Annotated in this window: 104 protein-coding genes, 4 pseudogenes and 1 riboswitch (1 of these 109 only partly in view); of the genes and pseudogenes, 54 read left to right on the forward strand and 54 right to left on the reverse strand. The window is 71.8% G+C overall.

What is annotated here, in order from left to right; translation table 11 throughout:
* The 3 genes from ACZ43N_RS09745 to ACZ43N_RS09755 form a co-directional block, all read right to left on the reverse strand.
* Positions 1-89: the start of a rhamnogalacturonan lyase B N-terminal domain-containing protein gene (locus ACZ43N_RS09745; RefSeq protein ID WP_468096292.1), read on the reverse strand. 1,597 nt of this gene lie to the left of the window's left edge; the window shows 89 of its 1,686 coding nt (coding positions 1-89); its start codon is at positions 87-89; its stop codon lies beyond the left edge, outside the window.
* A gap of 142 nt (positions 90-231) precedes the next feature.
* A complete protein-coding gene (locus ACZ43N_RS09750; protein WP_468096293.1) occupies positions 232-1,095 on the reverse strand; it encodes a hypothetical protein in 864 nt (287 codons plus the stop codon).
* Positions 1,092-1,694, reverse strand: a complete 603-nt coding sequence (locus tag ACZ43N_RS09755) for a SigE family RNA polymerase sigma factor (protein WP_468096294.1) — start codon at positions 1,692-1,694, stop codon at positions 1,092-1,094. The genes ACZ43N_RS09750 and ACZ43N_RS09755 overlap by 4 nt, the downstream gene beginning before the upstream one ends.
* Positions 1,695-1,962: 268 nt before the next feature.
* Here ACZ43N_RS09755 and ACZ43N_RS09760 point away from each other — a divergent pair, with 268 nt between their 5' ends.
* Complete coding sequence (locus ACZ43N_RS09760) at positions 1,963-3,414, forward strand: NCS2 family permease (RefSeq protein WP_468096295.1); 1,452 nt, start codon at positions 1,963-1,965, stop codon at positions 3,412-3,414.
* Between the two features lie 91 nt (positions 3,415-3,505).
* Here the strand turns inward: ACZ43N_RS09760 and ACZ43N_RS09765 are convergent, their stop codons facing one another.
* Entirely contained in the window at positions 3,506-4,957 is a 1,452-nt protein-coding gene (locus tag ACZ43N_RS09765) for a peptidoglycan D,D-transpeptidase FtsI family protein (protein ID WP_468096296.1), read from the reverse strand.
* Between the two features lie 96 nt (positions 4,958-5,053).
* Positions 5,054-5,827: an IclR family transcriptional regulator gene (locus ACZ43N_RS09770; RefSeq protein ID WP_468096297.1), complete on the reverse strand. Its 774-nt coding sequence runs from the start codon at positions 5,825-5,827 to the stop codon at positions 5,054-5,056.
* Positions 5,828-5,972: 145 nt separating this feature from the next.
* Between ACZ43N_RS09770 and ACZ43N_RS09775 the strand changes: the two genes are divergently transcribed.
* The 7 genes from ACZ43N_RS09775 (at position 5,973) to ACZ43N_RS09805 (ending at position 12,676) form a co-directional block, all read left to right on the forward strand.
* Positions 5,973-7,502 (forward strand): aldehyde dehydrogenase (NADP(+)), encoded by a 1,530-nt coding sequence (locus tag ACZ43N_RS09775; protein WP_468096298.1) that lies wholly within the window; start codon positions 5,973-5,975, stop codon positions 7,500-7,502.
* Between the two features lie 114 nt (positions 7,503-7,616).
* Complete coding sequence (locus ACZ43N_RS09780; RefSeq protein ID WP_468096299.1) at positions 7,617-8,225, forward strand: DUF1349 domain-containing protein; 609 nt, start codon at positions 7,617-7,619, stop codon at positions 8,223-8,225.
* Between the two features lie 85 nt (positions 8,226-8,310).
* Positions 8,311-8,823 carry a GNAT family N-acetyltransferase gene (locus tag ACZ43N_RS09785; RefSeq protein ID WP_468096301.1) on the forward strand — a complete coding sequence of 171 codons (513 nt, stop codon included), beginning with the start codon at positions 8,311-8,313 and terminating at the stop codon, positions 8,821-8,823.
* Positions 8,824-8,939: 116 nt separating this feature from the next.
* Positions 8,940-9,659, forward strand: coding sequence for a DsbA family oxidoreductase (locus tag ACZ43N_RS09790; protein ID WP_468096302.1), 720 nt, complete (start codon positions 8,940-8,942; stop codon positions 9,657-9,659).
* A gap of 190 nt (positions 9,660-9,849) precedes the next feature.
* Entirely contained in the window at positions 9,850-10,902 is a 1,053-nt protein-coding gene (locus tag ACZ43N_RS09795) for an aminotransferase class V-fold PLP-dependent enzyme (RefSeq protein ID WP_468096303.1), read from the forward strand.
* A 45-nt stretch (positions 10,903-10,947) separates the two neighbouring features.
* The gene (locus ACZ43N_RS09800; protein ID WP_468096305.1) at positions 10,948-11,556 is read left to right on the forward strand and encodes an RNA polymerase sigma factor; all 609 of its coding nucleotides are present in this window, start codon (positions 10,948-10,950) and stop codon (positions 11,554-11,556) included.
* 82 nt (positions 11,557-11,638) lie between these two features.
* Positions 11,639-12,676, forward strand: a complete 1,038-nt coding sequence (locus tag ACZ43N_RS09805) for a maleylpyruvate isomerase family mycothiol-dependent enzyme (protein WP_468096307.1) — start codon at positions 11,639-11,641, stop codon at positions 12,674-12,676.
* 118 nt (positions 12,677-12,794) lie between these two features.
* Here the strand turns inward: ACZ43N_RS09805 and thpD are convergent, their stop codons facing one another.
* The 5 genes and pseudogenes from thpD to ACZ43N_RS09830 all read right to left on the reverse strand — a co-directional run.
* Positions 12,795-13,709 carry an ectoine hydroxylase gene (gene thpD / locus ACZ43N_RS09810; protein WP_468096308.1) on the reverse strand — a complete coding sequence of 305 codons (915 nt, stop codon included), beginning with the start codon at positions 13,707-13,709 and terminating at the stop codon, positions 12,795-12,797.
* A gap of 7 nt (positions 13,710-13,716) precedes the next feature.
* On the reverse strand, positions 13,717-14,121 hold the full coding sequence (locus tag ACZ43N_RS09815) for an ectoine synthase (RefSeq protein WP_468096309.1): 405 nt from the start codon (positions 14,119-14,121) through the stop codon (positions 13,717-13,719).
* A gap of 63 nt (positions 14,122-14,184) precedes the next feature.
* A complete protein-coding gene (ectB, locus tag ACZ43N_RS09820) occupies positions 14,185-15,456 on the reverse strand; it encodes a diaminobutyrate--2-oxoglutarate transaminase (protein ID WP_468096311.1) in 1,272 nt (423 codons plus the stop codon).
* 82 nt (positions 15,457-15,538) lie between these two features.
* The gene (gene ectA, locus ACZ43N_RS09825; RefSeq protein WP_468096312.1) at positions 15,539-16,090 is read right to left on the reverse strand and encodes a diaminobutyrate acetyltransferase; all 552 of its coding nucleotides are present in this window, start codon (positions 16,088-16,090) and stop codon (positions 15,539-15,541) included.
* Between the two features lie 574 nt (positions 16,091-16,664).
* A pseudogene (locus ACZ43N_RS09830) lies at positions 16,665-16,847 on the reverse strand (alanine--glyoxylate aminotransferase family protein); the annotation flags it as partial.
* Positions 16,848-17,109: 262 nt separating this feature from the next.
* Here ACZ43N_RS09830 and ACZ43N_RS09835 point away from each other — a divergent pair.
* The 5 genes from ACZ43N_RS09835 to ACZ43N_RS09855 all read left to right on the forward strand — a co-directional run bounded on the left by ACZ43N_RS09835 (position 17,110) and on the right by ACZ43N_RS09855 (position 21,990).
* A complete protein-coding gene (locus ACZ43N_RS09835) occupies positions 17,110-17,964 on the forward strand; it encodes an ABC transporter substrate-binding protein (RefSeq protein WP_468096314.1) in 855 nt (284 codons plus the stop codon).
* Positions 17,965-17,967: 3 nt separating this feature from the next.
* Positions 17,968-18,801: an amino acid ABC transporter permease gene (locus ACZ43N_RS09840; RefSeq protein ID WP_468096315.1), complete on the forward strand. Its 834-nt coding sequence runs from the start codon at positions 17,968-17,970 to the stop codon at positions 18,799-18,801.
* A complete protein-coding gene (locus ACZ43N_RS09845) occupies positions 18,798-19,607 on the forward strand; it encodes an amino acid ABC transporter ATP-binding protein (RefSeq protein WP_468096317.1) in 810 nt (269 codons plus the stop codon). Before ACZ43N_RS09840 ends, ACZ43N_RS09845 begins: the two co-directional genes overlap by 4 nt.
* A gap of 258 nt (positions 19,608-19,865) precedes the next feature.
* Entirely contained in the window at positions 19,866-20,957 is a 1,092-nt protein-coding gene (locus ACZ43N_RS09850; RefSeq protein WP_468096318.1) for an amidohydrolase family protein, read from the forward strand.
* A 379-nt stretch (positions 20,958-21,336) separates the two neighbouring features.
* Positions 21,337-21,990, forward strand: coding sequence for a hypothetical protein (locus tag ACZ43N_RS09855; protein ID WP_468096320.1), 654 nt, complete (start codon positions 21,337-21,339; stop codon positions 21,988-21,990).
* Between the two features lie 54 nt (positions 21,991-22,044).
* Here the strand turns inward: ACZ43N_RS09855 and cobC are convergent, their stop codons facing one another.
* From cobC to cobM, 6 genes are read right to left on the reverse strand one after another with little or no spacing between them, the layout of a single operon-like run.
* Entirely contained in the window at positions 22,045-23,118 is a 1,074-nt protein-coding gene (gene cobC, locus ACZ43N_RS09860; protein WP_468096322.1) for an Rv2231c family pyridoxal phosphate-dependent protein CobC, read from the reverse strand.
* Positions 23,108-24,037: a sirohydrochlorin chelatase gene (locus ACZ43N_RS09865; protein ID WP_468096324.1), complete on the reverse strand. Its 930-nt coding sequence runs from the start codon at positions 24,035-24,037 to the stop codon at positions 23,108-23,110. Before ACZ43N_RS09865 ends, cobC begins: the two co-directional genes overlap by 11 nt.
* On the reverse strand, positions 24,034-24,198 hold the full coding sequence (locus ACZ43N_RS09870; RefSeq protein ID WP_468096326.1) for a hypothetical protein: 165 nt from the start codon (positions 24,196-24,198) through the stop codon (positions 24,034-24,036). The genes ACZ43N_RS09865 and ACZ43N_RS09870 overlap by 4 nt, the downstream gene beginning before the upstream one ends.
* On the reverse strand, positions 24,195-25,919 hold the full coding sequence (gene cobJ, locus ACZ43N_RS09875) for a precorrin-3B C(17)-methyltransferase (RefSeq protein WP_468096327.1): 1,725 nt from the start codon (positions 25,917-25,919) through the stop codon (positions 24,195-24,197). The genes ACZ43N_RS09870 and cobJ overlap by 4 nt, the downstream gene beginning before the upstream one ends.
* Positions 25,916-27,157, reverse strand: a complete 1,242-nt coding sequence (gene cbiE / locus ACZ43N_RS09880; RefSeq protein ID WP_468096329.1) for a precorrin-6y C5,15-methyltransferase (decarboxylating) subunit CbiE — start codon at positions 27,155-27,157, stop codon at positions 25,916-25,918. The genes cobJ and cbiE overlap by 4 nt, the downstream gene beginning before the upstream one ends.
* Positions 27,154-27,981 (reverse strand): precorrin-4 C(11)-methyltransferase, encoded by an 828-nt coding sequence (cobM, locus tag ACZ43N_RS09885; protein WP_468096331.1) that lies wholly within the window; start codon positions 27,979-27,981, stop codon positions 27,154-27,156. Before cobM ends, cbiE begins: the two co-directional genes overlap by 4 nt.
* A gap of 218 nt (positions 27,982-28,199) precedes the next feature.
* Here cobM and ACZ43N_RS09890 point away from each other — a divergent pair, with 218 nt between their 5' ends.
* On the forward strand, positions 28,200-28,928 hold the full coding sequence (locus tag ACZ43N_RS09890) for a ZIP family metal transporter (protein WP_468096333.1): 729 nt from the start codon (positions 28,200-28,202) through the stop codon (positions 28,926-28,928).
* Positions 28,929-28,951: 23 nt separating this feature from the next.
* On the opposite strand, the gene cobI is transcribed toward ACZ43N_RS09890, so the two are convergent.
* The 7 genes from cobI to ACZ43N_RS09925 form a co-directional block, all read right to left on the reverse strand.
* On the reverse strand, positions 28,952-29,683 hold the full coding sequence (cobI, locus tag ACZ43N_RS09895; protein ID WP_468096335.1) for a precorrin-2 C(20)-methyltransferase: 732 nt from the start codon (positions 29,681-29,683) through the stop codon (positions 28,952-28,954).
* Positions 29,680-31,236 (reverse strand): cobyrinate a,c-diamide synthase, encoded by a 1,557-nt coding sequence (locus ACZ43N_RS09900; RefSeq protein WP_468096336.1) that lies wholly within the window; start codon positions 31,234-31,236, stop codon positions 29,680-29,682. The genes cobI and ACZ43N_RS09900 overlap by 4 nt, the downstream gene beginning before the upstream one ends.
* Before the next feature lie 7 nt (positions 31,237-31,243).
* Positions 31,244-31,843, reverse strand: coding sequence for a cob(I)yrinic acid a,c-diamide adenosyltransferase (gene cobO / locus ACZ43N_RS09905; protein WP_468096338.1), 600 nt, complete (start codon positions 31,841-31,843; stop codon positions 31,244-31,246).
* Positions 31,843-33,852 (reverse strand): putative cobaltochelatase, encoded by a 2,010-nt coding sequence (locus ACZ43N_RS09910; protein WP_468096339.1) that lies wholly within the window; start codon positions 33,850-33,852, stop codon positions 31,843-31,845. The genes cobO and ACZ43N_RS09910 overlap by 1 nt, the downstream gene beginning before the upstream one ends.
* A gap of 169 nt (positions 33,853-34,021) precedes the next feature.
* Positions 34,022-37,681, reverse strand: coding sequence for a cobaltochelatase subunit CobN (gene cobN / locus ACZ43N_RS09915; protein ID WP_468096341.1), 3,660 nt, complete (start codon positions 37,679-37,681; stop codon positions 34,022-34,024).
* Complete coding sequence (locus tag ACZ43N_RS09920; RefSeq protein ID WP_468096342.1) at positions 37,678-39,189, reverse strand: cobyric acid synthase; 1,512 nt, start codon at positions 39,187-39,189, stop codon at positions 37,678-37,680. The genes cobN and ACZ43N_RS09920 overlap by 4 nt, the downstream gene beginning before the upstream one ends.
* Positions 39,186-40,184, reverse strand: coding sequence for a cobalamin biosynthesis protein (locus ACZ43N_RS09925; protein ID WP_468096343.1), 999 nt, complete (start codon positions 40,182-40,184; stop codon positions 39,186-39,188). Before ACZ43N_RS09925 ends, ACZ43N_RS09920 begins: the two co-directional genes overlap by 4 nt.
* Positions 40,185-40,283: 99 nt before the next feature.
* A riboswitch (cobalamin riboswitch) is annotated at positions 40,284-40,427 on the reverse strand.
* A gap of 248 nt (positions 40,428-40,675) precedes the next feature.
* Here ACZ43N_RS09925 and ACZ43N_RS09930 point away from each other — a divergent pair.
* Entirely contained in the window at positions 40,676-40,933 is a 258-nt protein-coding gene (locus ACZ43N_RS09930) for a hypothetical protein (RefSeq protein WP_468096345.1), read from the forward strand.
* 114 nt (positions 40,934-41,047) lie between these two features.
* Here ACZ43N_RS09930 and ACZ43N_RS09935 read toward each other — a convergent pair whose 3' ends face one another.
* The gene (locus tag ACZ43N_RS09935) at positions 41,048-41,269 is read right to left on the reverse strand and encodes a hypothetical protein (protein WP_055518878.1); all 222 of its coding nucleotides are present in this window, start codon (positions 41,267-41,269) and stop codon (positions 41,048-41,050) included.
* A gap of 28 nt (positions 41,270-41,297) precedes the next feature.
* The gene (locus ACZ43N_RS09940; protein WP_468096346.1) at positions 41,298-42,557 is read right to left on the reverse strand and encodes an inorganic phosphate transporter; all 1,260 of its coding nucleotides are present in this window, start codon (positions 42,555-42,557) and stop codon (positions 41,298-41,300) included.
* 424 nt (positions 42,558-42,981) lie between these two features.
* Here ACZ43N_RS09940 and ACZ43N_RS09945 point away from each other — a divergent pair, with 424 nt between their 5' ends.
* The 3 genes from ACZ43N_RS09945 (at position 42,982) to ACZ43N_RS09955 (ending at position 46,698) form a co-directional block, all read left to right on the forward strand.
* Positions 42,982-43,719, forward strand: coding sequence for a class II aldolase/adducin family protein (locus ACZ43N_RS09945; protein ID WP_468096347.1), 738 nt, complete (start codon positions 42,982-42,984; stop codon positions 43,717-43,719).
* A 177-nt stretch (positions 43,720-43,896) separates the two neighbouring features.
* A complete protein-coding gene (locus tag ACZ43N_RS09950; RefSeq protein ID WP_468096349.1) occupies positions 43,897-45,015 on the forward strand; it encodes an alpha/beta hydrolase family protein in 1,119 nt (372 codons plus the stop codon).
* Between the two features lie 273 nt (positions 45,016-45,288).
* Positions 45,289-46,698, forward strand: a complete 1,410-nt coding sequence (locus ACZ43N_RS09955) for a hypothetical protein (protein WP_468096351.1) — start codon at positions 45,289-45,291, stop codon at positions 46,696-46,698.
* Positions 46,699-46,771: 73 nt separating this feature from the next.
* Here ACZ43N_RS09955 and ACZ43N_RS09960 read toward each other — a convergent pair whose 3' ends face one another.
* The gene (locus ACZ43N_RS09960; RefSeq protein WP_468096476.1) at positions 46,772-47,185 is read right to left on the reverse strand and encodes a VOC family protein; all 414 of its coding nucleotides are present in this window, start codon (positions 47,183-47,185) and stop codon (positions 46,772-46,774) included.
* Positions 47,186-47,454: 269 nt separating this feature from the next.
* Between ACZ43N_RS09960 and abc-f the strand changes: the two genes are divergently transcribed.
* The 3 genes from abc-f to ACZ43N_RS09975 all read left to right on the forward strand — a co-directional run bounded on the left by abc-f (position 47,455) and on the right by ACZ43N_RS09975 (position 50,545).
* A complete protein-coding gene (gene abc-f / locus ACZ43N_RS09965; RefSeq protein WP_468096352.1) occupies positions 47,455-49,053 on the forward strand; it encodes a ribosomal protection-like ABC-F family protein in 1,599 nt (532 codons plus the stop codon).
* A gap of 361 nt (positions 49,054-49,414) precedes the next feature.
* Complete coding sequence (locus tag ACZ43N_RS09970; protein ID WP_006123601.1) at positions 49,415-49,636, forward strand: helix-turn-helix domain-containing protein; 222 nt, start codon at positions 49,415-49,417, stop codon at positions 49,634-49,636.
* 117 nt (positions 49,637-49,753) lie between these two features.
* Positions 49,754-50,545, forward strand: coding sequence for an enoyl-CoA hydratase/isomerase family protein (locus ACZ43N_RS09975; RefSeq protein ID WP_468096353.1), 792 nt, complete (start codon positions 49,754-49,756; stop codon positions 50,543-50,545).
* A 124-nt stretch (positions 50,546-50,669) separates the two neighbouring features.
* On the opposite strand, the gene ACZ43N_RS09980 is transcribed toward ACZ43N_RS09975, so the two are convergent.
* A complete protein-coding gene (locus tag ACZ43N_RS09980) occupies positions 50,670-51,428 on the reverse strand; it encodes a nucleopolyhedrovirus P10 family protein (protein ID WP_468096355.1) in 759 nt (252 codons plus the stop codon).
* Positions 51,429-51,514: 86 nt separating this feature from the next.
* Here ACZ43N_RS09980 and ACZ43N_RS09985 point away from each other — a divergent pair, with 86 nt between their 5' ends.
* Genes ACZ43N_RS09985 through amaP form a run of 5 tightly spaced genes read left to right on the forward strand, consistent with a single transcriptional unit; the run spans position 51,515 to position 53,868 of the window.
* Positions 51,515-52,003 carry an Asp23/Gls24 family envelope stress response protein gene (locus tag ACZ43N_RS09985; RefSeq protein WP_468096356.1) on the forward strand — a complete coding sequence of 163 codons (489 nt, stop codon included), beginning with the start codon at positions 51,515-51,517 and terminating at the stop codon, positions 52,001-52,003.
* A gap of 29 nt (positions 52,004-52,032) precedes the next feature.
* Positions 52,033-52,218 (forward strand): hypothetical protein, encoded by a 186-nt coding sequence (locus ACZ43N_RS09990; protein WP_468096357.1) that lies wholly within the window; start codon positions 52,033-52,035, stop codon positions 52,216-52,218.
* Positions 52,215-52,589: a hypothetical protein gene (locus tag ACZ43N_RS09995; protein ID WP_468096359.1), complete on the forward strand. Its 375-nt coding sequence runs from the start codon at positions 52,215-52,217 to the stop codon at positions 52,587-52,589. The genes ACZ43N_RS09990 and ACZ43N_RS09995 overlap by 4 nt, the downstream gene beginning before the upstream one ends.
* Positions 52,586-53,284 (forward strand): DUF6286 domain-containing protein, encoded by a 699-nt coding sequence (locus ACZ43N_RS10000; RefSeq protein ID WP_468096361.1) that lies wholly within the window; start codon positions 52,586-52,588, stop codon positions 53,282-53,284. The genes ACZ43N_RS09995 and ACZ43N_RS10000 overlap by 4 nt, the downstream gene beginning before the upstream one ends.
* Before the next feature lie 5 nt (positions 53,285-53,289).
* Positions 53,290-53,868, forward strand: a complete 579-nt coding sequence (gene amaP, locus ACZ43N_RS10005; RefSeq protein WP_468096363.1) for an alkaline shock response membrane anchor protein AmaP — start codon at positions 53,290-53,292, stop codon at positions 53,866-53,868.
* A 28-nt stretch (positions 53,869-53,896) separates the two neighbouring features.
* Here amaP and ACZ43N_RS10010 read toward each other — a convergent pair whose 3' ends face one another.
* The 5 genes from ACZ43N_RS10010 to ACZ43N_RS10030 form a co-directional block, all read right to left on the reverse strand.
* A complete protein-coding gene (locus ACZ43N_RS10010; RefSeq protein WP_468096365.1) occupies positions 53,897-54,652 on the reverse strand; it encodes an SDR family oxidoreductase in 756 nt (251 codons plus the stop codon).
* Between the two features lie 4 nt (positions 54,653-54,656).
* Positions 54,657-56,453 carry a glycoside hydrolase family 15 protein gene (locus ACZ43N_RS10015; RefSeq protein WP_468096367.1) on the reverse strand — a complete coding sequence of 599 codons (1,797 nt, stop codon included), beginning with the start codon at positions 56,451-56,453 and terminating at the stop codon, positions 54,657-54,659.
* An 85-nt stretch (positions 56,454-56,538) separates the two neighbouring features.
* The gene (locus ACZ43N_RS10020; RefSeq protein ID WP_468096368.1) at positions 56,539-56,832 is read right to left on the reverse strand and encodes a hypothetical protein; all 294 of its coding nucleotides are present in this window, start codon (positions 56,830-56,832) and stop codon (positions 56,539-56,541) included.
* Positions 56,829-57,482, reverse strand: coding sequence for a SigE family RNA polymerase sigma factor (locus ACZ43N_RS10025; protein WP_468096370.1), 654 nt, complete (start codon positions 57,480-57,482; stop codon positions 56,829-56,831). Before ACZ43N_RS10025 ends, ACZ43N_RS10020 begins: the two co-directional genes overlap by 4 nt.
* Positions 57,479-59,020, reverse strand: coding sequence for a sodium:solute symporter family protein (locus tag ACZ43N_RS10030; protein ID WP_468096372.1), 1,542 nt, complete (start codon positions 59,018-59,020; stop codon positions 57,479-57,481). The genes ACZ43N_RS10025 and ACZ43N_RS10030 overlap by 4 nt, the downstream gene beginning before the upstream one ends.
* Before the next feature lie 222 nt (positions 59,021-59,242).
* Here ACZ43N_RS10030 and ACZ43N_RS10035 point away from each other — a divergent pair, with 222 nt between their 5' ends.
* The 4 genes from ACZ43N_RS10035 (at position 59,243) to ACZ43N_RS10050 (ending at position 63,138) form a co-directional block, all read left to right on the forward strand.
* Positions 59,243-59,503 (forward strand): DUF3311 domain-containing protein, encoded by a 261-nt coding sequence (locus ACZ43N_RS10035; protein ID WP_468096373.1) that lies wholly within the window; start codon positions 59,243-59,245, stop codon positions 59,501-59,503.
* Positions 59,504-59,572: 69 nt separating this feature from the next.
* A complete protein-coding gene (locus ACZ43N_RS10040; RefSeq protein WP_468096375.1) occupies positions 59,573-61,726 on the forward strand; it encodes a carbon starvation CstA family protein in 2,154 nt (717 codons plus the stop codon).
* A complete protein-coding gene (locus tag ACZ43N_RS10045) occupies positions 61,723-61,920 on the forward strand; it encodes a YbdD/YjiX family protein (protein ID WP_468096377.1) in 198 nt (65 codons plus the stop codon). The genes ACZ43N_RS10040 and ACZ43N_RS10045 overlap by 4 nt, the downstream gene beginning before the upstream one ends.
* 273 nt (positions 61,921-62,193) lie before the next feature.
* Positions 62,194-63,138 carry a hypothetical protein gene (locus ACZ43N_RS10050; RefSeq protein WP_468096379.1) on the forward strand — a complete coding sequence of 315 codons (945 nt, stop codon included), beginning with the start codon at positions 62,194-62,196 and terminating at the stop codon, positions 63,136-63,138.
* A 13-nt stretch (positions 63,139-63,151) separates the two neighbouring features.
* Here ACZ43N_RS10050 and ACZ43N_RS10055 read toward each other — a convergent pair whose 3' ends face one another.
* From ACZ43N_RS10055 to ACZ43N_RS10065, 3 genes are all read right to left on the reverse strand, one after another.
* Positions 63,152-63,964, reverse strand: a complete 813-nt coding sequence (locus tag ACZ43N_RS10055; protein ID WP_468096381.1) for an SURF1 family cytochrome oxidase biogenesis protein — start codon at positions 63,962-63,964, stop codon at positions 63,152-63,154.
* Between the two features lie 85 nt (positions 63,965-64,049).
* Positions 64,050-64,283, reverse strand: a complete 234-nt coding sequence (locus ACZ43N_RS10060; protein WP_079049939.1) for a hypothetical protein — start codon at positions 64,281-64,283, stop codon at positions 64,050-64,052.
* 80 nt (positions 64,284-64,363) lie between these two features.
* Positions 64,364-65,359 (reverse strand): DEDDh family exonuclease, encoded by a 996-nt coding sequence (locus ACZ43N_RS10065; protein ID WP_468096383.1) that lies wholly within the window; start codon positions 65,357-65,359, stop codon positions 64,364-64,366.
* Positions 65,360-65,624: 265 nt separating this feature from the next.
* Here ACZ43N_RS10065 and ACZ43N_RS10070 point away from each other — a divergent pair, with 265 nt between their 5' ends.
* On the forward strand, positions 65,625-66,506 hold the full coding sequence (locus ACZ43N_RS10070; protein WP_468096385.1) for a sterol desaturase family protein: 882 nt from the start codon (positions 65,625-65,627) through the stop codon (positions 66,504-66,506).
* Positions 66,503-67,210 carry a lysoplasmalogenase gene (locus ACZ43N_RS10075; RefSeq protein ID WP_468096387.1) on the forward strand — a complete coding sequence of 236 codons (708 nt, stop codon included), beginning with the start codon at positions 66,503-66,505 and terminating at the stop codon, positions 67,208-67,210. The genes ACZ43N_RS10070 and ACZ43N_RS10075 overlap by 4 nt, the downstream gene beginning before the upstream one ends.
* Here the strand turns inward: ACZ43N_RS10075 and ACZ43N_RS10080 are convergent.
* The 4 genes from ACZ43N_RS10080 to ACZ43N_RS10095 form a co-directional block, all read right to left on the reverse strand.
* Positions 67,179-68,234, reverse strand: coding sequence for a CopD family protein (locus ACZ43N_RS10080; RefSeq protein ID WP_468096389.1), 1,056 nt, complete (start codon positions 68,232-68,234; stop codon positions 67,179-67,181). The two genes, ACZ43N_RS10075 and ACZ43N_RS10080, sit on opposite strands and share 32 nt — an antisense overlap.
* Positions 68,235-68,452: 218 nt before the next feature.
* Complete coding sequence (locus tag ACZ43N_RS10085; protein WP_468096391.1) at positions 68,453-69,934, reverse strand: CoA transferase; 1,482 nt, start codon at positions 69,932-69,934, stop codon at positions 68,453-68,455.
* A 153-nt stretch (positions 69,935-70,087) separates the two neighbouring features.
* Positions 70,088-71,605, reverse strand: a complete 1,518-nt coding sequence (locus ACZ43N_RS10090; RefSeq protein ID WP_468096392.1) for a S8 family peptidase — start codon at positions 71,603-71,605, stop codon at positions 70,088-70,090.
* Positions 71,606-71,692: 87 nt separating this feature from the next.
* A complete protein-coding gene (locus tag ACZ43N_RS10095) occupies positions 71,693-73,228 on the reverse strand; it encodes a S8 family serine peptidase (protein WP_468096393.1) in 1,536 nt (511 codons plus the stop codon).
* Between the two features lie 386 nt (positions 73,229-73,614).
* Here ACZ43N_RS10095 and ACZ43N_RS10100 point away from each other — a divergent pair, with 386 nt between their 5' ends.
* The 3 genes from ACZ43N_RS10100 to moaA all read left to right on the forward strand — a co-directional run bounded on the left by ACZ43N_RS10100 (position 73,615) and on the right by moaA (position 76,759).
* A complete protein-coding gene (locus ACZ43N_RS10100; protein ID WP_468096394.1) occupies positions 73,615-73,971 on the forward strand; it encodes a DUF485 domain-containing protein in 357 nt (118 codons plus the stop codon).
* Positions 73,968-75,593: a solute symporter family protein gene (locus tag ACZ43N_RS10105; RefSeq protein ID WP_468096396.1), complete on the forward strand. Its 1,626-nt coding sequence runs from the start codon at positions 73,968-73,970 to the stop codon at positions 75,591-75,593. The genes ACZ43N_RS10100 and ACZ43N_RS10105 overlap by 4 nt, the downstream gene beginning before the upstream one ends.
* 176 nt (positions 75,594-75,769) lie before the next feature.
* Positions 75,770-76,759 (forward strand): GTP 3',8-cyclase MoaA, encoded by a 990-nt coding sequence (gene moaA, locus ACZ43N_RS10110; protein ID WP_468096398.1) that lies wholly within the window; start codon positions 75,770-75,772, stop codon positions 76,757-76,759.
* Between the two features lie 24 nt (positions 76,760-76,783).
* Here moaA and ACZ43N_RS10115 read toward each other — a convergent pair whose 3' ends face one another.
* On the reverse strand, positions 76,784-77,023 hold the full coding sequence (locus ACZ43N_RS10115) for a hypothetical protein (protein ID WP_468096400.1): 240 nt from the start codon (positions 77,021-77,023) through the stop codon (positions 76,784-76,786).
* Positions 77,024-77,231: 208 nt separating this feature from the next.
* Entirely contained in the window at positions 77,232-77,618 is a 387-nt protein-coding gene (locus ACZ43N_RS10120) for a DUF3099 domain-containing protein (RefSeq protein WP_468096401.1), read from the reverse strand.
* 246 nt (positions 77,619-77,864) lie between these two features.
* Here ACZ43N_RS10120 and ACZ43N_RS10125 point away from each other — a divergent pair, with 246 nt between their 5' ends.
* Positions 77,865-78,143 carry a GlsB/YeaQ/YmgE family stress response membrane protein gene (locus ACZ43N_RS10125; RefSeq protein WP_468096402.1) on the forward strand — a complete coding sequence of 93 codons (279 nt, stop codon included), beginning with the start codon at positions 77,865-77,867 and terminating at the stop codon, positions 78,141-78,143.
* Between the two features lie 127 nt (positions 78,144-78,270).
* On the opposite strand, the gene tyrS is transcribed toward ACZ43N_RS10125, so the two are convergent.
* The 3 genes from tyrS to ACZ43N_RS10140 form a co-directional block, all read right to left on the reverse strand.
* Complete coding sequence (gene tyrS / locus ACZ43N_RS10130) at positions 78,271-79,539, reverse strand: tyrosine--tRNA ligase (RefSeq protein WP_468096404.1); 1,269 nt, start codon at positions 79,537-79,539, stop codon at positions 78,271-78,273.
* 76 nt (positions 79,540-79,615) lie between these two features.
* The gene (locus ACZ43N_RS10135; protein WP_468096405.1) at positions 79,616-81,019 is read right to left on the reverse strand and encodes a metallopeptidase TldD-related protein; all 1,404 of its coding nucleotides are present in this window, start codon (positions 81,017-81,019) and stop codon (positions 79,616-79,618) included.
* Positions 81,016-82,539: a TldD/PmbA family protein gene (locus tag ACZ43N_RS10140; RefSeq protein WP_468096406.1), complete on the reverse strand. Its 1,524-nt coding sequence runs from the start codon at positions 82,537-82,539 to the stop codon at positions 81,016-81,018. The genes ACZ43N_RS10135 and ACZ43N_RS10140 overlap by 4 nt, the downstream gene beginning before the upstream one ends.
* Before the next feature lie 240 nt (positions 82,540-82,779).
* On the opposite strand from ACZ43N_RS10140, the gene fabG reads away from it, so the two are divergent.
* From fabG to ACZ43N_RS10155, 3 genes are all read left to right on the forward strand, one after another.
* On the forward strand, positions 82,780-83,499 hold the full coding sequence (gene fabG, locus ACZ43N_RS10145) for a 3-oxoacyl-[acyl-carrier-protein] reductase (RefSeq protein WP_468096407.1): 720 nt from the start codon (positions 82,780-82,782) through the stop codon (positions 83,497-83,499).
* Between the two features lie 5 nt (positions 83,500-83,504).
* Positions 83,505-84,272, forward strand: a complete 768-nt coding sequence (gene fabI / locus ACZ43N_RS10150) for an enoyl-ACP reductase FabI (RefSeq protein WP_468096409.1) — start codon at positions 83,505-83,507, stop codon at positions 84,270-84,272.
* 156 nt (positions 84,273-84,428) lie between these two features.
* The gene (locus tag ACZ43N_RS10155; RefSeq protein ID WP_468096411.1) at positions 84,429-84,812 is read left to right on the forward strand and encodes a hypothetical protein; all 384 of its coding nucleotides are present in this window, start codon (positions 84,429-84,431) and stop codon (positions 84,810-84,812) included.
* On the opposite strand, the gene ACZ43N_RS10160 is transcribed toward ACZ43N_RS10155, so the two are convergent.
* On the reverse strand, positions 84,787-85,482 hold the full coding sequence (locus ACZ43N_RS10160) for a FadR/GntR family transcriptional regulator (protein WP_468096412.1): 696 nt from the start codon (positions 85,480-85,482) through the stop codon (positions 84,787-84,789). The genes ACZ43N_RS10155 and ACZ43N_RS10160 overlap by 26 nt on opposite strands.
* An 82-nt stretch (positions 85,483-85,564) precedes the next feature.
* Between ACZ43N_RS10160 and ACZ43N_RS10165 the strand changes: the two genes are divergently transcribed.
* The 4 genes from ACZ43N_RS10165 (at position 85,565) to ACZ43N_RS10180 (ending at position 88,174) form a co-directional block, all read left to right on the forward strand.
* Positions 85,565-86,881, forward strand: coding sequence for a CynX/NimT family MFS transporter (locus ACZ43N_RS10165; protein WP_468096414.1), 1,317 nt, complete (start codon positions 85,565-85,567; stop codon positions 86,879-86,881).
* Positions 86,882-86,929: 48 nt separating this feature from the next.
* On the forward strand, positions 86,930-87,046 hold the full coding sequence (locus ACZ43N_RS10170; protein ID WP_099968646.1) for an SGM_5486 family transporter-associated protein: 117 nt from the start codon (positions 86,930-86,932) through the stop codon (positions 87,044-87,046).
* Between the two features lie 287 nt (positions 87,047-87,333).
* Entirely contained in the window at positions 87,334-87,558 is a 225-nt protein-coding gene (locus ACZ43N_RS10175; protein WP_468096415.1) for a hypothetical protein, read from the forward strand.
* Between the two features lie 97 nt (positions 87,559-87,655).
* On the forward strand, positions 87,656-88,174 hold the full coding sequence (locus ACZ43N_RS10180; RefSeq protein WP_468096417.1) for a SixA phosphatase family protein: 519 nt from the start codon (positions 87,656-87,658) through the stop codon (positions 88,172-88,174).
* A gap of 83 nt (positions 88,175-88,257) precedes the next feature.
* On the opposite strand, the gene serB is transcribed toward ACZ43N_RS10180, so the two are convergent.
* Positions 88,258-89,469 carry a phosphoserine phosphatase SerB gene (serB, locus tag ACZ43N_RS10185; protein WP_468096419.1) on the reverse strand — a complete coding sequence of 404 codons (1,212 nt, stop codon included), beginning with the start codon at positions 89,467-89,469 and terminating at the stop codon, positions 88,258-88,260.
* Between the two features lie 217 nt (positions 89,470-89,686).
* Positions 89,687-91,780, reverse strand: a complete 2,094-nt coding sequence (locus ACZ43N_RS10190) for a streptophobe family protein (protein WP_468096420.1) — start codon at positions 91,778-91,780, stop codon at positions 89,687-89,689.
* Positions 91,781-92,021: 241 nt separating this feature from the next.
* On the opposite strand from ACZ43N_RS10190, the gene ACZ43N_RS10195 reads away from it, so the two are divergent.
* Entirely contained in the window at positions 92,022-94,532 is a 2,511-nt protein-coding gene (locus ACZ43N_RS10195; protein WP_468096422.1) for an ABC transporter ATP-binding protein/permease, read from the forward strand.
* 86 nt (positions 94,533-94,618) lie between these two features.
* Here ACZ43N_RS10195 and ACZ43N_RS10200 read toward each other — a convergent pair whose 3' ends face one another.
* The 3 genes from ACZ43N_RS10200 to ACZ43N_RS10210 form a co-directional block, all read right to left on the reverse strand.
* A complete protein-coding gene (locus tag ACZ43N_RS10200; RefSeq protein WP_468096424.1) occupies positions 94,619-95,311 on the reverse strand; it encodes a transglycosylase SLT domain-containing protein in 693 nt (230 codons plus the stop codon).
* 299 nt (positions 95,312-95,610) lie between these two features.
* Positions 95,611-96,696: an S-adenosylmethionine:tRNA ribosyltransferase-isomerase gene (locus ACZ43N_RS10205; RefSeq protein ID WP_468096425.1), complete on the reverse strand. Its 1,086-nt coding sequence runs from the start codon at positions 96,694-96,696 to the stop codon at positions 95,611-95,613.
* Complete coding sequence (locus ACZ43N_RS10210) at positions 96,693-97,388, reverse strand: SDR family NAD(P)-dependent oxidoreductase (RefSeq protein ID WP_468096427.1); 696 nt, start codon at positions 97,386-97,388, stop codon at positions 96,693-96,695. Before ACZ43N_RS10210 ends, ACZ43N_RS10205 begins: the two co-directional genes overlap by 4 nt.
* 444 nt (positions 97,389-97,832) lie before the next feature.
* Between ACZ43N_RS10210 and ACZ43N_RS10215 the strand changes: the two genes are divergently transcribed.
* From ACZ43N_RS10215 to chpE, 3 genes are all read left to right on the forward strand, one after another.
* A complete protein-coding gene (locus ACZ43N_RS10215; RefSeq protein WP_468096428.1) occupies positions 97,833-98,978 on the forward strand; it encodes a GAF domain-containing sensor histidine kinase in 1,146 nt (381 codons plus the stop codon).
* Positions 98,971-99,609 (forward strand): response regulator, encoded by a 639-nt coding sequence (locus ACZ43N_RS10220; protein ID WP_468096429.1) that lies wholly within the window; start codon positions 98,971-98,973, stop codon positions 99,607-99,609. Before ACZ43N_RS10215 ends, ACZ43N_RS10220 begins: the two co-directional genes overlap by 8 nt.
* A gap of 158 nt (positions 99,610-99,767) precedes the next feature.
* Positions 99,768-100,016, forward strand: a complete 249-nt coding sequence (gene chpE / locus ACZ43N_RS10225; RefSeq protein WP_468096431.1) for a chaplin ChpE — start codon at positions 99,768-99,770, stop codon at positions 100,014-100,016.
* A 108-nt stretch (positions 100,017-100,124) separates the two neighbouring features.
* On the opposite strand, the gene ACZ43N_RS10230 is transcribed toward chpE, so the two are convergent.
* Positions 100,125-100,907 (reverse strand): hypothetical protein, encoded by a 783-nt coding sequence (locus tag ACZ43N_RS10230; protein WP_468096432.1) that lies wholly within the window; start codon positions 100,905-100,907, stop codon positions 100,125-100,127.
* A gap of 150 nt (positions 100,908-101,057) precedes the next feature.
* Here ACZ43N_RS10230 and ACZ43N_RS10235 point away from each other — a divergent pair, with 150 nt between their 5' ends.
* From ACZ43N_RS10235 to ACZ43N_RS10245, 3 genes are all read left to right on the forward strand, one after another.
* Positions 101,058-101,849 carry an ABC transporter ATP-binding protein gene (locus ACZ43N_RS10235; RefSeq protein ID WP_468096434.1) on the forward strand — a complete coding sequence of 264 codons (792 nt, stop codon included), beginning with the start codon at positions 101,058-101,060 and terminating at the stop codon, positions 101,847-101,849.
* Between the two features lie 136 nt (positions 101,850-101,985).
* Positions 101,986-102,426, forward strand: coding sequence for an NfeD family protein (locus ACZ43N_RS10240; RefSeq protein WP_468096435.1), 441 nt, complete (start codon positions 101,986-101,988; stop codon positions 102,424-102,426).
* Between the two features lie 158 nt (positions 102,427-102,584).
* Complete coding sequence (locus tag ACZ43N_RS10245) at positions 102,585-103,532, forward strand: SPFH domain-containing protein (protein WP_468096436.1); 948 nt, start codon at positions 102,585-102,587, stop codon at positions 103,530-103,532.
* Between the two features lie 71 nt (positions 103,533-103,603).
* On the opposite strand, the gene ACZ43N_RS10250 is transcribed toward ACZ43N_RS10245, so the two are convergent.
* The 3 genes from ACZ43N_RS10250 to ACZ43N_RS10260 all read right to left on the reverse strand — a co-directional run bounded on the left by ACZ43N_RS10250 (position 103,604) and on the right by ACZ43N_RS10260 (position 105,626).
* On the reverse strand, positions 103,604-104,110 hold the full coding sequence (locus ACZ43N_RS10250; RefSeq protein WP_055538598.1) for an HNH endonuclease: 507 nt from the start codon (positions 104,108-104,110) through the stop codon (positions 103,604-103,606).
* 153 nt (positions 104,111-104,263) lie between these two features.
* A complete protein-coding gene (locus ACZ43N_RS10255; protein ID WP_468096439.1) occupies positions 104,264-104,803 on the reverse strand; it encodes a YbhB/YbcL family Raf kinase inhibitor-like protein in 540 nt (179 codons plus the stop codon).
* A 40-nt stretch (positions 104,804-104,843) separates the two neighbouring features.
* Positions 104,844-105,626, reverse strand: a complete 783-nt coding sequence (locus ACZ43N_RS10260; RefSeq protein WP_468096441.1) for a sporulation protein — start codon at positions 105,624-105,626, stop codon at positions 104,844-104,846.
* 200 nt (positions 105,627-105,826) lie between these two features.
* Here ACZ43N_RS10260 and ACZ43N_RS10265 point away from each other — a divergent pair.
* From ACZ43N_RS10265 to ACZ43N_RS10280, 4 genes and pseudogenes are all read left to right on the forward strand, one after another.
* A pseudogene (locus ACZ43N_RS10265) lies at positions 105,827-106,084 on the forward strand (DNA-3-methyladenine glycosylase); the annotation flags it as partial.
* 14 nt (positions 106,085-106,098) lie between these two features.
* Positions 106,099-106,710: a DNA-3-methyladenine glycosylase gene (locus ACZ43N_RS10270; RefSeq protein WP_468096442.1), complete on the forward strand. Its 612-nt coding sequence runs from the start codon at positions 106,099-106,101 to the stop codon at positions 106,708-106,710.
* A gap of 48 nt (positions 106,711-106,758) precedes the next feature.
* Positions 106,759-107,490 (forward strand): annotated as a pseudogene (locus ACZ43N_RS10275) (IS200/IS605 family accessory protein TnpB-related protein); the annotation flags it as partial.
* Positions 107,433-107,758, forward strand: a pseudogene (locus tag ACZ43N_RS10280) (DNA-3-methyladenine glycosylase); the annotation flags it as partial. The pseudogenes ACZ43N_RS10275 and ACZ43N_RS10280, both read left to right, overlap by 58 nt.
* Between the last annotated feature and the right edge of the window lie 425 nt (positions 107,759-108,183).

Consider the following 108,183-nt stretch of genomic DNA (forward strand, 5'->3'; position numbering starts at 1 on the left):
GCCACGGCGGCTCCGGTGGCGGCCACGCCGATCGCCGTGGCACCGAGCACCCGTCTGCGGGTGAGGCGCGGTCTCTTGTGCGTGCTCAAGGGGGGTACTCCGGGAATGGTGGATTCCGTATCGCTCGTACGTGAGAGCAGATGACGGAAACGGACGGCCGGTTCCCTCCTGCTCTCACGTCATCCGGTTGCCGCCGGCGGGCAGGAGGTTGCCGCCCCGCGAGATTTTTTTCTACGAGTCGCCGTCGTCGGACGAGTCGTTGCCGTCGCCGCCCTCGAAGCCGCCCGCCACCGCCAGCTCCTTGCTGCCCGCCTTCGCCGTCATGGCGTAGCGGTCGTCGCCCGCGTCCCGGCCGCCGCGCTCGTGGTTGTACTGCCCGGCGAAGACGAACTCGCCCTTCGGGACCGTACGACCGTCCTTCAGCACCCAGGTGTAGACCAGGAAGCCGTCGTCCTTCGCGACCGTCAGGTCGAAGTCCTGTTCCGGCAGCGAGCGCCAGGCACCGGACGAGGAGACCCCGCCGGTCTCGGCGATGCGCAGCTGGACGGTGAGCTCGGTGAGCTGCTCGCTCGTCCTCAGGGTCAGATTGCTCTGCGCCCAGAAGTCGTTGCTGTGCGGGTCGACCGAGCCGTCCGACCGGAGGGGGCCGTCCTCCTCGTCCCCCGAGGCGGGCAGCTTCGGGGCGGGGGAGTCCTGGGCCGGCGGCGCGCTCGACGGCTTGGAGCTGGGCGTGCGCTCGGACTCCCCCCGGGTCGGGGCCGGGTCCGGCGGGATCGGCGCCCGGCTCGTCGCGGCCGGGGACTCCTCCGGCGTCGGCGACACCGCGACCGTCCGGTCGCTCGGCTTCTCCTCGCCCTTCACCGCCGACGCGACGGCGTAACCGCCCACCGCGAGCACACCCGCGACACCGGCGGTCGCGCTGACCACCCGCACCCAGCCCCACAACGGCGGCCGCGTGGCCCTACGGCTGCGGCGCCGCTCCTCGGGAGCCGCCATACCGCGCTCGATCCGGGCCAGGATGCGGGCGCGGTCGGGCTCGTGAGCCTCGGCCGACTCACGCAGCCGGGCACGCAGCTCCTCGTGCACGTCCCTCATCGGTCCCTTCTTCCGCTGCCCGGCACACCCGCGCCGGTCACCCTCGCACCCGTGACTCCCGCGCCCGTGACGCCGGCGCGCATCCGCCGGGGGGCGTGCTCGGTGCCGAGCAGCTTCTGCAGCTCGGCCATCCCCTTGGACGTCTGGCTCTTCACCGTACCGACCGAGACACCGAGGGCGAGCGCCGTGTCCTTCTCCGAGAGGTCGAAAGCATGCCGCAGCACCACACACGCCCGCTTGCGGAACGGCAGCCGGCGCAGCGCCGACTGCACGTCGACCACTCCGGCCATATCGGGATTCTCGGCCTTCTCCTCGCGCTGCGACCAGAACAGCGTGATCCGCCGGCGCTCCCGCACCGCGCTGCGGATCCGGGTACGGGCCAGGTTGGCGACGACACCGCGGGCGTACGCCACCGGGTGCTCCGCCCCGCGGACCCGGTCCCAGCGGTGCCACATCGCGAGCAGCGCGTCCGCGGCGAGATCGTCCGCCGCGTCCGCCTCCCCGGTCAACAGATGTGCCAGACGGGACAGTTCGGCGTAGTGCCGTTCGAAGAAGTCGTGGAACTCCACGGAGGCTGCGTCGTCGACGACCGTGCCCACGGGCGACCTCTCTCCTCGCTTCGGCTGGAGGCACCGGGACCGGGTGCCTGTGCGTGTCGTGTGAATGACACGTGATCGTCGGGGGGTTCCCCCGACGAGATCCGGAAGAGTAGCAGTGATCGTGAACGAAGTTCGCACGAGGCTTCGAACGCCGTCTTACAGGGCGAACGCCGATTCCGTAACACGGAGAAAACCTGAACGGGGTTCAACGGGGGAACAATCCAGCCAGCATCCGCGCGTAGCACACACGTCACTAGGAGCACCGCACATGTCCGACGCACAGAAGGTGGCCGACCGGCAGAGCCCCCCACCGACCGGGGTGAACAGTGTCGATCGCTTCTTCAAGATCACCGCTCGGGGATCCACCTTCGCCCGCGAGATACGCGGCGGCTTCGCCACGTTCTTCACGATGGCATACATCCTTGTCCTGAATCCCATCATCCTGGGGAGCGCCAAGGACAAGTACGGTCACACCCTCGACGGCGCCGAACTCGTCACCGCCACCGCCCTCGTGGCGGCCGTGATGACGATCATCATGGGCGTCGGCGGGAACCTGCCGCTCGCCCTCGCCGCGGGCCTCGGACTCAACGCGGTCGTGGCCTTCCAGATAGCCCCGCTGATGAGCTGGCCCGATGCGATGGGCCTGGTCGTCCTCGAAGGTCTGCTGATCTGCGTCCTGGTGGTAACGGGCCTGCGCGAGGCGGTCATGCACGCCATCCCGCAACCGCTCAAGCAGGCCATCAGCGTCGGCATCGGCCTGTTCATCGCCTTCATCGGCTTCGTCGACGCCGGGTTCGTCACCCGGATACCGGACATCGCGAACACCACCGTGCCGGTCCAACTCGGCGCCTCCGGCGCGCTGTCGGGCTGGCCCATCCTGGTCTTCTGCGCCGGCGTCCTGCTGACGATCGCCCTGCTCGCCCGGAAGGCGAAGGGCGCGATCCTGATCAGCATCCTGACGATGACCGTCATTGCGATCGTGATCAACTCGGTGGCGGACGTCAAGAGCTGGGGCCTGACCACACCGAAGGTCCCCGACGACATCGTGGCCGCCCCTGAGTTCGGACTGATCGGCGACTTCAGCCTCTTCGGCTCCTTCGGCGAGACCACCGTCATCACGGTCGTCCTGCTGCTCTTCACCCTGCTGCTCTCGGACTTCTTCGACACCATGGGCACGGTCGTGGGCGTCAGCGCCGAGGCCGGGCTGCTCGACGAGGAGGGCAAGGTCCCGCACCTCGGCCGGGTCCTGCTCATCGACGGCGCCGCCGCGGTCGCCGGTGGCGCCTCCTCCGCGTCGTCGGCGACCTCCTACATCGAGTCGGCGGCTGGCGTCGGCGAGGGCGCCCGCACCGGCTTCTCCAACCTGGTCACCGGTGGGCTCTTCGCGATCGCCCTCTTCCTCACCCCGCTGCTGACCATCGTCCCGATGCAGGCCGCCGCCCCCGCGCTGGTCGCCGTGGGCTTCCTGATGATGATCCAGGTCAAGAACATCGACTGGGACAGGTACGACATCGCCATCCCCGCGTTCCTGACCATCGCGGTGATGCCGTTCACCTACTCCATCACCAACGGCATCGGCGCGGGTTTTCTCGCGTACGTCCTCATCAGGACGGTCCTCGGCAGGGCCAAGGAGATCCACTGGCTGCTGTGGGGCGCCTCGGCGCTGTTCCTGGTGTACTTCGCGATCAACCCGATCCAGCAGCTGTTCGGCGTGAGGTAGCCGCCATGAGGGAAGGGCCGCCCCCCGAGGGGCGGCCCTTCGTCCTCGGACAGTCCTCGGACAGTCCTCGGCCGGTCCTCGACCTGTGCCCTCAGCCCTTCAGCGCCGCCTCCATCACGGCCTTCGCGACCGGCGCCGCCAGCCCGTTGCCGCTGACCTCGGAGCGGGCCGCGTTCGACTGCTCCACGACCACCGCCACGGCGACCTCCTTGCCGTCGGCCTTCGCATACGACGTGAACCACGCGTACGGCGTCTTGCTGTTCTTCTCGCCGTGCTGGGCGGTACCGGTCTTGCCGCCCACGGTCGCCCCGCCGATCCGCGCGTTGGTTCCCGTGCCGTCCTCGACGACCGTCTCCATCGCCGACCGCAACTGCTCCGCGGTGGACGAACTGACCACCCGCTCGGTGCCGGCCTCGGAGTCGTAGTCCTCCAGTACGTCGCCACCACCGTCGGTGATCTGCGACACCATGTGCGGCGACACCAGCTCGCCGTCATTGGCGATGGCCGCCGACACCATGGCCATCTGCAGCGGCGTCGCGGTGACGTCGTACTGTCCGATACCGGTCAGCGCGGTGGAGGACTCGTCCATGCCGGACGGGTACACGCTCGTGTACGCCCGCACCGGCACGTCCTGCTCCGTGTCGTCGAAGCCGAACTTCTCCGCCATCGCCCTGACCTTGTCCTGGCCCAGCTTGACGGCCATCCGCGCGAACACGTTGTTGCACGAGTACTGCAGCGCCGTGCGGATGGAGGCGTTCTCGCAGGGAGCGTCCGGGTTCTCGTTGCTCAACTCCGTCGTCGTGCCCGGCAGGGTGTACGGGTCGGGGCTCTCCGTCCGCACGTCCACCGAGTCGTACAGCCCGTCCTCCAGCGCGGCCGCCGCCACGACCAGCTTGAACGTCGACCCCGGGGGCAGCGGCTGCCGCAGCGCCCGGTTGGTCAGCGGCTTGTCCGGGTCCGCGTTCAGCTTCTTCCAGGCCGCGCCCGCCGTGTTCGCGTCGGTCAGCGACGACGGGTCGTACGACGGGGTCGACACCACCGCCAGGATCTCCCCGGTCGTCGGGTCGATCGCGACGGCCGCGCCCTTCTTGTCGCCGAGCGCCCTGTACGCCGCCTTCTGCACGGCCGGGTCGATCGTCGTGATCACGTCGCCCGGGTCGGCCCGCTCGCGGGTGAGGGTGTCCAGCACCGTCCTCAGCCGGGTGTCCGTGCCGTTGAGCAGGTCCTGGTAGATGCCCTCCAGCTGCGTCGGCGCGTAACTCTGCGAGGCGTACCCCGTCACCGCCGCGTACAGCTCGCCGCCCTTGTAGGTGCGCTTGTACGCGAGGTCGCCGCCCTTCGTCCGCGCGGAGCCGGTGATCGCGTCACCGCCCACGACGATGTTCCCGAGCGGCGCCGCGTACGTCTCGATCGCGTTCCGCCGGTTGTCCTTGGCCTCCGCGAGCGCCGTGCCCTCGTAGAACTGCACCCAGGTCGCCCGCGCCAGCAGGGCGAGCACCAGCAGCAGTGTGAAGACGGCGCTGCGCCTGATCGTCTTGTTCATCGCACCCGGACAGACGGGCGGAACGCGGCCGGTCGTTCCCTTCCGTCCCGCTTCTCATGAGGTCTTCATGTGCCCGGGGGTGCCCGTATGCCCGGGTCAGAGGCGGCGCGTCGCCAGGGTCAGCCGGTCGCGGGCGTCGAACAGGGCGTCCTTGACCAGTTGCTCGTGCGCCGGGGTGAGCCGGGCCACCGGCACGGAACAGCTGATGGCGTCACGGGCCGGGGTGCGGTACGGGATCGCCACGCCGAAGCAGCGCAGACCGAGGGTGTTCTCCTCGCGGTCGACGGCGAAGCCCTGCTCACGGACCTGGTGGAGCTCCTCCATGAGCTGCTCGCGGTCGGTGATCGTGTTCTCGGTCAGCGCCGGGAGGGTCTCCGGGAGCATCTTGCGGACCTGCTCGTCGGTGTGGGTGGCGAGCAGTGCCTTGCCGAGCGAGGTGGAGTGGGCGGGCAACCGCCGGCCGACCCGGGTGAAGGGGCGCAGATAGTGCTGCGACTGCCGGGTGGCCAGATAGACGACGTTGGTGCCGTCGAGGCGGGCCAGGTGGATGGTCTCCGTGGTGTCGTCCGAGAGCCGGTCGAGCGTGGGGCGGGCCAGCGCCACCACCTCGTCCCCGTCGATGTACGAGGTGCCGACGAGCAGGGCCCGTACGCCGATGCCGTACCGCGTGCCCGTCGCGTCCGTCTCGACCCAGCCGAGCTCCACGAGGGTGCGGAGCAACATATAAAGGCTGGACTTGGGATAGCCGACGGCCTCCTGCACCGCCGCGAGGGAGTGCATTCCGGGGCGCCCGGCGAAGTATTCGAGCAGTTCGACGGTCCGTACCGCCGACTTGACCTGCGCTCCGCCGCCCGTCTCGACTGCCGACATCGCCCTTGACCCCTTCGTTCGACGGGAAATAGTCTCCAACACCATATTCATCATTGAAGACGGCGTTCAGCATATCGAACGACCCTGGTGAATGACCCAGACAATACCCCTGGGAATGACCCAGAAATACGTGAAGGGACCCGCGGTGGCAGCAGCACCAGTCTGGAGTGTCGACCCCCGAACCGGGAAGCAGCGCGAGCAGGTTGCGGTGGAGGCCACAGCCCAGGAGGTGGACGCCGCCGTCCGCGCGGCCCACGCGGCCCGTGGCGCCCTCGCCGACCGCACCGTCCGCTCGGCGTTCCTGCGTACGGCCGCCGACCAGCTCCAGGCGGCCAGGGACCAGCTCGTCGAGGTCGCCGACGCGGAGACCGCGCTCGGCCCGGTCCGGCTCACCGGTGAACTCGCCCGCACCTGCTACCAGCTGCGGGCCTTCGCCGACATCGTCGACGAGGGCGCCTTCCTCGACGTGGTGATCAACCACCCCGACGACACCGCGACCCCGCCCATTCCCGACCTGCGCCGCTACAAGGTCCCGTTGGGCGTCGTCGCCGTGTACTCGGCCTCCAACTTCCCGTTCGCCTTCTCCGTCCCCGGCGGCGACACCGCGAGCGCGCTGGCCGCCGGGTGCCCGGTGGTCGTCAAGGCCCACCCCGACCACCCGGCGCTGTCCGAGCTGGTCGCGATCGTGCTGCGCCGGGCCGCCGCCCAGCACGGCATCCCCGAGGGCGTCCTCGGTCTCGTCCACGGTTTCGAGGCGGGCGTCGAGCTGGTCAAGCACCCGCTGGTCGCCGCCGCCGGCTTCACCGGCTCCGTACGCGGCGGCCGGGCCCTGTTCGACGCGGCGGCCGCGCGGCCGGTGCCGATCCCGTTCCACGGCGAGCTGGGCTCCCTGAACCCCGTCCTCATCACCGAGGCAGCGGCGGCCGAGCGCGCCGAGGCGATCGGTTCGGGGCTGGCGGGCTCCATGACCCTCGGTGTCGGCCAGTTCTGTGTGAAGCCGGGCCTGGTGCTGGCGCCGGCGGGCGACGCCGGCGACCGTCTGGTCAAGTCGCTCACCGACGCGGTCAGCGATGTCGACGCGGGTGTCCTGCTGGACCACCGGATGCGCGACAACTTCCTCGCCGGTGTCGCCGAGCGCGCGGAGCTGCCGGACGTGGAGTCGCCGGTGACGGCGGGCGCGGGCGGCGAGCACACCGTCAGCCCCGGCTTCCTCACCGTCCCCGCCGCCAAGCTGGCGTCCGAGGGCGAGCACGACCTCCTGCTGGAGGAGTGCTTCGGGCCGCTCACGGTCGTGGCGCGCTACGAGGACGAGGCCGAGGCGAAGTCCGTGCTGTCCCGGCTGCCGGGCAACCTCACCGCCACGGTGCACCTGTCCGGTGAGGAGGCCGCCGGTGAGGGGCGTGGCCCGGAACTGCTGGCGGAGCTGACGCCGCTGGCCGGGCGCGTGCTGGTCAACGGCTGGCCGACGGGTGTGGCCGTGGCCGCGGCCCAGCACCACGGCGGGCCCTACCCGGCGACGACGTCGACCTCCACCTCGGTGGGCGGCACGGCCATCGAGCGGTGGCTTCGGCCGGTCGCGTACCAGGGGGCGCCTCAGGCGCTGCTGCCGCCGGAGCTCCGGGACGACAATCCGCTGGGGCTGCCGCGCCGGTTCAACGGCGTGCTGGAGCGGTAGTGCCGTAGGGAGTCCGCCCGGATTCGGGCCCGCGGTCCGGTGTGGCCGTTCGCGCAGTTCTCCGCGCCCCCAAAAGGGGCGCGGCTGCCGACCGCGGGCTGTAAGAATCCCCCAATGGATCTCGAACTTCCCGAACTCCCTTTCCCTCTTCGTACGTATGGGCCCGATGGGCACTGGTCCTATGAGGACGGGGTGCTCACCGGGTGGGCCGGCGCCCGGCAGGACCGGTTCGTGCCGCCCACGGACGAGGGGCTGGACTCCGTCACGGACGCGCCCAGGCTGTTGGGGGCGCCTGAGGGGGACTTCCAGTTGATCGCTCGCGTCACGGTCGGCTTCGCCGCCGGGTTCGACGCGGGCGTGCTGTATGTGCACGTGGGGGAGCGGGCCTGGGCGAAGCTGTGCCTGGAGTACTCGCCGGACGTCCCCACCGTCTGCACGGTGGTCACGCGAGGACATTCCGACGACGCCAACTCCTTCACCGTGGAAGGGAGTTCGGTGTGGCTGCGGGTCAGTCGCACCGGTCGGGCGTTCGCCTTCCACGCTTCCCGCGACGGCAAGCGCTGGACGTTCGTCCGGCTGTTCACGCTCGCCGGGGAGCAGGAGAGCGGAGCCGCGCTGGTCGGCTTCATGACGCAGTCGCCGATGGGGGAGGGCTGCGTGGTGACGTACGACGAGATCGAGTTCCGTCCGAACTGGCCCGAAGATCTGAGGAACGGCAGCTGAGGGCCGTGGCCGAGGCGGCCCGGACGTGGCGCCCGGTATCACCCCGGGCCGGAACCGTCGGGGCGTCCGGCTCGTCCTCCTCCGCATGATCAACGACCGTGTGGAACGAGTGACCGGAGCGCGTGTGATCAGGACCGCGCTCCCCGCCGAGCTCCGGGACGTCGTCGCGCTGCACGCCCGTGCCCGAGCGACGTACTACCCGGACGGCGTCCCCGACGACGGCACGGACTGGCTCGCCGGCTGGCGGCGGGCCATCGAGCGGCCGGACGGCCGTGTGCTCTGCGCGGTGGAGCACGGCCGGATCACCGGTATCGCCTCCTTCCGTACGGCGGAGGACGCCTCCGCCGACACGGTGTACCTCGCCCAGCTCCACGTGGACCCCGACCAGTGGCGCCGGGGCACCGGCCGGGCCCTGCACGCGGCCTGCGTGGAGGAGTGGCGGGCCGACGGCAAGCGCACGGCCACACTCACCGTCCATGTCGACAACCACCGGGCGCGGGCCTTCTACGCCCGGCTCGGCTGGACGCCGGACCCGGTGAACCCGCCGGCCGCGGACGATCACCATCTGCTCCTCACCTATGCGGTCACCGGGGGATGAGCCGGGGCGGGGACAGGGGCGCGGGAATGAGCCAGGCTGCTTGAACGTTCATCCATCGCAGAAGCGGAGCGCATCTCCGTCCACCCGTACCCGTACGACCGAAGAGAGCTGACACCATGCGCGTCGAGATCTGGAGCGACATCGCCTGCCCCTGGTGCTACGTGGGCAAGGCCCGCTTCGAGAAGGCGCTCGCGGCCTTTCCCCACCGCGACGGCGTCGAGGTGGTGCACCGCTCCTTCGAGCTCGACCCCGGCCGCGCCAAGGACGACATCCAGCCCGTCCTCACCATGCTGAGCAAGAAGTACGGGATGAGCGAGGCGCAGGCCCAGGCCGGCGAGCACAACCTCCGGGCGCAGGCCGGCGCCGAGGGCCTCGACTACCGGGCGGAGGGCCGCGACCACGGCAGCACCTTCGACATGCACCGGCTGCTGCACTTCGCCAAGGAGCACGGCAGGCAGGGCGAGCTGCTCCAGCTGCTGTACCGGGCGAACTTCGCCGAGGAGCGCTCCGTGTACGCCGACGCGGACGAGTTCCTGATCGAGCTGGCCGTCGAGGCGGGGCTCGACGAGGGTGCCGCACGGCAGGTGCTGGCCGACCCCGCCGCGTACGCGGACGCCGTCCGCGCGGACGAGCGGGAGGCGGCCGAACTCGGCGCGAACGGCGTGCCGTTCTTCGTGCTGGACCGCAAGTACGGGGTGTCCGGCGCGCAGCCCGCCGAGGTGTTCGAGCGGGCGCTCGCGCAGGCCTGGGGGGAGCGGCCGCCGCTCCAGGTGATCCAGGACGAGAGCGCGGAGGCGTGCGGGCCCGACGGCTGCGCGGTGCCGCAGTCCCGGTGACCCTGCCGTCGGCGCCGCAGGGGTGCGGTGGTGCGCGGGCCGCGGGTGCGTCCGTGGTTGCTCGCGCAGTCCCCCGCGCCCCTTCCGGAGCGCGGAAGCGCAGGTCGGCCGGCATGTATAAGCAATGCTTTGCATTACCGCGCAAAACCTCTCAATGGACGGGGAGGTCGTCGGGCCTCACAGTGGGGGCATGGAGACCTTCGAGAGCCTCGTCCGTGCCGAGTTCGCGCCGAAGAACACCTTTCTGAACACCGCCAGCAGTGGTCTGCTGCCCGCCCGAACGGTGGCCGCGTTGCGGGAGGCCGCGCTGCTGCGGGCCGAGGGCGGGGCGCTGGACCCGCTCTTCGACGACGTGGAGGCCGCACGGGCCGCGTTCGCGCGGCTGGCCGGAGTGCCGGCCGGGCGGGTGGCGGCCGGAACGTCGGTCTCCGCCCACACCGGTGTGGTCGCCGCGTCGCTGCCGCCCGGCGCCGAGGTGCTCACCGCCGAGGGCGACTTCACCTCCGTCCTCAACCCCTTCCACGTCCGCGGCGACCTCAAGGTGCGGGCCGTGCCGCTGGAGCGGCTCGCCGAGTCGGTGCGCCCCGGGACCGCGCTCGTCGCGGTCAGCGCCGCCCAGTCCGCCGACGGCCGGGTCGCCGACCTGGCCGCGCTCCGCGAGGCGGCGCGGAACCACGGGGCCCGGACGTACGTCGACTTCTCCCAGGCCGCCGGTTGGCTGCCGATGGAGGCCGACTCGTACGACTACACCGTCTGCACCACCTTCAAGTGGCTGCTCGGCCCGCACGGCGCGGCCTTCCTCGTCGTGCCCGAGGACTTCGGCGGGCTGACACCGGTGCTGGCCGGCTGGGTCGCGGCCGAGAACCCCTGGGACAGCTGCTATGGCCCCGTCACCGAACTCGCCCGCTCCGCCCGCCGCTTCGACCTGACCCCGGCCCTGTTCACCTACGCCGGGCTGCGCCACTCCCTCGCCCTCATCGAGGAACTCGGCGTGGCCGCCGTCCACGCCCATGACCTCGCCCTCGCGGACCGTTTCCGCGAGGGTCTCGCCGCCCTCGGCCACGAGCCCGTGCCCGCACCGGGCTCGGCGATCGTCTCCGTGCCCCGACTTGGCGTCAGGCAGGCGGAGTTGAGCGCGGCCGGCATCCAGGTCTCCGCCCGTGCGGGCAATCTGCGGGTCTCCTTCCACCTCTACAACACGGCGGCGGACGTCGACCGGGTCCTGGAGGCCCTGTCTTCCTGAACCACTGGCGCGAGCCCGTCCGGGACGCTAGGAAGGGCACCAGGGATGGTGGTGCCGGTGGAGCCGACGCTCGAACAGTCGTCCATCGATGTGGAGTTGCATCGGCGGCTGGTGTACGGGGACGAGTCCGCGCTGCGTGAGGCCTACGCGGCGTACGGGGCACTCGTGCGCCGGGTGGCCGTCCGGGTCACCCAGAGCCCGGCGGCGGCCGAGGACGTGGCCCAGGAGGTCTTCGCCCAGCTGTGGACCAGCCCGTACGGCTTCGACGCGCGCCGCGGCTCACTGCGCACCTGGCTGTCGATGCTCGCCCACCGGCGGGCCGTGGACTGGGTGCGCAGCGAGGCCCGGCACCGCAAGGACGCCCACGCGGACGACTCCGCGCTGCACGCCATCCCCGACGCCGGACCCGGCCCGCACGAGACGGTCGTCGACCGCGAGCGCTCCCTGCTGCTGCACACCGCCCTCGCCGACCTCCCGCGCACCCAGCGGGAGGTCGTCCACCTCGCCTACTTCGCGGGCCGCACCTACCGCCAGGCCGCGGTGGAGCTGGGCATCCCCGAGGGCACCGCGAAGACCCGGCTCCGCTCGGCCCTGCGCAAGCTCGCGGACTCCCTCGCGGATCCACCGGACCCGGCAGCGGCGAGGGGCACGTGATGGCGACAGGTCCTCACCGCACCGCCGGGGCCGTACCGGCTCTGCGTATCGTGGCAGCGGCACGGCGAAAGGGCGGCGCGCGATGACCAACGACCACGACGGCGTACGGGAGCTGCTGGCCGCCTGGGCCGTCGGCGCGCTGTCACCCGCCGACGCCAGGGCGGTCCCGCTCCATCTCGCCGACTGCGAGACCTGCGCGGCGGAGGCCGAGCGACTCCGCGCGACCGTACGGCTGCTCGACGGCACCCCCGACCCGGCCGCCGGACCGATCGGTGCCGCCGGCGACCTGGACGCCGGTGCGGACAGGGTGCTCGCGTCGGCCCTGCGCTCCCGCCGGCCCCGTGCCCCCGGCGTCGCCCCGCACGCGCAGCCGTACGCCGCCGCCGTCACCGCACTCCAGGCGCTGGTCCGGGAGCTGGACGGCCGCTGGGCGACCCCCGTCGTGCACGACTGGGACGTGCACGCCACCGTCGCCCACCTGGTCGCCGCCGACGAACACCTGGCCGTGGCGCTCGGCGTCGGCGCCCGGCTGCCCGTCTCGCGCATCCCGCCCGGGACCCCCGCCCCGGACGCCTGGGAGCTGCGCACCGCCGACGTCATCGTCCACGAGCACGCCCGTACGCCCGAGGAGACCGTCGCCACCTGGGCCGCGCAGGCCGCCGAGCTGCTGGCCACCCCCGAGGCCCGGGACCCCGGCCTGGCGGCCCGCGCGACGACGGTGATGGGACTTCGGCTGCCCGTCGCCGACCACTTCGTCATCCGGGCCTTCGAGGCCTGGATCCACGCCGACGACATCGGCCGGGCGCTCGGCATCGCCGTACCGCCGCCGCCCGACGAGCATCTGGAGCAGCTGGTCCGCCTCGCCGTCCGCATCCTCGGCCTGGCCCTGCACGACGCGCCCCCCGTCCTCGTCGAGGTCACCGGGGCCGCGCCCGGCAGCGGCTGGGTCCTCGGCTCGGACGCCGAGCCCGTGGCCGCCGAACTGACCCTGGACCCGGTCGACTTCTGTCTCCTCGTGGGCGGCCGCTACGCCCCGGACGAGGTGCCGCGGGGTCTCACGGGCGATGAGCGCGCGGCACGGAACGTCCTGGACAAGGCGGCGTCGCTGGCCTGGCTGTGAGGCCCGCCGTGCGGCGCCGCATGCCGTGGCCGGACGCCCCGCGCACGCACGACGGACCGGGCGGTCCCTCAGGGGGCAGGGACCGCCCGGTCCGGTCATGGTGACGGCGAGGTCGAGGTCACCGCACGGGGGTGAAGTCCCGCGCGCCGATGAACTCCGGCCGTCGTACGGGAGCCGCGAACGGCTCGACCGCCGCGTTCTCCACGCTGTTGAAGACGATGAAGACGTTGCTGCGCGGGAACGGCGTGATGTTGTCGCCGGAGCCGTGCATGCAGTTGCAGTCGAACCAGGTCGCCGAACCGGCCTTGCCCGTGAACAGCTTGATGCCGTACTCGGCGGCCATGGCCGTCAGCGCCTCGTCCGACGGGGTGCCCGCGTCCTGCATCTGCAGCGACTTCTTGTAGTTGTCCTTCGGGGTCGCTCCCGCACAGCCGAGGAACGTCCGGTGCGAGCCCGGCATGATCATCAGGCCGCCGTTGGTGTCATGGTTCTCGGTCAGCGCGATCGAGACGGACACCGTCCGCATGTTGGGCAGCCCGTCCTCGGCGTGCCAGGTCTCGAAGTCGGAGTGCCAGTAGAACCCGGAGGCGCCGAAGCCCGGCTTCACATTGATCCGCGACTGGTGGACATACACGTCGGAGCCGAGGATCTGCCGGGCCCGCCCGACGACCCGCTCGTCGCGCACGAGCCGGGCGAACACCTCGCTGATGCGGTGCACCTCGAAGACGGACCGGATCTCCTTCGACTTGGGCTCGATGATGGAGCGCTCGTCGGCCCGGATCGCGGGATCGGTGACGAGCCGCTCCAGCTCCTGCCGGTACACGGCGACCTCGTCGGGCGTTATGAGCTCCTCGACGGCGAGGAAGCCGTCCCGCTCGTACGTCTGGAGATCGGTGAGGGAGATCGGTCCGGGGGTGCCGGGGGCGCCCCACACGACCGGGTCCTGGCGCGGGACCGACACCTCGGTGGCGCCGCGGCTGGGGTAGAGGTCGGGCACGCTGGTGGCAGTGTTCATGGTGGTGGTCGTGGTCATGGTGATGTCACACCTCCTCGGGTTCGGTGAGCAACGGGTAGACGCCGTTCTCGTCGTGGTCCTCCCGGCCGGTCACGGGCGGGTTGAAGACGCAGAGGCAGCGGAAGTCCTCCTTGACCCGCAGCGTGTGCCGCTCGTGGCCGTCCAGCAGGTACATGGTTCCGGGCGTGATCGTGTACGACCGCCCGGTCTCGTGGTCGGTGAGCTCGGCCTCGCCCTCGACGCACACGACGGCCTCCACGTGGTTCGCGTACCACATGGACGTCTCCGTGCCCGCGTAGAGGACCGTCTCGTGCAGGGAGAAGCCGACGCGTTCCCTGGCGAGGACGATCCGTTTGCTCTCCCAGGTCCCGGACGCCGCCTTCACATGCCGGTCGGTTCCTTCGATGTCCTTGAATGAACGGACGATCACGGTGTCGCGATGCCTCCTAGCTGGGTTCTGCGGTGAGTTGTGCCGTGGGTCGAAGACCGGGTCTCAGACGGTTTCCCGTACGGCCCGGGCGAGGACGCGCAGGCCCTCGTCCAGCTCGTCCGGGGTGATGGTGAGGGCGGGCAGCAGCTTGACGACCTCGCTCTCCGGGCCGGACGTCTCGATCAGCAGCCCGAGTTCGAAGGCACGCTTGGCCACCCGGCCCGCGCGGGCCTTCTCGTGGAACTCCATGCCCCACACCAGCCCGCGGCCCCGGTACTCCTTCACGTCGGCGAGGTTCTCCTCGGTGATGGAGATCAGCGCCTGCTCGACCTGTTCGCCGCGCGCGAGGGTCTGCTTCTCCATGACGGAGCCGTCCGACCAGTACGTCTCCAGGGCGGCGGTCGCGGTGACGAAGGCCGGGTTGTTGCCGCGGAAGGTGCCGTTGTGCTCACCCGGCTCCCAGATGTCCAGCTCCGGCTTGAACAGGCAGAGCGACATCGGCAGGCCGTAGCCGCTGATGGACTTGGAGACGGTGACGATGTCGGGGGTGATGCCGGCCTCCTCGAACGAGAAGAAGGCGCCCGTGCGGCCGCAGCCCATCTGGATGTCGTCGACGATCAGCAGCATGTCCTGCCGCTCGCACAGCTCGGCGAGCGCGCGCAGCCACTCCGGGCGGGCGACGTTGATGCCGCCCTCGCCCTGGACCGTCTCCACGATCACGGCGGCGGGCTTGTTCAGCCCGGACCCCTGGTCCTCCAGGATCCGCTCGAACCACAGGAAGTCGGGGACCTGCCCCTCGAAGTAGTTGTCGAACGGCATCGGCGTCCCGTGCACCAGCGGGATGCCCGCCCCGGCCCGCTTGAAGGCGTTGCCGGTGACGGCGAGGGAGCCCAGGGACATGCCGTGGAAGGCGTTGGTGAACGACACGATGGCCTCGCGTCCCTTCACCTTCCGCGCCAGTTTCAGTGCGGACTCCACGGCGTTGGTGCCGGTCGGCCCCGGGAACATGACCTTGTACGGCAGGTCGCGCGGCCGCAGCACCAGGTTCTGGAAGGACTCAAGGAACGTCCGCTTGGCGCTCGTCGACATGTCGAGCGCGTGGGTGACGCCGTCCCGCTCCAGGTAGTCGATCAGGGCGCGTTTGAGGACCGGGTTGTTGTGGCCGTAGTTGAGCGAACCGGCTCCGGCGAAGAAGTCCAGGTAGCTGTGGCCGTCCTCGTCGCGCATGCGGCTGCCCTGCGCGGTGTCGAACACGGTGGGCCAGCCGCGGCAGTAGCTGCGCACCTCGGACTCCAGGGTCTCGAAGACGCTCAGGTCGGGCTGGGTGATGGTCACGGCGAATCGCTCCTCGATGCGTGGGGGGTGCGGGTGTGCGGGGTGGGGGAGAGGGGGCGGCCCAGTGGTGGGCCGGCGGTGCTCAGGGGGACAGCGGGCCGATGCGGTGCAGTACCTCGGGCTCGTGCGGACCGTCCGGGAAGTCCCCCGCCTCGAACAGGACCGTGCGCTCCACGGTCGCGCCATGGCGTTCGGCGAACGCGGCGAACAGCCGCTCCGAGGCGGTGTTGCCCGGGGTGATCGTGGTCTCGACGGCGGTCAGCGCGTGCCGTCGCGCGACCCGTGCGGTCAGGCCGTCCAGCAGCGCCCCCGCGAGCCCGCGCCCGCGGTGCGCCTCGTCGACGGCCACCTGCCACACGAGGAGGGTGTCCGGCCGCTCCGGCCGCACGTACCCGGTCACGAAGCCGACCGGGTCCCCCGTCGTGTCCCGCGCCACCGCCGAGGTGTCCGCGAAGTCCCGGCACCACAGCAGATAGCTGTACGAGGAGTTCAGGTCGAGGGTTCCGGAGTCCCCGGCGATGCGCCACAGCGCGCTGCCGTCCGCCACGTCCGGGCGGTCGATCCGAATCCCCTCGGCGATTTCCGGTTGTGATTCCAGGTGTGGGATGTGCAGGTCTGCTTGTGCGGCAGTCATGCGGCTTGAATTTACCCAGCGGAATTTCGAATTGCATCGCCGTACGGGGTTACGAATGGACGTCCGGTGTGTTATCACGCGGGCGCGAGCGAGCGCGCGATTCCGGGGGCGACCTGCGCGGTTATGCCCGGAAATAACCTGGCAAAAAGGGCGCGCTGTGGAGTCCGTCACATGCGCGTAACCCTCACGGGACCTACCCGAATCACGCCCTCTGTTGTTCGCGAAACCTTTGCGTTTAGAGGAGGTGGAAGCGGGCAGAAGGATACGGGGTCCTACCCAGTGAATTGTAGGACCCTTTCTGCTGGAAAAGCGACCTTCTTTTCCTCCGTTTCCGCCGTTTCCGGCCCACGCCACCCTTTCGCGCCCCCCTTCCCCGGCACGGGAACACCGGCCCGTGCGGGCGGTTTTCCACCGGTACCGCAGCGCGGCCAGGATCGGATACAAAATTCTGGCGAGGTCGGTGCCCTGGGGACGAGGACGCGGATGCCGGAGCGGTCGTGGGCGGCGCTGACGCGGCCGGCGGCAGCGCGGGGTTCGCGGTGAGGGCCCTGGCGATCAGTTCGGAAGCGTCGACACCGGTCGGCACCCGGAGGGTCGTCGCGACCGGGGCCGCGTCGCGCGCCTCGGGCGCATACGGCTCCAGGCCCAGCAGCGCCTCGCCCTGGGTGAGCACCACGTCCTGCTCCGTGGAGAGCAAGCGGGCCACCTGGTCCTCGATCGACGCGTAGTGCGCCGCGGTCGACGGGGCCAGATCCAGAAACGGGTGCGTCGCAGGGTGCTCTCATCGCTCACTGGGGTAGAGGTGTCCAGGGTGGGCCGACACGTGTCGGGGTACGTCGGGCGTAATCGGCGCATCCGGCCGTCCCGATCCACGATCCGTCCCCCGGAGGCCGACCGCCCCGCAGCCCCCTCGACCGATGACTCTGAGGTCAAACGGCCCAGTGGCCATCGGATTGGTTTGAGTGAGTCAAACATTTCCTTATAATCGGATGCCTACGTTCCCCACAGGAGGTCTCCCCGTGAACTCGGTCCTCGCACGCCGGACCCGCATCCTGGCCGTCACCACCGCCGCGGTCGGGCTGCTGCTCGTGGCCGGTTGCACCTCGACCGACGACGGCGGCAGCGGCGGCACCAAGACGGCCGCCGGCGGGGTCGAACTGGTCAAGGCAGGGCAGCTGACGACCTGCACCCACCTCCCGTACCCGCCCTTCCAGTCGGAGATCGACGGCAAGGTGCAGGGCTTCGACGTCGCGCTGATCGACCTCGTCGCCAAGGACCTGGACGTCAAGCAGGAGATCCTCGACACCCCGTTCGAGAACTTCAAGACGGGTGCCTTCCTGAACTCCGGTGAGTGCGACCTCGCCGCTGCCGGCATGACGATCACCGAGGAGCGCAAGAAGAACGTCGACTTCTCCGACCCGTACTTCGACGCCACCCAGGCCGTGCTCGCCGACAAGGACGCCGGTATCGGCTCCTTCGCGGACCTCAAGGGGAAGAAGGTCGGCACCCAGGCGCAGACCACCGGCGAGGACTACGCCAAGAGCAAGGGCCTCGACCCGGTCTCGTTCGAGTCCTCCGACGCCGTCCTCAACGGTCTGCGCACCGGCCAGGTCGACGCCGTCGTCATCGACTACCCGGTCGTCCAGGGCTGGCTGAAGGACAAGGCGAACGCCGCCGCGTTCGAGGTCGCGGACAACCTCAACACCGGTGAGCAGTACGGCTTCACGGTCAAGAAGGGCAACACCAAGCTCCTCGCCGCGATCAACAAGGCGCTCTCCGAGGCCAGGGCCGACGGGACGTACCGCGAGCTGTACGAGCAGTGGATCGGGCCGTACGACGAGAGTGCCGCCTCCGCCTCCCCGTCCGCCTCCTGACCCATGGCCGACACGGACGCAGTGGTCCAGCCCAGGAAGAAGGGGCTGACCCGGCGGCAGAAACGCAGTCTGTCGCGCGGCGTGCAGTACGCCGTCTTCGTCGCCGCCGTGATCGCCTTCGCGGTCTCGGCGGACTGGAGCCGGCTGAGGAACCAGTTCGCGCAGGCGGACATCGCCGAGCAGATGTTCCCGGACGTCATCACGATGGCGCTGAAGAACACCGTGCTCTACACCCTGTCCGGCTTCGCCGTCGGTCTGGTCCTCGGCATGCTGATCGCCCTGATGAGGCTGTCGTCGGTGGGCCCGTACCGCTGGTTCGCCGGTGTGTACATCGAGATCTTCCGCGGTCTGCCCGCTCTGCTGATCTTCATCTTCATCGGTGTCGCCGTCCCGCTGGCGTTCCCGGGCACGGAGATCGTCGGCGGCACCTACGGCAAGGTCGCCCTCGCGCTCGGCCTGGTCGCGGCGGCGTACATGGCGGAGACGATCCGCGCCGGCATCCAGGCCGTCCCCAAGGGGCAGATGGAGGCGGCCCGCTCGCTGGGCTTCTCGCCCGCCCGCGCGATGGTGTCGATCATCATCCCGCAGGCGTTCCGGATCATCCTCCCGCCGCTCACCAACGAACTCGTCCTCCTCTTCAAGGACTCCTCGCTCGTGCTGTTCCTCGGCGTCACCCTGGAGGAACGCGAACTGTCCAAGTACGGGCGGGACCTGGCCAGCACCACCGCCAACTCCACCCCGATCCTGGTCGCCGGCCTGTGCTACCTGCTGGTGACGATCCCGCTCGGCTTCGTCGTGCGCCGTATGGAGGCGAAGGCCCAGGAGGCCGTGAAATGACCGAGAGGACGCGGGGCGGACACCCCGAGATCCAGGTCCGCTCCCTGCGCAAGTCGTTCGGCGACAACGAGGTCCTCAAGGGCATCGACCTGGAGATCGGCCGCGGCGAGGTCGTCTGCGTCATCGGCCCGTCCGGCTCCGGCAAGTCGACCCTGCTGCGCTGTGTGAACCTCCTCGAAGAGCCCACCGAGGGGCAGGTCTTCGTCGGCGGCACCGAGCTGACGGATCCGGACGTCGACATCGACGCCGTACGCCGCCGTATCGGCATGGTCTTCCAGCAGTTCAACCTCTTCCCGCACCTCACGGTCACCGAGAACCTCACGCTCCCGCAGCGCCGGGTCCTGAGGCGGGGCAAGGCGGAGGCGGCGCGGGTGGCCGCCGAGAACCTGGAGCGGGTCGGTCTCGCCGAGAAGGCGGACGCCTACCCCTCCTCCCTCTCCGGCGGCCAGCAGCAGCGCGTGGCGATCGCCCGCTCACTGTCGATGGGCCCCGAGGTGATGCTCTTCGACGAGCCGACGTCGGCCCTGGACCCGGAGCTGGTGGGCGACGTCCTGGCGGTCATGCGCAGGCTCGCACAGGAGGGCATGACGATGATGGTCGTCACCCACGAGATGACCTTCGCCCGCGAGGTCGCCGACCGCGTCGTCTTCATGGACGGCGGCGTGATCGTCGAGGACGGCGCCCCGTCCCGCGTCATCGGCGCCCCCCAGCACGAGCGCACCCGCCACTTCCTGTCCCGTCTGCTCGACCCCGCGATGGCGGAGGTGGAGGAGGAGACATCGAACCAGGTGGGCGGAAGCGACTGAGAAGGGCATACGCGCTTCTGTCGCCCGGAGCGCTCCACCCGACATCGTTCGGGGCATGACGAATCCCGACGACGCGGGCGGCCCCGCGGCCGGGACGGCGGGCCGCAGGCCCGCTCCCTTCAGGGAGGCGGCGAACCGCGCGAACAACCTCCACGCACCCGCACCCGCCGGTGGTGAGCGGCCGGGCCCGGGCCCGGGGCCGGGTGCCGGCGCGGGGCCCCTGGGAGTGATGGCGTCCCGCTGGCTAGGGTGCGGGGTATGAGCGAGCGCGCCGTGCTGCATGTGAAGGGGCGGGTCCTGGTCGGGCCCGACGACGTCCGGGACGAACTGTGGGTCGTGGACGGCCGTGTCTCCTACGACCGCCCCGCCGCCGCGCGCGACGTGCGGACGGTGGAGGGGTGGGCGCTGCCCGGTCTGGTCGACGCCCACTGCCATGTCGGCCTCGGCGCGCACGGGCCGGTCGACGCCGGCACGGCGGAGAAGCAGGCCCTGACCGACCGTGACGCCGGCACCCTCCTGATCCGCGACGCGGGCTCCCCCTCCGACACCCGCTGGGTCGACGACCGCGACGACCTTCCGAAGATCATCCGCGCCGGCCGCCACATCGCCCGTACCCGCCGCTACATCCGCGGCTACGCCCACGAGATCGAACCGGACGACCTCGTCGCGTACGTCGCCCGGGAGGCCCGGCGCGGTGACGGCTGGGTGAAGCTGGTCGGCGACTGGATCGACCGCGAGGCGGGCGACCTGACGGCGTGCTGGCCGCGCGGGGCGGTGGAGGCGGCGATCACCGAGGCCCACCGCCTGGCCGCCCGCGTGACGGCCCACTGCTTCGCCGAGTCCTCCCTCCGCGACCTCGTCGAGGCCGGCATCGACTGCGTCGAGCACGCCACGGGCCTCACGGAGGACCTGATCCCGCTCTTCGCCTCCAGGGGCGTCGCGATCGTCCCCACCCTGGTGAACATCGCCACGTTCCCGAAGCTGGCCGAGGGCGGCGAGGCCAAGTTCCCCGTCTGGTCCGCCCACATGAGGCGCCTGCACGAACGCCGCTACGACACCGTCCGCAACGCCTACGACGCCGGAATCCCCGTCTACGTGGGCACCGACGCCGGCGGCACCCTCCCGCACGGCCTGGTCGCGGACGAGGTGGCCGAACTGGTCAGGGCCGGCATCCCCCCGACCGAGGCCCTCGCCGCGACCACCTGGGACGCCCGGGCATGGCTCGGCCGCCCCGGCCTGGAGGAGGGCGCCCCGGCCGACCTGGTCGTCTACGCCCAGGACCCCCGCACGGACGTCCGCGTCCTGGCGGCGCCCCTCCGCGTGGTGCTGAACGGGACGATCGCCGCCTGACGAAGGCCAACACCTCCGTGTGTCGGGGCTGGTGATCCCAGCGACGGTCATGGCGGGCGACGCCGGCATCCTGCCGGACCTTCGCGATGCCTTCTCCGGGGTCCTCCCGCCCCGTCGAGTTCGTCCACCGCGGGCCCGGTCCTCGTGCTCCTCCGCGCCGATGTCCGGGCGCCACGCACGGGCGCAAACGCCGCGGTCACCGTTGACGGCACGGTCGGGATCCGCTTCCCGGACGGCAGCCGGGAGAGCGTGCGCGGGGCAGGCCGGCCCCCAAGGGCAGTGGCCGAAGGGACAATTTCCGGGAACTCGCCCGCTCCTTAGGTTGGTTGCGCACCGCACGCCCGTCCCGAATGTTCCGTCCAGCACCAGGGAGGCTTCCGTGCCCAACCGTTCCCCTCTCCTCCGCAGACTGTCGCACCTGGCGGTCGCGGGGGCCGCCATGCTCGCGGTCCTCGCCCCCGCCGGCGCCGCGTCCGCCAGCAGCGACGCTCCCGTCGCCAAGAAGACCGAGACGACGGTCGCCCAGCAGGACACGACGGCGGCGGCCGGCGTCAAGCTCCGCAAGCTCTACGACTGGCGCTTCCACGTCAAGCCCAACAACGCCAAGTACATCGGGCGGCCCTGGAAGCCCAGCGAGGCCATCCAGGAACTCAAGAAGTGCTTCAACTGCACGTTCCCGGTCAAGAACGCGCCGAAGGCGTACCCCAGGGAAGGCCAGCTGATCAAGCTGAAGGCCTGCGCGGCAGGTCCCTTCGGCTGCAAGAACGCCCCGGTCAAGTTCTACTCGAAGGGCGTGAAGAACGGCTGGTACTTCGTCGCGCAGAAGGGCCACTTCGACGGCGCCGGCTCCAAGGTGTACTTCCAGTTCTACAACGAGAAGAGCACCGGCTACCTGATGCTCCATGTCTGGGCCTACGTCGCCAGGCCGAGCGTTCCCGACGGCGTCAACAAGTCGTTCGCACGGGGCAAGTGGCAGGACTTCAACCACAAGATGGGCGTGAAGCTCCACTGCAAGCACAGCTCGCTCTGCTGACGCGGTAGCACCGCCCGCCCCCGACCCGCCGGCGGACCGTCGAGCCCCCTCAGCTCAGCGGTCCGCCAGTGTCATCGCCCGGTCCAGCGCCTGGAGGAAGCCGTTGACCGTCGTACGGTCGCGGACGGCCAGGCGCAGCCAGTTCTCGTCCAGGCCGGGGAAGGTGTCGCCACGGCGTACCGCGAACCCCAGGGTGCGCAGATGACGGCGCACGGCCACCGCGCGAGGCAGGCGGACGAGGACGAACGGCCCCTCGGCGGGCTCCGCGACGGTCAGGCCGTCGGGGGCGAACTCCCGCAGCCCGGCGACCAGATGGGCACGGTCGGCGGCGATGCGGTCGGCCGCGTCGGCCGCCTCCGTGAGCGCCCGGTCGGACACGCACGCCTCGGCCGCCGCGAGCGCCGGCGTGGACACCGGCCACAGCGGCTGGGCCCGCTCCAGCTCCTCGATCGTCCCCGGGGCGGCGAGGACATAACCGATCCGCAGCCCGGCCAGGCCCCAGGTCTTGGTGAGGCTGCGCAGCACCACCAGCCCGGGTATGTCCGTCCGCCCGGCCAGCGCCTCCCGCTCACCCGGCACCGCGTCCATGAACGCCTCGTCCACCACCAGCGTCCGCCCGGGCCGGGCCAGTCGCGCGATCACCCCGGCCGGGTGCAGCACCGACGTCGGGTTGGTGGGGTTGCCGAGGACGACCAGGTCCGCGTCGTCGGGCACGGCCGCCGGGTCCAGGCGGAAGCCGTCCGAGGCCCGCAGCAGCACCCGGTCCACGCTGTGCCCGGCATCCCGCAGTGCCGCCTCCGGCTCGGTGAACTGCGGGTGCACCACGACCGGTTGACGGACCTTCAGGGCACGCGCCAGCAGCACGAACGCCTCCGCGGCGCCCGCCGTGAGCAGCACCCGCTCGGCGGGCAGCCCGTGCCGGGCCGCCACCGCAGCCCGGGCGGCCCGCCCGTCGGGGTAGGCGGCCAGTCCGGTCAGCGACCCGGCGATCCGCTCCCGCAGCCAGGCGGGCGGCGTGCCGGCCCGCACGTTCACGGCGAGGTCGGTGAGCCCGGCCCCGTCGTCCCGCACCTCGGCGTCACCGTGATGCCGAAGGTCGTGCGGTCCGGTCTGGGGTTCAGTGTGCATGGGAGTGCGCGTGTCCCCCGTGATGGTGGTGGCCGTGGTGGTGCCCGTCGTCGTCCGGGTGGAAGTGCGGCTGCTGCGGCATCCCCACCTTGTCCTCGAACCCGGGCAGCGCGATCCGGTAGACGCAGGAGTCGCAGTTCATGCGCAGATCACCCTCCAGCGCCTCCCGGTAGCGCTCCATGACCAGATCGAGCAACTCCGGTTCCGGACCGATGACATCGGCCGACCGTACCTCGATCTCCGGGTGCGCGGCAGCCCAGCCCTCGGTCTGCTGCCGTACCCGGTCCGGCAGGATGCCGGTGAACAGGAAGTACGGCAGCACCACGATCCGCCGGGCGCCCAGCCGCACGCACCGGTCGAGGCCGCTCGGCACGTCCGGTGCCGCCAGCGACACGAACGCCGTCTCCACACCCGCGTAGCCGCGCCCTTCCCACAGCAGCCGGGCCGCCTTGAACACCTCGGCGTTGGCGTCGGGGTCGGTCGAGCCGCGCCCGACGAGCAGCACCGTCACATCGGCACGGTCCTCGGGGCTGCGGCCCGCGCCGCCGAGCGCCTCGTCCAGCCGCCGCTCCAGCACGCTCAGCAGCGCCGGGTGCGGGCCGAGCGGACGGCCGTAGGTGTACGAGATCCCCGGGTGCCGCTCCTTCTCCCGGGCCAGCGCCGCCGGGATGTCGCCCTTGGCGTGCCCGGCGGACACCAGCATCAGCGGGACGGCGGCGAACCGCCGTACGCCCCGCTCCACCAGCTCGGCAACTGCCTCGCCCAGCGGCGGCGGGGACAGCTCGATGAAGCCGCCCGCGACGGGCAGTTCGGGGTGGCGGCGCCCCAGTTCCCGTACGAAGTCGCGGAACGCCTCGGCTCCGGCATCGTCCCGGGTGCCATGACCGGCGATGAGCAGGGCGGGCGGCGGGGTGGTCACGGTTTCTCCTCGGAGTCTGGAACGGGGTGGTACTGCGGGGCGACGGGCGCCGCGGCCGGCGCCGGCCCGCCCGTCACGGTCACCTCGACGTGCGAGGCGTACCGGTGGGCGGCCGGTCGCCAATACGGCTCCCGCCCGGTCGGGTGGACCACGTGGCTCACTCGGCGTCCTCCGGGTTCTCCTGCCAGCGGTAGCCGCGGGGCGTCACCATACGGCCCGCGATCTCACGGGTCGCCGTGTTGCCCACGGTCACCACGGTCATCATGTCGACCGTCGCCGGGTCGAGCGCGGCCAGGGTCGTCAACCGGTGCGATCCGTCCGGCCGTGAGGCGTTCCGCACGACCCCGACGGGCGTCGTCGGCTCCCGGTGCCCGGCCAGGATGGCGAGGGCCTTCGGCAGCTGCCAGTCCCGGCCCCGGCTGCGCGGGTTGTAGAACGTCACCACGATGTCGGCCTCGGCCGCCGCCCGCACCCGCCGCTCGATGACCTCCCACGGCGTGTGCAGGTCCGACAGGCTGATCGACACATGATCGTGTCCGAGCGGCGCCCCGAGGATGGCGGCCGCCGCGAGGGCGGCGGTGACCCCGGGCACACCGATCACGTCGATGTCGTCGGACGCCTCGGCGAGCGCGGGCGAGGCCATGGCGTACACACCGGCGTCCCCGCTCCCGATCAGCGCGACGGCGTGCCCCTGGCGGGCCTCGGCCACCGCCGTCCGCGCCCGCTCCTCCTCCGCGCCCAGCCCGGACTCCAGGACACGGGTGCCGGGCCGGAGCAGATCCCGGACCTGGTCCACGTACTGGTCCAGCCCCACGAGCACGGACGCCCGCCGCAGTTCGGCCTTCGCCCGCGGCGTCAGCAGATCCCGGGCACCAGGTCCGAGCCCGACCACCGCGAGCCGCCCCCGCGCGGGCCGCCGTACGACGGCACAGGTCGCCATCGCGGGCTTCCCGTCCGCCCGCTCGGACTTCCGTTTGGGGACGAGGAGTTCACCCCCGCGTACGAGGGCGGCTGCCTCCGCCACGGAGGGGGTGCCCACGGCGGCGAGAGGGGCGTCCGACGGGTTCGGCACCTCCACCGCGGCCAACTCCTCGGCGGAGCAGGTGACCAGCGGGACACCGAGACGCGCGGCGGCCTCGACGATGCCGGGTTCGTCGGCCTTGGCGTCGACGGTGGCGAGCTCGGCGAGGGACCGGGGGGAGAGGCCGGCGTCGCGCAGGGCGCTCCCGATCAGCCCGAGCACCTCGTCGGCGGGGGCGCCCCTGGACGCTCCCACGCCCACCACGAGGGAGGGCGGACGGAGGACCACGCGCGCGTCACCGGCGTCCAGCACCCGGTCGGAGACGACGATCGTGTGCCGGGCGGGCGGCGCGTCCGGCGCCGGACGCCGCACGTTCGGCGGGAGCGCGGGCAGGGGCCAGCCGATCTCCTCGTCCAGCTCCACGGCCTCCCCGTCGAGCACGGCCCGGGACACCCCGGCCACATCCCCCTCGACCGGCATGCCGAGCGTGTCCAGGCCGGGCACCCCCACCGCGTCGGTGGCCGTGGTCACGACCGGTTCGGCGCCGAGCACCTCGCCCACCTGGACGGCCAGCGCGTTGGCACCTCCCGCGTGCCCGCCGACCAGCGACACGGCGTACCGCCCGCCCTCGTCGACGCACACCACACCCGGATCGGTCCCCTTGTCCCGCAGCAGCGGCGCGATCAGCCGCACCACGGCCCCGGTGGCGAGGAAACACACCACCTGCTCGCACTCACCGAACGCGCGCCGCACCGCGTCCCCCACGGGCCCCTCGTACAGTCGGGTCCGCTCGGGCCACGCCGAGGCGAGCCGCTGGGCGGCAACGGCCCCCGCGGCGGTCGCGGAGATCAGGCCGATCACCGGTCAACTCCTTCACTGTGCGCCGGAGGCCTCACGCCCCACAGCAGGAAAACGGGATTGGTCGCCGCCAGCCGGGTCACGTCCCCCGGCAGCGGCGCGAGCCGGGACGCCTGCAGCAGGACGCCGTCACAGGTCAGCCCGGCCGCCACGAGGGCCTCCCGGGCGGCCGGGACCCGGTCGAGCGCGGCCATGGCGACCACCACGGTCCGCCGGGCGCGCCGCGCGCACGCGGTGACGATCGCGGGCAGTTCGCGCCCGCCGCCGCCGATGAACACGGCGTCGGGATCGTCGGGCAGCCCGGCCAGCGCGTCCGGCGCGGCCCCGTGCACCACCCGCACGTCGACGCCGTGCGCGGCGGCGTTGGCGCGGACCCGCTCGACGCCGTCCGCCGTCCGCTCGACCGCGGTGACGGCCGCGCCGAGCCGCGCGCACTCCACGGCCACCGAACCGGAGCCCGCGCCGACGTCCCAGACCAGGTCGCCCAGGCGGGGCCCGAGCCGGGCGAGGGCGAGCGCCCGCACCTCGAACTTGGTGATCATCGAGTCGCGGTGCGCGAACTCGCCCTCGTCCAGCGCCCACCGCTCCGGAGCGGCCGGCGCCCCGGCGACGGTCCGCACGGCGGACACGGCGTGCGCCTCGTCCAGGCACAGCACGACGCTGACCTCGGCCCCCCAGTCCCGCGCGGCGGCCTCGGCCGGTGTCACCCGCTCCACACGCTCACGCTGCGGGTCACCCAGCGCGGACGCCACCACGAGCGTCCGCCGGCTGTCCAGCAGCCCCGCCCCCAGCTCGGCGGGCCCGCAGCCGGGCCCGGTCAGCACCGCCGCCTTCGGCCGGGCCCGGCACACGTTCAACGCGGTCCGCAGCGCACGTCCGTGCGCGCTCACCACGACCGCGTCGTCCCAGGGCAGCCCCAGCCGGGCGAACGCGGTGGCCACCGAGGACACCCCCGGCCGCACGTCCAGCTCGCCGGCGCCGAAGCGTTCGGCGAGCGCCCGCACGATCCCGAAGAACCCCGGATCACCGGAGGCCAAAACAACGACCCGCCGGTCCCGGTACGCCTCGATCGCCTGGAGGGCGGGCGCCAGCGGCCCGAGGACGACCTGCTCGGCCGTCGCCGGAAGCGGGGCCGCCGCCAGATGCCGGCGTCCGCCCACGACGAGCGCCGCCTCGGCCAGCACGGCCTCGGCGTCGGGGGGGAGGGGCGCCCCCGTGCCCGTACCGATGACGGTGATCACGGCGTGCCACCGCGGCCGCGCGCCTCCCGCAGCGCCCTGCGCGCCTCGGGGTCGGCCTTGCGGTACCCGTGGAAGTGGCCGGGGTGGTAGAGGTGCGAGCGGGTGCCGTGCGCGTCGAGGGCCGGCCCCACGAGGAACAGGGTGTGCTTCCAGAGCTTGTGCTCCTTGACGGTCTCCTCCAGCGTCTCGATCGTGCACCGCACGACCAGTTCCTCGGGCCAGGTCGCCTGGTAGGCGATGACCACCGGCGTACCGGTCGGATAGCCGCCCTCCAGCAGCTCCCGCACCAACTGCCCGCTGCGCGCGGCCGACAGGAAGATCGCCATCGTCGTGCCGTGCCGCGCGAACTCCCGCACCTCCTCACCGGGCGGCATGGGCGTCTTGCCCCCGCCCAGCCGGGTCAGGATCACCGACTGAGCGACCTCCGGGATCGTCAGCTCCCGCTGGGCGAGCGCGGCCACGGCGGAGAACGACGACACCCCGGGGACGACCTCGGTCTCTATGCCCAGCGCACGGCACCGGTCGAGCTGTTCCTGCGTACCGCCCCACAGCGCCGGGTCACCGGAGTGGATCCGGGCGACCTTCAGCCCTTCCGTGAGGGCCCGCTCGTACACGGCGACGACGTCCTCCAGGGACATGGCGGCCGAGTCGAGGATCTCCGCTCCCGCGCGGGCGTGGTCCAGCACCTCGGCCTGCACCAGGCTGGCCGCCCAGATCACGACGTCCGCCTCCGCGATCGCCCGCGCGGCCCGGAACGTCAGCAGATCGGCGGCTCCGGGTCCGGCCCCGACGAAGGTCACCTTGCCGGTGGGGGCTTCGGCCATGGAAGTCATCGTTCCTCTCTCGAAGGCAGTGCGGCGCGCAACGGCTGTGCGGGGCGCAACGGCTGTGCGGCGCGCAACGGCTGTGCGGGGCGCGAAGGCTGTGCGGGGCGGCGCCCCTTGGGGTCCCGTCCCGCGGGACCGGCGTCGGACCCCGGAACCCGGCCACCGTCACGGGGCGGCGCGAGGAAGAGACCTGGCTCTTCCGGTAGCAAGGACCCATGGCGGTGTTCGTGGCGCTCGGCGCGTTCCTCATGACGCTCATCGGCGGCTGGACGGCCGGACGGGTCACGGACCGCCGTCACCTGGTCCTGGGCCTGGCCGGCGGTCTGATGCTGGGCGTGGTCGGCCTCGACCTGCTGCCGGAGGCGCTTCAGGCCGCCGGCGGCGACGTCTTCGGCGTACCGGCGGCGCTGCTGCTGTTCGTCACCGGTTTCCTCATGGCCCACCTGGTGGAACGCCTGCTGGCGGCCCGTCAGGCGGCGCACGGCGCGGAGGAGCACGACGGGCGCGCACCACAGGTCGGTCTGACGGCGGCCGCCGCGATGGTCGGCCACAGCGCCATGGACGGCGTCGCCATCGGCGCGGCCTTCCAGGTCGGCGAGGGCATGGGCCTCGCGGTGGCGCTCGCGGTGATCGCCCACGACTTCGCTGACGGATTCAACACGTACACGTTGACGAGCGTGTACGGCAACGCCCGCAGACGGGCGGTCACGATGCTGGTCGCGGACGCGGTGGCGCCGGTGCTGGGCGCCGCCTCCACGCTCCTGTTCACGATCCCCGAGGGGCCGCTCGGCTGCTACCTCGGCTTCTTCGCCGGCGCGCTGCTGTACCTGGCGGCGGCCGAGATCCTCCCCGAGGCGCATCACGCGCACCCGGCGCGGTCCACGCTGCTGTGCACGATCGCCGGGGCGGCGTTCATCTGGGTGGTGGTGGCCGTGGCCGAGTGAGCGGCCGGCCCCGAGGGCTCCGCTCACAGCTTGCCGCCGCGTCCGCCGTCGCGCGGGGCGGGCGCGATGAGCGTGGACAGGTACGGCAGGGGGCGGCCGTCGACGTCGCCGGCGGCCTGGATGGACTCCTCGGCGAGGCCCAGCGCGGACCCCCACACGGCGTCCTGGAGCCGCCCGGTCTCCCGCAGCACCTCGACGACGGTCTGCGCCTGCCGCCCGAACTTGTACGCCACCACGGTCCCCGGTCCGCTGAGCGCGTCCTTCAGCACGGCCGCCCCCGCGGTCACGGGCACCAGCGTGAGCGGCTCGGTCCCCTCGGTCAGTACGGCACCGGAGCGCGCGGCGAGGTCCTGCATCGCGGTGATCCCGGGCACCGTCTCGATGACGGTCCCCGGCACCAGCTCGCCGACGGTGTGGGCGAGATAGGTGAACGTCGAGTACACGTTGGGGTCGCCGATGGTGGCGAACGCGACGGCGGCGTGCGCCTTCAGCAGCTCGGCGACCCGCTCACCGGCGGCGTCCCAGGCGGCCTCGCGCCGCCCCCGGTCGGTCCGCTCGTTGAGCGCGAACACGACCCGGACGACCTTCTCCGCACCCACGTAGTGCAGCACGGTCGCCTCGGCGCGTCCCCGCTCGCCGGTGTCCATCACGGGCACGACGACGACGTCGGCGTCCCGCAGCGCGTTGACGCCCTTGACGGTCACCAGCTCCGGGTCACCGGGGCCGACACCCACTCCGATCAGCCTGCTGCTCATGACGTCCGGCACCTCTCCACGAACCGACGGGCGACACCGGGCTCGGACGCCCAGTGCGTGTGCAGATAGCTCGCGTGCACACCGCGCTCCACAAAACCTTCGACCCGCCGCAGGGGACCGCGGATCCCCCACGCGGGAGCGGCACCGGCCCCCGGCCCGACGACCGTCCGATGGAACTCGTGCCCCCGCATCCGCGTCCCCGCGGGCGCCAGCACACTGTCGCTCACCGCCACGGCGTCCCGGTACCCGAGCGTCAGCCGCGCGTCCATCCGGGCCGTGGCGTCGAGCACCCCGCACATGGGCTGCCCGTCCAGCTCCCGGCACAGGTACAGCAGTCCCGCGCACTCGGCGGCCACGGGCGCCCCGCCCAGCGCAAGCTCGGCCACGTCCTTCCGCAGCGCCTCGTTGGCGGACAACTCGGCGCCGTACACCTCGGGAAACCCACCCCCGATGACCAGCCCCCGAGTCCCCTCGGGCAACCGCTCGTCCCGCAGCGGGTCGAAGGCCACGACCTCGGCACCGGCGGCGGCGAGCAACTCGGCGTTCTCGGCATAGGAGAAGGTGAACGCGGCCCCGCCGGCAACAGCGACGACCGGCGCTTCGCCCCGCACCGCTTCCCTCTCCGGACCCGCGCCTTCCGGCGCCGGCCGAGACACCTCCGGCCTGTCCGCGCCTGCGCTTTCCGGCGCCGGTCCAGGTATCCCCAGCCCGTCCGGTGTGTGAGGACGAGGCCGTGCGGGCCGATGGCGGGGGTCCGGGGGCGCGGCCCCCGCGGAGGGGACGGGTCGGGGCGGCGGGGCCGAGGAGGCCACGGCCGCCTCCGCGTCCCATACCCCTCCCGGCAGCGCCCCCGCGCTCCGCGCGAGCGCCACCAGCCCCTCCAGGTCACACCCGGCGGCCACCTGCGCCCCCATCGCCGCCACGGCCTCCACCGCCGCCGAACGCCGCTCGGCGACCGGCACCAGCCCCAGATGCCTGGACGGCGTGTCCACCTGGGCCACCCGCCGCAGCACACCGAGCACCGGCACCCCGGCCGAGTCCAGCGCCTCCCGCAGCAGCTCCTCGTGCCGGTCCGACGCGACCTTGTTGAGGATCACGCCCCCGACCCGCACCTCGGGATCCCAGGACGCGAACCCGTGGACCAGCGCCGCCACCGACCGCGACTGCGACGACGCGTCGACGACCAGCACCACCGGCGCCCGCAGCAGTTTGGCCACATGCGCGGTGGACGCCAACTCGCCCTCCCCGGCGGCACCGTCGTACATCCCCATCACACCCTCGACGACGGCGATGTCGCAGCCCCGCGCCCCGTGGGCGAACAGGGGCGCGATCAACTCCGGCCCGCACAGATACGCGTCGAGGTTGCGCCCCACCCGCCCGCTCGCGAGCGCGTGGTACCCGGGGTCGATGTAGTCCGGTCCCACCTTGTGCGGGGACACGGCGAGCCCCCGCGCGGCGAACGCGGCCATCAACCCCGTGGCGACGGTGGTCTTGCCGCTGCCCGAGGAGGGCGCGGCGACCACCAGCCGGGGGACGGACGACGAGGAGTTCACGACGACATCACCACTCGATGCCCCGCTGGCCCTTCTGGCCCGCGTCCATGGGGTGCTTGACCTTCGACATGTCCGTCACGAGGTCCGCGAAGCCGACGAGCTTCTCCGGTGCGTTACGCCCGGTGATGACCACATGCTGGGTCCCGGGCCGGTCCCGCAGCACGGAGATCACCTCATCGGTGTCCACCCACCCCCAGTGCATCGGGTAGGCGAACTCATCGAGCACGTACAGCTTGTACGTCTCGGCGGCGAGGTCCCGCTTGACCTGCTCCCAGCCCTCGCGGGCCTTCTCCTCGTTGTCCATCTGCGCGTCGCGCTGGACCCAGGACCAGCCCTCGCCCATCTTGTGCCAGTCGACGGAGCCGCCCTCACCGCTGGCGCCCAGCACCCGCAGCGCGTTCTCCTCGCCGACCTTCCACTTCGCCGACTTGACGAACTGGAACACCCCGATCGGCCAGCCCTGGTTCCAGGCCCGCAGCGCGAGCCCGAACGCGGCGGTGGACTTGCCCTTCCCGATGCCGGTGTGCACGACGACGAGCGGTCGGTTGCGCCGCTGCCGTGTCGTCAGCCCGTCGTCCGGCACCACACTCGGCTGTCCCTGAGGCATTACGCGGCCCTCCTCGAAGTTCCCTGCACATCCCTGACCAGCCCGGCGATGGAGTCCGCCCGCAGCTCGTCCAGCGTCACGGCCGTACCGCCCAGCTCAGCCGCGAGCTGCCCGGCCAGCCCCAGCCGCACGGGCCCCGACTCGCAGTCCACCACCACGGAGGCGACGCCCTCGGCCGCGAACAGCCGACCCGCCCGCCCCGCCAGCGCCACCGGCTCGGGCCCGCCCGTGGCCCGCCCGTCGGTCACCACGACGACCAGCGCCCGCCGTGCCGGATCCCGCAGCCGCTCCACCCGCAGCACCTCGTGAGCCTTCAACAGCCCGGCGGCCAGTGGCGTGCGCCCACCCGTGGGCAGTGACTCCAGCCGGACCGCGGCGGCCTCGACCGACGACGTCGGAGGCAACGCCACATCCGCGGCCGTCCCCCGGAACGTCACCAGCCCCACCTTGTCCCGCCGCTGGTACGCGTCGAGCAGCAGCGACAGCACGGCGCCCTTCACGGCGCTCATCCGCTGCCGCGCCGCCATCGACCCGGAGGCGTCCACCACGAACAGCACGAGGTTCCCCTCACGCCCCTCACGGGTCGCCTGCCGCAGATCGTCACGCCGTACGACGAGCCCCGGCCCGGACCGCCCCCGCGCCCGCTGATGCGGCGCGGCGGCCTGCACCGTGGCCGCCAGATGCAGCTTGGTCAGCGTGCCGCGCGGACGGCGTGCCCCGGTGGTGCGCCCGTGCTCGGTCCGGGCCCGCGAACGCCGCCCGGCGGCGCCCTCACCCAGCCCCGGCACGCTCAGCACCTTCGTACGGAACGGCTCGGCGGCCCGTACGGCGGACTGCTCGCCCGCACCCGCGCCGGAAGGCTGCGGCTCACCGCCCTCCCCGGCCTCGGGCCGCGCGCCGGTGTCTCCGCCCCGCGGCCCCTCGGGGTCCGACGACGGCGGCTGCCCCCCACCGCCGGGCCCGTCCGGGCCGGGGTCGGGGTCCTCGTCCTCGGACGATCCGCCGAACTCCTCCAGCGTCTCGTCGAGCTTGTCCTCGTCCAGGCCCGGCGCGTCGAACGGGTTGCGGCGCCGCCGGTGCGGCAGTGCGAGCAGCGCCGCCTGCCGTACGTCCTCCGCGAGCACGTCGGTCCGTCCGGCCCACGCGGCCAGCGCGGTCGCCGTCCGGGCCATGACGATGTCGGCCCGCATGCCGTCCACCTCGAAGGCGGCACAGGTCGCCGCGATCTGCCGCAGCGCCCCGTCGCCCAGCCGCACCGACGGCAGCAATTCCCGTGCCGCGACGATCCGCGCCCGTACGGAGGCCTCCTCGTCCGCCCAGCGCGCGGCGAAGGCGGCCGGGTCGTCGTCGTAGGCGAGCCGCCGCCGTACGACCTCCACCCGCTGGTCCGGCTCCCGCGAGGCCGCCACCTCGACGGTCAGCCCGAACCGGTCGAGGAGCTGCGGCCGCAGCTCGCCCTCCTCAGGGTTCATGGTGCCGACGAGCAGGAAACGCGCCGCGTGCCGTACGGAGACGCCCTCGCGCTCCACGTACGAGGCACCCATCGCCGCCGCGTCCAGCAGCAGGTCGACGAGGTGGTCGTGGAGGAGGTTGACCTCGTCCACGTACAGGATCCCGCGGTGCGCGTCGGCGAGGAGGCCCGGCTCGAACGCCTTCACACCCTCCGCGAGCGCCCGCTCGATGTCGAGGGCGCCGACGAGCCGGTCCTCGGAGGCGCCGACGGGCAGCTCGACCATCCGGGAGGGGCGGGTGGTTCCCGGTCCCGGCTCGTGCGGCCCGTCCGGGCACGCCGGGTCCGGCTTCGCGGGGTCGCACGAGAAACGGCACCCGGCGACGACGTCCACCTGAGGCAGCAGTGCCGACAGCGCCCGCACGGCGGTGCTCTTCGCGGTGCCCTTCTCGCCGCGCACCAGCACCCCGCCGACCGCCGGCGACACGGCGTTCAGCAGCAGCGCGAGCCGCAGGTCGTCCTGGCCGACGACGGCCGTGAACGGAAAGGGAGTACTCACGCGGCGATCACTCCTTCGAGTGCTTCAGGACCCAGGTGCGGGCGCCGCAGCTGCCCAGCTGTCACGGTCAAGGCATGCTCCCCGCTGACGCGGGGGTGGTCCGAAGTCAAACCCGTGGGCACTGCGCGGGATGACGTGCTCCCCGCCGACGCGGGGGTTCGGAGGGGCCTCATGCGTCTCCCTCCAGATCGCCCTCGAGTTCGAGGTAGGTCGCGCGGAGCCGTTCGAGGGTCTCCTGGTCCGGCTCCGCCCAAAGGCCACGGTCTGCCGCCTCAAGGAGTCGCTCGGTGATGCCCCTGAGCGCCCACGGGTTGGACTTCTTCATGAAGTCCCGGTTCTCCGCGTCGAAGACGTACTCCGCGCTGAGCTTCTCGTACATCCAGTCGTCGACGACCCCGGCCGTCGCGTCGTACCCGAAGAGGTAGTCGACGGTCGCCGCCATCTCGAAGGCGCCCTTGTAGCCGTGGCGCCGCATCGCCGCCATCCAGCGCGGGTTGACCACGCGGGCGCGGAACACCCGGTGCGTCTCCTCGCCCAGCGTGCGCGTCTTTACCTGGTCGGGTGTCGCGGAGTCCCCCACGTACGCCTCGGGGGAGGCGCCCGTCAGGTGCCGCACCATGGCGACCATGCCGCCGTGGTACTGGAAGTAGTCGTCGGCGTCGACGAGGTCGTGCTCCCGGGTGTCGACGTTCTTCGCGGCCACCGCGATCCGCTTGAACGCGGTCTCCATGTCCCCGCGCGCCGCCCGGCCGTCGAGCCCCCGCCCGTACGCGTAGCCGCCCCAGACGGCGTACACCTCGGCGAGGTCGGCGTCGGAGCGCCAGTTGCGGGCGTCGATCAGCGGCAGCAGCCCGGCGCCGTACGCGCCCGGCTTGGAGCCGAAGACCCGGGCCGTCGCCCGCCGCCGGTCCCCGTGCTCGGCGGTGTCCTCGTCGGCGTGCGCCTTGACGAAGTTCTGCCCGGCGGGCTCGTCCAGCTCGGCCACGGCCCGCACCGCGTCGTCGATCAGTCCGACCACGTGCGGGAACGCGTCCCGGAAGAACCCGGAGATGCGCACCGTGACGTCGATGCGCGGCCGCCCCAGCTCCGCGAGCGGCACGATGTCGAACCCGGTCACCCGGCGGGAGGCGTCGTCCCACACCGGCCGGCAGCCCAGCAGCGCCAGGATCTCGGCGATGTCGTCGCCCTGGGTGCGCATGGCGGACGTGCCCCACACCGTCAGCCCGACGGACTTCGGGTACTCACCGGTGTCGGCCACGTACCGCTGCACCAGCGAGTCGGCGAGCGACTGCCCGACCTCCCAGCTCAGCCGGGACGGGATGGCCTTGGGGTCGACGGAGTAGAAGTTGCGGCCGGTCGGCAGGACGTTGACGAGGCCGCGCGTCGGAGAACCGGACGGCCCCGCCGGGACGTAACCGCCGTCGAGCGCCTTGAGGATGTGCCCGATCTCGTCGGTGGTCCGGGCGAGCCGCGGCACGACCTCCCGGCACGCGAACTCCAGCACCGCGACCGCGTCCGGGAGTTCGGTGCCGAGCACGCCACGCACGAGCGCCGGGACGACCGTGACGTCCCAGTCGCGTGCCTCCATGCCCTCCGCGACCCGCCGGCACAGCCGCTCAAGGAGGTCGATGGCGTCCGCCGCCGTACGGGAAGGGCCCTCCACCAGGTCGCTCAGCTCGACCGGCACCTTCACCGGCGCCCCAGGCTCGGCCAGCAACTCCTTCTCGACCAACCCGAAGTGAGCCGCCAGCGAGGCCCTGAGCCCCGGCAGCGCGTTCGCCTGCCCGCCCCACACCTGCGAGGCGCGCAGCACCGCCAGCACCAGGTTGACGCGCGGCTCACCGACCGGCCCGCCGCCGAGGATGTGCAGACCGTCGCGGATCTGCACGTCCTTGATCTCGCAGAGGTAGCCGTCGATGTGCATGACGAACTCGTCGAAGTCGTCGTCGCCCGGCTGCTCGTCCACATGCAGGTCGTGGTGGAGCTCGGCCGCCTTCACCAGCGTCCAGATCTGCGCCCGCACGGCCGGTGCCTTCGCCGGGTCCAGGTCGGACACCAGCGCGTACTCGTCGAGCAGCTGCTCCAGCTTCGCCAGGTCGCCGTACGTGTCGGCGCGCGCCATCGGCGGTACGAGGTGGTCGACGACGGTGGCGTGCCCCCGCCGCTTGGCCTGGGTGCCCTCGCCGGGGTCGTTGACGATGAACGGGTAGACGAGCGGGAGATCGCCGAGCACGGCGTCCGGGGCGCAGCCCCCGCTCAGACCGAGGCCCTTCCCGGGCAGCCACTCCATCGTGCCGTGCTTGCCCATGTGCACGATCGCGTCGGCGCCGAAACTGTTCTCCAGCCACCGGTAGGCGGCCATGTAGTGGTGCGACGGCGGCATGTCCGGGTCGTGGTAGATCGCGATGGGGTTCTCCCCGAAGCCGCGCGGCGGCTGGATCATCACGACGACGTTCCCGAACTGGAGGGAGGCGAGCACGATGTCGTCCCCGTCGACGTACAGCGAGCCCGGCGGCTCGCCCCACGCCTCGAGCATGCCGTCCCGCAGCTCCGGGTCCAGCTTGTCGAACCACGCCCGGTAGTCGGCGAGCGGCACCCGCGCGGGCGCGGACGCCAGCTGCTCCTCCGTCAGCCACTCCACGTCGTGGCCGCCGGCCTCGATGAGCCGGTGGATCAGCTCGTCGCCGTTGTCGGGGTACGCGGTGACCCCGTACCCGGCCGCCTTGAGGGCGTCCAGGACCCGCACCGCCGAGGCGGGCGTGTCGAGGCCCACCGCGTTGCCGACGCGCGAGTGCTTGGTCGGGTAGGCGGTGAAGACCAGCGCGAGCTTCTTCTCCGCGTTCGGCTTGTGCTTCAACGCCGCGTGCCGCACGGCGATCCCGGCGACGCGCGCGGCCCGCTCGGGGTCGGCGACGTACACCGGCACGTCGTCCGGACCCTGCTCCTTGAACGAGAACGGCACCGTGATGAGCCGTCCGTCGAACTCGGGGATCGCGACCTGCATCGCCGCGTCCATGGGGGAGAGGGCGGCGTCCGACTCGTCCCACGCGGCGTGCGACGAGGTGAGGCACAGGCCCTGGAGGACGGGGATGTTCAGCTCGGCGAGCGCGCCGATGTCCCACGCCTCCTCGTCCCCGCCGGCCGACGCCTCGGAAGCGTGCGTACCGCCGGCGGCGAGGACCGTCGCGACCAGCACGTCCGCCTTCGCGAGCAGCTCGTACAGCCCGGCGTCGGCGCCGCGCAGCGAACCGCAGTACACGGGCAGGGCGTTGGCGCCCTTCGCCTCGATCGCGTCGCACAGGGTGTCCACGAAGGCGGTGTTGCCGCTCAGCTCGTGCGCCCGGTAGAAGAGCACCCCCACCGAGGGCCGCCCCCCGACGAAGGGACGCTCCCCGTGCAGCCCGTACTCCGGCATCTTGCGCGGCTCGACGAACCCCTCGCCGGTCAGCAGCACGGTGTCGGAGAGGAAGCGGGCCAGCTCGGTGAGGTTGTCGGGCCCGCCCTCCACGAGGTACTTGAGCGCCTCCGCCACCACACCGGCCGGCACCGACGACTCGGCCATCAGCTCGGCGTCCGGCACGGCCTCACCGCCGAGCAGCACGGTCGGGATCCCGGCGGCCTTCAGCGCGGCGAGCCCGTCCTCCCAGGCCCGCTTGCCGCCCAGCAGCCGTACGACGGCGATGTCCGCGCCGTCGAGGAGAGCGGGCAGCTCGTCCCTCACATCGACGCGGGTCGGGTTGCCGATCCGGTACGAGGCGCCGGTGGCGGCCCGGGCCGCCAGCAGATCCGTGTCGGCGGTCGACAACAACAACACAGTGCCAGTGCTCATGCGGGCGCTCCCGGTGGAATGAAAGGCAGTCCTTGCGGCGCGCCCGACTCGATGAGCCGCCACAGCGCGTCCGTGTCCGCGTGTTCCTCGATCAGATCGCCGAGCCGGTCCAGCTGCTCCTCGCGCAGCGCGGCGAACGACGTGTCGGCGGCCGGCACGAAACGACGGCCCGCGGCGGCCGCCACCTCGCGCAGGAAGGCACGCCGGAATCCGTCCGACTCCAGCGACCCGTGCCAGTGCGTGCCCCAGGTCTGGCCGACCCGGCACCCGTCCAGGAAGGGCTCCCCGCCGTGGACCTCGGCGACCCCGTGATGGATCTCGTACCCCGTGACGTGCTCCCCGAGGGCTTCGCCCTCCGGCCGGGTGAGGGTCTTCTCCCGCGCGAACCGCACTCGTACGGGCAGGATTCCGAGCCCGTCCACATGTCCCCGGCGGCTCTCGACGTCGTCCTCGATGTGCTCGCCGAGGACCTGGAAGCCTCCGCAGATGCCGAGCACGGGCCGGTGCTCGGCGGCCCTGCTCCGCAGGGCGTCGGCGAGACCCCGCTCGCGCAGCCAGTCCAGCGCCCGTACGGTGCCCCGGGTGCCGGGGACGACGACGAGGTCCGCGTCGGCCAGCTCCTCGGGCCGGTCCACGAACCGCACCACGACACCGGGTTCGGCGGCGAGCGCGTCCACGTCGGTGAAGTTCGACATGAGGGGGATCGCGCAGACGGCGACCCGCAGCACGTCCTCCCCGACGGGCGGCGACACGTTCGACTCGCGGACCGTCCCGCGCAGGGACACCCGCAGCCCGTCCTCCTCGTCGATGCCGAGACCGTGCCGGAACGGCAGAACCCCGTACGTCCGACGCCCCGTCAGCCCGTGCAGCATGTCGAGCCCCGGCTCCAGCAGGGAGACGTCCCCGCGGAACTTGTTGACGAGGAACCCGGCGACGTGCGCCTGGTCCTCGGGCGACAGCAGCGCCACCGTCCCGAAGAACGAGGCGAACACCCCGCCTCGGTCGATGTCGCCGACGACGAGCACGGGGAGCCCGGCGTTGCGGGCGATCCCCATGTTGACGATGTCGGTCCGCCGGAGATTGATCTCGGCGGGACTCCCGGCCCCTTCACAGATCACCGCGTCATACGTGCCCCGCAACTCGGCAAGACAGTCGAGCACGGTGCCCAGCAGCCGCTGCTGCCGTCCCCCGTGGTACCCCCGCGCGCTCAACTCCCCGACCGGCTTGCCGAGCAGCACGACCTGGCTGCTCTGCTCCCCGCCGGGCTTGAGCAGCACCGGATTCATCAGCGCCGTCGGCTCCACCCGGCAGGCCTGCGCCTGCATGGCCTGGGCCCGCCCGATCTCGGCGCCCTCCCTCGTCACGAAGGAGTTGAGGGACATGTTCTGCGCCTTGAACGGCGCGACCCCGACCCCCTGCCGCGCGAGCCACCGGCAGATCCCGGCGGTGACGACGCTCTTGCCGGCGTCGGACGTCGTACCGGCGACCAACAGCCCCCCGCCCGTCATGACGACACCCCCCTCGACCGCCCGTGGCGGTCGTTCGTGACCCCTTGCGCCGGGCGCCTCGTGATCCGGCTCCGCAGCAGCGACGCGCCCGCGCTGACGCCGAGCGCGAGCCAACTCACGCGCCGCGACAGCCGGACCGCCCGCTCGATGTCCCCCACGGCGACGGCCCGCCCTTCCGTGTTCAGCACGGGCCGGTGCTCGACCCGCCCCCCGTACGACAACGTGCCTCCCAGCCGGACGCCGAGCGCCCCGGCGAACGACGCCTCCACGGGCCCGGCGTTGGGGCTCGGATGCTTCCGCGCGTCCGCCCGCCAGGCCCGTACGGCCCCCCGGGCGTCCCCGCCGGCCGCCGCGGCCAGCAGGGCGGTGAGCCGGGCCCCCGGCCACCCCGCCATGTCGTCGAGCCGGGCGGACGCCCACCCGTACCGCCCATGGCGCGGCGACTTGTGCCCGACCATGGCGTCCAGCGTGTTGACGGCCCGGAACCCGACGAGTCCGGGCACACCCCCCACGGCCCCCCACACCAACGCCCCGACCACGGCGTCCGAGGTGTTCTCGGCGACGGACTCGACCACGGCCCGGGCGATCCCGTCCGCGTCCAGCGCCTGGGGGTCCCGTCCGCACAGATGCGGCAGCCGGGCCCGCGCGGCCTCGACGTCCCCCTCCTCCAACGCCCGCCCGATGGCGCGGGCCTCCCGCGCGAGAGAGGTCCCCCCGACGACGGCCCAGGTGGCCGCGCCGGTCAGCGCGACGGACGCCGCACGGGACGGCCGTGCCGCCGCCGCGGCCACCGCGCCCAGCGCCACGGCGCCTCCGGCGCACACGATGGTGTGCAGCGCGCCCCACCCCCGGTGGTCCCGCCACAACACCCGTTCCACGGCGCCCGCGGCGCGTCCGAACACGGCGACGGGGTGCCCCCGGCGGGGATCGCCGAGCAGCAGGTCACCGAGGAGCCCGGCGGTGGCGCCGTACGCGAAGACGCGATCGGCACGCACGCGGTCAGCCGATCGCGGGGTCGGGCAAGGACGGGGTGCTGAATCTCAGGTGGCAGCCGCGCATGGCGATATGTCCTCACTCAGGGTGTCCACGCCCTGGTTCGACGAGACCGACGACGAGAGTTCCTGGCTCCCGGGAAGGTTCTTCCCCGGTGACAGTGGCGGGACCGCGCCGGACTCGCACCGGCTTCCTCTCCTGCCGTCGTGGATGGCCCCGGCAGTCCACCACGCCCCCGGAAGAGCCGTCAACTTGCTGTTGACCTGCGGCGCAAGGGTGTGCTGAGCCCCACATCGCTGAAACGGTGTCAGTCGCCCGAATCGGCGCTTTCCGTGGCCTTTCCCGTCGTCCGTCCCGGGGGGTTGCTCGGGTCGGCATCAGAACGCTCTGCTCTTCTTCCGTCACACGGCGTGCTGTGGTTTTCTGGCGGTGCTTGGGGACCCGGGAGCGGACGGCTCGTGCAGACCTGTCCGGAGAGCGGGAGGTGCACGCGATGGAGGATCGGACCGAGGGTGCCGCGCGGGCCCGCACGGGGGCGTCGTGGGACCGGCGGACGCTGGTGGCGGCAGCCGCCCCGCTGGTGCTCTTCAGCACGGTCGCCGGGATGCTCGCCGTCGGAGCCGGCGCCCTCGCCTCGCTGTGGGTGCCGGGGGCGGAGGCGCGGGCCGTCGTCTGGATGGTGGTGACCACCCTCGTCGCCACGGGAGCGGGCCTGTGGTGGGGCCTGAATCCCGCTCAGCGGACGCCCTGAACGAGACGGCGAACCCCCTGGGCCGGGGTGACCGGCACAGGGGGTTCGCCGCGGTGTTCCGTCGCGGGCGGCGGGAACGGTGGCCGGCGTGACCTCGGGCCGTGGGCTCCGGCCTCAGGCCATGATCAGGTAGATCCCGTAGCCCACCGCTGCCGCGCACGCCGCGAAGCAGGCGTACGCCGCTGTCGTGGCGAGTGCGGCCGAGCCGCCGGAGGTGGTCGCCGTCTCCCGCTTGGAGAGGCCGACGATCCCCAGGGTGAACAGGCCGACGAGGGCCACGGTGACCACGAGGCTGACTCCGAAGACGGAGCCGAGTGCTGCCCAGTCGATGTGCATGGTGGTGTCTTCCTAGGGGGCGCGGGGCTCAGACGGCCGGTGTGGGGGCGGAGGGGCCGGTCGGGGCCTCGGCGGTGGCGGTCGCGGCCGCGGGGGCCGGGATCGTCGCCGCGAGGTCCTCGGTCACGGTGCCGGCGGGCGGCGGGGTCACCGCGGCGATGGCCGTGGTCACCACACCGGGCGGCTCCTCGGTCTCGTTCACGTTGGTGTGGTCGACCACCGCACGGCGCGAGATCACCCAGATCGCGACGCTGGAGGCGATGAGGAAGACCGCGACGACGGCCGTGCCCCAGGTGCCCTGCGACGTCACCCACTCGGCGAGCGCGGCGACGAGTGCCGCGGCCGGCAGGGTCAGACCCCAGGCCACGAACATCCGGGTGGCGGTGGACCAGCGGACCACACCGCCCTTGCGGCCGAGGCCCGCGCCCATGACCGCACCGGAGACCGAGTGCGTGGTGGACAGGGAGAAGCCCAGGTGGGAGGAGGCCAGGATGACCGTCGCCGCGCTGGTCTGGGCGGCGAAGCCCTGCTGCGGCTGGAGGTCGGTCAGGCCCTTGCCCATGGTGCGGATGATGCGCCAGCCGCCCAGGTAGGTGCCGAGCGCGATGGCCATGCCGGCGGAGACGATGACCCAGACCGGCGGGTCGGAGTCCGGTGCGAGAGCGCCGCCGGCGACCAGGGCCAGGGTGATGATGCCCATCGTCTTCTGGGCGTCGTTCGTGCCGTGGGCCAGCGAGACCAGACCGGCGGAGGCGATCTGACCGGCGCGGTAGCCCTTGCCGGCGGCCTTCTCGTTCGTGTGCTGCCCGAGCTTGTACGTCAGCCGCGTCGCGAGCATCGCCGCGATGCCGGCGACCAGCGGAGCCGCGACGGCGGGGATCAGCACCTTGGTGACGAGCACGTCGCCGTGCACCGCGCCCGTGCCGACCGAGGCGATCGTGGCGCCGATCAGGCCGCCCATGAGGGCGTGCGAGGAGCTCGAAGGGAGTCCTACGAGCCAGGTCAGCAGGTTCCAGAGGATGGCGCCCACGAGCGCCGCGAAGATGACCTCTGGCTGGATGCCGGACTCGTCGACGAGTCCCTTGGAAATGGTGTTGGCGACCTCGATGGACAGGAACGCGCCGACAAGGTTGAGCACGGCGGACATGGCCACCGCGACCTTGGGCTTCATGGCGCCGGTCGAGATGGTGGTGGCCATCGCGTTGGCGGTGTCGTGGAAACCGTTCGTAAAATCGAACGCAAGCGCGGTGATGACCACGATCGCGAGGATCAGCGAGAAGTTTTCCATTTACCCGGGCTTCTTTCGGACGTCAGTGGCACGTGGACCGTAGGCAACCTGGGTGAACGGAAGATGAACTGAGGCAGGCCAGCGGGTGTAGCGATCGGGCCGCCGTCATTCCGTTTGTGCCGACGGGGGCGTGTTCCGGCGGAACGGCGGCGCCCCTTCCCCGATTCCGTCGAACTGAAACGGAGCGTCGGCCTCCGTCCGCGCCCGGCGTCAGCCGCGGGAGGACTCCTCCGGCCGGGCCGTGGAGCCGTCGAACGATTACGGCCACCCGGCGGGCGCCCGGTGGGACGCATCACACATCCGGCGGCGCGGAGCGATACCAGCCATGGCTCGGCCCCGCGCTCCGTGAGCCGGGGTACCGCCGGCACAGGTACGGGGTCCGACCCCCGCCCTGCCCCCGGGGGGCTCCTGGCAGGATCGCGGCATGACTGAGCAGCGACGGAACGCACGGGACCCGCGGGGCGCGGGTGGGGACGGGGATCCGCAGGAGACGGGGGACGCCACGCCCGGTGCGGCGCCCGACGACGTCGCGCGAGCCTGGGACGAGCTCGTCACCACGGCCCGCCGTACGGTGGCCGACGGCCTGGTCGTCGGAACCTCCGGCAATGTCTCCGTGCGCGTCGGCGACACCGTCCTGGTCACACCGACGGGCGTCCCGTACGACCGCCTCACCCCCGACGACGTGACCGGGGTCGATCTCGCGGGCCGCCAGACCCTGGGCACCCTCCGCCCGACGAGCGAACTGCCCATGCACCTGGCGATCCACACCACGACCGACGCCCACGCCGTGGTCCACACCCACGCGGTCCACGCCACCGCCGTCTCGACGCTCGTCGACGAGCTGCCGCTGATCCACTACATGTCCGGCGCCCTCGGCGGGCCGGTCCGCGTCGCCCCCTACGCGACGTACGGCACGCCCGAGCTGGCCGAGAACATGCTCCGCGCCCTGACCGGGCGCACCGCCTGCCTGCTCCAGAACCACGGCACGATCACCTACGGGCAGAGCCTCACCGAGGCCTTCGACCGCACCGCCCAGCTCGAATGGATGTGCCGGGTCTGGCTGACGGCCTCCTCGGTGCCCGGCCTGTCCCCCCGCCTGCTCACCCCGGACCAGGTGGCGGAGGCCAGGGAGCGGTTCCGGGGGTACGGCCAGCCGCGGTAGCCGCCGGCCGGCCGCCACCCGGCGTCACAGACGCCCCCCGGACCCGTCCCCTTTCCGGTCTCCGGCACCTGACGCGGCGCCGGGGCCGTCCCCCGAAGCCGGGTAGCCGCCACCCGGCCGGTGGCCACGCCGCCCCGCCCACTGGCCCCGGACGGTGTCCGCCAGGACACTGGACGTGTGCGTGCAGTGAGAGCAGCAGCCGCGGCCGTCGGGGTCGCCTTCGCGGCCGGGGCGGCCAGTGTCGCCGCCGGCCGACTGGCCAGTGATGCCGCGCTGAAGGCCCCGCCGGGCAGACCCCTGCCCACGGAGCCCCGGCTGACCGTCCACTCCACCGCCGCCGGCCACATCACCCTGACCAGGGCCTTCGCCTCACAGCGCCCCGGCGTCTACGGCCTCACCGGCGACGCCGCCCACGCCGTCGTCGGCTCCGTCGTCGACGGCGCCCCGCACGCCGCCGACACCGTCGTACGCCGACTCGAACGCGTCAGCCAAGGCAGCCTGGAGCCGGGCGACAAGGTGTGGCTCACCCCGAACACCCATATCGGCGATCCGCGCACCGCCCTCGGCCTCGACCACACCGAGGTCGAGGTCCCCGGCGAACTCGGCACGCTGCCGGCCTGGTTCGTCCCCGGTGCCCGCGACACCTGGGTGATCACCGTGCACGGTCTGGGCGCCACCCGCGAACACCCCCTGAACGTCATGGGCTTCCTGCACCGCCACGGCTTCCCGGTGCTCGACCTCGCCTACCGCGGCGACCTCGGCGCCCCCCGCCCCCCGGACGGCCTGAGCCACCTAGGGGAGACCGAGTGGCGCGACGTCGACGCGGCGATCCACCACGCCGTCCGGTTCGGCGCCGAGAAGGTCGTCCTGCACGGCTGGTCCACCGGCGCCACCATGGTGCTGCGCGCCGCCGCACGCTCCGGGCTGCGCGACCGTGTCGCCGGGCTCGTCCTGGACTCGCCGGTCCTGGACTGGACGGCCACCCTGCGGGCCCTCGCCTCCGCCCGCCGCACCCCGAGCGCCCTGCTGCCCCTCGCCGTCCGCGCCGCACAGGGCCGCACGGGGCTGGGCGCCGCCCAGGCCGGCGAACCGCCGCGCCTCGCGGTACCGGCCCTGATCTTCCACGGCCCGGACGACGTCGTCGCCCCCTGGGACACCTCCCGCCGGCTCGCCGCCCACCACCCCGGCCGCGTCACCCTGCGCACCGTGCCCGAGGCACCCCACGCCGCCATGTGGAACGCCGACCCCGCGCGCTACGAGGAGTCCCTGCGCCGTTTCCTGACACCGCTGATGTGACGCCGGGGGAGAGGACGACCGGTGTGCCCCGGCCGCCGCCTCCGCTGCCCCCGATGCCCCGCCTCGGTGCCCCCGGGTACCCCGCCCGGGGCGCCGTCGCGAAGCCCCGCAGACGGGCCCCTCGCAGACAGGTACGCCACATTCCGTTTAGCGCTGAACCAAGGCGCTCCTCGCCGGTGTCACGCCCCTGAGGGGCCCGTGCGTTGGCCACCCCTGTCGCCCGCTGTGACATTCCGTTTGGGTTTTCGGACCGTCAACCGGAAGACTGCCCCCGTGACGTCCCGTAATCCGCGCGACTCCAGGCTCCGACTCGTCAGCCCGCGAACCCTGGCCGCCGCTCCCCGAGCAGCAGTGACCCAGCGCCGCCGACCGGCCCCACGGCCCCCGGAGGGCACCCCGCCGCCCGCGGAACTGGCCCGGATGGCCCGCACCGTCCTTGCGGACGCGGCCCGTGTCGCCCGCTGGGCCGACGCCGCCCTGCGTCCCGGTCGCGAGGGCGCCGGCTCCGACGGCAAGGGCACCCTCTCCGCCGCGACCGCCGAACGGGCGGCCGCCGACCTCGGGCTGACCCCGGATCAGGTCCGCCACGACTGGGACACGGCACGCCTGGCCGGCCTGGTCGAGGTGCACGGCGACAGCGCGCGTCCCGGCTGGCGGCTGCGTGCCTGGCACCGCGACGACAGCGCCGTACTGCGGGGCTGGGTGGCCCTCTTCGACGCATGGTCCCTCGCGCACCCCGAGCCCGGGGTGCGCGAGCCCGCCGCCGTCGCCGAGGTCGTCTCGGCCATGCCGCAGGTGCTCTCCTTCCTCCAGCTCTCCGCCGGGCCCGTCCCCGTGGAGCAGCTCCTCGACCTCCTCGAACAGAGGGTCACGGAACTGCGCACCGAGCGCTGCGAGATCCCCTACGGCCCGCAGCCCGAGCCCGGCGCGGAGCCCGCCGCGGAAGCCGCCGCCGAGGACACCCCGCTCGCCCCCCTCCTCGACTGGGCCCTGCGGGCCATCGCCTCCGTCGGCGCCCTCACCTACGGCGACGGGCAGGCCACCCTCACCCCGCTCGGCAGCTGGGCGGTGTGGGTCAAGCTGGAGCAGATCTGCGTCGCCGCGCAGAGCCCCGCCGGGAACATCGAGGTCTCCGCCGAGGACATGCTCCGCGGCTGCGCCCAGCTCCGCCCGAACGCCGCCCGCGCCGAGTACCGCGCCTGGCTCGCGGCCCGCACGGTCGGCGCCGCCGTCACCGAACTCATCGACGCCGCCCGCGGCGAGGACGCCCTCATCCGGGGCCTCGCCTTCGAGGCGCTGCGCGTCGTCGGCGCCCCCGCCGAGCCCGATGTGCGCACCGTCGTCGACGAGACACCGCTGCGGCCCTACGCGCTGCTCTGGCTCGCCGAACACGACGGCGCCGACCCCGAGGACGCCCACGAGGTGCTCACCCGTGAGGAGGCGACCTGGCTCTGGGTGGACACCGCGGCCGCCGTCGCCGACCACGGCGAGGCCCCGCTGCTCGTCCGCCACCTGGAGTCCGCCGTGCAGGCCACCGTCCCCGCGCTGCTCGACGAGGTCCGCGCGGTCGGCCACCCCCGCACCGTCCAGGTGCTGGTCGCGCTCGCCGCCGCCCACCCCGACCCGGCACTCGCCAAGGCAGTCCGCCGCGCCGCCTTCCAGGTGCACACCGGAGGCAGCTGAGCCGAGGCCGGGACCCGGAGGCGGCGGGGCCGGGACGCGGAGCGCGCGGGACCCCGCCGGGCCGGGCGGGGCGTCAGCCGCCCAGCTCGGGGGCGTACGTACCGAAGCTCCACACATTGCCCTCGATGTCCCGGGCCATGTAGTCGCGCGAGCCGTAGTCCTGGTCCGTCGGGGGCATGAGGATCTCCACCCCGTGCTCCACGGCTCTGCGGTGATGGGCGTCCACGTCGTCCACGACCACGTACACGCCTGCGGGACCCGCGCCCTTCATCGCCGTGTCGAAGGCGCTGCCGGTGCCCCGGGAGCCGAGCATCACCACGCCGTCGCCCTGTGCCAGCTCGGCGTGGTGGACCGTCCCGTCCTCGCCCTCGTACACCGACAGCTCGGTGAAGCCCAGCCCCGTCGTGAGCTGCGCGATGGCCGCCTTGGCGTCCGTGTACAGCAGCGTCGGACAGACGCTCGGACGTCCGTCGCCCTTGCCCGCCATACCGATCACGACCTCTCTGTCGCCCGGAACGCAAACCGCTGCCCAGTCTTGCACCCGGTACCGACAACGACCCGCCGGGCAACGGCCGTCGGGCGGGGGTGACCGGGCGGCGGGCGGTGACCGAGACCACGTGATCCCTTGGGACACGGGCGGAAAACCGCTTGCCGGCCCCCGTTAGAATCGGCCCATGGCCATTCTCCTCGCGCATTAGACGGCGGGAACGTCCTCAGCCGCCCACCCGCCACCCAAGTCCGCCCTGGAGTCTGTCCGTGATCTCCGCCTCCGGTATCGAGCTGCGCGCCGGTGCCCGCGTCCTCATCGAGTCCGCCACCTTCCGTGTCGCCAAGGGCGACCGCATCGGCCTGGTCGGCCGCAACGGCGCCGGGAAGACCACCCTCACCAAGGTCCTCGCCGGTGACGGCATCCCCGCCGCAGGCACCGTCACCCGCTCCGGCGAGGTCGGCTACCTCCCGCAGGACCCCCGCACCGGCGACCTCGACATCCTGGCCCGCGACCGCATCCTCTCCGCCCGCGGCCTCGACGTCCTGATCCGCAAGATGCGCGAGAACGAGCAGCGCATCGCCAACGGCAAGGGCTCCACCCGCGAGAAGGCCATGAAGCAGTACGAGCGCCAGGAGACGGAGTTCCTCACCAAGGGCGGGTACGCCGCCGAGGCCGAGGCCGCCACCATCGCCGCCGCGCTCAACCTGCCCGACCGGGTGCTCGGCCAGCCCCTGCACACCCTCTCCGGCGGTCAGCGCCGCCGTATCGAGCTGGCCCGCATCCTCTTCTCCGACGCGGACACCCTCCTGCTCGACGAGCCGACCAACCACCTCGACGCCGACTCGATCGTCTGGCTGCGGGACTACCTCAAGACCTACCGCGGCGGCTTCATCGTCATCAGCCACGACGTCGACCTGGTCGAGACGGTCGTGAACAAGGTGTTCTACCTGGACGCCAACCGCGCCCAGATCGACGTCTACAACATGGGCTGGAAGCTCTACCAGCAGCAGCGCGAGGCCGACGAGAAGCGCCGCAAGCGCGAGCGCGCCAACGCCGAGAAGAAGGCCGCCGCGCTGAACGCGCAGGCCGACAAGATGCGCGCCAAGGCCACCAAGACGGTCGCCGCGCAGAACATGGCGCGGCGTGCCGACAAGCTGCTGGCCGGTCTGGAGGCGGTCCGACAGAGCGACAAGGTCGCCAAGCTCCGCTTCCCCGAGCCCGCGCCCTGCGGCAGGACGCCGCTCACCGCCGAGGGCCTGTCGAAGTCGTACGGCTCGCTGGAGATCTTCACCGACGTCGACCTCGCCATCGACAAGGGCTCCCGCGTCGTCATCCTCGGCCTCAACGGCGCCGGCAAGACCACGCTGCTGCGCCTGCTCGGCGGCGTCGAGAAGCCCGACACCGGCCAGGTCATCGAGGGCCACGGTCTCAAGCTCGGGTACTACGCCCAGGAGCACGAGACCCTGGACCCGGACCGCACGGTCCTGGAGAACATGCGCTCGGCCGCCCCCGACATGGACCTCGTCGAGGTCCGCAAGGTGCTCGGCTCGTTCCTGTTCTCCGGCGACGACGTCGACAAGCCCGCCGGTGTCCTCTCCGGCGGCGAGAAGACCCGGCTCGCCCTCGCCACCCTGGTGGTGTCGTCGGCGAACGTCCTGCTGCTCGACGAGCCCACCAACAACCTCGACCCGGCCAGCCGCGAGGAGATCCTCGGCGCGCTGCGGACCTACAAGGGCGCGGTCGTCCTCGTCACCCACGACGAGGGCGCGGTGGAGGCGCTCCAGCCGGAGCGGATCATCCTGCTGCCGGACGGGGTCGAGGACCTGTGGGGCGCCGACTACGCGGACCTGGTGGCACTCGCCTGATCAGCCGGAGCCGCCGGACGTCCGATCGGACAGCTTGATCAACTGCCTATGGATCATTCGGCTCACCCGTGATCCATCATCTGAGTGAGATCTCCTCGTACCGAGGTGTGGCGTACACGAATTTCACGGCCGAGCCCCGCTGTGCGCAGGGCTCGGCCGTCGGGCGTCTCTGACCTGCCACTTCGTGAATCCACTCGTTCGGCCGTACGGACAAGCCCGTGCGGAATTCCAGGTTCCGCTCATGGGGACGCGCTCCTGTCGTCACAAGCTTGTCCCACGGACCTTGCCGAATGGGTGGCCATCACGCCCCAGAGGGGTGATCATGAGGAGACCAGAGCGCACTTCCCATGAGGAGGACCGGGTGGCCGAGACTCTGAAGAAGGGCAGCCGGGTTACCGGCGCCGCGCGCGACAAGCTCGCGGCAGACCTGAAGAAGAAGTACGACTCCGGTGCGAGCATTCGGGCACTGGCCGAGGAAACCGGCCGCTCGTATGGCTTCGTGCACCGGATGCTCAGCGAGTCGGGCGTCACGCTTCGAGGGCGTGGCGGCGCGACGCGCGGCAAGAAGGCCGCGTCGGCCTGACGCCGGGCGGCCCATCGGCTTCGATGGTGACCACCCGGTCGGTTGTCTGATCGGCCGGGTGGTTACTGTGCAGTCACTTAGCTCTGCTCTGCTGACCGCACCCATCGGAGGCGCTCCATGGCTTCGCCCGAACCACTGCTCGACAAGGACGGCGTACGGCTCACCGTCGACGACGCGATCGCCACGGTGACGCTGACCAACCCGGCCAAGCGCAACGCGCAGAGCCCCGCTCTGTGGCGGGCGCTTGCCGAGGCCGGGCGGTCGGTGCCGGGCTCCGTCCGGGTCGTGGTGCTGCGTGCCGAGGGCAAGTCGTTCTCTGCCGGGCTCAACCGGCAGATGTTCACGCCCGAGGGCATTGAGGGCGAACCGTCGTTCGTCGACCTCGCGCGTCGTGACGACGCCGCGCTGGACGCGACCATCGCCGAATATCAGGAGGCGTTCACCTGGTGGCGGCGGAGCGACATCGTGTCCGTCGCCGCCGTACAAGGGCATGCCGTCGGCGCGGGTTTCCAGCTCGCGCTCGCCTGTGATCTGCGCGTCGTCGCTGACGACGTGCAGTTCGCCATGCTCGAGACCAGTCTGGGGCTGGTGCCCGACCTCACCGGCACGCACCCGCTGGTGAGCCTCGTCGGCTACGGCCGCGCGCTGGAGATCTGCCTCACCGGTCGTTTCGTCCAGGCGGAGGAGGCCGAGCGCATCGGCCTGGCGAACCTCGCCGTGCCCGCCGACCAGCTGGACGGCGCGGTGCGCGACCTGGTCGCCGCGCTCGTGGCCGCACCGCGCGACGCCGTGGTCGAGACCAAGGCCCTGCTGCGCGGTGCCGAGGGCCGCGGCTATGAGGAGCAGCGCGCCGCGGAGCGGGCCGCTCAGGCGCGTCGGCTGCGGGACCTCGCCGGAGTCGGGGAGTAGCGGCGACGCGAGAAGGCGAAGGCCGAATCACCTCACCGGCGGGCAGGAGCAGCGGGCTACGCGCCCGCCGACGTGCCGGAGTGGCTGCCGAGCCCCTCACCGGCGTGCCGGGGTACCGGCCGGCTCACTCGACGGCGGTGACGAGGACCGCCACCGACGGATGGTCCGGCAGTGCCTCGCCCACCGTCGTGCGGACAGCGCGTGCGACCTCCAGGGCCCGTCTCTCCTCCGTCACCGCCAGTTCGACGCGGACATGGCGACGGGGCAGTGCGGGCCCTGTGTCGATGTGGACCGCCCGGGCCGGACCGCCCAGCGCGCCGGTCAGACGGCTCACCCCCGCGACCCCGAGAGTCGCGGCGGTCACACGGGACTCCTCGCCGTCACCCGTCGGGAGCGGCCCGGCGGGACCGGAGCCGCCGGGACCGGAGCCGCCGGGCGACGCGGGCATCGCCGACGCGGGCGGGCCGCCGGGCTCGTCGGTCTCCAGCAGATCCGTCATCCGCAGGTCGATCTCCGTCACCGCCAGTCCCAGCCGCTGAGCGGCGGCCTCGGCGAGGGCCGCCCGCAGCCGGTCCGCCGTGACGGGGAACGGCTCGGCGGGCGGGGCCGCCGACGCGAGGAAGTCGGCGGTGACCCGCAGGGGGCCCGGCGGGAGGGCGCTCGGGGGAGCGGGGACGGCGGGGACGTCCGCCCCGGACGGGTCGGCCAGCGCGATGCGCAGGGCGCCGAGACGCACCCCGCGCATCGAGGCCACCGCCCGTCGTAGCGCCGCGGTGGCCGCCGCCTCCGTGATCCATGCGCCGTCGTGCGGGCCGCCCAGGGGGAGGACCCGGCCGAGGCCCAGCTGTTGTCGTACCGCTTCTGTCCAGCCGTCCGCCGTCATTCCTCCAGCCTGCCGCATTCCCTGCGCAATGCGGCGCAACCAGGCTTAATGTGGGCAAAGCAGGACAACCGGAAGGAACGTGCGCCATGAGTGACATGACGGAGCGGAACCGGACGGAGAGCCCCGACACCACCAAGGACCCGACGCAGACCGGGGGCCGCAAGGCCGTCCGGCGCGGTGGCGGCGACCCGGCGACCCGGGGACGCACGACCATCGCCGACGGTGTGGTCGAGAAGATCGCCGGGCTCGCGGCACGTGACGTGCTCGGTGTGCACACCATGGGCAGCGGGCTGTCCCGGACCTTCGGCGCCGTCCGCGACCGGGTGCCCGGCGGCTCGAAGGCCGTCACCCGCGGCGTGAGCGCCGAGGTCGGCGAGGTGCAGACCGCACTGGACCTGGAGATCGTCGTGGACTACGGCGTGTCCATCACCGACGTCGCCCGCGCCGTGCGCGAGAACGTCATCACCGCCGTCGAGCGGATGACGGGCCTGGAGGTCGTCGAGGTCAACATCGCCGTCAGCGATGTGAAGCTGCCGGAGGACGAGGACGAGGAGTCGGAGACCCGGCTGCAGTGACAGAAGCGTCCGAGCCCTAGGAGCACAGCATGACTCTGGCCGTGATCGGCATGATCGCCGGGATGGCGCTGGGCTTCGCCGGATACTTCGGCGGATTCGGTGCCTTCCTGCTGGTGGCGGCGCTGGGCGCCGTCGGCTTCGTCGTCGGCCGGTTTCTGGAGGGGGACCTGGACCTCGGCGACTTCTTCCGTTCCCGTGACGAACGACGCCGATGACCCTCGCCGAAAGCGGCCGCGGCCCGGGGACGCGGGCCGTCACGTCCGGCGAGCGCGGCGCGACCCGGATCGCCGACCGGGTCGTCGCGAAGATCGCCGGCCAGGCGGCGCGCGAGGCACTGGGGGCGCCGCCGCCCGACTCCGCGCCCCCGCACGCGACGGTCGTCGTCCATCATGAGACCGCGCGCGTCCGCGTCGCCCTCGAACTCCCCTACCCCTCCGACATCGGCGGCCAATGCGCTGCGGTGCGTCGCCGTGTCGTCGAGCGGGTAGGGACGTTGGCGGGAATGCACGTATCGGAGGTGGCCGTCCAGGTCGAACGGCTGCACCTGGCGCACGCACACGACGCGGCACAGGGGAGGACGCGATGAGCGAACCCCAGCGCTCCGAAGGCACCACTCAACGCCTACCCGTCATGGAGAAGGCCGACGAGACGACCACCGACCAGGCGCCGGACCAGCCGGACCAGTCCGCGTCGGCCGCCGCCTACGACCCGCCGCCCGTCCTCGAGGACGGACACGGGGGCGGCAGGCGCTTCTGGTCCGCGCGCCGCGTCCCCGCCGGCATCCTCGCCCTGCTGCTCCTCGCGGGTGCGGGCCTCTTCCTGTACGACATCGCCGCCGTGCGCGCCGACCGGCCCGCCATGGCCTGGCGCCGCTCGCTGGCCCGGGAACTCGCCGAGCGCCCCCTCGACGACGTCTGGGTGCTGACCGGCGCCGGGATCGCCGTCGTCCTCGGACTCTGGCTGCTCGTCCTGGCCGCCACACCCGGCCTGCGTGATGTGCTGCCGATGCGCCGCGTCGACCCCGGCATCCGGGCGGGCCTGCACCGTCCCGCCGCCGCGCTGGTGCTGCGCGACCGGGCCATGGAGGTGTCCGGCGTGCAGTCCGTACGGGTCCGCGCCGGCCGGAAGAAGGTCGACGTCCGCGCCGTGTCCCACTTCCGGGAACTCGACGAGGTCCGAGCCGACCTCGACGCCACGCTCGCCGACGGCATCCGGGGCCTCGGCCTCGCCCGGCCGCCCGCCCTGTCCGTGCACGTACGGCGCCCCGGCCGGAAGGGGTGACACTTATGCTGCGGATCATCAACAGGGTGTTGCTCGGCCTCGTCGGCCTGGTGCTCCTCGCCCTCGGCGGCGCCGTGCTCGCCGTCGGTCTCGGCCTGGAACCGCCCTCCTGGTGGCTCCACGACGGGCCGCACGACGTGCTGCTCAGCGACGCCGAACGCACCCGGTGGCGCGACGAGGGCTGGTGGTGGCCGACCGTCATCGCCGTACTCGCCCTGCTGGTGCTGCTCGCCCTGTGGTGGCTGACAGCCGTGCTCCGCCGCCACCGGCTCACCGAGGTCCTCGTCGACACCGGCGACGGCGAGGGCGCGCTGCTGCGAGGCCGCGCGCTGGAGGGCGTCCTGACCGCCGAGGCCGCCCGGCTGGACGGTGTCGAACGGGCCAACGCCCACCTCACCGGCCGCCGCAACGCCCCCGAGGCCCGCCTCCGCGCCCGCCTCCAGCCCCACGCGCACCCCGCCGACACCTTGCACCGCCTGACCACCGAGGCGGTGGCCCACGCCAGGGACTCGGCGGGGCTGGCGGCCCTGCCGGCGGAGGTCAGACTGCGCGGAGTCAAACACCGGGCGGAACGCGTGACCTGACGAAACCCCGACGAGCATGGACGAGGGTTCAGAAGCCGTGCCGCATCCCGCCGTCGACCGGCAGCATGAGCCCCGTCAGATAGGACGCGGCCGGGGACAGCAGGAACGCCGCCGTTCGGCCGAACTCCTCCGGCCTTCCGTAGCGGCGCAGCGGGATCCGTGACTCGTGCGCGGCGCGTGTGGCCTCCGGGTCGGCGGACAGCCCGTCCAGTTCCCGCACCCGGTCCGTGTCGATGCGGGCCGGCAGCAGCCCCACGACCCGGATCCCCCGCGGCCCCAGCTCGTCGGAGAGGGACTTGGCGAACCCGGCCAGACCGGGCCGCAGGCCGTTGGAGATCGTCAGACCGGGGATCGGCTCGTGCACCGACCCGGACAGCACGAACCCGATGACACCCCCTTCGCCGAGCTCCGCCGCGGCGGCCCGCGCCAGCCGGACCGCGCCCAGGAACACCGACTCGAACGCGGCGGTCCACTGCTCGTCGGTGTTGTCCGCGACGAACCCGGGGGCCGGGCCGCCCACGCTGACGAGGATGCCGTCGAACCTCCCGAAGCTCTCGCGGGCGACGTGGATGAGACGGTCGGCGGTCTCCGGGTCGGCGTTGTCCGCGGCGACACCCACCGCGTTCGGCCCGAGTGCGGCGGCGGCCTCCGCCGCGCCCTTCTCCTCGCGGCCGGTGACGACCACCTTCGCTCCATCGGCGACGAGTTCCCGCGCCGCCGCGTTGCCCAGTCCGCGGGTCGCCCCGGTGACGATGTAGACACGGTCCTTCAGCCCAAGATCCATGGCCCTATCCTGCCTCGTCGCCGTCGAACAGGGCGAGGGCGGTGCCCACCAGACCGACGTGACTGAACGCCTGCGGGAAGTTCCCGAGCTGCCGGCCCGCGACGGGGTCGTACTCCTCGGCGAGCAGCCCCACGTCGTTGGTGAGCCCGAGCAGCCGCTCGAACAGCTCGCGGGCCTCCTTCGTACGGCCGGTCAGATGCAGGGCGTCGGCCAGCCAGAACGAACACACGATGAACGTGCCCTCGCTGCCCGGCAGCCCGTCGACGGAGGCGGTCGGGGAGGGACGGTCGGCGCTGTAGCGGCGTACGAGCCCGTCGTGGCCCAGCTCCTCGCGGATCGTGTCGACCGTGCCGACGACACGGGGGTCGTCCGGCGGCAGGAACCCCATCCGGGGGATGAGCAGGAGCGAGGCGTCGAGTTCCCGGGAGCCGTAGGACTGGGTGAACGAGTTGCGCTCGGCGTCGTAGCCGCGTGCGCACACCTCGTGGTGGATCTCCTCGCGCAGCGCCCGCCAGCCGTCGAGGTCGCCGGACAGCTCCGGGTCGTCCTCCAGGGTGCGCACGGCCCGGTCGGCGGCCGCCCAGGACATCACCTTGGAGTGCGTGAAGTGCCGGCGGGGCCCGCGCACCTCCCACAGTCCCTCGTCGGGCTCCCGCCACACGGACCGCAGGTACTCCATCAGGGTGCGCTGCATCCGCCACATCTGCGGCTTCGAGGGCAGGCCCGAGCTGCGGGACAGGGACAGGGAGTCCATGACCTCGCCGTACACATCGAGTTGCCGCTGCCGTACGGCGTCGTTGCCGATGCGGACGGGTCGGGAGTTCTCGTAGCCGGCCAGCCACGGCAGTTCGTACTCGGGCAGACGCCGTTCACCGGCCAGGCCGTACATGATCCGCAGGTCGGCCGGGTCGCCGGCGACCGCGCGCAGCAGCCAGTCACGCCAGGCCTCGGCCTCCTCCAGATAGCCGCAGGCGAGCAGTGCGCCGAGGGTGAGAGTGGAGTCGCGCAGCCAGCAGTGGCGGTAGTCCCAGTTGCGGACACCGCCGATCTCCTCGGGGAGCGAGGTGGTGGCGGCGGCGACGATCCCGCCGGTGGGCTCGTAGGTGAGGGCCTTGAGGGTGATCAGGGAGCGCACCACCTCGTCCCGGTACGGACCGTCGTACCGGCAGCGTGCCGCCCAGGCCCGCCAGTCGTGCAGGCTCGTCCGCAGGGACTCGTACGGGTCGACCAGGCGGGGGCGCGGCTCGTGCGAGGGATGCCAGGTGAGCACGAACGCCACCTTCTCGCCCTGCTCCACCGTGAACTCGGCGTAGGTGGCGCGGTCCTCGCTCCAGGTGCGCGCCTCGGGTTCGCTGCGCAGCCAGACCGCGTCCGGACCGGCGACCGCCACGCGGTGGCCGTCCGACCTGCGCATCCAGGGGACGGCGGAGCCGTAGTCGAAGCGGAGGCGGATCGTGGAACGGACGGTCACCCGGCCCGCGAGGCCCTCGACGACGCGTACGACATCGGGGGCGCGGTCGCGCTGTGGCATCAGGTCGGTCACACGGACCGCGCCGTCGGCCGTCTCCCACTCGGTGTCCAGCACCAGCGTGTCCCGCCGGTACGCGCGCCGCGCGCACATCTCGGCGCCTTTCGGGGCGATCCGCCAGTGGCCGTTCTCCTCGGTGCCCAGCAGTGCCGCGAAGCAGGCCGCCGAGTCGAAGCGGGGCAGGCACAGCCAGTCGATCGAGCCCCGGTTGCTCACCAGGGCGGCCGTCTGGTGGTCACCGATCAGCGCGTAGTCCTCTATACGGGGGTGCACGGAAGCCGGGTTCCCTGAGCCGGGGATGATCAGTCCGACGGAATGCGGCCCGCCGGGCATCCGGTGTCGTCACCCACCCGCTCCCTCAGCCCGGCCCCGTGCCCGCCGTTGTGCCGCCGACCCCCGAGAAGATCACTCCCGGGCTGGACGGCGTCTGGTTGAGGACCCAGAGGCCGATCAGGGTGGCCAGCGCGAAGACCACCATGATCAGTACCGCGAGGACGAGCCGGCGGCGGCGCTCGCGCCGGAGCCAGTCGCCGCGGGCCGTGCGGTAGGCGTCGGGGGCCGCGTGGACCCCGCCCGCGAGCGCGGCGAGGGCCTCGGCCAGCTCCCGCTCGGTGCGGTCCCGCCCGGTGTCGTTGCCGGTGGTGTCGTTCATCGCCGGGCCTCCATCGCCTGGGTCAGGGCGGCGAGGCCGCGTGCGGTGTGGGTCTTGACCGAGCCGCAGGAGATCCCCATCGCGGCCGCGATCTCGCTCTCCTTCAGGCCGAGCCAGTGGCGCAGCACGAGCGCCTCCCGCTGCCGGGCGGGCAACTGCTGGAGCGCGCCGATCAGCACCCGCTGGTCGTCGTGGAGCAGGGCGGTGCTCTCGGCGGAGGCGACCGCCTCGTCCGGCGGGGTCTCCGTGTGCTTGCGGACGACCTGGAGGTGCCGTATCCGCATCCGGGTGAGGTTGCAGACCGTGGAGCGCAGATACGCCTCCGCCGCCTCGGCGTCCTTCAGGCGCCGCCACTTGCGGTAGATCTGGTAGTACGCCTCGGCCACCACGTTCTCGGGGTCGTCGGCGCCCAGCAGTACCGCGAGCCGCAGCATCGAGGAGTAGTGCAGCTCGAAGAGACGGGCGACACCGGCTTCCCGCTCCAGGTCGGCGGGGTCGCTCATGGCGGGGGCCAGGGGCTCGCCCCGGTGCGCCGGCCGCGGCACCAGCGGTTCGACGGCCGCCGTGGGCCGTACGCCGCCGCCGGGCGGTTCGCAGGCGGGGGCTGTCGGTGGTGGCACCGGCACGCGTATGTGCTGTCTGCGTCTCACGGGTTGCTCGCTCCCGTCTCGGGGCGCCGCCTGACGGCCAGGCGGGACGGTAGGTCGGTCGCGTCGGCGCCGCGCGGGACGCCGAGCCGTTCGAGGACCGCGGTGGCGGCCACCGCCACGGTCAGGTTCACCAGGAGGGCGAGCAGACCGGCGTAGACCTCCAGCGAGCCGCCGCCCAGCAGCACGATGGAGGAGAACCCCTCCCGTACCACCAGGAACGTGCCGGTCACCATGCCCACGGCCCACCCGGCGAGCAGCGCCCGTGGATGCAGCCGCCCGGTGAACAGGCCGACCGCCACCGCCGGGAAGATCTGCAGGATCCACACCCCGCCCAGCAGCTGGAGGTTGATGGCGTCCTGGTCGCGCAGCCCGAACACGAACGCCACCGCCCCCACCTTCGCGGTCAGCGACACCGCCTTGGCGATCCGCACCTGCCGCTTCGGCGTGGCCGTCGGCTGGAAGTACTCGACGTACACATTGCGGACGAAGCCGGTGGCGGCCGCGATCGACATCACTGCCGCCGGGACCAGCGCGCCCACGGTGATCGCCCCGAACACCAGCCCGGCCAGCGGCCCCGGCATCAGCCGGTCCACCAGCATCGGGACGGCCGCCTCGGCGCCGCCTGCCGGTGCCCGCACCCCGGTCGCGAGCGCCGCGATCCCGAGGAATCCGAAGAGGGCGAGCAGCCCGGTCCAGGCCGGCAGGGCCACCGTGACCTTGCGGACGGTGCGCGGGCCGTCGGCGGCGAACCCGGCGGTCAGGACGTGCGGGTACATCAGCAGGGCGAGCGCCGAGCCGAGCGCGAGGGTGGCGTAGGCGGGCTGCTGCTCGGGAGACAGGAGCAGGGCCGGTCCGCCGAGGCGTTCCGCCGCCCCCTCGAAGACCGGGCCCGGACCGCCGAACCGCCGGAGGACCAGCCAGCACACGGCGGTCAGCGACACGAAGACGGCCACCGCCTTCAGCGCCGAGATCACGGCGGGCGCCCGCAGCCCGTGCCGGTACGTCGCCACGGCGAGCCCCGCGAACAGCGCGACCATCACGAGATCACCGGCCGCGCCCTTCGGGTAGACGCCCCCGGCCGTCAGCACCGCCCGGATGCCGAGCAGTTGCAGGGCCAGGTACGGCATCGTCGCCAGGATCCCGGTCAGCGCCACCACCAGCGCGAGCGGCGGCGAGCCGTACCGCCCGCGCACGAAGTCGCCGGCCGTCACGTACCCGTGGCGCCGGGCCACCTCCCACAGCCGGGTGAGCAGCACGAAGGCCAGTGGGCAGACGATCACCGTGTACGGCACCGCGAAGAACGCGGGGGCCCCGTTGCCGTACGCGAGGCCGGGCACGGCGGTGAACGTGTACGCGGTGAAGATCGTGCCGCCGAGCAGCAGCCAGGTCCACACCGGACCGAGGGAGCGGTCGGCCAGGGCCCAGCCCTCCAGGGACGGCAGCCGGTCGACGGGGCGCAGCCGGCGCGCGGTGACGGCAAGCAGCGACGCGCCGCCGATCACGGCGAGGAACGTCGCGGTCATGGCAGCGTCCGCCATGGTTCACCGTCCTTGGTGTGCCTGGCCCCGCACCGTCCCGGGGTGCCGCGCCGCCTTTGGCGCGCCGGGGGCCTTCACGCGGTAGTTGCGTACACCGCCGCTTTGGTTGACCGGATCCCGGAGGAAATTTCGCGGAATCTCGTGGAAATTCGCTGTCAACCGATCCGGGCGGGTGGGCAACTCTTGCACAGACCCACAGGAAGCGGGAGAGGAGCGCAGGTCATGCCACGGACCGGTCATCACCGGCTACGGCGCGTCTCGATCGCCGTACTGCTCCTCGCGCCCGCCGCGGGCCTGCTGTGGGTCCCCTGGTACGCCGGTGCCGAGCCGCGACTGGCCGGGACGCCGTTCTTCTACTGGTACCAGCTCGCCTGGGTGCCGGGATGCGGCCTCTGCCTGCTCGCGGCGTACGCGCTGACGGACCGACAGCGAGACCGACAGCGAGACCGGCACCGATACCGGCGCCGATACCGCCCTCGCTGAGCCGCACCTCCTTCTTGCCTTCCTCTCTCCGTCTTTCTTGCCGCACACCCGTTGAGGTCAGGAGCCGCCATGCCCACATCAGCCGTGCCCGAATCCGGCCGCACCGCGCCGGAGAAGTCCCGAATGTCACCGAGATCCCTCGCGATCTGGATCACCGTCGCCCTCGTCGGCGCCATCGGCTGGGCCGTGCTCGCCCTCTCCCGGGGCGAGGAGATCTCCGCCGTCTGGCTGGTCGTGGCGGCCCTCGGCTCGTACGCGATCGCCTACCGCTTCTACTCCCGGTTCATCGCCCGCCGGGTCCTCCGGGTCGACGACACCCGCGCCACCCCCGCCGAACGGCTGGAGGACGGCGTCGACTACCACCCCACCGACAAGCGGGTGCTGTTCGGCCACCACTTCGCCGCGATCGCCGGCGCGGGCCCACTGGTCGGCCCCGTCCTGGCCGCGCAGATGGGCTATCTGCCGGGCACGATCTGGATCATCGCGGGCGTCATCTTCGCCGGTGCCGTCCAGGACATGATCGTCCTCTTCCTCTCCATGCGCCGGGACGGCAAGAGCCTCGGCCAGATGGCCCGTGACGAGATCGGCAAGGTGGGCGGCGCCGCCGCGCTGATCGGCGTCTTCGCCATCATGATCATCCTGCTTGCGGTCCTCGCGATGGTCGTCGTCAACGCCCTCGCCGCGTCCCCCTGGGGCACCTTCTCGGTCACCATGACCATCCCCATCGCCCTCTTCATGGGCTTCTACCTGCGCTACCTCCGCCCCGGCCGGGTCGTCGAGACCAGCTTCATCGGTGTCGCCCTCCTCCTGCTCGCCATCCTCGGCGGCGGCTGGATCCAGGACTCCTCCCTCGCCGAGTACTTCGTCTGGAGCCCCGAGACCCTGGTCTTCTGCCTGGTCGGTTACGGCTTCGTCGCCTCGGTGCTCCCCGTGTGGATGTTGCTCGCCCCGCGCGACTACCTCTCCACCTTCATGAAGGTCGGCACCATCGCCCTGATGGCCGTCGGCGTGGTGATCGCCGCCCCGAACCTCAGGGCCGAGTCCGTCACCGAGTTCGCCCACACGGGCACCGGCCCGGTCTTCGCCGGTTCCCTCTTCCCGTTCCTCTTCATCACCATCGCCTGCGGCGCCCTCTCCGGCTTCCACGCCCTGGTCTCCTCCGGTACGACCCCGAAGCTCATCCAGAAGGAGTCCCAGGTCCGGCTCATCGGCTACGGCTCCATGCTCACGGAGTCCTTCGTCGCCGTGATGGCCCTGATCGCCGCCTGTGTGCTGGAGCCCGGCCTCTTCTACGCCATGAACTCCCCGGCCGCGCTGCTCGGCCCGACCGTCGACACCGCCGCCGAGGCGGTGAAGAACCTCGGCTTCACCATCACCCCCGAGCAGCTCACCGCGGCGGCCAAGGCCGTGGAGGAGGAGACCCTGGTCGGCCGCTCCGGCGGCGCGCCCACCCTCGCCGTCGGCATGTCGGAGATCTTCGCCGGAGTGTTCGGCGGCGCCGGGATGAAGGCCTTCTGGTACCACTTCGCGATCATGTTCGAGGCGCTGTTCATCCTCACCACGGTGGACGCCGGCACCCGCGTCGGCCGCTTCATGCTCCAGGACATGCTCGGCAACGTCTGGAAGCCGATCGGCCGGGTCACCTGGAAGCCGGGCATCTGGATCACCAGCGCCCTGGTCGTCGGCGCCTGGGGCTACTTCCTCTACGCCGGTGTCACCGACCCCCTCGGCGGCATCAAGCAGCTCTTCCCCCTCTTCGGCATAGCCAACCAGCTGCTCGCCGCGGTCGCCCTCGCCGTCACCACGACCGTCCTGATCAAGTCCGGCAAGCTCCGCTGGGCCTGGGTCACCGGTATCCCGCTGGCGTGGGACGTGGCCGTCACCTTCACCGCGGGCTGGCAGAAGATCTTCTCGGACAACCCGGCGATCGGCTTCTTCGCCCTGCGTGACAAGTACGCGGCGGCCATCGACAAGGGTGAGCTCCTGCCGGGCGCCACCACCATGGACGACATGCACACCATCGTCCTCAACAACACGGTCGACGGCGTGATCATGGCGATCTTCCTCCTCCTCGTCCTCACGGTCCTGGTCAACTGCACGGTGGTCTGTGTGCGCGCCGTACGCTCCCCGTCCGCGCTCCCGACGACGGAGGCCCCGTACGTCGAGTCCCGCATCGACCTGCCCGAACGCTCCGGCGAGGAACTGGTAGGGGCCCGCCAGTGACCGCCCCGGACGTCCGCCGCTGGGCACGGACCGTGCGCTGGTACCTCCGGGAGCTGACGGGGGAGGCGGAGTACGACCGCTACTGCGAGCGGCACCGCCTCCGGCACGCCGGGGTGCCGGTGCCGACGCGGAGGGAGTACGACGTCCTGCGGACCCGCCGCCGGGAGGAGCACCCGGAGGGCCGCTGCTGCTGACGCGTACCTGAGCGAGCTGGGGCGGGGGAGGGAAACCCCCGCCCGTCCGCACCATCGGGGGCCCGCTCGCCGGCGGGTGCGGGTGGGTGGGGGGCGCGGGGAACCGCGCGAGAAACCACGAACCACCCGTACCCGCCGGCCCACAGCGTTCCCCCGCCATGACGTGCGCGGGCGCCCGGCGACCCGTGACGCCCACCCCCTTCCCCGCCCCCAGCGGGCCGACCTTCCTCACCCCTGACGGACCCTTCTCGCCCCGACCGGAGCCGGCCCACGATGCTGAGACGCCGCCCCGCCCTGCTGATCCGCCCCGAACTGGACGACGACCCCCTGCACGCCACGCTCACCGAAATGCGGCCCGCCCAGCAGCTGCACGGCCTCGGCGCCGGCCGCACCCGGCCCGTCTGGGAACCGGTGGCAGGCCTGCTGCGCACCACGGGCCGGGACTGGGACCGCCGGGCGCACCGGATCGCCGTACTGGCCCGGCGCCTGCCCGCCGCCGTCTCGCAACGCTGGATCGCCGACCGCCCGACGGACGGCGACGCCCTCGTCCTGCGGGCCTTCGTCGAGGTGGACCGGGCACCGGCCGCCGACCACGCCGCCGTACGCCATGCCGAGCACCTGTGCCTCCGCGCCACCGAGGCGTGCCCCGAGGACCCCACCCCCTGGCTGGCCCTGCTGTCGCTGATGCACACCTGCGCCGTACCGGTCAAGGACGCGGTGCCGGTGTGGACGGAGGCGGTCAACCGGGCACCCTGGCTGCGCACGTCCTACCACCGGCTGCTGCGCTACCTCTCTCCGCGCGGCCACGGCACGGTCCCCGACATGATGGACTTCGCCTGGCAGGCCGCCGTCCGCGCCCCGCACGGCTCACCGCTCGCCCTGCTCCCCGTCTCCGCCCGTGTGGAACTCATGGCCCACCGCCAGGGGGACACACCGCTGGAGTCCCTGGGGACGGGCGGCAACTGGAACGAGCCGCGGGCGGTCCACGAGATCGACCTGGCGCTGAGGAACTGGTTCGACGCCGGGACACCGCCGCACGCGGAGGCCGTCGCCGACCTCAACATCCTGGCCTTCGCCCTGACCCGCGCCCACCGCCCCGACGAGGCCGCCCCCGTCTTCCAGCGCCTCGGCCGCCATATGACCCCCCACCCCTGGGACCTCCTCCCCGAGCCGGAACGGACGTTCCGGTACTGGCGGGACAGAGCGACGGGGCGGTGACGCGGCGGCGCCGCTACGCGGAAGAGGGCGTCGTCTCCTCCTCCGCCTCCTCTGCCTCATCCGCCTGCTCGGCGGCGGCCGCCTCGCGGTCGCGGCGCTCGCGGCGGGCGAGGATGACGTAGCCGACGGGGACGGCCGCGGCGAAGAGCCACCACTGGAGGGCGTACGCGTAGTTCAGCGCGGCGTTCTCGTCGCCGGGGCTGCCGAGGAGTTCCGGGGTGTCGCCCTTCGGCTCGGGCGCAGTCTGGGCGACGTAGCCGCCGAGCACCCGGGCGTCGAGGCGCCTGGCCTCCTGCCCGCTGTCGATGAGCATGACCTGCCGGTCCGGCAGGCCCTTGAGGTCCTTGATCCCGCTGGCCTCGGTCGTCTCGTCGGGCATCAGCCGCCCGGTGACGGTGACCTCACCGGCGGGCGGCGCGGGGATCCTCGGGAACGCGGTCTGACTCGGCCCGTCCGCGGGGATCCAGCCGCGGTTGACGAGCAGGACCTTGCCGTCGCCGAGGACGAACGGCGTCAGGACGTGGAAGCCCACCTCGTCGTCGGCGTTGGTGCGACGGCGGACGACGACCTCGTCGTCGGTGTCGAAGCGGCCCTGCGCGGTCACGGTCCGGTAGCGCTCGGCGCTGGTGACCGTGTGCCCCGGGGACGTCAGCCGCTCCACGGGCACCGGCTTCGCGGCCAGCGCGTCGGCGACGAGCTGGTTCCGCGCGGAGCGCTCCTCGTACCGATGCATCTGCCAGAAGCCCAGCCTGACCATCGTCGGGATCAGGATGAGCGCGAGCAGCGTGAGGATCACCCACTGCCGGGACAACAGGAAGCGGTACACCCCACGACCGTACAACTCGGTCGTGGGGCGCGTTCGGGCGGGTGTGTGTGCTCGTGCCGGGATCGGCCCTCGCCCGGCGGACGGGTCAGACCTTGTCGACGATCCCCACCCTCCCCTCGGCCCGCGCGCAGTGGGCGCCGCAGTACCAGTGGCCCTCGACCTCGACGCCCTGGCCGATGATCTGCACCCGGCAGTGCTCGCAGATGGGGGCCATACGGTGGATCGCGCAGGCGAAACAGTCGAAGACGTGCACCGCGCCCTGCGCGTGCACCTCGAACGTCATGCCGTAGTCGTTTCCGCAGACTTCACAACGTGCCATGCGCCACAGGGTGCGGCGCCGACGCGGCACGGGCGAGCGGACCGCGGGCGAGTCGCCCGTCAATCACCCGTACGCTCGTGTCACTCCTCGGCGGCGGGCTCCACGTCCCGCAGCAGCTGACCGAACGCCGCCTCGTCGATCACGGGCGTCCCGTACTGCCGTGCCTTGACCGTCTTGGACGTACCCGAGTCCGGGTCGTTGGTGACGAGCAGACTGGTCACCCGGGACAGACTCGTCGCCACATGCAGCCCCGCCTCCACCGCACGGTCCTCCAACAGCTCCCGGTCGACCGAGGTGTCCCCCGAGAACGCCACCCGCATGCCCTGCTTGAGAGGTTTGCCCTCTTCGTACCGGCCGGGGTTGGGGTACGGGCACGGGGGCCGCTTGCGCGAGGGCCGCCAACTGCCCGCTCCGTAACCACCGGACGGGGAGTGGCCGCCGGACGCCTGCCGTCCGATCCTCGGCGAGGCGGACCACTCGGTCAGCGGCCGGCACTCGAGCAGCGGCAGCCGCACACCCCGGCTCGCGGCGGCGTGCAGACTGGGCCTGAACGCCTCCGCCAGCACCCGCGCGTCGTCCAACGCGTGGTGGGCGCGCTGCTGTACGACGCCGAAGTGGGCCGCGAGCGACTCCAGCTTGTGGTTGGGCAGCGGCAGCCCGAGCTCCTTCGACAGCGCGATGGTGCACAGCCGCTGCCGCACCGGCGCCTGGGTCTTCGCGCGCGCGTACTCCCGCGCGAGCATCGACCAGTCGAACACCGCGTTGTGTGCGACGAGTACGCGGTCGGCGAGCCGCGAGGACAACTCCTGCGCGATATCCGGGAACAGCGGCGCCCCTTCGAGCACATCACTCGTCAGTCCGTGGATCCACACCGGCCCCGGATCCCGCTCCGGGTTCACCAGCGTGTACCAGTGGTCCTCGACCTCGCCCCGGGCGTCCAGTCTGTACACAGCGGCGGAGATTATCCGGTCGTCCCGGGCCAGCCCGGTCGTCTCCACGTCAACGACCGCGTATCCCTGCGGATACGCGGTCGGCCAGGGAGCCGGCGACGCCGCGGTCGAAAGGTCATCGAGCATGGTCCCTGAGGATACGGGCCACGACTGACAGCTTGTCACCCGATGGTGAGGCAGCACCGATGTCCGGCCGGCGGGAAGGAGTTTTGAGGTCGGGTCATCGGGTGCGCGCCGCGTTCGTGGCCGGCCGCGGTTCCGCGTGGCGGGCCGCCCCCCGACCATGCCCGCCGGATTGGTGAAGGACACCAAGAAGCAAGCGCGTACCACTGGGAATACTTGTCAGTAACAACGTCTAGCCCCAGCTCACCAGCGGTTCTACGGTGCCAACATGCCGAACCTGCCCGATGTCGTGCTGTGGTCGATGCCCGCGTTTGTGCTGCTCACCGTGATCGAGGTGATCAGTTACCGGCTCCATCCGGACGAGGATGCCGCCGGGTACGAGGCGAAGGACGCCGCGACGAGCGTCGGCATGGGGCTCGGAAGTCTCGTGTTCGACTTCCTGTGGAAGATCCCGATTGTCGCCGTCTATACGGCCATCCACGAGCTGACCCCGCTGCGCGTGCCCGTGCTGTGGTGGACGGTCCCGTTGATGCTGCTCGCTCAGGACTTCTTCTACTACTGGTCGCACCGGGGCCACCACGTCGTCCGGATCCTGTGGGCCTGCCACGTGGTGCACCACTCCAGCCGGAAGTTCAACCTGACCACCGCCTTGCGGCAGCCCTGGACCACCTGGACCGTATGGCCGTTCTACATCCCGCTCATCGCCCTCGGTGTGCACCCGGCGGCGCTCGCCTTCTGCTCGTCGGCCAACCTCGTGTACCAGTTCTGGATCCACACGGAGCGGATCGGCAAGCTGCACCCGGCCTTCGAGTTCGTGTTCAACACGCCGTCGCACCACCGGGTCCACCATGCCTCCCAGGGCGGCTACCTCGACCGCAACTTCGGCGGCATCCTCATCGTGTGGGACCGGCTGTTCGGGTCCTTCGTCGCGGAGACCGAGCGGCCGGTCTACGGGCTGACCAAGAACATCGACACCTACAACCCCCTGCGGGTCGCCACCCACGAGTACGCCGCCATCGCCAAGGACCTGAGGGCGGCGCGGAGCTGGAGCGAGCGGGCCGGGCGGGTCTTCAGGGGGCCCGGCTGGGGGCCGGCGGCACGGCGCGCGGCCGTCGAGGAGCAGCCGGCGGTCAAGGAGACCGTCGCGTGAGACGCGACAGCGGACAGATCGCCCTCGGCTGCTTCGGCATCGCCGCCGCCGTCGACCTGGGCTCCCTCGCTGTCGGGTTCACCCCCGGGCACCTGGTCGCCAAGCCGCTGCTGATGCCGCTGCTCGCCGCGTACGTCCACGCGCGCGGCGGACCCCGGCCACTGATCGCCGCCCTCCTCTTCGGGTGGGGCGGCGACGTCCTCCTCCTCTCCGACGCCGACCCCGCGTTCCTCGCCGGGATGGGCTCCTTCGCCGCGGGCCACGTCTGCTACCTCGTCCTGTTCGGGAAGCGGGCGCGGCAGGTGAGCGCCCCGAGCGATGCGGTGGGGAGGGGGACACGCGCGCGTGCCTGCGTGTTGCCCGCCGTGTACGCCGTCGCCCTGGTCGTCGCCGTCGCGAGCCTGTGGCCCGGTCTGCCGGCGGAGCTGCGCGTGCCGGTCGCCTGCTACAGCGCGCTGCTGACGGCGATGGCGTGCTCCGCGGCCCGGCTTGGGGTCGTCGCCGGCGTCGGCGGCGCGCTGTTCGTGCTGTCGGACATGCTCATCGCGACCGGGGTGGCCGAGTGGCCGCGGCTCCCGCGCCCCGACCTGTGGATCATGTTCATGTACCTCGCCGCCCAGTACCTCCTGGCGCGGGGAGTCCTCAGGACGCTGGGCTCCCCGCAGCCGGCGCTCACCAGCGGATCGGTGCCGGCAGCGCGGTGAGCAGGGCCGACACCGCCACGACCACGCCCAGGACCATCAGTTCGGCGCGTGCGGGAGCGCAGGCGTCGAGCGGGTCGGTCAGGCGGCGCAGCCGTATCCGGGCCCGGAGAGCGAGGGCGGCGACGGCGGCCACGAGGAGCGTCTTGGTGAGCAGGGCGCGCCCGTACGCCGTCTCCGTCAGCTGGTCGAGGACCGTCCCCGGCGGCATCCGGCGGAGCGTGCTCCCCACCCCGGTGGCGGTGACCAGGGCCAGCAGGACGGCGGCCACGCGCGCGTAGAGGCCCAACAGCGCGGCCCCCGTTTCCGCCGTCGCGCGCCACGCCCGCGTGGCCAGCGTGCGCAGGACGGACAGCAGTCCGCCCGCCCACAGTGCGGCGCACGCCAGGTGAACGAAGGTCAGGACCGTGCCGACGAGCGGGCTGTGCTCGGTGGTGGGGTGTGCCCGCAGGGCCTCCGCGACGACGAGCGCCGTCAGCGGCACCAGCTGGGTGAGGGGGCGGCGGGACCGGGCGCACAGGGCCGCGGCCGCACACGCGTTGACCTCCAGCAGGGCGAGCCGGCCGTCCCTCGTCTCGTGGAGGCCGCCGACGTCCATGTCGGCGGGGGAGTCCGGCACGAGGTTGCCGGTCGCCACCACCGAGGCCAGCCCCAGCGCGGCCACGCAGCCGACGGCACCCGCCCCGGCCGCCCAACCGCGTGGCGTCTCCCGGGGAGCGCCGGGCACATGCCGGGCCAGCCACACGACGAACAACTCGCCCGCCGGTACGCACAGCGCGGCCAGCAGCACGGTCCTGAGCAGGGCGATCCCCCCTGCCCCGGGAGCCGCGGCCTCACCCGTGCCGTCCAGCGCGGCACGCGGCCCGAACAGCGGGATCAGCGCACCCACGGCCACCAGCAGGAGCAGCCCGACCGCCCGGCCGACGCCCGTCGGCAACCGCCGCACGCGTCCTTGCCCGTGTCCCTCACGTTTTCCGACGGGCCGCCTGCCGTCCCCCTGGCTTCGGGCCCCGCTCTCCTCTGTCATCCGTCTCGTCAGGCTCACCCCGAGAAGTCCCCCAGTCGCGTCAGAACCGGGCAAGTGCCGGAAAGCAGCCGTCAGTTCGACATTCCACCCGTACGTACGACTCCGCGCGGCCCACTTCCCAGGGCGGCGCACGCGCCAAGAAGCGCGGGGGCGGCGCACGCCTCAGACGCGCGCCGCCCTCTCGCGCCCGGACACCGCAGCCCTCCGCCCCGGGAACCTCATCTCCACCCCGCCTCGTCCGCCGCCCAAGGTCCCGGCGGCCGAGCCCAGTCACCAGGACCACCCTCGAAGGACACCGGCGGCAGCGCGTACCGCAGCCGTCCGACGCGGCTGTCCCGTTCGGCGAGCCACGCCTCCGCCCCGCCGAACTCCTCACCCCCGCCGCCAGCGGCGCGATGCGTCTCCCCACCCCGTGCGGCGCCCTCCAGGAGCCACGCCGCCGTGCGCGCCAACGACAGCCGTACGACCCGTCCGTGACCGTCCGCCGACCGCTCGGACAGCGACCGCAGCACGGCCGCCGCCAGCAGGTACCCCGTTCCGTGGTCGAGGGCCTGCGCGGGCAGCGCGCCCGGCCGCTCCGGCGAACCCTCGACCGCCGCGATCCCGGTCGCCACCTGGACGAGGCTGTCGAAGCCCCGCCGCCCGGCCCACGGCCCGTACGAGCCCCACGCCGAGAGCTGCGCCACGACGAGGCCGGGCCGCCGGGCGATCAGCGCTTCCGGGGACAGATCGAACGGGTCCAGGGCACCCGGCCGGTACCCGGTGACGACGGCGTCCGCGGCGGCCAGCAGGTCCTCGAAGACACGCCGGTCGGCGGCGCGGGCCAGGTCCAGTGCCGTCGACCGTTTCCCGAAGCCGGTGTCGATGTGCTGGTCGGGGAGTTCGGGCATCCCCGGCGGGTCGACGCGCAGCACGTCCGCGCCCAGCAGGGCGAGTGTCCGGGTGGCGACCGGGCCCGCGATGACACGGGTCAGGTCGAGGACCCGGACTCCGGCGGCAGGCAACAGGGCAGTGCCACCCGGCCGGGCCGAAGCAGAAGCCGAGGACGCGGACGGTGCCGAAGGCGCCGAGGCCCAGGAGGGCGGCACACGCGCGTGCGCGACGTCCGCCCGGTGGCGCTCGACCAATGGCCGGGCCGCCACCGCCGCGGCCTGCTCGTGCGCCGCCCATTCCTCCGCCGTCCGCAGCGCGACCGCGAGGCCCCCGGCCGCGTACACCGCCTCCTCGACCTCCAGCGACGACCGTGCGGCGAGCGCCGCCCCGACGGCACTCACATCACCCTCGGGCAGCCCCAGTGCCGACAGCAACCGCTCCCGGTGGTGGGGGTAGTTGGCGTGTGTCCGCACCCAGCCGTCCGCCGTCCGCCACAAGCGCGACAGCGGCGCGAAGGCGACCGGCGCCCGCCCGTCGATCAGCAGATGCCGCTCGCTGACGAAGGCCGTGGCCACCGCCCCGTCGTCCACCCGTACGCGCGGCACCTCCCCGAGCCCGGTCCGCCGCGCGCCCAGCTCGGCGGCCGCCAGCGCGCACACGCCCACGCAGGCGCGTGCCAGCTCCCGTACCGGAAGCCGAGCCGGCATCGCCCCGTCCCGTGCGACCGTCGAGACCCGTGGCAGCAGGCCGGGATCGCCGCCCAGCGCCGCCCACGCCGAGGCAAGGCTCACGACCGTGCCCGCACCCGCACCTGTGTCCCCGCTCATGTCCGCACCCCTGTCCGCACCCCTGTCTGCGCCCGTGTCCGTCATGAGACCACTGTGCGGTGTGGACGCGATCAACACCGGCGCCGGGGCAGCGCAAAGGGGCCGGGCGGTACCCGACCGCCCGGCCCTGACGCACTCTTCGGGGGAGGACCTCTACTTGGTGACCGCGTCCAGTGCGTCCGCCGTGCCGAAGCCGTAGAAGCCGTTGTAGTTCTTCGGCCCCTCGCACACCGCGTCGACCTTGCCGTCACCGTCGATGTCGTACGGGTCCGTGCACGGCGTGGCGTCCGCCTGCGCGTACAGCAGGGCCTTCACGAGCGGTGCCGGCGCGTACGGGTGGGTCGACTTGATGAGGGCCGCGACACCCGCGACGTGCGGGGACGCCATCGACGTGCCCGCCATGTACCCCCACTTGCCGCCGGGCAGCGGGCCCAGGACGAGGCCGCTGGTGGCGGGCGGGGCCGGGGTCTGCAGGCGGGTCGAGTCGCCGCCGGGTGCGGCGATGTCGATGACGCCCAGACCGTGGTTGGAGAACGACGACTTGATGCCCTTCGCGCCGGTCGCGGCGACCGTGACGACACCGGGCAGCTGGGTCGGGATGTCCAGGCACTCGGACGGGTCGATCACCCGGTCCGACGGCGTCGAGTCGTTCGGGGACACCGGGTCGGTGATCTCGTCGGCCGCGAGGTCGTAGTTCTCGTTGCCGGCCGCCGCGACGTTGACCGTGCCCTTCTTCTCCGCGTACCGCGACGCCCGGGTGATGGCCTCGACGAGCGCCTTCTGGTCCGGGTCGTCCTTGCAGTTGAAGTACCAGGGGTCGGTGTAATAGCTGTTGTTGGTGACGTCCACGCCGTGCTCGGCGGCCCACATGAAGCCGCAGACCACGGCCTCCGTGTAGAAGAAGCCGGCCGTGGTGGACACCTTGATGCCGGACACCTTCACGCCCGGTGCCACACCCGTGACCCCGACGCCGTTCCTGGCGGCGGCGATCTCACCGGCCACGTGCGTGCCGTGCGGGCTCTCCGTGGGTCCCGGCCGCCAGGCACCGTCGGCCGTGTCGGGTTTGCCCGTGACACAGTTGACCGACGCCTTCCGGTCGAAGTTCGGCGCGATGTCCGGGTGGGTGTCGTCGACGCCGGTGTCGATGACGGCGACCGTGACGTCGGGGCTGCCCAGGGACACCTCGTGGGCCTTGTCCGCCTTGATGGCCGGCAGGTCCCACTGCAACGGTTCCAGCGGGTCCTGACCGTCGGCGGCCTCGGCGGCCGCGGCCTCCTGGGCGGTCAGCACCCTGGGGGTGCCGACATCGGTGGTCGACTGAGCGGGCAGCGGCGCGGTGCGCGTGGCACCCGCCGACTCCACCCCGCGGACCTTGCGGATCGTGCCGGCGAAGTCGGCGTTCGCGGAGTGGACGACGATGACGCCGATCTTGTCGTACGACGTCACGATCGTGCCGCCCGCCTCGGTGATGGCCTTCTTCACCTGGGCGGACGGACCGTGGCCGGGGCGGACGTTGACCACATAACTGAGCTGCGTCGCGTCGGCCGCGGCCCGGGCGGTCACCTCTGCCGCCGAGGCCGTGGCGTTCGGTACGACCACGAGCGCCGTCGCCAGGGCCATACCCGCGGGGATCGCCGCCATACGACGGGAGCGCTTACGAGGCGCTGTCATGCTGTCTCCAGTTCGTTCGCGTGATGAGCGGTACGAGCTGTGCGGGAACCCGATCCCGCCGGGGTGTCGGTCCGCCCCGGCGGCCGGTTACTTGACGGCCTTCAGGGCGTTGACGATGCCGAACCCGTAGAAGCCGTTCACACGGGGGCCACCCTCGCAAACGGCGTCCGGGGTGCCGTCGCCGTTCTGGTCGTACGTCTGCGGGCAGGCCTGCTTGTCGGCCTGGGCCTTCAGCAGCCACTGCAGCTGCTCCGGGGACGCCCACGGGTGCGTCGACTTCAGCAGCGCGGCCACGGCGGAGGCGTGCGGCGCCGCCATCGACGTGCCCTGGAGGAAGCCGTACTTGCCCTCCGGCATCGTGGACAGGATGCGGCCGTCCTTCGACGGGGTGTCAGGCAGCTGGTAACGACGGTCGCCGCCCGGCGCGGCGATGTCGACCACGCCGTTGCCGTACGTGGAGTAGTACGACTTCTCGTTCTTCACACCCGTCGCGCTCACCGTGACGACACCCGGCAGCTGGGTCGGCACGTCGAAGCACTCGCTCGGGTCGATGGTGCGCTCGACCGGAGTGGTGTCGTTGGGGCTGGAGGCGTCCGCGATCGCGTCGGAGGCGAGGTCGTGGTTGGAGTTGCCCGCCGAGGCCAGGTGCAGGGTGCCCTTCCTCGTGGCGTACTTCTGCGCCCGGTTGACGGCGTCGACGATGGCCTTCTGGTCCGGGTCGTCCACGCAGTTGTACAGCCAGGGGTCGACGTAGTAGCTGTTGTTCGTGATCTCCACGCCGTGGTCGGCGGCGAACACGAACGCGCAGACGACGCTCTCCGCGTAGAACAGCCCGCTCTTCCTGTCGGTCACATTGATGCTGGAGACCTTCACACCGGGGGCCACACCGGCGACGCCCACGCCGTTGCGGGCCGCAGCGATCTCACCGGCCACATGCGTGCCGTGGTAGTCGGCCGCGGTGTACGGCCGCCAGGCACCCTCGGTGGTGTCCGCGACACCGCCGTCGCAGTTGGCCGACTGGGACTTGGAGAAGTTCGGGGCGAGGTCCGGGTGGGTGTCGTCGACGCCGGTGTCGATGACGGCGACCGTGACCTTCGTGCTGCCGTCGTTGATCTTCGCGGCCTTGTCGGCGCCGATCGAGCGCAGGTCCCACTGGTCCGCCTCGAGGGGCTCGGCGTCGGGGATGTCCGCCGAGGCGGCCTTCACCTTCGCGGCCTCCGCGTCCGTCAGGTAGTCGACGGCGCCCTCGTCCGTCGTACCGGCGGGGGCCAGCGGCGAGGTGCGGGTGGCACCGGCGGACTGCACACCGCGCACCGCACGGATCGTCGCGCCGAACTCCGGGTTGGCCGAGTGGACCACGATCACACCGATCCGGTCGTACGTCACGACGACCTTGCCGCCCGCCGCGGCGATCGCCTTCTGCACCTCGGCCATGGTGCGCTTGTCGGTCCTGGTGTTCACGACGTACGAGAGGTTCGGGCCCTCCGCGGTCGCGTTAGCGGTGGCGGCTGCGGCGAGCGGCGCCGCCGAGGCGACACCCGGCAGGAAGCCGAGTGAGGCGGTCAGCGAGAGCGCGACCGGTACCGCGAGTGCGAACCGCCGGCTGGAGCGCAGATGAGCCATGGGGTCTCCACATCATCCTCAAAGAAACCGGCCCAGGGCACACGGCTGCCTGGGCAGGTACATGACTTGGTGGTGCGCCCCGAAGCTATCCCCCGCCGTCCCTGGCCAGCAATGACTTGGCGGGCCGGGGAACGAAGTAGAGGGGTATCCCTTATCGACAGGCCTGTGTCGATCCGTCGCCGAATCGATTTTCGAAACAGCGGCAGATGGTTGAACCGGTCCTCCCGTGCCGCCGTGACGTTGAGCAGGGAGCCCGAGCACGATCGTGCGCCCATCACGCTAGGAACAGAGCCGACCAGATGTCCGTAAACGACCCGTCCCCCGATCCGACGGCGAAATCGTCCCCATCCACCGTCGCGAACGCGGCGGATAAGCGAGGAGACTCCGTGGCAACCGACGCACCGCCCCCAGCGAAGGCAGAGCACCATCTCCCCTCGGCCGAGGAGTTCGCCGCAGTCCAGCAAAGCGCCGAGTTCGGTGAACTGCGCCGCTCCCACCGGTCGTTCGCCTTCCCGCTGACCGTCGCCTTCATCGCCTGGTACCTGCTGTACGTCCTGCTCTCCAACTACGCCGGCGACTTCATGGGGACCAAGCTCCTCGGCAACATCAACATCGCCTTCGTCCTCGGCGTCGCCCAGTTCGTCACCACGTTCCTCATCGCCTGGTGGTACTCGCGGCACGCCGCCGCGAAGCTCGACCCCAAGGCCGAGGCGATCAAGTCCCGGATGGAGGGCGGCGCATGAGCCCCGTTCAGCAGACAGTCCTCGCGGCCAACGAGGCCAGCGAGCACCGGCCGCTCATCATCACCCTGTTCGCGTTGTTCGTCCTCGCGACGCTCGCCATCACCGTGTGGGCCGGCCGCCAGACCAAGGACGCCGCCGACTTCTACGCGGGCGGCCGCCAGTTCAGCGCCTTCCAGAACGGCCTCGCCGTCTCCGGCGACTACATGTCGGCCGCGTCGTTCCTCGGCATCGCGGGCGCGATCGCCCTCTTCGGCTACGACGGCTTCCTCTACTCCATCGGCTTCCTCGTCGCCTGGCTGGTCGCCCTGCTCCTGGTCGCCGAGCCGCTGCGGAACTCCGGCCGCTACACCATGGGCGACGTGCTCGCGTACCGCATGCGCCAGCGCCCGGTCCGCACCGCCGCGGGTACCTCCACGATCGTCGTGTCGATCTTCTACCTGCTGGCCCAGATGGCGGGCGCGGGCGTCCTCGTCTCCCTGCTCCTCGGCATCACCTCCGACGCCGGCAAGATCCTGATCGTCGCCCTCGTCGGCGTCCTGATGATCGTCTACGTCTCCATCGGCGGTATGAAGGGCACCACCTGGGTCCAGATGGTGAAGGCCGTGCTGCTGATCGGCGGCACGCTCCTCATTACGTTCCTGGTGCTGCTGAAGTTCAACTTCAACATCTCCGATCTGCTCGGCACCGCCGCCGAGAACAGCGGCAAGGGCGCCGCCTTCCTGGAGCCCGGCCTCCAGTACGGCGCGACCGGCACCTCGAAGCTGGACTTCATCTCCCTCGGCATCGCCCTGGTCCTCGGCACCGCCGGTCTGCCGCACATCCTGATCCGCTTCTACACGGTGCCCAACGCCAAGGCCGCCCGTAAGTCCGTCAACTGGGCCATCGGCATCATCGGCGGCTTCTACCTGATGACCATCGCCCTCGGTTTCGGCGCCGCGGCGCTGATCTCGCAGGAGGAGATCATCGCCTCCAACCCGTCCGGCAACACGGCGGCACCGCTGCTCGCCCTGCACCTGGGCGGCGTCGACTCGGCGTGGGGCGCGATCCTGCTCGCGACGATCTCGGCGGTGGCCTTCGCGACCATCCTCGCCGTGGTCGCCGGCCTCACCCTCGCCTCGTCGTCGTCCTTCGCGCACGACATCTACGCCAACGTCATCCGCAAGGGGAAGGCGTCCGGCGCCGAGGAGGTCCGCGCGGCCCGCTGGGCAACCGTCTTCATCGGCATCGTCTCCATCGGCCTCGGCGCCCTCGCCCGCGACCTCAACGTGGCCGGCCTGGTCGCCCTCGCCTTCGCGGTCGCGGCCTCCGCCAACCTGCCGACCATCCTCTACAGCCTGTTCTGGAAGAAGTTCACCACCCAGGGCGCGCTGTGGTCGATCTACGGCGGTCTGATCGTCGCCGTCGGCCTGGTGTTGTTCTCGCCCGTCGTCTCCGGCGACCCGAAGGCGATGTTCCCGGACGTCGACTTCCACTGGTTCCCGCTGAAGAACCCGGGCATCATCTCCATCCCGTTCGGCTTCCTCATGGGCTTCCTCGGCACCGTGCTGTCCAAGGAGAAGCCGGACGAGGCCAAGTACGCCGAGCTGGAGGTCCGGTCCCTCACGGGCACCGGCGCGCACTAGCTCCGCCGGGAGCCGCCGCACGGCGCGTGCCGCGGCCGCGTCGCGAAGGGGTCGTCGTAGGATCTACGGCGGCCCCTCGCCGTGTCTCGTGCGATCGGGCCTGTGATGTCGTCAGTGGTGTCACGTAGGCTCGCAGGTGTCAGGGAACCAGTGATCCGGCGCGGGAGGGGGCCCACGTGCTCATCGACACCTATGGCCGAGTGGCCACCGACCTGAGGGTCTCGCTGACCGACCGGTGCAATCTGCGCTGCACCTACTGCATGCCCGAGGAGGGCCTGCAGTGGCTGGCGAAGCCCGACCTGCTCGACGACGACGAGATCGTCCGGCTCATCGGCATAGCCGTCGGCACCCTCGGCATCACCGAGGTCCGTTTCACCGGCGGTGAGCCGCTGCTGCGACCCGGCCTGGTCGGCATCGTGGAGCGCGTGGCGGCCCTGGAGCCCCGCCCCCAGATGTCCCTCACCACCAACGGCATCGGCCTCAAGCGCACGGCGACGGCCCTGAAGGCCGCGGGCCTGGACCGGGTGAACGTCTCCCTGGACACCCTCCGCCCCGACGTGTTCAAGACCCTCACCCGCCGGGACCGCCACAAGGACGTCCTGGAGGGCCTCGAAGCCGCCCGTGAGGCGGGCCTGACCCCCGTCAAGGTCAACTCGGTCCTGATGCCGGGCCTGAACGAGGGCGAGGCCCCGGACCTCCTCGCCTGGGCCGTCGAGCACGACTACGAACTGCGCTTCATCGAGCAGATGCCGCTGGACGCCCAGCACGGCTGGAAGCGCGACGGCATGGTGACCGCCGGCGACATCCTGACCTCCCTGCGCACCCGCTTCGACCTCACCCCCGAGGGGCAGGACGAGCGGGGTTCGGCCCCCGCGGAGCGCTGGCTCGTCGACGGCGGCCCGCACCGGGTGGGTGTCATCGCCTCCGTCACCCGCCCGTTCTGTTCCGCCTGCGACCGCACCCGCCTCACCGCCGACGGCCAGGTCCGCACCTGCCTGTTCGCCCGCGAGGAGACCGACCTCAGAGCGGCCCTGCGCTCGGGCGCCCCCGACGAGGAGATCGCCCGCATCTGGCGCCTGGCCATGTGGGGCAAGAAGGCGGGCGCCGGGCTGGACGACCCGTCGTTCGTCCAGCCCGACCGGCCGATGTCCGCGATCGGAGGGTGAGGGCCCGCACCGCGCGGCAGCGGGCTACGAGGCGCGGTCCTCCCACTCCTCCAGCCTGACGACGTCCTTGAGGAACCCCCGCACACCCAGGAACTGGGACAGGTGTTCCCGGTGCTCCTCGCACGCGAGCCACGTCTTGCGCCGCTCCGGCGTGTGCAGCTTGGGGTTGTTCCAGGCGAGCACCCAGACCGCGTCGGCACGGCAGCCCTTGGCGGAACAGACAGGGGAGACGGGATCGGAACCCGGGACGTTGAGGATGTTCACCCGTCGACCCTAGCCGCAGAAAAGGCGACGCCGAGCAGCCACGGGGGGAGCTGCCCGGCGTCGGTCTGTCGCTCCGACGGGGGATGCGGAGCGCGTACGAAGTATGTCACGGGTGACCCTCTGCCCGGCACAGGAACTACATGATTGATCTGAGCTTTTCTTGAGGTTGGCGGCCGGAGGGATTCCGCTTGGAGCGGATCCCCGCGCCTCAGGCCCTCTCGCGCGGCTCACTCCGCTGACTCTCCGCGGAGTCCGCCGGGACGTCTTCCGAGAAGGATTCCGCGAACCCCTCGGCAGGGGGCGGCGTGATCATCGGCCGCACCGGCGGGGCGATGAACGTGGAGGGCAGGGACGGCGCGTTCTCCCGTCCCGCGTTGGCGATCACCACGGCGATGTACGGCAGGACCATTCCGAGCACCAGTGCGACGACGGCGACGTGCCGTTCGACGTTCCAGAGGACCGCCGCGGCGATCACCGAGAGCGTGCGGACCGACATCGAGATGACATAGCGTCGCTGCCTGCCCCGGACGTCGTCGGCGAGCCCCTGCCGGGCGCCGGTGATCCGGAAGACCTCGGCCTTGCTCTGCTTCCGCATCACGTTCCACCACCCGCCTTCATCGGACGCTCCGGCCCGTTCCCCTGCCGGTCCCGCCCGGTGAAACGGCAGGCCGGTCCCTCCCCACGTTACGCCGCGTGTGCGCCGCCTACGAGACCGGGTCTCCGCACGCCGGGAGGGGGCGACATGCGCCGTCCCGTGTACTGCGCCGCCCGACATGCGGCGTAGAGGAGCCGGGTCGACACTGGCCCTACAGCTCACGTCGAGCCGTACGAGGAGGCAGCCATGGGCTGGTTGTGGGCGATCATCGTGGGATTCGTGCTCGGCCTGCTGGCCAAGGCGATCATTCCGGGCAAGCAGCACAGCCCGCTCTGGCTCACGACGATCTTCGGCATGCTGGGCGCCGTCGTCGGCAACGCCGTCGCGCGGGGCTTCGGTATCGAGGAGACCCGGGGCATCGACTGGAGCCGCCACATCTTCCAGGTGATCGCCGCGGTGATGATCGTGTACCTCGGTGACAGCCTCTACATGGCGACGCTGGGCAAGAGGAAACACCGAGCCTGACAGGCGCGCGCCGCGCCGGGGGGCATGAGACCCGCGCGGCGGTGCCCACCGGCTGTGGCTCCGCCGCGCAGGCATGAGCGACCACGGCGAACACCGCAGCCGCTCCGCCCCGCGCCCCCAGATGCCTCTACTCCCCGGTCACCTCGACGGCGCCCAGGTTCTTCTTCCCGCGCCGCAGCACCAGCCACCGCCCGTGGAGGAGATCCTCCGACGCCGGCACGGCGTCCTCGGCGGTGACCTTCACGTTGTTCACGTACGCCCCGCCCTCCTTGACGGTGCGCCGCCCGGCGGACTTGCTGGGCACCAGCCCGACCTCGGCGAAGAGATCCACGACCGGAGCCAGCTCGGCCACCTTGGCGTGCGGCACCTCCGACAGGGCGGCGGCCAGCGTCCGCTCGTCCAGCTCCGCCAGCTCACCCTGTCCGAAGAGCGCCTTCGACGCGGCGATCACCGCGGCCGTCTGGTCGGCACCGTGCACCAGCGTCGTCAGCTCCTCGGCCAGCGCGCGCTGCGCGGCCCGCGCCTGCGGACGCTCCTGGGTCTGCTGCTCCAACTCCTCCAGCTCCGCACGGGACTTGAAGGACAGGATGCGCATGTACCGCGAGATGTCCCGGTCGTCCACGTTCAGCCAGAACTGGTAGAAGGCGTACGGCGTCGTCATCTCCGGGTCGAGCCAGACGGCGCCGCCCTCGGTCTTGCCGAACTTGGTGCCGTCCGCCTTCGTCATCAGCGGAGTCGCCAGCGCGTGCACCTCCGCGCCCGGCTCCAGCCTGTGGATCAGGTCCAGGCCGGCCGTGAGGTTGCCCCACTGGTCGCTGCCGCCCTGCTGGAGCGTGCAGCCGTACCTCCGGTAGAGCTGGAGGAAGTCCATGCCCTGGAGGATCTGGTAGCTGAACTCGGTGTAACTGATGCCCTGGTCGGACTCCAGACGGCGGGCCACGGAGTCCTTCGTCAGCATCTTGTTGACGCGGAAGTGCTTGCCGATGTCCCGCAGGAACTCGATCGCGGACAGGCCCTCGGTCCAGTCGAGGTTGTTGACCATGACGGCCGCGTTCTCACCCTCGAAGGACAGGAACGGCTCGATCTGGGCGCGCAGCTTTCCGACCCAGCCTGCGACCGTCTCCGGGTCGTTCAGCGTGCGCTCCGCCGTGGGGCGGGGGTCGCCGATGAGACCCGTCGCGCCGCCGACCAGTGCCAGCGGCCGGTGGCCGGCCTGCTGGAGCCGGCGCACGGTGAGCACCTGCACCAGGTGCCCGACGTGCAGGGACGGCGCGGTCGGGTCGAAACCGCAATAGAACGTGACGGGACCGTCCGCGAGAGCCTTGCGCAAAGCGTCCTCGTCGGTGGACAGGGAGAACAGCCCCCGCCACTTCAGCTCGTCGACGATGTCCGTCACGGTTCTCGTGTCTCCTCGATGATCTTCGGATGGTGGCCGGCAGCCGGGTGGCGGCCGACCACGAACGACTACGAGGTTATACGCCCTGGCTGACAGAGCTCATATTGAAATCCGGCACCCGCAGCGCGGGGGTCGCGGCCCTGGTGAAGTAGTCGCTCCACTCCCTCGGCAGCGTCTTCTCGGTGCGCCCCGCCTCGGTGGCCCGCCCGAGCAGGTCCACCGGCGACTCGTTGAACCGGAAGTTGTTGACCTCGCCCGTGACCTCGCCGTTCTCCACCAGGTAGACGCCGTCGCGGGTCAGCCCGGTCAGCAGCAGCGTCGCCGGGTCGACCTCGCGGATGTACCACAGGCAGGTCAGCAGCAGCCCGCGCCCGGTGTTCGCGACCATCTCCTCCAGGGAGTGGTCCTCGCCGCCGTCGAGGATGAGGTTGCCGATGGCGGGCACCACCGGCAGGCCGGTCAGACCCGCGCTGTGCCGGGTGCTGGGCAGGTGCGCGATCTCGCCCTCGCGGATCCACTCGGTCGCCTTCAGCGGGAGCCCGTTGTCGAACACCGAGCTGTCGCCGCCGGAGGAGTGGGCCAGCACGAAGGGCGCCGACTCCAGCCCCGGCTCGTAGGGGTCGCTGCGCAGCGACAGCGGCAGATCGGTGAGCCGCTCGCCGATGCGCGTGCCGCCGCCGGGCTTGCTGAACACGGTCCGGCCCTCGGCGGCGTCCCGCGCCGACGCCGACCACATCTGGTAGATCAGCAGGTCGGCCACGGCCGTCGGGGGAAGCAGCGTCTCGTACCGCCCGGCGGGCAGCTCGATCCGCCGCTCGGCCCACCCGAGCCGTACGGCCAGCTCCGCGTCCAGGGCCGCCGGGTCGACGTCCTTGAAGTCCCGTGTGGAGCGGCCCGCCCAGGCCGAGCGCGTACGGTCCGGGGACTTGGCGTTGAGCTCCAGCGTGCCGTTCGGCTGGTCGTGCCGCAGACGCAGCCCCGTCGACGTGCCCAGATAGCTGGTGACGAGTTCGTGGTTGGCGAACCCGTACAGCTCGCGCCCGCCGGCCCGCGCGCGTGCGAACGACTCGCCGAGCGCCGGGGCGAAGTCGGCGAACACGGCCGAAGAGGTCTCGGCGGGCGGCTCCGTGAAGTCGGGGGACGGCTGCACGCCCGTCACCAGCGGCTGGGCGTCCTCGGCGGGCCCGGCCCCTCGTGCGGCCTCCTCCGCGGCCCGTACCAGCGGCTCCAGTTCCTCCGCGGTGACGGCCGACCGGGACACGACACCGGAGGCGGTGCCCTCCTTGCCGTCGACCGTGGCGATGATGGTCACCGACCGCCCGCGCGTGACCCCGTTCGTGGTCAGCGCGTTGCCCGCCCAGCGCAGGTTGGCCGACGAGTACTCGTCGGCGATCACCACGCACCCGTCGGCCCGGGACAGTTCGAGTGCCCGCTCGACGATCTCGTGCGGCTTGTGTGCCTTGTTGACGGGCGCGCTCATCGACCTGCCTCCTGCGTGGTGTTCAGAATGTTGACGCCCCTGAAGAGGGCCGACGGGCAGCCGTGCGAGACGGACGCGACCTGGCCCGGCTGGGCCTTGCCGCAGTTGAAGGCACCGCCGAGGACATAGGTCTGCGGCCCGCCCACGGCCGCCATGGAACCCCAGAAGTCCGTCGTCGTCGCCTGGTACGCCACGTCCCGCAGCTGACCGGTGATCCGCCCGTTCTCGATCCTGAAGAACCGCTGCCCGGTGAACTGGAAGTTGTACCGCTGCATGTCGATGGACCACGACCGGTCCCCGACGACGTAGATGCCGCGGTCGACGCCCCCGATCAGATCCTCGGTGGACAGCCCGGCCGGATCCGGCCGGAGCGACACGTTCGCCATGCGCTGCACCGGCACATGGCCGGGGGAGTCGGCGTACGCGCACCCGTTGGAGCGCCCCAGGCCGGTCAGCTTGGCGATACGACGGTCGAGCTGGTAACCGACCAGCGTCCCGTCCTTGACCAGGTCCCAGGACTGCCCCGCCACCCCCTCGTCGTCGTACCCGATGGTCGCAAGGCCGTGCTCGGCGGTGCGGTCACCGGTGACGTTCATCAGCTCGGAGCCGTACCGGAGTTTGCCGAGCTGGTCGAAGGTGGCGAAGGACGTGCCGGCGTAGGCGGCCTCGTAGCCGAGCGCGCGGTCCAGTTCGGTGGCGTGCCCGATGGACTCGTGGATGGTCAGCCACAGGTTGGACGGATCGACCACGAGGTCGTACAGACCCGCCTCGACGCTCGGGGCCCGCATCTTCTCCGCGAGCAGTTCCGGCATCCGCGCCAGCTCGTCGTCCCAGTCCCAGCCGGTGCCCGTCAGATACTCCCAGCCGCGGCCGACCGGCGGCGCCAGGGTCCGCATCGAGTCGAACTCACCGCTGGACTCGTCGACGGACACGGCGGTCAGCGACGGGTGCAGCCGGACCCGCTGCTGGGTGGTCACGGTTCCCGCGGTGTCCGCGTAGAACTTGTTCTCGTGCACGGTGAGCAGCGAGGCGTCCACGTGATTGACCCCGGCGGCCGCCAGCAGCCGCGTGCTCCAGTCGGTGAGCAGCGCGGTCTTCTCCTCGTCGGGGATGGTGAACGGATCGATCTCGTACGAGGAGATCCAGGTCTTCTCCGCGTGCACGGGCTCGTCCGCCAGCTCGACCCGCTCGTCCGACCCCGCGGCCTTGATCACCTGTGCCGACAGCTTGGCCATCGCCACCGCCTGCGAGGCGACCTTCGCGGCGGCGTCCATCGTCAGGTCCACACCGGAGGCGAACCCCCAGGTCCCGCCGTGCACCACCCGCACCGCGTACCCGAGGTCGGTCGTGTCCGACGACCCGGCGGGCTTGGCGTCCCGCAGCCGCCAGGACGCGCTGCGCACCCGCTCGAACCGGAAGTCCGCGTGCTCGGCCCCGAGCGCACGCGCGCGGGCGAGCGCGGCGTCGGCCAGGGCCCGTAGCGGCAGTGCCGTGAAGGCTTCGTCGATGGAATGAGGCACCGAGGTCTCCCTGCTGTCGTGGCCTGTCGGGTCCGATCATGTCGCGCCCGCGGGCACCGGGACCACATCTTTCCCCGCCGACCCCGGTGGCTTTCTGTAGGGACCCCACAGTGAGTCCCCCACGCCACTGTCACTGCCCGAATGCCCGCGCGACGGGCCCGACCGATAGGTTTTCGAGGAAGGCGCCTGCCGTCCAGGCAATCGGGCAGGTGTGCAGACCGCTATGGAAAGGGTGATCCGTTGAGCCGCTCGGTTCTCGTCACCGGAGGCAACCGGGGCATCGGCCTCGCCATCGCCCGCGCGTTCGCCGAGAACGGCGACAAGGTCGCGTACACGTACCGCTCGGGTGAGCCGCCGGCCGCCCTCGCGGAGTTGGGCTGCCTCGCGGTCAAATGCGACATCACCGACTCCGAGCAGGTGGAGCAGGCCTACAAGGAGATCGAGGCCGAGCACGGTCCGGTCCAAGTCCTCGTCGCCAACGCCGGTGTCACCAAGGACCAGCTCCTGATGCGGATGTCCGAGGAGGACTTCACCTCGGTCATCGACACCAACCTCACCGGCACCTTCCGTGTCGTCAAGCGCGCCAACCGCGGCATGCTCCGCGCCAAGAAGGGCCGCGTCGTGCTGATCTCGTCGGTCGTGGGCCTCTACGGCTCGCCCGGCCAGGCCAACTACGCCGCCTCCAAGGCCGCCCTGGTCGGCTTCGCGCGTTCCCTCGCCCGTGAGCTGGGATCGCGCGACATCACCTTCAACGTCGTCGCGCCAGGTTTCGTCGACACCGACATGACCAAGGTCCTCACCGACGAGCAGCGCGCGGGCATCGTCTCGCAGGTGCCGCTCGGCCGGTACGCGCAGCCCGAGGAGATCGCCGCGACGGTGCGGTTCCTCGCCTCGGACGACGCCTCGTACATCACTGGAGCCGTCATCCCCGTAGACGGCGGACTGGGAATGGGTCACTGATCACCATGAGCGGAATCCTCGAGGGCAAGCGCGTCCTGATCACCGGTGTGCTGATGGAGTCCTCCATCGCCTTCCACACCGCCAAGCTGGCCCAGGAGCAGGGCGCGGAGATCATTCTCACCGCCTTCCCCCGGCCCACGCTGACCGAGCGCATCGCCAAGAAGCTCCCGAAGCCCACCAAGGTCATCGAGCTCGACGTCACCAACGACGAGCACCTCGGGCGCCTGGCCGACGTCGTCGGTGAGGAGCTCGGCGGCCTCGACGGCGTCGTCCACTCCATCGGCTTCGCCCCGCAGGACGCGCTCGGCGGCAACTTCCTCAACACGCCGTTCGAGTCCGTCGCGACCGCCATGCACGTCTCGGCGTACTCCCTGAAGTCGCTGACCATGGCCTGTCTGCCGCTGATGCAGAACGGCGGCTCGGTCGTCGGCCTCACCTTCGACGCGAAGTTCGCCTGGCCGCAGTACGACTGGATGGGCCCCGCCAAGGCCGCCCTCGAGGCCACCAGTCGTTACGTCGCACGCGACCTGGGCAAGCAGAACATCCGCTGCAACCTCATCTCCGCCGGCCCCCTCGCCTCCATGGCCGCCAAGTCCATCCCGGGCTTCGGCGAGCTGGCAGCCGTGTGGGACCACCGTTCCCCCCTGGAGTGGGACCTCAAGGACCCCGAGCCGGCCGGCCGCGGTGTCGTCGCCCTGCTCAGCGACTGGTTCCCGAAGACCACCGGCGAGATCATCCACGTCGACGGCGGGCTGCACGCGATCGGCGCGTGACGCCGCCCGCCCCCACGGACGGTCGAGGGCCCGTGTCCACCCGGACACGGGCCCTTCGCGCGTCCCCCGTTCGGCCCATCCGACGGGCCGCCCCGGCCGGGTGCCGCGCACGCTGGACGTACACCGCCCAGCCGCTCGGCCGAGGAGGTCTCCCTTGTGCGCCTGTCCCGCAGCTTCGCCCCCGTGGCCGTCGCCCTGGCTCTCGTACTGTCCCTTCCGTACGAAGCGATCCCGTACGCGCCTGGGGAGACCCGGAACGGATCCGTACCACGACACGCGCGCGTGACGGCCGACCGTCCCGAACCCTTCGGGGCGGCCTGCAACAGCACGGTCTACGGCTCCCAGGTGATCGGGTACTGCTTCAACCCCTACCCGGACCCCGACCGTGTCCGCCTGCACATCGAGTGCGCGCGCTGGTGGGACATCGACAGCGACGGCGCCCCCGTCGAGACGGGTCCCGCGCAGACGGTGCGGTTCACCGGGCGCTGCTGGAAGGAGGTCCGCGCCGTGTGGTTCAGCCACCAGCGGCCGGACGACTGACCCTTCCGGGGCGGCAGTGGAACGGATATCCGGCGGCCTGCGCCGCCGCGGACTCCGTGTCGCCCGCGCGGATGGCGTCCACGAGCCCGGCGTGGTCCAGATACGACTCCGGGGTCAGTTCCGCGCCGACGTCCTCGCGCAGCCAGTCCCGCAGCACCTCGCCCAGGTCCGCGTAGACGGCGGTGACGACGTCGTTGTGGGACGCGGCCACGACCGCCAGGTGGAAGGTCGCGTCGGCCGCCACGAAGCTCTCCGCGTCTCCGGACGCCCATGCCTCCTCCCGACGGGCGAGGAGCGCGTCCAGCTGCTTCAGGTCCTTCTCGGTGCGCCGCTCGGCGGCCAGCTTCGCGGCGCTCGACTCCAGGGCGGAGCGCAGCTCGGCGATGTGCCGGGGGTCGGCGTCCGCGAAGCGGCGGTGCATGACCCCCGCCAGCTCGCTCGTCGCGACGACGAAGGTGCCGGAGCCCTGCCGGATGTCCAGCAGACCGTTGTGTGCGAGGGCGCGGACGGCCTCGCGGACCGTGTTCCGGGCGACGCCCAGCTGCTCGACCAGCTCGGGCTCCGTCGGGATGCGTGAGCCGACCGGCCACTCGCCCGAGGTGATCTGGTTCCGCAGCGCCGCGATGACCTGCTCGGACAGCGCCGAACGGCGGGGATGACTCAGGGGCATGGCACACCTTCGCACGGTCGGGGGCGAGGGGCGGGACCGACCCGTCGACAACCAATCATCCTATGATTCTATGATGTAGGGCATGGTGAGCGAGGAAACCCTGAGGACGAAGCCCGTGCCCACCCGCGCCCCCGACCGGATCGGGCCATCGTCCCCACGCGCGTGGACGACACGGCTGATGGTCCTGGGCATCGTGCTGACCGCCCTCAACCTCCGGCCCGCCGTCACCAGCCTCGGCGCCCTCCTCGAAGAGGTGCGCCACGGACTCGGCATGAGCGGCAGCGTCGCCGGACTCCTCACCTCCGTACCGCCCCTCTGCTTCGCCGTGTTCGGCAGCCTCGCCCCACGCCTGGCCCGCCGCTTCGGCCCGGCCGCCGTGGTCTGCGCGGGCATGGCCGCGGTCGCCACCGGGCTGCTGGTCCGGCCGTACACCGGCACGACCGCGGGATTCGTGGCCGCGAGCGCCCTCGCCCTGATGGGCATCGCCGTCAGCAACGTCCTGATGCCGGTCATCGTCAAGAGCTGGTTCCCCGACCGGGTGGGCTCCATGACCGGCCTGTACTCCATGGCCCTCGCCCTCGGGACCTCCGCCGCCGCAGCCGTCACCGTCCCCCTGACCGAGGCGCTCGGCGGCAGCTGGCAGACCGGCCTCACCGCCTGGGCGACCCTCGCGACGATGGCGGTACTGCCGTGGCTGCCGCTCGTTCGGGGGCGGGCCGCGCAGCCAGACGGGGCCGCCGAGCGGCATCCCGGCCCCCGGGACACGGCCGCCGGGCCCGGCCCCGCGCGGGAGAACGCGGCCGCGCCGCGCATCACCCGGAGCCGTACCGCCTGGGCGCTCGCCGTGTTCTTCGGGCTCCAGGCCACCGCCGCGTACATCACGATGGGCTGGATGCCGCAGATCTTCCGGGACGCCGGGGTCCCCGCGGACACGGCCGGTCTGCTGCTCGCCGTGACGATGGTGATGGGCGTACCGCTGGCCTTCGTGATCCCCCGGCTCGCCACCCGGCTGCCCCACCAGGGGCCCCTCGCGGTCGCCCTGGGCCTGTGCGGGCTCCTGTCGTACGCCGGTCTGTACCTCGCCCCGGCCGGCGGAGCCTGGGTGTGGGCGCTACTGCTCGGCGTCTCCAACTGCGCCTTCCCGCTCGCGCTCACCCTGGTCGGCATGCGGGCCCGGACTGGCGAGGGAGTCGCCAAGCTGTCCGCCTTCGCGCAGAGCACCGGCTATCTGATCTCGATCCCGGGCCCGCTCCTCGTCGGCGTCCTCTACCAGCACAGCGGCGGCTGGGGCCTGCCCTTGGCCCTCATGGCGGCCCTGATGGTGCCGCAGATCGTGGTGGGCGCCCTGGCGGGACGTGACCGCATGGTGGAGGACGAGACGGTCACGACGGCACGGTGAGGCCCACCCCGGGGACGGAGCGGCGGGTCGGGGTGCGAGACTGGGCGCATGCCCGTGCTCGACCCGAACCCCCAGAACGGTCAGAAGAAGATGCTCGTGGTCTTCGGCTCGTTCCTCGCCATCTTCATCGTCATCGGCATCATCGCGGCGATCGCCTCACCGTGACGCCCGGCCGGCGTCCGCCGGCGCGGCCACACGGCGTCCGCCGGCGCGGCCACACGGCAGCCGCCGGCCGACCGCACGCCATGTGATGCGGCCCCGGCCGCTCGCGCAGCCACCCTCAGGTGGGGCCAACCCCCCATCCCCTAGGGGGTGAGTCTCAGGGTGAAGTGGGTGGATCACCGGATGGGCGGTGCCACCCGGATTCCGTAGCTTCGAAGTGTGGCCGCGGGGGACTCGCGAGGACCCTACGCAGGAGCGGCCACCGACGACGCGAAGACCACGGAGGCGGCATGTCGGCCCGTACGCACACGCGACCCCACCCGGCGGCCCCGGCGCCCACGGGCGGCGTGGACATCCGGCTTCCCTGGTGGGCCCTCGCCCTGCCCGCCCTCGGCTTCGTCACTCTCATGCTGCTGATCCTCAATCCTGCGGATGCCCATGCCGCGACCGGCGACCCCCTGCTCGCCCATGTCTTCGAGCGCATACAGCGGGCCCTGACGGCCCTCGTCCCGTGAGGGTCGGCCGGGCCCCCGGCGGCACGGACACCGGTCTCGGATATCCGCACTTCAACTCCCTGCGCCCCATGGCCTGTTTCGTGCGAAGCTGGGACCCATGAGCGTCGCAGAACCCCGCAGGATTGTCCTCTTCCGGCATGCGAAGGCCGACTGGCCCCAGGTCTCCGACCACGAGCGTCCGCTCGCCGACCGGGGCCGTATGGACGCCGCCGTCGCCGGACGCAAGCTCGCCGACAGCGGCATCTCCTTCGACCTTGCCCTGTGCTCCACCGCCGTCCGGACCCGCGAGACCTGGAAGCTGGCCGTCCACGAGCTGCCCGAGCGACCGAAAACCGTCTACGAGGAGCGGATCTACGAGGCCTCTCCCGGCGAGCTGATCGCCCTGCTCAACGAGACCCCGGACGACACGCAGAACGTCCTCCTGGTCGGCCACAACCCCGGCGTGCAGGCCCTCGCCGAGGTCCTCGCCGGCAGCGCCGAGGGCGACGCCCGCGAGCGCATGAGCCGACGCGACTTCCCGGCCGCCGCCTACGCCGTCCTCACCTTCGAGGGCTCCTGGAAGAGCCTGGAGCCGGGCGTCGGCACCCTTGTCGACTACTGGGCGCCGACGGAGTAACCACCCCGGCACACAGCACGCCGAAGGCCCGGCAGCGAGGAGCTGCCGGGCCTTCCCTCATCGTCACACGCCGTCGCCCACACTCACTGCTCGTCGTGCGTGTCCGCCGCCTCGACCTCTTCCCGTGTGACACCGAGGAGGTAGAGCACGGTGTCGAGGAACGGGAAGTTCACCGCGGTGTGCGCGGCCTCCCGGACGACCGGCTTGGCGTTGAAGGCGACGCCCAGCCCGGCCGCGTTCAGCATGTCGAGGTCGTTGGCGCCGTCGCCGATCGCCACGGTCTGGGCGAGCGGCACCCCGGCCTCGGCGGCGAACCGGCGCAGCAGCCGTGCCTTGCCCGCGCGGTCCACGATCTCCCCGACGACCTTGCCGGTCAGCCTGCCGTCGACGATCTCCAACGTGTTGGCCTGCGCGAAGTCCAGCCCCAGCCGGTCCTTGAGATCGTCCGTGACCTGGGTGAAGCCGCCCGAGACCACACCGACCTGGAAACCGAGCCGCTTCAGCGTGCGGATCAGTGTGCGCGCCCCCGGGGTGAGCCGCACCTCGCTGCGCACCTTCTCCACCACCGACGCGTCGAGCCCCTCCAGCAGCGCCACACGCGCGTGCAGCGACTGCTCGAAGTCCAGTTCCCCGCGCATCGCGGCCGCCGTCACCTCGGCGACCTCCTTCTCGCACCCGGCGTGCGCCGCGAAGAGCTCGATCACTTCGTCCTGGATGAGCGTCGAGTCCACGTCCATCACCACCAGCCGCTGGGCCCGCCGGTGCAGCCCCGCCGCGACCACGGCCACGTCCACGCCGAGCGCCACCGATTCGGTCACCAGTGCCGTGCGCAGCGTCTCCGGCTCGGTGCCGGACACGGCGAACTCCACCGCCGTCACCGGGTACTTGGCGAGCCGGAAGATACGGTCGATGTTGCCGCCGGTCGCCGTGATCCGGGCGGCGATGCGGGCCGTGGACTCGGCGGTCAGCGGGTGCCCCAGCACGGTGACGTGCGAGCGGCCCAGACCACGGGGCCGGTTGTCGCCCAGGCCGGAGATGATCTCCGCCTGCATCTTCATGGACTCCGCCCAGCCGTGGACGGTGGCCCGCAGATCGCCCTCCTGCCCGGCCGGCGGCACGGTCACCAGGGCGCACAGCACGATCCGGCCACGGGTGACGACCTGCTCGATGTCGACCACGTCGACGGAGTACGCGGCAAGGGTGTCGAACAGCCCGGCGGTGATGCCCGGCCTGTCCTTGCCGAAGATCTTGACGAGGAGAGTGGGGACGTCAGAGGAGGTCTGCGAAGCGCTCATGATGGTCCAACCGTATCCGGCACCCGGCGCCTTCCGCCCCTGAGGTCCGCCCAGCGGACGGAGAACACTGGGTTACGGGTGACCGACGTGCACGCGGATCGTGTACGAAGCGCCGGGGCGGCACCGGAATGCCCCCTTCCACCGGCGCGGGCGCCCTCCGTGCCGAGCCTCTCAACGAGCCTGCGGCTCTGCCCCGGCGCCCTCTGCGCCGGGCCCCTCACCCGCCCCGCGGCCCGGCCCCCGGCGCCGGAGGGGGCGGCGCAGGCGGAGGCGGCGGCCCGTCGTCCGGTGGCGGCGGCGGAGCCGGCCACCGCCCGGCCCCCGAACCGCCACCAGCCCCTGACCCCGACCCCGATCCCGCGCCCGAGCGTGGCCCTGCACCCGTACCCGCCCCCGTGCCTGGCCGCTGCCCCGGCCGTCGAGGCGGCGGCGTGAACCGCCTCGCCACCGTGGGCGCGCCGTACACATCGGGCGGCCGTCGCCCCTCGGGCCCCGGACCGCCGCTCCCCGTACCCCGGTCCGCCTCGGGCACCCCTCGCCCGCTCCCCGCGCCCCGGTCCTCCCCGCCCCACCCGGCGACCTCTTGCCCGCCCGCTGTACGTCGGTCTGCCCCGGCCACCCCCTGCCCGCTCCCGCCCGGTCCCGACGCCTCCGGAGTCCCCCGCCCATCTCCTCGCCCGTCACCCTGGCCCCGTCGCCCCTCCTCACCCTGGTCCCGTCGGTCCCCAGCCCGTCCAGGCCGCAGCAGCCCCTCCGGCACCCGCAGATAGGGGTTGGTGTCCGGGTTCGGCGGCCGGTAGGGCGTACCCGGCGTGTACGGACCCGACGGGGAGGCCAGCGAGGGGGAGCACCCGGCAGCCGGTGCCGCACGGCCCGCACCGAGGGCCAGGGGAGCGGCCCGGCGGCCCGCCGCCCCCGTGGCGCAGGCCAGCAGCGCCCCGGCGGCGCCCGCGCCCGCACCCCACACCGCGCCCAGCACGAGAGCCGTCGCCGCCCGCCCGTGCAACGCGATGCCCGTGTCGAACGCGTCGATGCCGAACACGGCCAGCGAGGCGTCCACCGACACCTCCGTCAGCAGGACAAGGAGGGGGAGTGCCACCGCCGTCGCGATCCCCAGCCGAAGTGCGCAGATTCCCGCGAACCCGAGCGCGTCTCCGCCCCGTGCACCCGCATCATCAGCACCCCCGGCCGTCAGGGGAGACGCTTGCCCGGCGAAAGGCGTACGGACGGCGGTCAGCACCCCCGCGCACAGCATCATCAGGGCGGCCGCCACGCCCAACAGCCAGACCCTGGTGTCCAGTTCCGCCAGGCGGCCGAGGGTGACGGGTTCGCTCGCGTCGGCGCGCAGCAGTGCGTCGAGCGGGTCGGGCAGCAGGTCCGCGAGCGCCCCCGCGGCCTTGCCGTCCCAGGGGACGAACAGGCCGACGGGGACGCCGAGCCAGACGCCGTTGGGCGCTCCGAGCAGGGCCGCGCCCGCGATCCGCCTCGGGTGGGGGTCGCCGACCGCCGCGTACGCCGCCGCCGCGAGCCCCGCCGCGACCGCCACGAGCAGCACCGTGACCACCGCGGACACGGCGGGCCGTACCACCTGGTGCACGGCGTCGAAGCCGTGCGGCAGGGGAGTGCGGCGCGAGGCCAGCAGGGCGATCAGCAGCACCCCGAGGCACCACAACAGGCCACCCAGCACCGTGGGCACCGCGTCGACGGTGAAGCCCACCCGGGCGTTGGCGTCGGCGAGGTCGCCGAGCCGGTCCGGGAGCAGGCCGCCGCCGATGTCCCCGACATCGCCGAGCCCGGGGATCTCGATGCCGTCGAGGCCACCGCCGCCGGACAGCTCGTCGAGGCCCAGCTCACCGCCGTCCAGCGTGATGACGGCATGGCCCGCCCAGGCCAGACCGCCCATCAGTCCCGCGAAGAGCACAACCACCGCGCCCACGCGCGCGAGGAGTTCAGCCGTGGTGACGACAACTCCCGTGCCACGCAGGGACCGCAGGAAGAACCACGACAGCAGGAGCGCCCCCACGAGGCTCACCCCCAGTGGCGTGATGTCGATGGCGGTCGTGGCCTGCGCTCCTTCCAGGCCGAAGACGGACACATCACCGGACGGGGTCACCGACCCACCCGCACCGAGCGCCACAACCGCCGCCGTCATGGGCCCGAGTCGGCCCGCGGAATCCGCTTCCAGCAGATGCAGACCGAGTGCCGCCGTGCCCGCCATCCCGATCAACGACCAGCTCACGGCGGCGATCGCGGAGAACAGGACGTCCCCCCACCGCACGCTCCTGGGATGGCCGGCATTTCGGTTGCTCATGGCGGGACCCCCCGATCCACATCGCGGTGTTGCACCGCCGATGTCCCCCTCGCGTGGGATTACCACTCTCCGGCCCGTTTTCAACCCCGTCAACGGGACGGGCCGACGCCCCCGTACGTTCTCTTCACAAGGCCCGACTTTCGGTCAAGGGGCTGAGCCTGAAATAGTTCCCCCCGATGTTCGACATCCCTAGACTCCCTGTGATGGGGGTAACTCGGGGGACAACTCAGTGGGGCATGGAGTGCCGGAACTCGTACTGGAATTGAACGGACAAACCTGGACGCTCGATCCGTCCAGGGCATACACCCTCGGACGTGATCCGCAGGGGGATATCGTGCTCGACGACGCCAGGGTCTCCTGGCGCCACGCCACGATCAGCTTCAGCGGCCGTAGTTGGGTGATCGAGGACCACGGCAGCACCAACGGCACATTCGTGCAGGGCCAGCGGATCCACCAGTTGGAGATCGGCCCGGGCTCGGCCGTGCACCTCGGCAACGCGACCGACGGCCCGAGAGTCAGCCTCTCCGGTACGGCCGCGGCGGTGGCGCAGCCCCAACAGCAGCCCTACGCCGCGCAGGGCGCGAGTGCCGGGTACGCCGCCCAGCAGGCACCGCAGCAGCAGGCGGGCTGGCAGGAGCCGCAGCAGGCACAGGTCCCGCATCAGCAGGGCCTCCCGCAGCAGGGCCCCGGTGGTGGCGCGGGGGCGCCGCCGGTGTACGGCGACCGCAGCCCGACCACGTTCCACCAGCTGGCCCTCGGTCGTGTGATGCGCATCGGTCGTGCCCTGGAGAACGACCTGGTCGTCTCCGACCTCCAGGTCTCCAGGAACCACGCCGAGTTCCACGCGACGCCCGACGGCCGCTTCGAGATCCGTGACCTCGGGTCCCACAACGGAACGTTCGTCAACGGTATGCCGATCGCCAAGGGCGGCACGGCACTCCTCGGCCCGAACGACATCGTCGGCGTCGGCCACTCGACGTTCCGCATCGTCGGCGACCGCCTCGAGGAGTTCGTCGACACCGGTGAGGTCTCCTTCTCCGCGCGCCATCTGACGGTCACCGTCGACGGCGGCAAGCAGATCCTCAAGGACGTCTCCTTCGGCGTCCCGGAGAAGTCGCTCATCGCGGTCATCGGCCCCTCCGGCTCCGGCAAGTCCACCCTGCTCAAGGCGCTCACGGGCTACCGCCCCGCCAACCAGGGCGACGTCCTCTACGACAACCGGAACCTGTACAAGCAGTTCGCCGAGCTGCGCCAGCGCATCGGTCTGGTCCCGCAGGACGACATCCTGCACAAGGAACTGACCGTCAAGAAGGCCCTCAAGTACGCGGCCAAGCTCCGCTTCCCGGCCGACACCACGGCCACCGAGCGCGAGGCGCGCATCGACGAGGTGCTGCGCGAACTGAAGCTCGACATCCACAAGGACAAGAAGGTCACCTCCCTCTCCGGCGGACAGCGCAAGCGCGTGTCGGTCGCCCTGGAGCTGCTGACCAAGCCGTCGCTGATCTTCCTGGACGAGCCGACCTCCGGCCTCGACCCGGGCATGGACCGCGACGTCATGCAACTGCTGCGCGGCCTCGCCGACGACGGCCGTACGGTCCTGGTGGTCACCCACTCGGTCGCCGAGCTGGCGATCTGCGACAAGCTGCTGGTGATGGCGCCGGGCGGCTCGGTGGCGTACTTCGGTCCGCCCGAGGAGGCCCTGAACTTCTTCGGCTACGAGACCTGGGCCGACGTCTTCTCAGCCTTCGAGAACTACCGCGACTACGACTGGGCGGGCCGCTGGAAGGGCTCGCAGCACTACCAGATGTACGCCGCGGACATCGACGCCGTCGCCCCGCAGTCGGTGCACATGCCGCCGCCGCAGTCGATGCGCCCGCCGAAGCCGCAGAGCTGGTTCTCCCAGCTGGCCACCCTCGTCCGCCGCTACCTCGCGGTGATCGTGTCCGACAAGGGCTTCCTGGCGCTGACGGTGGTCCTGCCGGCCGTGCTCGGCGCGGTCAGCCTGCTCATCGACCCGGACAAGGACCTGCTGGTCCGGGGCGTGAACAAGGCGACCGGCCTGCCCATCCCGAACGGCACGGCCACCACGGTCCTGCTGATCCTCGCGGTCGGCGCGTGCTTCGCGGGCGCGGCCAACTCCGTTCGTGAGCTGATCAAGGAACGGGTGATCTACGAGCGGGAGCGGGCGACCGGCCTGTCCCGCTCGGCTTATCTGATGTCCAAGGTCATCGTCCTCGGCACGGTCACCGTGCTCCAGGGCGCCATGGTCGGCGCGATCGGCTTCGCCAGCAGGACCATCCCCGACGAGGCACTGCTCTTCGGCGAGGGCAAGTTCGCCGTGATGCTCGAACTCTCCATCCCGATCATGGGCCTCGGCTTCACGTCGATGATGTTCGGCCTGGTCATCTCCTCGCTGGTGAAGACCGCGGAGAAGACCATGCCGCTGCTGGTCATGTTCGCGATCGTCCAGGTCGTCTTCACCGGCTGCCTGTTCGCCCTGCACGGCAGCCCCGGCGTCAACGAGTTCTCGTACCTGATGCCGTCGCGGTGGGCGGTCGCCGCCGCCGGCGCCACGCTGGACTTCAACAACATCAGCCCGCCCAAGGAGGCCGGCGACACGGACCCACTGTGGGACCACACCGTGGGCGTCTACGCCTTCGACATGGTCGCCCTCATTCTGATCGGCGTCCTCTGCGGCTTCCTCGTGGCCCGCTTCCTGCGCCGCCACGAGCCCGAGGTCATGCGGAAGTGACCTGAGGCACCCGCACACACGCCGAAGGGCGGCATCCCCACCAGGGGGTGCCGCCCTTCGGCGCTTCACCGGGGTCCGCGCCGACCTCAGTAAGCGCTGTTGACGTTGTCGATCGACCCGTAGCGGTGGGCCGCGTAGTTCGCGGCGGCCGTGAGGTTGGCGACCGGGTCGTACTGGCTCCACGCGGTGCCCGGGACGTGGTAGGCGTCGAAGGTCGGCTTGATGACCTGGAGCAGACCGATCGACGGGACGCCGTTCTTGGCGTTGATGTCCCAGTTGTTGATGGCGTTCGGGTTGCCCGAGGACTCCCGCATGATGTTCTTGTGCAGGCCGTGATAGGTGCCCGGGATCTTGTGCTTCTTCATGATGTCGAGCGCCTCGCGGATCCAGCCGTCGAGGTTGTTCGGGTAGCTCTTCGCGGCGGGGGCCTTGGCCTGGGCCGCACGCTTGGCGGCCCGGCTTGCGGCCTCCTTCTTCGCGCGCTCCTGGGCTGCCTTCTTCAGCGCGGCGGCCTCGGCGGCCTTCTTCTTGGCGTCGGCCTTGGCGTCGGCCTTTGCATCGGCGGCCTGGTCGGCGATGCTCGCCTTGGCCGTCTGGGCCGGGCTCTGGCTGAACGCCACGGGCGCCGCGGACACCGTCTTCGTGGCGGTCTGCGCCTCGGCCGGCACCAGCGAGAACGCGACAGCGGCGGCGCCGGTGGCGGCCACTCCGGCGATCGAGAGCTTGCGGGCCTTGGACAGCACGGGACGGCGAGCGGAGTTCATGGCGTTCTGCGACATAAGTGATGGACCTCTTCGAGATAGCGCGGAGGTCGCTCTACGGCCGGGAGGGGACACTGCTTTCCAGCACAAACGCCGCGGGCAAAGCCCCACGGCGTCGAGCGACGAGAGCAATTCTTAGCGGCCGCAAAATCGGGTGGCAAAGGTGTGACCTACGAGGCTGCTTAGTGGACGCGGAAGCGGCAAAACGGGACAGACCACCATGTCTGTCCCGCTCAAACCGGGCGTATCCATCAACTAGGGAACTTCGTACGTGATGTGCGCCCTATGCCCGGCCTCACATCGGAGGCATCCGATCCTTACCTGCAGTTGCTGGCGCAATGCACAGGGTGAGGCGCCTTGGCGGGAAGGATGAGATGCACGTCCCCGAATTCGTGCCACAGGTAGGACCCCGCCATCGCCTCCTCGTACGCGCGGTCGACCGCCGCCCGTCCCGCGACCGCCTCCAGCATCAGCAGATGCGACGCCTCGGGTTCGTGCAGCCCGGTCACCAGCCCGTCGACCACCCGCACCCCCCGCTCCGGAGTGACCACCAGATCCGTCCACCCCGCACGGGCTCCTACGGCCCCGTCGGCACCCGCCGCGGACTCCACGGCCCGCACCGCCGTCGTGCCCACCGCGATCACCCGGCCGCCACCCGCCCTGGCGGCGTTGATCAGCCGAGCCGACGCCTCCGGCAGCGCGAACCGCTCCGCATACGGCGGCTCGTGCGCCTCCGTCGACGCCACCCCCGTGTGCAGGGTGACGGGGGCGAACTGCACCCCCCGGCTCACCAGCTCCGCCACCAGGCGTGTGGTGAAGGGCCGCGCCGCACTCGGCATCTCCGCACTGCCCGCCCCGTCCTCGGACGGCAGCGCGAACACCGTCTGGTACACCGACAACGGCTGATCCCGCTCCGTATAGGAGTACCGAATGGGCCGCCCGTGCTCCCGCAGCAGCCCCAGGACGTCCGGCGAGGACAGTCGCGCCCACCACAGCCGCTCGCCCCGCTCGCTCAGCGGTTCCTCCAGGACCAGCCGTACGCCCCCGGGCAGCCCCACCTCCGTTCCCCGGGGACCGCCCGCCCGCGCGCGTGAGGTGCCCCTCCCGTCCGGATCCCGCAGCTCGACGGCCCACCGCCCGTCGTCGCCCCGCGTGGAGAAATGCACCACCACACGCGTGTGCCCGATCCCCCCGTCGACGGCCGCCGCCAACGTCGGCGACGTGTTCACCACCAACAGGTCCCCGGCCCGCAGCAGCCGCGGCAGTTCCACGAACGCGTGGTGCGACACCTCCGTACCGTGCGACACCAGCAGACGTACCGAGTCCCGGTCGAGTCCCGGCCCGCGCTGCTCGACCGGCACCCGCGCCAGCCGGTCCCCGGGCACCTTCAACGCCGTCGTCATCGCGTCGCCAGCAGGGACGGCGCCCCATAACGGCCGCTCGGCGGCCGCCGGTCGATCAGCCGCAGGAACGCCGGCACCACACTCTCCGGACGCGGCCGCGGATCGTCGTCGTCCGGCACGGCCGCCGCGTACAGGTCGGTGCCCATGTCCCCTGGATCGACCGCCCACACCCGCAGCCCCTGCTCCTCGACGGCCAGCACCGCCGACAGATGATCCAGCGCCGCCTTCGACGCCCCGTACCCGCCCCACGTCTCGTAGGCCTCCGCCGCCGCGTCCGAACTGACGTCGATCACGGCGCCCGCCGCGGAGGCCCGCAACAACGGCAGCGCCTCCTGAGCCAGCCCCAGCGCCGCCACCACATTGACCTCCAGGGCCCGCCGCAGCCCGTCCAGCGCCAGCTCCTCCAGTCGTACGAGCGGCTCGGCGCCCAGCGCGCTCGCGTTGTTCACCAGCAGGTCAAGCCCGCCCAGCGCACGGGCCGCCGCGACCAGCCCGGCCCGGTGCCCGGCATCCGTCACATCCCCGGGCAGCGCCTCGACCCGCGTCCCGTACGCCGACAGCTCCTGTGCGGCCTCCGCCAGGACGTCCGCGTTCCTCGCGTCGAGCACAAGGTCCCACCCGCGCTCCGCGAGGCCCTCCCCGAGCGCCCGTCCGAGGCCCTTCGAAGCCCCCGTGATGATCGCCACCGGCATGACATCCGTCCCCTCGTCGTCCGCCGCCTCCCGCTCCGGTCGGCGGTGATCCCAACGTAGGAACGCACCCCTTGCCACCGCCTCGGGCGCGGGCCGCAAGACGCCGGGCCCTTCGCCCTAGGCCGCCGGTCGGGGCCCCCGGTCCCAAAGGGCTGGTCCCGTAATCCCCGGCGGGCGCACGACGTCGGCTGCGGCACCTCGCCGCGTTATCGGAATGTCCGCATACATCCGGAACGCGGACGCCCCTCCGCCTTGCGATGCTCCCCCACTGCCTGAACGGCGTGGGAGGTGCCCCCAGCATCCGACGCCGTGCGCTGATCCACCGCGGATCACCGGACAGCCCTTCAGGCCCGGTCGTAGTCAGGACCCCTGAGCCCGAGGGCTCTGGCCCAAGCCGCCGGCGGTCCGATCCGCACTGTCGGACCCCGCCGGTACGGTGAGCTCATGAGTCAAGGTCCCCGGTCGGGCCTCGCCGCGGTGAGTGCCGCGCTGCTGGCCATGAGCAGACACCTGGAGGTGCGCGACGTCCTCAAGACGATCGTCGCCTCCGCCCGCGAGCTGCTCGACGCCGAGTACGCCGCCCTCGGCGTCCCCGACGACCACGGCGGCTTCGCCCAGTTCGTCGTCGACGGTGTCACCGACGCGCAGTGGAAGGCCATCGGCCCCCTCCCGCGCCAGCACGGGATCCTCGCCGCGATGCTCCACGAGGCCACCCCGGAGCGCCTCGCCGACGTGCGCAAGGACCCCCGCTTCGAGGGCTGGCCCACCGCCCACCCCGACCTGGTCGACTTCCTCGGCCTGCCCATCCGCGACGGCGACGAGGTCATCGGCGCCCTCTTCCTCGCCAACAAGCGCTGCCCCCGGCCGGAGGGCGGCTGCGGCTTCACCGAGGACGACGAGGAACTGCTGTCGATCCTCGCCCAGCACGCCGCGATCGCCCTGACCAACGCCCGCCTCTACGAGCGCAGCCGCGAGCTGACCATCGCCGAGGAGCGCTCCCGCCTCGCCCACGAACTGCACGACGCCGTCAGCCAGAAGCTGTTCTCCCTGCGCCTGACCGCCCAGGCGGCGGCCGCCCTGGTCGACCGCGACCCCTCACGCGCCAAGGGCGAGCTCCAGCAGGTGGCCGCCCTCGCCGCCGAGGCCGCGGACGAACTGCGCGCCGCCGTCGTCGAACTGCGCCCCGCCGGACTCGACGAGGACGGCCTGGCCGCCACCCTGCGCACCCAGGTCCATGTCCTCGACCGTGCCCACAGTGCCCGCGTCACCTTCTCCGGACGCGGCGCCCGTGCGCTGCCGGCAGCCCAGGAGGAGGCCATGCTCCGGGTCGCCCAGGAGGCCCTGCACAACGCCCTGCGCCACTCGGGCGCCGAACATGTCGACGTCACCCTGGAGCGCCGCGGCACTGGAGCCGTGTTGCGGGTCACCGACGACGGCAGCGGCTTCGATCCGCAGGCGATACGCCGCGCGGGACGCCACCTCGGCCTCGTCTCCATGCGCGACCGGGCCGGCGGGGTCGGCGGCACGCTGACCGTGGAATCGGCGCCCGGGAAGGGCACCACGATCGAGATGGAGGTCCCCGGTGGCTGACGCAATCAAGGTGCTGCTCGTCGACGACCACCAGGTGGTCCGCCGTGGCCTGCGCACGTTCCTGGAGGTGCAGGACGACATCGAGGTCGTGGGGGAGGCGGCCGACGGTGCCGAGGGCGTCGCCCGCGCCGAGGAGCTCCGGCCCCATGTCGTCCTCATGGACGTCAAGATGCCGGGCATGGACGGCATCGAAGCGCTCCGCAGACTCCGCGATCTCGACAACCCCGCGCGCGTGCTCATCGTCACCAGCTTCACCGAGCAGCGCACGGTCGTCCCGGCCCTGCGCGCCGGCGCCGCCGGCTACGTCTACAAGGACGTGGACCCCGACGCCCTCGCCGGCGCCATCCGCTCCGTACACGCCGGGCACATCCTGCTCCAGCCGGAGGTCGCCCGGGTACTCCTCTCCCAGGAGGAGGCCTCCGGCCAGGGCAGAGGCGGTTCGCTCACCGAGCGGGAGCGCGAGGTGCTCGGCCTGATCGCCGACGGCCGCTCCAACCGCGAGATAGCCCGTGCCCTGGTGCTGTCCGAGAAGACGGTCAAGACACACGTCTCCAACATCCTCATGAAGCTCGACCTCGCGGACCGGACCCAGGCCGCGCTGTGGGCGGTGCGCCACGGTATGACCGGATGAGATGTCGATGGTCCGGCACCCGGAAGGTTCCACTCCAGTCTGAGATTCATACCGTCGGGTGTATGTCCTCCGGGTGGCGCATCCTCCGCGGACCACGGCCGTTCTTCAGTGCGTGCTGCGAGCGACCGCCGCAGTGATCGCAAAGGGAGGGCTCAGAAGTGAAGAACCTGAAGAAGGCCGTCGCTGTCACGATGGTGGCGGGTGGCCTCGTCGCCGCCGGTGCCGGAATGGCCTCCGCCACCGACGGCGGGGCGCACGCGGGTGGCCAGGCCATCGGCTCGCCGGGTGTCATCTCGGGCAATGTCATCCAGGCCCCGATCCACATCCCGGTCAACGCGGTCGGCAACAGCGTGAACGTCGTGGGCATCCTGAACCCGGCCTTCGGCAACATGGGTGTCAACCACTGACGTTCCACCCCGGAACATCGGTGACCACCGGCCTTCCAGACCCCTCTGGAAGGCCGGTCAGCCATGTCGGCGGCCTCCCGGGCCTTCCCTCGCCCCCCTCCGGCCCCACTACCCCCGCTCCCGTTCCTCCACGAACGCGTTGTACGCCGCCACCTGAGCCCGCCGAGCCGTCCGCTCCACCGGTCGCAACGCGGCCACCCGGTTCGCCATCTCGGACGCGCTCGCGGCACCCCCGTGACCGTTCTCGTACGCCAGAGAGATCAGCAACCCCACCCGCTGCGCCAGCTCCAGCACCCGCACGGCCCGCGGCGGATACCCCGGCGCGAGCACCTCCCGCCCCCGCTCCGCCCGCGCCCGGTACGCGTCGATCGCCGCCTCCGCCACCGGCCCCGACGCCGCCACGTCCAACCGGGCCAGCACAGTCGTCGCCTCCCGCAACGCCTCCGCCAGCTCCCGCTCGGCCTCCCCCAGGGACGGCACATCGGCGGGCGGCGCCTCCCGCACCTCCAGGCAGTGCCAGACGACCTCGACGTGCTCGTCTCCCGAGGGCCCCGCCGCGTACACCTCCGGCACCAGCCCCAGCGCACCCCCGTGACACACCACGGCCTCCTCCGCCTCCAGCGCCCGCTTGTTGAACTCCGGCGGTCCACTGAGCCCCAGCGGATGCCCCGGCGCGGGCAGCGCCACCCGCAATCCGGTCACCCCCAGAGCCCGCAGCCGCCCGAGCGCGAGCGTCAGTCCGACGGGCGCCGACTCGCCGGGCAAACCCTCCACCCGATGCACCGCGTCCTCCCCGACGATCGCGAGCACCGCGTCATCCGGAGAGACAAGTCCGGCAAGAAGCGCATTTCCCCATGCGGCAAGGCGTCCTGAGCGTGGTTCCGAGAGCATGCCCCCACCCTAAGGACCGGCCGATGGAATCGACGGCCCGACCGGTGGCGTAGATTTCCCTGAGGGCTGCGCCCACCCGGCGGTGGCTCCAACCACAGGCGTACGCGACAGCCGAGACAGGCCGACACTGCAAGGGGAGACAGCGCGCTCATGAGCGATGTTCTGGAGCTGGAGGACGTATCCGTGGTCCGCGAGGGCCGGGCTCTGGTGGACCAGGTCTCCTGGTCGGTCAAGGAGGGCGAGCGCTGGGCCATCCTCGGCCCGAACGGCGCCGGCAAGACCACCCTCCTGAACGTCGCGTCCAGCTACCTCTACCCCAGCAAGGGCACCGCCACGATCCTCGGCGAGACCCTCGGCGGGGTCGACGTCTTCGAACTGCGCCCCCGCATCGGCATGGCCGGCATCGCCATGGCGGAGAAGCTCCCCAAGCGCCAGACCGTCCTGCAGACGGTGCTGACCGCCGCGTACGGCATGACGGCCACCTGGAACGAGGACTACGAGGAGATCGACGAGCTCCGCGCCCGCGCCTTCCTCGACCGCCTCGGCATGACCGAGTACGTCGACCGCAAGTTCGGCACCCTCTCCGAGGGCGAGCGCAAGCGCACCCTCATCGCCCGCGCCCTGATGGCCGACCCCGAGCTGCTGCTCCTCGACGAGCCTGCGGCCGGCCTCGACCTCGGGGGCCGCGAGGACCTCGTGCGCCGTCTCGGCCGCCTCGCCCGCGACCCCATCGCCCCTTCCATGATCATGGTCACGCACCATGTCGAGGAGATCCCCCCGGGCTTCACCCATGTCCTGATGATCCGCCAGGGCAAGGTCCTCGCCGCGGGTCCGCTCGAGCTGGAGCTGACCTCCCGCAACCTCTCCCTCTGCTTCGGTCTCCCGCTCGTCGTCGAGCAGGTCGGCGAGCGCTGGACGGCCCAGGGCCTGCCCCTCACCTGACCGCCAACCCCTCCCGCGGCTCCGCCAGTCGGGTGCCACGGCTCCACAACCCGGGCCGGAGGCAACCGACTTGGCGGATCCGCTGTAAGCGATCTTTGACCGTGCGCTCTGTCGGCGGGGCGATCCCGGTCCTACCATGGACGATGTGGACAGCATCGACGCATGGGTGTGGTGGCTGATAGGCGCGGCCGGGCTCGGGATCGCGCTCGTCGTGACCGCGATGCCGGAACTGGGCATGCTCGCCCTGGGCGCCGTCGCCGGCGCCGTGACCGCAGGGCTGGGCGGCGGTGTCGTACTCCAAGTGGTCGTCTTCGCCGTCGTATCCGTGGCGCTCATCGCCGTCGTACGGCCCGTCGCGGCCCGCCACAGAGCCCAACGGCCCGAACTCGCCACGGGAATCGACGCCTTGAAGGGCAAACACGCCGTCGTCCTGGAACGGGTCGACGGCACGGGCGGCCGTATCAAGCTGGGCGGTGAGGTCTGGTCGGCCCGCGCCCTCGACTCCGGGCTGACCTACGAGGTCGGCCAGGAAGTCGACGTCGTGGAGATCGAGGGAGCCACCGCGATCGTCATGTGACCTCGTACGACGCGGTCACGACGCGATCACGCAATGCACCGAACGTCCCACCTGGCAGGCGCTGTTCTGCCAGACTCGACGAGCAAGATCCTCAACAGGCAAACAGGCATAAGATCTTCCACAGGCGCCACGGCGGAGAAGGGCACGGGGAGCGAACGATGGAACCGATCATCATCGTCCTGATCATTCTGGTGGTGTTGGTCTTCATCGCCCTGATCAAGACCATCCAGGTCATTCCACAGGCGAGCGCCGCCATCGTCGAGCGCTTCGGCCGCTACACACGGACGCTCAACGCGGGCCTCAACATCGTCGTCCCGTTCATCGACTCCATCCGCAACCGCATCGACCTCCGCGAACAGGTCGTGCCGTTCCCGCCCCAGCCGGTGATCACCCAGGACAACCTGGTCGTGAACATCGACACGGTGATCTACTACCAGGTCACCGACGCCCGCGCCGCCACCTACGAGGTCGCCAGCTACATCCAGGCGATCGAGCAGCTCACCGTCACCACGCTCCGCAACATCATCGGTGGCATGGACCTGGAGCGGACCCTGACCTCCCGCGAGGAGATCAACGCGGCCCTGCGCGGCGTCCTCGACGAGGCGACCGGCAAGTGGGGCATCCGCGTCAACCGCGTCGAGCTGAAGGCGATCGAGCCGCCGACCTCCATCCAGGACTCGATGGAGAAGCAGATGCGCGCCGACCGTGACAAGCGCGCCGCGATCCTCACCGCGGAAGGTACGCGCCAGGCGGCGATCCTGACCGCCGAGGGTGAGAAGCAGTCCCAGATCCTGCGCGCCGAGGGTGAGGCCAAGGCCGCCGCCCTGCGCGCCGAGGGCGAGGCCCAGGCCGTGCGCACGGTCTTCGAGGCCATCCACGCCGGTGACCCGGACCAGAAGCTCCTCTCGTACCAGTACCTCCAGATGCTCCCGAAGATCGCCGAGGGCGACGCCAACAAGCTCTGGATCGTCCCCAGCGAGATCGGCGACGCCCTGAAGGGCCTCTCCGGCGCCATGGGCAACTTCGGCAACCTGGGCGGCGGCCCCACCGTTCCCAGGCCGGCCGACGGCAACACCGAGCGCCGCGAGAAGCCGGCCATCGACTGAACACGGCGATGGGCCCGCCCCTCCACGAGGAGGGGCGGGCCCATCGCGTACAACACCCGTTCAGAAGGCGGTTACGCGGCTCCCTTGGACAGCCAGTCCGGCAGCGCGTCGAAGTCGTCGTGACCGAGGGACAGCAGCATCGCGTCCGCAGGCGTCGGCTCGAACGGCTGCCGCAGCAGCGGCATCCCCGCCTCGTCCGGAGTCCGGTTCGCCTTGCGGTGATTGTCCTCCGCGCACGACGCCACCGTGTTCAGCCAGCTGTCGGAACCGCCCTTGGACCGCGGCACCACATGGTCCACGGTCGTCGCCCGCCTGCCGCAGTACGCGCACCTGTGCCTGTCCCGTACCAGCACGCCCCGCCTCGACCACGGCGCTTGTCTTCGGAACGGCACTCTCACGTACCTGCAGAGTCTGATCACCCGGGGCGCAGGTATGTCGACCGCGGCTCCGCGCATGCGCAGCTCGGGGTGGGTCTGCTCGACGACGGCCTTGTCCTGCAGCACCAGAACGACGGCTCGGTTGAGCGTCACCGTCGACAGCGGCTCGAAGCTCGCGTTCAGTACCAGCGTGTCCCGCATTCCAGCCCACCTCCTGTGCACCAGCCCACCCCCCGGCGGGCTTGGATCAACTGTGGCCGGGCACGCCGAGATGGACAACGCAATAAAAAATGCCCGCCTCTGATCACTTCCAAGACCAGAGGCGGGCAAACGTTCAATGAACGTCCGGCTGCGTCACTTTTCCGCTACAGCCGCGTACTCCCCGATGAGCTGGGCGCGTGCCAGCGTGTGGAAACGGAGGTTGAATCCCACCACGGCGGGCGAAGCGTCAGAATCCGGACCGAGCTTCTCCTGATCCACGGCGTACACCGTGAACACATAACGGTGTGCCGGGTCCCCGGGCGGCGGCGCGGCCCCACCGAAATCACGTGTCCCGTAGTCGTTGCGCACCTGCACCGCGCCCTCGGGCAGTCCCTCGAACTTCCCCGAGCCCGCACCGGCCGGCAACTCCGTCACGGACACCGGGATGTCGAACACGACCCAGTGCCAGAACCCGCTGCCCGTGGGGGCGTCCGGGTCGTAGCAGGTCACGGCGAAGCTCTTGGTCTCCGGCGGGAAGCCTTCCCAGCGCAGCTGCGGCGAGGTGTTCCCGCCCGCGTAGACCTGAGCGTCCTTGAGCGTCGCCCCCGGCTCGACGTCCTCACTCGTGACCGTGAAGGACGGCACGACCGGATGGAAATCGTGGGGGAGCGGCGGCCTCTTCGGCTCGGTCACCTCGGTACCTCCTGGTGGATCTGGTGGGTCGGTTCAGAGCCTAGAACCAGCTGCGCTTGCTGCCGACCTCCGACAGCCACTGATTCAGGTAGGCGGCCCAGTCCGTGTTCCCGTAGTCCTGCAGTCCCACCCGGAACGAACGGAACGAGTCGCTGCCCTCACTGAACAGCCCCGGCTTCTTGTCCATCTCCAGCACGACGTCCATCTCGCGCTCGTCGGCGACGAAGCTCAGCTCGACCTGGTTCAACCCGTGGTACTGCTGCGGCGGGAAGAACTCGATCTCCTGGTAGAAGGGCAGCTTCTGCCGCGTACCCCGGATGTGCCCGCGCTCCATGTCCGCGCTCTTGAAGCGGAAGCCCAGCTGGATGAAGGCGTCCAGGATCGCCTGCTGCGCCGGCAGCGGGTGGACGTTGATCGGGTCCAGGTCACCGGAATCGACCGCACGCGCGATCTCCAGCTCCGTCGTCACACCGATGTGCATCCCCGGCAGCGTGTGACCCTGGATGGTGGTGATCGGCGTCTCCCACGGGATCTCCAGCCCGAACGGAACCACGTGCACCGCCTGTGCCTTCAGCTCGAAGGCACCCCCGAGAGGCTGCTTGACGAACTCGATGTCCTGCTTGTACTCCGCGTCCTGGCCCTCGACCTCGACCCTGGCCTGGAGCCCGACCGACAGCGCCTCGATCTGCTGGTCCACGGAACCGCCCTGGATCCGCACCTCACCCTGGACGACACCGCCCGGCACCACGTTGATCTCGGTCAGCACCGTCTCGACCGAAGCGCCACCGGCCCCCAGGCTCGCGAGCAGTCGCTTGAACCCCATGTCTGTTCCTCCCGTCAGGCAACGCCTGTGTATCTGTGTGGCTCTGTAGTTCTGTCTGGGTGGATCGCTCTGTGTGGCGTGGATCCTTGATCCCTACAAACGCGAACCGGCGGTGACCGGTTCCGTGCCCCCACACTTCCAAGGAGGGCGTTTCCTCGCCACCCGTCGGCCCGCACCCGTCTGGACTACGCTCGTACGCCATGATCGCGACCCCCGACCGTACGCCCCCAGCCCGGGAGTTCTTCGACCGCCCCCTCCTGGAGGTCGCCCCCGACCTTCTGGGACGCGTCCTCGTGCGCACCACCCCGGACGGTCCGATCGCACTCCGCCTCACAGAGGTCGAGGCCTACGACGGTCAGAACGACCCCGGTTCGCACGCCTGTCGCGGTCGCACCGCCCGCAACGGCGTGATGTTCGGTCCGCCCGGCCATGTGTACGTGTACTTCACGTACGGCATGTCAAGGCAGTCAGCATGAACGTTGATCTCCTCTCCCATCCCGCTGAAGAGGTCGCCCCCAAGCTGCTCGGATGCGTCCTCACCTGCAAGACTCCCGAGGGGACTGTGGGCATCGCCATTACGGAGACCGAGGCGTACTCCGGTGCAGCTGACCCAGCCTCCCATGCTTACCGAGGCCGGACACCCCGTAACGCCGTCATGTTCGGACCCGCAGGACACCTGTACGTCTACCGGTCCCACGGTCTCCACTGGTGCGCCAACGTCGTCACCGGGACGGACGGCATCGCCTCGGCTGTCCTCATCCGGGCAGGCAGAGTCATCGAGGGGGAAGACCTGGCACGCAGACGGCGAGGGGAGAAGGTCGAGAGTCCACGCCTTGCCCGGGGTCCCGGGAACTTCTGCCAGGCACTCGGCATCACGGCGGAGCACAACGGTGCAGATCTCCTGACAGGTACCACGGTCGTGTTGTCCGAGGGTGAGCCTGTACCTGCCGCGCTCATCCGGGTTGGTCCTCGGGTAGGTGTGAGCAAGGCCCACGACTGGCAGCACCGGTTCTACCTCGCCGGTGATCCGACGGTATCGGCGTACCGACTGAGCCCGAGGGCCAAGCCGTCCGCCGGAGCCTGAGCCGCTGTGCGCCTTGCTCACAGCCCGTCGGTGGGTGGGCGCGGCGCCACCCCCGACGGCGAGGTCTCCCTCAGACTGCCCGCCCCGTTGGCGTCTTCGGCGAACGCCCCGCACGGCCGTTTCGTGCTCGCCGCGAGGGTGGCGTTCGCGCATCGGGGTGAGCAGTGGGCCGACCGCATCAGCGCGAACCGGGCTGTGGCCTATCGCATCCACGAGGACACCGCACGCGGCTGCTGGTACCTCACCGCCTCCTGGACGACCCCTGTGGTGCAGACCGTGCCGCTGGCCACGGTCCGCGCGGGCGGCCTGGTGAGGGTGGACACCAACGCCGACCACTTGGCCGCCTGGCGGCTGGACGCCCACGGCAGCCCCGTCGGCGCACCCCGACGGTTCGGCTACGACCTCTCGGGCAGCGCCGCCCACCGCGACGCGCAGGTCCGGCACGCCCTGATCCGCCTGCTGCACTGGGCCCGCCGCCATCACCTCGCCCTCGCCGTCGAGGACCTCGACTTCACCGGCGAGACGACCCGCGAGAAACACGGCCGCCGTAAACAGTTCCGCCGGCTGATCTCCGGCCTGCCCGTGGCCAGACTGCGGGCCCGGCTGGTGTCGATGGCCGCCGAACTCGGCATCCCCGTCGTCGCCGTCGACCCCGCCTACACCAGGCGCTGGGGCGCCCCACACTGGCAACAGCCCCTGGCCGGCACGACCCGCAAGACCACCGCGCCGGCGAGGTCATCGAGGGCGCCGAGCTCGCCCGCAAACGTCGAATCTCGGCCCGAAATGACAAGGAACTGGCCAAAGGGCCGGCTCGCCTGGCCACTGCCCTGGACGTGGACCGAGCCCTCGACGGTACGGACGCCTGTTCCCCCGATGACCCCCCTCTTACGGTGCTGACCGGCACTCCTGTCCACTCCGACCAGGTACGCAACGGTCCCCGTAGCGGTGTCGCGGGGTCGGAGGCGTCCACCCCTGGCGCTTCTGGAACGCCGACGACCCCACGGCGAGCCCCTACCGGGCCCACGTCTCCCGTCGCCGCCGAACTTGACTCGCCTCCGGCCGGTCCGTAACGTAGCCCGAGCCGCTTGAACCGGGTACGGCAGTCAGCCAGCAGCCGGAAGCGGCCACCCACTACCTACGACATCCCCTCAGCGGGGGCGAATTAGGCATGCCCTGATTCGAGTCCGCAGAACTCAATTATGAGTTGCCGGGGGAATCGGCTAACGTAGTGAATGTCGAAAGGCCGCGAGGGAAACCGAGAGGCCCGAGACAGCCGAAAGGCAAATCCCGCCGACAGGGAATCGGATCGGAAAAAGATCTGATAGAGTCGGAAACGCAAGACCGAAGGGAAGCGCCCGGAGGAAAGCCCGAGAAGATACTCGGGTGAGTACAAAGGAAGCGTCCGTTCCTTGAGAACTCAACAGCGTGCCAAAAATCAACGCCAGATATGTTGATACCCCGTCCATCGGACAA

This window comes from Streptomyces sp. NPDC030814 (assembly GCF_055572155.1).

What these genes read in the sequence shown, in the direction of transcription:
- ACZ43N_RS09945 (WP_468096347.1), top strand. Translation starts at nt 42,982, where the DNA reads ATGACTGAGCAGCGACGGAACGCACGGGACCCGCGGGGCGCGGGTGGG.
- ACZ43N_RS09920 (WP_468096342.1), bottom strand. Translation starts at nt 39,189, where the DNA reads ATGACGGGCGGGGGGCTGTTGGTCGCCGGTACGACGTCCGACGCCGGC.
- ACZ43N_RS10235 (WP_468096434.1), top strand. Translation starts at nt 101,058, where the DNA reads ATGAGCGATGTTCTGGAGCTGGAGGACGTATCCGTGGTCCGCGAGGGC.
- ACZ43N_RS09995 (WP_468096359.1), top strand. Translation starts at nt 52,215, where the DNA reads ATGACCCTCGCCGAAAGCGGCCGCGGCCCGGGGACGCGGGCCGTCACG.
- ACZ43N_RS10270 (WP_468096442.1), top strand. Translation starts at nt 106,099, where the DNA reads ATGAACGTTGATCTCCTCTCCCATCCCGCTGAAGAGGTCGCCCCCAAG.
- ACZ43N_RS10230 (WP_468096432.1), bottom strand. Translation starts at nt 100,907, where the DNA reads ATGCTCTCGGAACCACGCTCAGGACGCCTTGCCGCATGGGGAAATGCG.
- ACZ43N_RS09795 (WP_468096303.1), top strand. Translation starts at nt 9,850, where the DNA reads ATGGAGACCTTCGAGAGCCTCGTCCGTGCCGAGTTCGCGCCGAAGAAC.
- ectA (WP_468096312.1), bottom strand. Translation starts at nt 16,090, where the DNA reads ATGACTGCCGCACAAGCAGACCTGCACATCCCACACCTGGAATCACAA.
- serB (WP_468096419.1), bottom strand. Translation starts at nt 89,469, where the DNA reads ATGAGCGCTTCGCAGACCTCCTCTGACGTCCCCACTCTCCTCGTCAAG.
- ACZ43N_RS10210 (WP_468096427.1), bottom strand. Translation starts at nt 97,388, where the DNA reads ATGCCGGTGGCGATCATCACGGGGGCTTCGAAGGGCCTCGGACGGGCG.
- cobN (WP_468096341.1), bottom strand. Translation starts at nt 37,681, where the DNA reads ATGAGCACTGGCACTGTGTTGTTGTTGTCGACCGCCGACACGGATCTG.
- thpD (WP_468096308.1), bottom strand. Translation starts at nt 13,709, where the DNA reads ATGACCACGACCACCACCATGAACACTGCCACCAGCGTGCCCGACCTC.
- ACZ43N_RS10060 (WP_079049939.1), bottom strand. Translation starts at nt 64,283, where the DNA reads ATGGCACGTTGTGAAGTCTGCGGAAACGACTACGGCATGACGTTCGAG.
- ACZ43N_RS10120 (WP_468096401.1), bottom strand. Translation starts at nt 77,618, where the DNA reads ATGCGGAAGCAGAGCAAGGCCGAGGTCTTCCGGATCACCGGCGCCCGG.
- amaP (WP_468096363.1), top strand. Translation starts at nt 53,290, where the DNA reads ATGCTGCGGATCATCAACAGGGTGTTGCTCGGCCTCGTCGGCCTGGTG.
- ACZ43N_RS09785 (WP_468096301.1), top strand. Translation starts at nt 8,311, where the DNA reads ATGATCAACGACCGTGTGGAACGAGTGACCGGAGCGCGTGTGATCAGG.
- ACZ43N_RS10070 (WP_468096385.1), top strand. Translation starts at nt 65,625, where the DNA reads ATGCCGAACCTGCCCGATGTCGTGCTGTGGTCGATGCCCGCGTTTGTG.
- ACZ43N_RS10050 (WP_468096379.1), top strand. Translation starts at nt 62,194, where the DNA reads ATGCTGAGACGCCGCCCCGCCCTGCTGATCCGCCCCGAACTGGACGAC.
- ACZ43N_RS10085 (WP_468096391.1), bottom strand. Translation starts at nt 69,934, where the DNA reads ATGAGCGGGGACACAGGTGCGGGTGCGGGCACGGTCGTGAGCCTTGCC.
- ACZ43N_RS09760 (WP_468096295.1), top strand. Translation starts at nt 1,963, where the DNA reads ATGTCCGACGCACAGAAGGTGGCCGACCGGCAGAGCCCCCCACCGACC.
- ACZ43N_RS10200 (WP_468096424.1), bottom strand. Translation starts at nt 95,311, where the DNA reads ATGTCGCAGAACGCCATGAACTCCGCTCGCCGTCCCGTGCTGTCCAAG.
- ACZ43N_RS10215 (WP_468096428.1), top strand. Translation starts at nt 97,833, where the DNA reads ATGAGTCAAGGTCCCCGGTCGGGCCTCGCCGCGGTGAGTGCCGCGCTG.
- ACZ43N_RS09800 (WP_468096305.1), top strand. Translation starts at nt 10,948, where the DNA reads ATGGTGGTGCCGGTGGAGCCGACGCTCGAACAGTCGTCCATCGATGTG.
- cobC (WP_468096322.1), bottom strand. Translation starts at nt 23,118, where the DNA reads ATGCACACTGAACCCCAGACCGGACCGCACGACCTTCGGCATCACGGT.
- ACZ43N_RS09990 (WP_468096357.1), top strand. Translation starts at nt 52,033, where the DNA reads ATGACTCTGGCCGTGATCGGCATGATCGCCGGGATGGCGCTGGGCTTC.
- ACZ43N_RS09770 (WP_468096297.1), bottom strand. Translation starts at nt 5,827, where the DNA reads ATGTCGGCAGTCGAGACGGGCGGCGGAGCGCAGGTCAAGTCGGCGGTA.
- ACZ43N_RS09980 (WP_468096355.1), bottom strand. Translation starts at nt 51,428, where the DNA reads ATGACGGCGGACGGCTGGACAGAAGCGGTACGACAACAGCTGGGCCTC.
- ACZ43N_RS09850 (WP_468096318.1), top strand. Translation starts at nt 19,866, where the DNA reads ATGAGCGAGCGCGCCGTGCTGCATGTGAAGGGGCGGGTCCTGGTCGGG.
- ACZ43N_RS10205 (WP_468096425.1), bottom strand. Translation starts at nt 96,696, where the DNA reads ATGACGACGGCGTTGAAGGTGCCCGGGGACCGGCTGGCGCGGGTGCCG.
- ACZ43N_RS10180 (WP_468096417.1), top strand. Translation starts at nt 87,656, where the DNA reads ATGAGCGTCGCAGAACCCCGCAGGATTGTCCTCTTCCGGCATGCGAAG.
- ACZ43N_RS10020 (WP_468096368.1), bottom strand. Translation starts at nt 56,832, where the DNA reads ATGAACGACACCACCGGCAACGACACCGGGCGGGACCGCACCGAGCGG.
- ACZ43N_RS10190 (WP_468096420.1), bottom strand. Translation starts at nt 91,780, where the DNA reads ATGAGCAACCGAAATGCCGGCCATCCCAGGAGCGTGCGGTGGGGGGAC.
- ACZ43N_RS10260 (WP_468096441.1), bottom strand. Translation starts at nt 105,626, where the DNA reads ATGGGGTTCAAGCGACTGCTCGCGAGCCTGGGGGCCGGTGGCGCTTCG.
- ACZ43N_RS09805 (WP_468096307.1), top strand. Translation starts at nt 11,639, where the DNA reads ATGACCAACGACCACGACGGCGTACGGGAGCTGCTGGCCGCCTGGGCC.
- ACZ43N_RS10090 (WP_468096392.1), bottom strand. Translation starts at nt 71,605, where the DNA reads ATGACAGCGCCTCGTAAGCGCTCCCGTCGTATGGCGGCGATCCCCGCG.
- ACZ43N_RS09890 (WP_468096333.1), top strand. Translation starts at nt 28,200, where the DNA reads ATGGCGGTGTTCGTGGCGCTCGGCGCGTTCCTCATGACGCTCATCGGC.
- ACZ43N_RS10040 (WP_468096375.1), top strand. Translation starts at nt 59,573, where the DNA reads ATGCCCACATCAGCCGTGCCCGAATCCGGCCGCACCGCGCCGGAGAAG.
- ACZ43N_RS09750 (WP_468096293.1), bottom strand. Translation starts at nt 1,095, where the DNA reads ATGAGGGACGTGCACGAGGAGCTGCGTGCCCGGCTGCGTGAGTCGGCC.
- ACZ43N_RS09845 (WP_468096317.1), top strand. Translation starts at nt 18,798, where the DNA reads ATGACCGAGAGGACGCGGGGCGGACACCCCGAGATCCAGGTCCGCTCC.
- cobO (WP_468096338.1), bottom strand. Translation starts at nt 31,843, where the DNA reads ATGCCTCAGGGACAGCCGAGTGTGGTGCCGGACGACGGGCTGACGACA.
- ACZ43N_RS10065 (WP_468096383.1), bottom strand. Translation starts at nt 65,359, where the DNA reads ATGCTCGATGACCTTTCGACCGCGGCGTCGCCGGCTCCCTGGCCGACC.
- ACZ43N_RS10030 (WP_468096372.1), bottom strand. Translation starts at nt 59,020, where the DNA reads ATGGCGGACGCTGCCATGACCGCGACGTTCCTCGCCGTGATCGGCGGC.
- ACZ43N_RS10035 (WP_468096373.1), top strand. Translation starts at nt 59,243, where the DNA reads ATGCCACGGACCGGTCATCACCGGCTACGGCGCGTCTCGATCGCCGTA.
- ACZ43N_RS09975 (WP_468096353.1), top strand. Translation starts at nt 49,754, where the DNA reads ATGGCTTCGCCCGAACCACTGCTCGACAAGGACGGCGTACGGCTCACC.
- ACZ43N_RS10000 (WP_468096361.1), top strand. Translation starts at nt 52,586, where the DNA reads ATGAGCGAACCCCAGCGCTCCGAAGGCACCACTCAACGCCTACCCGTC.
- ACZ43N_RS10125 (WP_468096402.1), top strand. Translation starts at nt 77,865, where the DNA reads ATGGGCTGGTTGTGGGCGATCATCGTGGGATTCGTGCTCGGCCTGCTG.
- ACZ43N_RS10080 (WP_468096389.1), bottom strand. Translation starts at nt 68,234, where the DNA reads ATGACAGAGGAGAGCGGGGCCCGAAGCCAGGGGGACGGCAGGCGGCCC.
- ACZ43N_RS10245 (WP_468096436.1), top strand. Translation starts at nt 102,585, where the DNA reads ATGGAACCGATCATCATCGTCCTGATCATTCTGGTGGTGTTGGTCTTC.
- ACZ43N_RS10175 (WP_468096415.1), top strand. Translation starts at nt 87,334, where the DNA reads ATGTCGGCCCGTACGCACACGCGACCCCACCCGGCGGCCCCGGCGCCC.
- ACZ43N_RS10010 (WP_468096365.1), bottom strand. Translation starts at nt 54,652, where the DNA reads ATGGATCTTGGGCTGAAGGACCGTGTCTACATCGTCACCGGGGCGACC.
- ACZ43N_RS10240 (WP_468096435.1), top strand. Translation starts at nt 101,986, where the DNA reads ATGGACGATGTGGACAGCATCGACGCATGGGTGTGGTGGCTGATAGGC.
- ACZ43N_RS09930 (WP_468096345.1), top strand. Translation starts at nt 40,676, where the DNA reads ATGGAGGATCGGACCGAGGGTGCCGCGCGGGCCCGCACGGGGGCGTCG.
- ACZ43N_RS10095 (WP_468096393.1), bottom strand. Translation starts at nt 73,228, where the DNA reads ATGGCTCATCTGCGCTCCAGCCGGCGGTTCGCACTCGCGGTACCGGTC.
- ACZ43N_RS09765 (WP_468096296.1), bottom strand. Translation starts at nt 4,957, where the DNA reads ATGAACAAGACGATCAGGCGCAGCGCCGTCTTCACACTGCTGCTGGTG.
- cobM (WP_468096331.1), bottom strand. Translation starts at nt 27,981, where the DNA reads ATGGCCGAAGCCCCCACCGGCAAGGTGACCTTCGTCGGGGCCGGACCC.
- ACZ43N_RS09790 (WP_468096302.1), top strand. Translation starts at nt 8,940, where the DNA reads ATGCGCGTCGAGATCTGGAGCGACATCGCCTGCCCCTGGTGCTACGTG.
- ACZ43N_RS10160 (WP_468096412.1), bottom strand. Translation starts at nt 85,482, where the DNA reads ATGCCCCTGAGTCATCCCCGCCGTTCGGCGCTGTCCGAGCAGGTCATC.
- ACZ43N_RS09840 (WP_468096315.1), top strand. Translation starts at nt 17,968, where the DNA reads ATGGCCGACACGGACGCAGTGGTCCAGCCCAGGAAGAAGGGGCTGACC.
- ACZ43N_RS10170 (WP_099968646.1), top strand. Translation starts at nt 86,930, where the DNA reads ATGCCCGTGCTCGACCCGAACCCCCAGAACGGTCAGAAGAAGATGCTC.
- ACZ43N_RS09960 (WP_468096476.1), bottom strand. Translation starts at nt 47,185, where the DNA reads ATGGCGGGCAAGGGCGACGGACGTCCGAGCGTCTGTCCGACGCTGCTG.
- cobI (WP_468096335.1), bottom strand. Translation starts at nt 29,683, where the DNA reads ATGAGCAGCAGGCTGATCGGAGTGGGTGTCGGCCCCGGTGACCCGGAG.
- ACZ43N_RS10165 (WP_468096414.1), top strand. Translation starts at nt 85,565, where the DNA reads ATGGTGAGCGAGGAAACCCTGAGGACGAAGCCCGTGCCCACCCGCGCC.
- ACZ43N_RS09935 (WP_055518878.1), bottom strand. Translation starts at nt 41,269, where the DNA reads ATGCACATCGACTGGGCAGCACTCGGCTCCGTCTTCGGAGTCAGCCTC.
- ACZ43N_RS10105 (WP_468096396.1), top strand. Translation starts at nt 73,968, where the DNA reads ATGAGCCCCGTTCAGCAGACAGTCCTCGCGGCCAACGAGGCCAGCGAG.
- ACZ43N_RS10250 (WP_055538598.1), bottom strand. Translation starts at nt 104,110, where the DNA reads ATGCGGGACACGCTGGTACTGAACGCGAGCTTCGAGCCGCTGTCGACG.
- fabI (WP_468096409.1), top strand. Translation starts at nt 83,505, where the DNA reads ATGAGCGGAATCCTCGAGGGCAAGCGCGTCCTGATCACCGGTGTGCTG.
- ACZ43N_RS09940 (WP_468096346.1), bottom strand. Translation starts at nt 42,557, where the DNA reads ATGGAAAACTTCTCGCTGATCCTCGCGATCGTGGTCATCACCGCGCTT.
- ACZ43N_RS10135 (WP_468096405.1), bottom strand. Translation starts at nt 81,019, where the DNA reads ATGAGCGCGCCCGTCAACAAGGCACACAAGCCGCACGAGATCGTCGAG.
- ACZ43N_RS09985 (WP_468096356.1), top strand. Translation starts at nt 51,515, where the DNA reads ATGAGTGACATGACGGAGCGGAACCGGACGGAGAGCCCCGACACCACC.
- ACZ43N_RS09780 (WP_468096299.1), top strand. Translation starts at nt 7,617, where the DNA reads ATGGATCTCGAACTTCCCGAACTCCCTTTCCCTCTTCGTACGTATGGG.